General features: G+C 62.7%; 77 protein-coding genes and 4 tRNA genes (1 of these 81 cut by a window edge). 50 read left to right on the top strand and 31 right to left on the bottom strand.

Translation table 11 applies throughout. The annotated features are described in order from the left end of the window. Positions 1-389: 389 nt before the first annotated feature. A complete protein-coding gene (locus RTCK_RS15315) occupies positions 390-746 on the top strand; it encodes an endonuclease domain-containing protein (RefSeq protein ID WP_142593410.1) in 357 nt (118 codons plus the stop codon). Between the two features lie 264 nt (positions 747-1,010). Here RTCK_RS15315 and RTCK_RS15310 read toward each other — a convergent pair whose 3' ends face one another. The 6 genes from RTCK_RS15310 to RTCK_RS15285 all read right to left on the bottom strand — a co-directional run bounded on the left by RTCK_RS15310 (position 1,011) and on the right by RTCK_RS15285 (position 9,558). Continuing rightward, positions 1,011-1,925 carry a restriction endonuclease gene (locus RTCK_RS15310; protein WP_142593409.1) on the bottom strand — a complete coding sequence of 305 codons (915 nt, stop codon included), beginning with the start codon at positions 1,923-1,925 and terminating at the stop codon, positions 1,011-1,013. Positions 1,926-2,010: 85 nt separating this feature from the next. Next, positions 2,011-5,823 carry a vitamin B12-dependent ribonucleotide reductase gene (locus RTCK_RS15305; RefSeq protein ID WP_142593408.1) on the bottom strand — a complete coding sequence of 1,271 codons (3,813 nt, stop codon included), beginning with the start codon at positions 5,821-5,823 and terminating at the stop codon, positions 2,011-2,013. 578 nt (positions 5,824-6,401) lie between these two features. Then, entirely contained in the window at positions 6,402-7,181 is a 780-nt protein-coding gene (locus RTCK_RS15300; RefSeq protein WP_142593407.1) for a ZIP family metal transporter, read from the bottom strand. 81 nt (positions 7,182-7,262) lie between these two features. Further along, positions 7,263-7,760 (bottom strand): xanthine phosphoribosyltransferase, encoded by a 498-nt coding sequence (gpt, locus tag RTCK_RS15295; RefSeq protein WP_142593406.1) that lies wholly within the window; start codon positions 7,758-7,760, stop codon positions 7,263-7,265. A 76-nt stretch (positions 7,761-7,836) separates the two neighbouring features. Further along, the gene (locus RTCK_RS15290; protein WP_142593405.1) at positions 7,837-8,673 is read right to left on the bottom strand and encodes a universal stress protein; all 837 of its coding nucleotides are present in this window, start codon (positions 8,671-8,673) and stop codon (positions 7,837-7,839) included. Positions 8,674-8,772: 99 nt separating this feature from the next. Then, the gene (locus tag RTCK_RS15285; protein WP_142520857.1) at positions 8,773-9,558 is read right to left on the bottom strand and encodes a competence/damage-inducible protein A; all 786 of its coding nucleotides are present in this window, start codon (positions 9,556-9,558) and stop codon (positions 8,773-8,775) included. 225 nt (positions 9,559-9,783) lie between these two features. Between RTCK_RS15285 and wrbA the strand changes: the two genes are divergently transcribed. Next, entirely contained in the window at positions 9,784-10,383 is a 600-nt protein-coding gene (wrbA, locus tag RTCK_RS15280) for an NAD(P)H:quinone oxidoreductase type IV (protein ID WP_142520856.1), read from the top strand. 568 nt (positions 10,384-10,951) lie between these two features. Beyond that, positions 10,952-11,272, top strand: coding sequence for a hypothetical protein (locus tag RTCK_RS15275; RefSeq protein WP_142593404.1), 321 nt, complete (start codon positions 10,952-10,954; stop codon positions 11,270-11,272). 22 nt (positions 11,273-11,294) lie between these two features. Here RTCK_RS15275 and RTCK_RS15270 read toward each other — a convergent pair. Both RTCK_RS15270 and RTCK_RS15265 read right to left on the bottom strand, forming a co-directional pair. Further along, positions 11,295-11,379: transfer RNA gene (locus tag RTCK_RS15270), tRNA-Leu, on the bottom strand. A 72-nt stretch (positions 11,380-11,451) separates the two neighbouring features. Beyond that, positions 11,452-12,906 (bottom strand): TrkH family potassium uptake protein, encoded by a 1,455-nt coding sequence (locus tag RTCK_RS15265; protein WP_185928024.1) that lies wholly within the window; start codon positions 12,904-12,906, stop codon positions 11,452-11,454. A gap of 103 nt (positions 12,907-13,009) precedes the next feature. On the opposite strand from RTCK_RS15265, the gene ilvA reads away from it, so the two are divergent. The 3 genes from ilvA (at position 13,010) to amt (ending at position 18,017) form a co-directional block, all read left to right on the top strand. Next, positions 13,010-14,260: a threonine ammonia-lyase gene (gene ilvA, locus RTCK_RS15260; protein WP_142593403.1), complete on the top strand. Its 1,251-nt coding sequence runs from the start codon at positions 13,010-13,012 to the stop codon at positions 14,258-14,260. An 84-nt stretch (positions 14,261-14,344) separates the two neighbouring features. Further along, positions 14,345-14,665 (top strand): HlyU family transcriptional regulator, encoded by a 321-nt coding sequence (locus RTCK_RS15255; RefSeq protein WP_142593402.1) that lies wholly within the window; start codon positions 14,345-14,347, stop codon positions 14,663-14,665. Between the two features lie 130 nt (positions 14,666-14,795). Further along, positions 14,796-18,017: an ammonium transporter gene (gene amt / locus RTCK_RS15250; RefSeq protein WP_142593401.1), complete on the top strand. Its 3,222-nt coding sequence runs from the start codon at positions 14,796-14,798 to the stop codon at positions 18,015-18,017. A 24-nt stretch (positions 18,018-18,041) separates the two neighbouring features. On the opposite strand, the gene RTCK_RS15245 is transcribed toward amt, so the two are convergent. Further along, entirely contained in the window at positions 18,042-18,653 is a 612-nt protein-coding gene (locus tag RTCK_RS15245; RefSeq protein ID WP_142593400.1) for an FMN-dependent NADH-azoreductase, read from the bottom strand. A gap of 144 nt (positions 18,654-18,797) precedes the next feature. Here RTCK_RS15245 and RTCK_RS15240 point away from each other — a divergent pair, with 144 nt between their 5' ends. Next, positions 18,798-19,751: a LysR family transcriptional regulator gene (locus RTCK_RS15240; RefSeq protein WP_142593399.1), complete on the top strand. Its 954-nt coding sequence runs from the start codon at positions 18,798-18,800 to the stop codon at positions 19,749-19,751. 200 nt (positions 19,752-19,951) lie between these two features. Further along, positions 19,952-20,512 (top strand): DUF2087 domain-containing protein, encoded by a 561-nt coding sequence (locus tag RTCK_RS15235; RefSeq protein ID WP_142593398.1) that lies wholly within the window; start codon positions 19,952-19,954, stop codon positions 20,510-20,512. Between the two features lie 30 nt (positions 20,513-20,542). On the opposite strand, the gene RTCK_RS15230 is transcribed toward RTCK_RS15235, so the two are convergent. From RTCK_RS15230 to RTCK_RS15220, 3 genes are all read right to left on the bottom strand, one after another. After that, entirely contained in the window at positions 20,543-22,528 is a 1,986-nt protein-coding gene (locus RTCK_RS15230) for a bifunctional 2',3'-cyclic-nucleotide 2'-phosphodiesterase/3'-nucleotidase (RefSeq protein ID WP_142593397.1), read from the bottom strand. Between the two features lie 99 nt (positions 22,529-22,627). Beyond that, positions 22,628-22,966, bottom strand: a complete 339-nt coding sequence (locus tag RTCK_RS15225) for a PilZ domain-containing protein (protein ID WP_235988705.1) — start codon at positions 22,964-22,966, stop codon at positions 22,628-22,630. Between the two features lie 86 nt (positions 22,967-23,052). Then, positions 23,053-23,514, bottom strand: coding sequence for an Lrp/AsnC family transcriptional regulator (locus tag RTCK_RS15220; RefSeq protein WP_142520848.1), 462 nt, complete (start codon positions 23,512-23,514; stop codon positions 23,053-23,055). Positions 23,515-23,668: 154 nt separating this feature from the next. Between RTCK_RS15220 and ald the strand changes: the two genes are divergently transcribed. Both ald and RTCK_RS15210 read left to right on the top strand, forming a co-directional pair. Further along, positions 23,669-24,787 (top strand): alanine dehydrogenase, encoded by a 1,119-nt coding sequence (ald, locus tag RTCK_RS15215; protein ID WP_142593396.1) that lies wholly within the window; start codon positions 23,669-23,671, stop codon positions 24,785-24,787. Positions 24,788-24,951: 164 nt separating this feature from the next. After that, the gene (locus tag RTCK_RS15210) at positions 24,952-25,611 is read left to right on the top strand and encodes a PadR family transcriptional regulator (protein WP_142593395.1); all 660 of its coding nucleotides are present in this window, start codon (positions 24,952-24,954) and stop codon (positions 25,609-25,611) included. Between the two features lie 100 nt (positions 25,612-25,711). Here RTCK_RS15210 and RTCK_RS15205 read toward each other — a convergent pair whose 3' ends face one another. The 9 genes from RTCK_RS15205 to RTCK_RS15165 form a co-directional block, all read right to left on the bottom strand. Next, a complete protein-coding gene (locus RTCK_RS15205) occupies positions 25,712-26,191 on the bottom strand; it encodes a DUF1203 domain-containing protein (protein ID WP_142520845.1) in 480 nt (159 codons plus the stop codon). Between the two features lie 69 nt (positions 26,192-26,260). After that, the gene (locus RTCK_RS15200; protein WP_142520844.1) at positions 26,261-26,818 is read right to left on the bottom strand and encodes a GNAT family N-acetyltransferase; all 558 of its coding nucleotides are present in this window, start codon (positions 26,816-26,818) and stop codon (positions 26,261-26,263) included. 3 nt (positions 26,819-26,821) lie between these two features. Next, the gene (gene sseA, locus RTCK_RS15195) at positions 26,822-27,688 is read right to left on the bottom strand and encodes a 3-mercaptopyruvate sulfurtransferase (RefSeq protein WP_142520843.1); all 867 of its coding nucleotides are present in this window, start codon (positions 27,686-27,688) and stop codon (positions 26,822-26,824) included. A gap of 20 nt (positions 27,689-27,708) precedes the next feature. Next, positions 27,709-28,446, bottom strand: a complete 738-nt coding sequence (locus tag RTCK_RS15190) for an alanyl-tRNA editing protein (protein WP_142593394.1) — start codon at positions 28,444-28,446, stop codon at positions 27,709-27,711. A 6-nt stretch (positions 28,447-28,452) separates the two neighbouring features. Continuing rightward, the gene (locus RTCK_RS15185; protein WP_142593393.1) at positions 28,453-29,490 is read right to left on the bottom strand and encodes a cysteine synthase A; all 1,038 of its coding nucleotides are present in this window, start codon (positions 29,488-29,490) and stop codon (positions 28,453-28,455) included. A 196-nt stretch (positions 29,491-29,686) separates the two neighbouring features. Next, a complete protein-coding gene (locus RTCK_RS15180; RefSeq protein WP_142520840.1) occupies positions 29,687-29,959 on the bottom strand; it encodes a hypothetical protein in 273 nt (90 codons plus the stop codon). A gap of 91 nt (positions 29,960-30,050) precedes the next feature. After that, complete coding sequence (locus RTCK_RS15175; protein ID WP_142593392.1) at positions 30,051-30,317, bottom strand: hypothetical protein; 267 nt, start codon at positions 30,315-30,317, stop codon at positions 30,051-30,053. A 108-nt stretch (positions 30,318-30,425) separates the two neighbouring features. Then, positions 30,426-30,818, bottom strand: coding sequence for a DUF1236 domain-containing protein (locus RTCK_RS15170; RefSeq protein ID WP_142520838.1), 393 nt, complete (start codon positions 30,816-30,818; stop codon positions 30,426-30,428). Positions 30,819-30,958: 140 nt separating this feature from the next. Beyond that, positions 30,959-31,033 (bottom strand) — tRNA-Asn (locus tag RTCK_RS15165). A 230-nt stretch (positions 31,034-31,263) separates the two neighbouring features. On the opposite strand from RTCK_RS15165, the gene RTCK_RS15160 reads away from it, so the two are divergent. Then, positions 31,264-31,458, top strand: a complete 195-nt coding sequence (locus RTCK_RS15160) for a hypothetical protein (protein WP_142593436.1) — start codon at positions 31,264-31,266, stop codon at positions 31,456-31,458. Here RTCK_RS15160 and RTCK_RS15155 read toward each other — a convergent pair. After that, positions 31,455-32,096, bottom strand: coding sequence for an exopolysaccharide biosynthesis protein (locus RTCK_RS15155; protein WP_142520837.1), 642 nt, complete (start codon positions 32,094-32,096; stop codon positions 31,455-31,457). The genes RTCK_RS15160 and RTCK_RS15155 overlap by 4 nt on opposite strands. Before the next feature lie 367 nt (positions 32,097-32,463). Between RTCK_RS15155 and RTCK_RS15150 the strand changes: the two genes are divergently transcribed. Continuing rightward, positions 32,464-32,769 (top strand): hypothetical protein, encoded by a 306-nt coding sequence (locus RTCK_RS15150; RefSeq protein ID WP_185928022.1) that lies wholly within the window; start codon positions 32,464-32,466, stop codon positions 32,767-32,769. Between the two features lie 61 nt (positions 32,770-32,830). Here the strand turns inward: RTCK_RS15150 and RTCK_RS15145 are convergent. Beyond that, positions 32,831-32,904, bottom strand: a tRNA-Cys gene (locus RTCK_RS15145). 231 nt (positions 32,905-33,135) lie between these two features. Here RTCK_RS15145 and RTCK_RS15140 point away from each other — a divergent pair. From RTCK_RS15140 to exoR, 5 genes are all read left to right on the top strand, one after another. Continuing rightward, positions 33,136-33,789, top strand: coding sequence for a protein-L-isoaspartate O-methyltransferase family protein (locus RTCK_RS15140; RefSeq protein ID WP_185928021.1), 654 nt, complete (start codon positions 33,136-33,138; stop codon positions 33,787-33,789). Positions 33,790-33,964: 175 nt separating this feature from the next. Next, on the top strand, positions 33,965-34,726 hold the full coding sequence (locus RTCK_RS15135; protein ID WP_142593391.1) for a PopZ family protein: 762 nt from the start codon (positions 33,965-33,967) through the stop codon (positions 34,724-34,726). Between the two features lie 116 nt (positions 34,727-34,842). Next, on the top strand, positions 34,843-37,758 hold the full coding sequence (locus tag RTCK_RS15130; protein WP_142593390.1) for a valine--tRNA ligase: 2,916 nt from the start codon (positions 34,843-34,845) through the stop codon (positions 37,756-37,758). A gap of 343 nt (positions 37,759-38,101) precedes the next feature. Continuing rightward, positions 38,102-39,286, top strand: coding sequence for an OmpP1/FadL family transporter (locus RTCK_RS15125; RefSeq protein WP_142593389.1), 1,185 nt, complete (start codon positions 38,102-38,104; stop codon positions 39,284-39,286). Between the two features lie 504 nt (positions 39,287-39,790). Then, complete coding sequence (gene exoR, locus RTCK_RS15120) at positions 39,791-40,561, top strand: exopolysaccharide production regulator ExoR (RefSeq protein ID WP_408004558.1); 771 nt, start codon at positions 39,791-39,793, stop codon at positions 40,559-40,561. 7 nt (positions 40,562-40,568) lie between these two features. On the opposite strand, the gene xth is transcribed toward exoR, so the two are convergent. Both xth and erpA read right to left on the bottom strand, forming a co-directional pair. Next, a complete protein-coding gene (gene xth / locus RTCK_RS15115; RefSeq protein ID WP_142520832.1) occupies positions 40,569-41,363 on the bottom strand; it encodes an exodeoxyribonuclease III in 795 nt (264 codons plus the stop codon). Between the two features lie 78 nt (positions 41,364-41,441). After that, entirely contained in the window at positions 41,442-41,774 is a 333-nt protein-coding gene (gene erpA, locus RTCK_RS15110) for an iron-sulfur cluster insertion protein ErpA (protein WP_142520831.1), read from the bottom strand. Between the two features lie 128 nt (positions 41,775-41,902). On the opposite strand from erpA, the gene RTCK_RS15105 reads away from it, so the two are divergent. The 14 genes from RTCK_RS15105 (at position 41,903) to RTCK_RS15040 (ending at position 58,036) form a co-directional block, all read left to right on the top strand. Beyond that, on the top strand, positions 41,903-43,123 hold the full coding sequence (locus RTCK_RS15105) for a deoxyguanosinetriphosphate triphosphohydrolase (RefSeq protein ID WP_408004553.1): 1,221 nt from the start codon (positions 41,903-41,905) through the stop codon (positions 43,121-43,123). A gap of 58 nt (positions 43,124-43,181) precedes the next feature. Beyond that, complete coding sequence (gene argS / locus RTCK_RS15100; protein WP_142520830.1) at positions 43,182-44,939, top strand: arginine--tRNA ligase; 1,758 nt, start codon at positions 43,182-43,184, stop codon at positions 44,937-44,939. A 66-nt stretch (positions 44,940-45,005) separates the two neighbouring features. Beyond that, positions 45,006-47,978, top strand: coding sequence for an SPOR domain-containing protein (locus RTCK_RS15095; RefSeq protein ID WP_142593387.1), 2,973 nt, complete (start codon positions 45,006-45,008; stop codon positions 47,976-47,978). A 91-nt stretch (positions 47,979-48,069) separates the two neighbouring features. Beyond that, a complete protein-coding gene (gene nagZ / locus RTCK_RS15090; RefSeq protein WP_142593386.1) occupies positions 48,070-49,086 on the top strand; it encodes a beta-N-acetylhexosaminidase in 1,017 nt (338 codons plus the stop codon). 28 nt (positions 49,087-49,114) lie between these two features. Further along, entirely contained in the window at positions 49,115-49,948 is an 834-nt protein-coding gene (locus RTCK_RS15085; protein WP_142593385.1) for a segregation and condensation protein A, read from the top strand. Continuing rightward, complete coding sequence (scpB, locus tag RTCK_RS15080) at positions 49,935-50,651, top strand: SMC-Scp complex subunit ScpB (RefSeq protein ID WP_142593384.1); 717 nt, start codon at positions 49,935-49,937, stop codon at positions 50,649-50,651. Before RTCK_RS15085 ends, scpB begins: the two co-directional genes overlap by 14 nt. A 49-nt stretch (positions 50,652-50,700) precedes the next feature. Then, a complete protein-coding gene (locus RTCK_RS15075) occupies positions 50,701-51,810 on the top strand; it encodes an ABC transporter ATP-binding protein (protein WP_142593383.1) in 1,110 nt (369 codons plus the stop codon). A gap of 32 nt (positions 51,811-51,842) precedes the next feature. Beyond that, positions 51,843-52,049 (top strand): twin-arginine translocase TatA/TatE family subunit, encoded by a 207-nt coding sequence (locus RTCK_RS15070; protein ID WP_142520824.1) that lies wholly within the window; start codon positions 51,843-51,845, stop codon positions 52,047-52,049. Positions 52,050-52,081: 32 nt separating this feature from the next. Beyond that, positions 52,082-52,750, top strand: coding sequence for a Sec-independent protein translocase protein TatB (gene tatB / locus RTCK_RS15065; protein WP_142593382.1), 669 nt, complete (start codon positions 52,082-52,084; stop codon positions 52,748-52,750). Next, on the top strand, positions 52,747-53,571 hold the full coding sequence (gene tatC / locus RTCK_RS15060) for a twin-arginine translocase subunit TatC (protein WP_142520822.1): 825 nt from the start codon (positions 52,747-52,749) through the stop codon (positions 53,569-53,571). Before tatB ends, tatC begins: the two co-directional genes overlap by 4 nt. A gap of 54 nt (positions 53,572-53,625) precedes the next feature. Then, positions 53,626-54,909: a serine--tRNA ligase gene (gene serS / locus RTCK_RS15055; RefSeq protein ID WP_142593381.1), complete on the top strand. Its 1,284-nt coding sequence runs from the start codon at positions 53,626-53,628 to the stop codon at positions 54,907-54,909. Further along, positions 54,909-55,685 carry a 5'/3'-nucleotidase SurE gene (surE, locus tag RTCK_RS15050; protein WP_142593380.1) on the top strand — a complete coding sequence of 259 codons (777 nt, stop codon included), beginning with the start codon at positions 54,909-54,911 and terminating at the stop codon, positions 55,683-55,685. Before serS ends, surE begins: the two co-directional genes overlap by 1 nt. A gap of 8 nt (positions 55,686-55,693) precedes the next feature. Continuing rightward, positions 55,694-56,335 carry a protein-L-isoaspartate(D-aspartate) O-methyltransferase gene (locus RTCK_RS15045; protein WP_408004557.1) on the top strand — a complete coding sequence of 214 codons (642 nt, stop codon included), beginning with the start codon at positions 55,694-55,696 and terminating at the stop codon, positions 56,333-56,335. Positions 56,336-56,470: 135 nt separating this feature from the next. After that, positions 56,471-58,036, top strand: a complete 1,566-nt coding sequence (locus tag RTCK_RS15040) for a peptidoglycan DD-metalloendopeptidase family protein (protein WP_142593378.1) — start codon at positions 56,471-56,473, stop codon at positions 58,034-58,036. Between the two features lie 51 nt (positions 58,037-58,087). Here the strand turns inward: RTCK_RS15040 and RTCK_RS15035 are convergent, their stop codons facing one another. Next, on the bottom strand, positions 58,088-58,960 hold the full coding sequence (locus RTCK_RS15035; protein WP_142520817.1) for an ATP-binding protein: 873 nt from the start codon (positions 58,958-58,960) through the stop codon (positions 58,088-58,090). Positions 58,961-59,156: 196 nt separating this feature from the next. Here RTCK_RS15035 and yajC point away from each other — a divergent pair, with 196 nt between their 5' ends. From yajC to RTCK_RS15015, 4 genes are all read left to right on the top strand, one after another. Beyond that, positions 59,157-59,507, top strand: a complete 351-nt coding sequence (yajC, locus tag RTCK_RS15030) for a preprotein translocase subunit YajC (protein WP_142520816.1) — start codon at positions 59,157-59,159, stop codon at positions 59,505-59,507. Between the two features lie 71 nt (positions 59,508-59,578). Further along, on the top strand, positions 59,579-59,965 hold the full coding sequence (locus RTCK_RS15025) for an Mth938-like domain-containing protein (RefSeq protein WP_142520815.1): 387 nt from the start codon (positions 59,579-59,581) through the stop codon (positions 59,963-59,965). Between the two features lie 5 nt (positions 59,966-59,970). Beyond that, on the top strand, positions 59,971-60,813 hold the full coding sequence (locus RTCK_RS15020; RefSeq protein ID WP_408004552.1) for a phytoene/squalene synthase family protein: 843 nt from the start codon (positions 59,971-59,973) through the stop codon (positions 60,811-60,813). Between the two features lie 69 nt (positions 60,814-60,882). After that, positions 60,883-61,338, top strand: a complete 456-nt coding sequence (locus RTCK_RS15015) for a hypothetical protein (RefSeq protein WP_185928020.1) — start codon at positions 60,883-60,885, stop codon at positions 61,336-61,338. On the opposite strand, the gene trmFO is transcribed toward RTCK_RS15015, so the two are convergent. The 3 genes from trmFO to RTCK_RS15000 form a co-directional block, all read right to left on the bottom strand. Continuing rightward, entirely contained in the window at positions 61,293-62,756 is a 1,464-nt protein-coding gene (gene trmFO / locus RTCK_RS15010; RefSeq protein WP_142593376.1) for a methylenetetrahydrofolate--tRNA-(uracil(54)-C(5))-methyltransferase (FADH(2)-oxidizing) TrmFO, read from the bottom strand. The genes RTCK_RS15015 and trmFO overlap by 46 nt on opposite strands. Positions 62,757-63,035: 279 nt before the next feature. Continuing rightward, a complete protein-coding gene (locus RTCK_RS15005) occupies positions 63,036-63,179 on the bottom strand; it encodes a DUF1127 domain-containing protein (protein ID WP_142520812.1) in 144 nt (47 codons plus the stop codon). Between the two features lie 241 nt (positions 63,180-63,420). Further along, entirely contained in the window at positions 63,421-63,567 is a 147-nt protein-coding gene (locus RTCK_RS15000) for a DUF1127 domain-containing protein (protein ID WP_142520811.1), read from the bottom strand. Positions 63,568-64,110: 543 nt separating this feature from the next. On the opposite strand from RTCK_RS15000, the gene RTCK_RS14995 reads away from it, so the two are divergent. The 3 genes from RTCK_RS14995 (at position 64,111) to RTCK_RS14985 (ending at position 67,537) form a co-directional block, all read left to right on the top strand. Further along, positions 64,111-64,195: transfer RNA gene (locus RTCK_RS14995), tRNA-Leu, on the top strand. Between the two features lie 144 nt (positions 64,196-64,339). Continuing rightward, complete coding sequence (tig, locus tag RTCK_RS14990) at positions 64,340-65,836, top strand: trigger factor (RefSeq protein ID WP_142593375.1); 1,497 nt, start codon at positions 64,340-64,342, stop codon at positions 65,834-65,836. Positions 65,837-65,914: 78 nt separating this feature from the next. After that, entirely contained in the window at positions 65,915-67,537 is a 1,623-nt protein-coding gene (locus RTCK_RS14985) for an ABC-F family ATP-binding cassette domain-containing protein (protein WP_142593374.1), read from the top strand. 35 nt (positions 67,538-67,572) lie between these two features. Here the strand turns inward: RTCK_RS14985 and RTCK_RS14980 are convergent, their stop codons facing one another. Together RTCK_RS14980 and RTCK_RS14975 are read right to left on the bottom strand one after the other, a co-directional pair. Further along, positions 67,573-68,199, bottom strand: a complete 627-nt coding sequence (locus tag RTCK_RS14980) for a glutathione S-transferase family protein (RefSeq protein ID WP_142593373.1) — start codon at positions 68,197-68,199, stop codon at positions 67,573-67,575. 218 nt (positions 68,200-68,417) lie between these two features. Then, positions 68,418-69,632 (bottom strand): NADP-dependent isocitrate dehydrogenase, encoded by a 1,215-nt coding sequence (locus RTCK_RS14975; protein ID WP_142520807.1) that lies wholly within the window; start codon positions 69,630-69,632, stop codon positions 68,418-68,420. Positions 69,633-69,776: 144 nt separating this feature from the next. On the opposite strand from RTCK_RS14975, the gene RTCK_RS14970 reads away from it, so the two are divergent. The 12 genes from RTCK_RS14970 to lpxA all read left to right on the top strand — a co-directional run. Continuing rightward, positions 69,777-70,382 (top strand): hypothetical protein, encoded by a 606-nt coding sequence (locus RTCK_RS14970; protein WP_328803974.1) that lies wholly within the window; start codon positions 69,777-69,779, stop codon positions 70,380-70,382. Between the two features lie 192 nt (positions 70,383-70,574). Next, on the top strand, positions 70,575-71,348 hold the full coding sequence (gene rpsB / locus RTCK_RS14965; RefSeq protein WP_142520805.1) for a 30S ribosomal protein S2: 774 nt from the start codon (positions 70,575-70,577) through the stop codon (positions 71,346-71,348). A 162-nt stretch (positions 71,349-71,510) separates the two neighbouring features. After that, the gene (tsf, locus tag RTCK_RS14960) at positions 71,511-72,437 is read left to right on the top strand and encodes a translation elongation factor Ts (RefSeq protein WP_142593372.1); all 927 of its coding nucleotides are present in this window, start codon (positions 71,511-71,513) and stop codon (positions 72,435-72,437) included. Positions 72,438-72,529: 92 nt separating this feature from the next. Then, positions 72,530-73,252: a UMP kinase gene (pyrH, locus tag RTCK_RS14955; RefSeq protein ID WP_142593371.1), complete on the top strand. Its 723-nt coding sequence runs from the start codon at positions 72,530-72,532 to the stop codon at positions 73,250-73,252. 39 nt (positions 73,253-73,291) lie between these two features. Continuing rightward, positions 73,292-73,852 (top strand): ribosome recycling factor, encoded by a 561-nt coding sequence (gene frr, locus RTCK_RS14950; RefSeq protein ID WP_142520802.1) that lies wholly within the window; start codon positions 73,292-73,294, stop codon positions 73,850-73,852. A gap of 45 nt (positions 73,853-73,897) precedes the next feature. Further along, positions 73,898-74,641 (top strand): isoprenyl transferase, encoded by a 744-nt coding sequence (locus RTCK_RS14945; RefSeq protein WP_142593370.1) that lies wholly within the window; start codon positions 73,898-73,900, stop codon positions 74,639-74,641. Next, on the top strand, positions 74,641-75,474 hold the full coding sequence (locus tag RTCK_RS14940) for a phosphatidate cytidylyltransferase (protein ID WP_142593369.1): 834 nt from the start codon (positions 74,641-74,643) through the stop codon (positions 75,472-75,474). The genes RTCK_RS14945 and RTCK_RS14940 overlap by 1 nt, the downstream gene beginning before the upstream one ends. A 46-nt stretch (positions 75,475-75,520) precedes the next feature. Next, on the top strand, positions 75,521-76,645 hold the full coding sequence (gene rseP / locus RTCK_RS14935; RefSeq protein WP_142593434.1) for an RIP metalloprotease RseP: 1,125 nt from the start codon (positions 75,521-75,523) through the stop codon (positions 76,643-76,645). 187 nt (positions 76,646-76,832) lie between these two features. Further along, on the top strand, positions 76,833-79,190 hold the full coding sequence (bamA, locus tag RTCK_RS14930) for an outer membrane protein assembly factor BamA (protein ID WP_142520799.1): 2,358 nt from the start codon (positions 76,833-76,835) through the stop codon (positions 79,188-79,190). Positions 79,191-79,240: 50 nt separating this feature from the next. Then, complete coding sequence (gene lpxD / locus RTCK_RS14925; protein ID WP_142520798.1) at positions 79,241-80,305, top strand: UDP-3-O-(3-hydroxymyristoyl)glucosamine N-acyltransferase; 1,065 nt, start codon at positions 79,241-79,243, stop codon at positions 80,303-80,305. Beyond that, the gene (gene fabZ, locus RTCK_RS14920; protein WP_142520797.1) at positions 80,298-80,765 is read left to right on the top strand and encodes a 3-hydroxyacyl-ACP dehydratase FabZ; all 468 of its coding nucleotides are present in this window, start codon (positions 80,298-80,300) and stop codon (positions 80,763-80,765) included. The genes lpxD and fabZ overlap by 8 nt, the downstream gene beginning before the upstream one ends. Further along, a protein-coding gene (lpxA, locus tag RTCK_RS14915; protein WP_142520796.1) for an acyl-ACP--UDP-N-acetylglucosamine O-acyltransferase crosses the window boundary here: on the top strand, positions 80,762-81,185 show its 5' portion. It continues 392 nt past the right edge of the window; only the first 424 of its 816 coding nucleotides appear in the window; its start codon is at positions 80,762-80,764; its stop codon lies off the right edge, out of view. Before fabZ ends, lpxA begins: the two co-directional genes overlap by 4 nt.

Below are 81,185 nucleotides of genomic sequence, written 5' to 3'. Positions count from 1 at the left end.
GAAGGTTCACGTCGTCCCTTCACCACCAGCGCCGGCCCCGCCTCGCCAGGACGCCTCCTGGTGTATCCGCGGCGGGACGGGGGAAGTATGTGGTGAGGTTTGCGGGACGGGGATGAATGGGGATGCAGTTTTCGATAACCTGTTGATGTTGTTGATGGAGGTGAGTGGAAACGTCCCCCGCACCAAGTTCGCCTCGCCAATCGGCTTCGCCTCTTGGGGCGAACTATCCTCTCCCACAAGGGGAGAGGACGAGCGTCGAAGGTGCCGCACCGGCTCCTCTCCCCTTGTGGGAGAGGATGTCAATTTCAGCATCTTAGCTTCAGCTAAGTGCTAGAAATTGCAGGTGAGGGGGATCATGCTAGGCTCTTCTCGTCTTTGGGGGGAGTGCGATGCGCCACCAGCCGCCGCCGATCAACCGAGGCCGCGCCCGCGACATGCGGAGAGATCCGACGCGGGCGGAGGACATGCTGTGGGAGGCGCTACGCGACCGGCGGCTGGAAGGTGCCAAGTTTCGCCGGCAAGTTCCGCTCGCACACTACATACTCGATTTCGTCTGCTTCGAGCGCCGGCTGATCGTCGAGATGGACGGCTGGCAGCATGCGGAGAGCCGGGCGGACGGAGTACGCGACGCCTTCTTCCGGTCCCAAGGGTTTCGGGTGCTGCGCTTTTGGAACGAGGAGGTGGAGGAGAACATCAACGCCGTGTGCCTGCGGATCCTGGCGGAGCTGCGGGATGGCGGCTCGTGAGACCTTATCCTCTCCCCTTGTGGGAGAGGATGCCAATTTCAGCATCTTAGCGTCAGCTAAGTGCTAGAAATTGCAGGTGAGGGGGCTGTTGTTGTGCTCGCCGTCCGACCCCCTCACCAACAAAATCTACGACTTAGCTGAAGCTAAGATCGTGATTTTGTAACCTCTCCCACAAGGGGAGAGGGAGAGCAGAGTGCCGCACCGCTCGCCTCCGATGGAAATATCGGCCACTAGCTTCGGATGACGTTCCAGTGCAAAGCCGTCCTAAATGCTCCCGAACCAGTCGCTGTTCACTTTAACGGTTTCTACCAGTGTAGTTTGCACGCCTAACTCGAACTGCTTGAGGAGGTCACATAGCCGGTCGCCGTCGATCAGGTCGATTGCAATGGCGCCGTCGCGTGTGGCTTCATCCGAAGCTTGGCTCGTGAATGTACCAGTAGTGATGAAAAGTCCTTTATCCGCTCTTCCTTGGAGAGCGCCACGAAAGTCTCTGATCTCGCGAGCGCCGACACTCCCCTGCCAACGCTTACATTGGAAATAAATCTGGAATGAAACGAGATTAACCCGCAGCACTCCAACTCCATCGATACCACCGTCTCCCGACTTCCCACGGACTTCCACTTTGACAAAACCGGCTTCGCGGAGCAGCCGCTGAGCTAAACGTTCGAATGCTGAGGGAGCTATCTGAAGTAGACACTCAATGAGGTTCTGCTTCCAGTCACTTGTAGCGACCGTATCATCGTTAAATTCGTCGGAATTGATGTCGCTGGATACGACTGCTTCCTGGCTCGACGACCGCTGTTTCTGCCGTCGGATTTTAGCGCGTTCGCGTTCTTCCTCGTTGACCTTGTTGTATATAGCGATGGTTTGAACTTTGTCGGTGATCGCGTACCCAGCCTCGGTCAGGCTCCATACACCCCGAGCCGAGTTCTCCAAGGCTCCACCACGTTTAAGGAACGTCCTTGCCCAAGCGAGATAGTAGGCAAGCCTTTGATCCCTGCCATTGGGCATGAGGTAGCTCTGTTCTACCTCTGTTACTCCTTCTCTCTCGGTAATAGCATCATTAAGCTCGTCAATGGCAGCAGAGCCACCTAGAGCTCGGAGTGCATTGATAGTTGCAAGCATCAACTGGGAAAGGTCAGGAAGGCCACTTTCTTCGATGAAGAACGTTCTATTCATCGCGTCCTCACAAGGGATAGTATAATCGAAAAGGGCGCAAAGCGCGCCCTTTCAATCTTTACCGGAGACTCGCCACTAACATTGCTTAGCTGCACCCGCTGGTCGCCCCGCACGTGTCACACTTCTCGCATGTCCCATTCCGCACCATCGTGAAATTCTGGCACTCGGAGCACATGTTGCCGGTGTAGCCCTGGGCGATCGAGCGCATGCGGCGTTCGTTTTCCACCTTCTTGGCCTCCGTCTTGGCGGCAGCGGCGTCGGCGGCGGCCTTGTCGGAGAAGAGGGCGGTTGCCGCCTGCTGTTCCTCGGTGGCGATCTCTTCCAGGACTTCCTCGGCGATCTCCTCGGCCAGTTCTCGTGCCCGCTCCTCGTAATCGCGCTTGAAGGCGACGATTTCGGAGGTGGAGGCAGCAACCGTCGGTTCCAGCTTGCGGGCGGCGGAGCCGGCAAAGGAGGTCACGTTCGCGGAGGCCTTGGCCGGGGCGGCGGTGGCCGATCCCTTGGCGTCCGAAGAGCTCGACTGGCCGCCCTGGATAAGGGTCGGCTTGTAGCCACGTGTCCAGCCGGTGGAGATCAGGTTGGTCTTGCCTTCCGAAATCCCCTTGCCGAGCGCGGTGTTGGAGAAGTCGGACGTGTCGACATGGGCCAGATCATGGCGGCCGAGATAGGAGACGGCAAGTTCGCGGAACACGTAGTCGAGGATCGACGTGGCGTTCTTGATCGCGTCATTGCCGATCACCACGCCCGCCGGCTCGAACTTGGTGAAGGTGAAGGCCTCCACATATTCTTCCAGCGGCACGCCATATTGCAGGCCGAGCGAGATCGCGATGGCGAAATTGTTCATCATCGCGCGGAAGGCAGCACCTTCCTTGTGCATGTCGATGAAGATCTCGCCAAGGCGTCCGTCACCGAATTCACCGGTGCGCAGATAGACCTTGTGCCCGCCGATATTGGCCTTCTGGGTATAGCCCGGACGGCGGTTCGGCAGCTTTTCGCGCTCGCGGGTGACACGCTCGACGACGCGCTCGACGATCTTCTCCGTGATGGTGACCGCCTGGGCGGCGACCGGCTGCTGGATCAGGTCCTCGATCGCCTCCTCGGCATCCTCGTCGTCGATCAGCGAGGCATTGAGCGGCTGCGAGAGCTTGGAGCCGTCGCGATAAAGCGCGTTGGCCTTCAGGGCCAGCTTCCAGGACAGCATGTAAGCATTGCCGCAATCCTCGACCGTCGCCTCGTTCGGCATGTTGATCGTCTTGGAAATGGCACCCGAGATGAAGGGCTGGGCGGCCGCCATCATGCGGATATGGCTTTCGACCGACAGGTAGCGCTTGCCGATCTTGCCGCAGGGATTGGCGCAATCGAAGACCGGCAGGTGCTCGGCCTTCAGGAAGGGCGCACCCTCCAGCGTCATCGCACCGCAGACATGGATGTTGGCGGCCTCGATGTCCTTCTTCGAGAAGCCGATATGTTCGAGCAGGTTGAAGCTCATGTCGGCGAGCTGCTCGTCGGAAACCTTCAGCGTGTCCTTCAGGAAATCGGCGCCGAGCGTCCACTGGTTGAAGACGAACTTGATGTCGAAGGCCGACTTCAGCGCGCCGTTGACAGCCTCGATCTTCTCGTCCGTGAAGCCCTTGGCCTTGAGCGAGCCGGGGTTGATGCCGGGCGCCTGGTTGAGATTGCCGTGGCCGACGGCATAGGCCTCGATCTCGGCAATCTGGCTTTCCGAATAGCCGAGGGTGCGCAGCGCCTCCGGAACGGCGCCGTTGATGATCTTGAAATAGCCGCCGCCGGCGAGCTTCTTGAACTTCACCAGCGCGAAGTCCGGTTCGATGCCGGTGGTGTCGCAATCCATGACGAGGCCGATCGTGCCGGTCGGCGCGATGACGGTGGTCTGGGCGTTGCGGTAGCCGTGCTTCTCGCCGAGTTCCAGCGCCTTGTCCCAGGCGGCCTTGGCATGGGCGACGAGATCCTGGTCTGGGTTCTCCGCGTGGATGAGAGCGACCGGATCGACCGACAGCGCCTCGTAGCCCGCCGTCTCGCCATGGGCGGCGCGGCGGTGGTTGCGGATGACGCGCAGCATGTTGTCGCGGTTCGGCGCAAAGCCCGGGAAGGGGCCGAGTTCGGAGGCGATCTCTGCGGAGGTCGCATAGGCGATACCGGTCATGATCGCAGTCAGCGAACCGGCGATGGCGCGGCCCTCTGCCGAGTCATAGGGGATGCCGGAGGACATCAGGAGGCCGCCGATATTCGCATAGCCGAGGCCGAGCGTGCGGTATTCGTAGGAGAGTTCGGCGATCTGGCGCGACGGGAACTGCGCCATCATCACGGAGATTTCCAGGACGACGGTCCACAGGCGCACGGCATGCTCGTAGTCGGCGATGTTGATGCGCTTGGTTGCCTTGTCCTTGAACTGCAGGAGGTTCAGCGAGGCGAGGTTACAGGCCGTGTCGTCGAGGAACATGTATTCCGAGCACGGATTGGACGCGCGGATCGGGCCTGCCGCCGGGCAGGTGTGCCAGTCGTTCATCGTCGTGTTGAAGTGCAGGCCAGGATCGGCCGACGCCCAGGCGGCGTAGGAGATCTGCTCCCAGAGGTCGCGCGCCTTCAGCGTCTTCATCACCCGGCCGTCCTTGCGGGCGGTCAGGTTCCAGTCGCCGTCGTTCTCCACGGCGCGCAGGAAGTCGTCCTTCAGCGAGACGGAATTGTTGGAGTTCTGGCCGGAGACGGTCAGATAGGCTTCCGAATCCCAGTCGGTGTCATAGGTCTTGAACTCGAGATCCTTGTAGCCCTGGCGGGCGAACTGGATGACGCGGTTGACGTAGTTTTCCGGAACCTGGTCGCGCTTGGCGGCGCGGATCTCGCGCTTCAGCGCCGGGTTCTTGTTGGGGTCGAAGCAGTCGTCGTCACTGCCTTCGCAGTTGACGCAGGCCTTCATGATCGCCTTCAGGTGCCTGGCGACGATCTTGGAGCCGGTGACGAGGGCTGCGACCTTCTGCTCCTCGCGAACCTTCCAGTTGATGTATTCCTCGATATCCGGATGATCGATGTCCACCACGACCATCTTGGCGGCGCGTCGCGTCGTGCCGCCGGACTTGATGGCGCCGGCGGCGCGGTCGCCGATCTTGAGGAAGCTCATCAGGCCGGAGGAGCGACCGCCGCCGGAAAGCTTCTCGCCTTCGCCGCGCAGGTAGGAGAAGTTGGAGCCGGTGCCGGAGCCGTACTTGAAGAGGCGGGCTTCACGCACCCACAGGTCCATGATGCCGCCCTCGTTGACGAGGTCATCCTCGACCGACTGGATGAAGCAGGCATGCGGCTGCGGGTGCTCGTAGGCCGACTTTGACTTGGTGAGCTTGCCGGTGAAGGGATCGACATAGAAATGGCCCTGGCCGGGGCCGTCGATGCCGTAGGCCCAGTGCAGGCCGGTGTTGAACCACTGCGGCGAGTTCGGGGCGACCCGCTGGGTGGCGAGCATGTAGGCGAGTTCGTCGCGGAAGGCGAGGGCGTCTTCTTCCGACGAGAAATACTTGCCCTTCCAGCCCCAGTAGGTCCAGGTGCCGGCAAGGCGGTCGAAGACCTGGCGCGCATCGGTTTCGGAGCCGTACTGCTCTTCCTTCGGCAAGGCCTTCAGAGCATCGAGGTCGGGGACGGACCGCCACAGGAACGAAGGGACGTCGTTCTCTTCCACCTTCTTGAGGATCTTCGGCACGCCCGCCTTGCGGAAATACTTCTGCGCCAGAACGTCGGTCGCGACCTGGGAAAACTGCGCCGGCACGTCGATATCGGCGAGCCGGAAGACGATGGAGCCGTCCGGATTGCGGATCTCGCTGACCGCCTTGCGGAACTCGATCCCGCCATAGGCGCCTGTCTCGGGCGTGGTGAAACGACGTTCGATGCGCATTGCCTTTGTCCCTCGTCTGCTGGCCCGTCAGGGCACGGATATTCGGTCCGGCTGCTCGCCATCATGGGCAGCCGGGGAAACTTCATCATCCAGGTGAATCACTGGGATACCGACCTGTATATTGTGATGAGGGTGGGCTGCAATACTAAATATAGTACTAACACGTGGTTTTCACCAGTCCCCATCGCATGTTTCGGCAGGCATCGAACGGGCACGGAAATCTGCTCGGCGAACCGCCCCTCATAGCCGGGTCCGCCATTGTCATTCCGCTGAAACTCGATGAAAGAACCGGCCCTCGTTACATCCGGTCCAGTCGCCGCCGCAACATGAAGGCAATTTCCTCCCGCTCGGCAGATTCGTCAAGGCATAGATCGCCATACATTTTTAACCACAAGATATTGTGTCGGCATCCTGTGGAAAACGGGGACAGAAGAATCTGTAAGGAAAGTCAGGAACTTGCACGCTGCCGTGCCGGTTGATCCGGGAGTGGCTCGGGGTTTTACAGGTTTCTAGGCCCATCGGAGAGCTGTCGCTCCGTCGCAACGGGTCGCAGGCGTATCCGGCATGCAACAGGGTCTTCACGTGAGTTCCGACAAGACCATGACCAGCAGGAAGCCGATGCCGGTGGCGATCGCCGACGACTGCTGAAACTGCCGCGCTTCCGCCTCCGGAATGACGTCGGTCACGGTCAGGTAGAACATTCCGCCGGCGCCGAGCGCGAAGAGGAAGCCCTGCACCGCTTCCGGCAGTCCCCGAAGGAGAAACCACCCGACCATGGCAGAGATGAACAGGGAGGCGCCGATCAGGGATGTCCAGCCGAGGATCCGCCGGCGGACGCCCTCCTTCCCCTCGCTCAGCATCAGTTGGCCGATACTCATCGCCTCGCTGATATTGTCGACGCAGATCGCCAGTCCCACGATGAGGGCCACGCTCGGATCGGCAGCCGCACCGACGCCGATCGCGACTCCCTCGACGAGTTCCTCGCTGCTGGTGCCGCCCGCAAGCACGGCGGCGTTGCTGCTGCGCGGCCGCTTGCGCTTCAGCGCCTGCTCGACGCTTTCGCGCTGCTGCGCCTCCGGCCCGGCCATCATGCCGCGGTTGACGTAGAAATCGAGCCCGTAGATCAGAGCAAAGCCAAGAGCGAAGCCGAAGGAGGCGACCGGCAGCGAGGACACCTCCAAGGCTTTCGGCATCATTTCGAAGGCGAAGGTTCCGATCAGCACGCCGGCGGCGAGCCCGACGGAGACGGAGAGGAGCAGCGTGGAGGGGCGCAGCCAGATGGCGAGCGCACCGCCGGCCGGCGAGGCAAGGCCGGCCACGAGCGCGATGGCGAAGACGGATAGGAAAGACCCCTGCACGGAGAACACCCACGGCGGCGGGATGCCGCGTGCCGCCCTAACGCGATCAAGCCGCGATGGTTTCGCCAGGTAGGGTCGATGTCAGCTCTTCTGGCCCTTGGCGATCGGCTCCTGATAGGTGAAGCCCATGTCCCAGGGGAAGTAGATCCAGGTATCCTGGCTGACTTCCGTCACGAAGGTATCCACGGTCGGAACGCCCTTGGGCTTGGCGTAGACGCAGGCGAAATGCGCCTTCGGCAGCATCTCGCGCACTTCCGATGCGGTTTTGCCGGTATCGGTCAGGTCGTCCACGACCAGCACGCCTTCGCCGCTGTCGGTGGTGAGATCGGCAGTGATGCCCTTGAGCAGGTTCATTTCACCCTGGCTCGTATAGTCGTGGTAGGAGGCGATGCAGACCGTCTCGATGAGCCGGATGTTGAGCTCGCGGGAGATGATGGCCGCCGGTACGAGACCGCCGCGGGTGATGCAGACGATGGCACGGAACGGCTGGCCGAGGCCGGCAAGACGCCAGGCGAGCGCCCTGGCGTCGCGGTGGAACTGGTCCCAGGAAACGGGAAAGGCTTTTTCGGGAAGAGACATGGAAGGAGCCATTAGCGAGAGCACATGAAGTGCCCCCGCTATTAGCCGGACTACGGCGTCGAACGCAAGCGTGCGCTCAGCGCGACATCAGCGAAAGTGCCGTCATCGATTCCAGCAGGCTGCGGGTCACGCCGCCGAACAGCATCTCCCACCAGCGCGAAGTCCCGTAGGCGCCCATGACGAGCAGGTCGACGCTGTTGTCGGCGAGACGGTTTTCGATGGCGGCGGCGGCAGAAAGACCGCCGCTTTCCTGGGTCGTCAGCGTCACGTTGACCCCGTGACGGGCAAGCGCCGCCGCCAGCTCGACGCCCACGAAATCCTTCACCTGATTCGGCCGCTCCGGTGCATCGACGCAGAAGATCTCGACGCTCTCGGCCGCCTTGAGGAAGGGCAGGGCATCGAAGGCCGCGCGGGAGGCTTCCCGCGATCCGTTCCAGGCAATCATGACGCTGCGGATGGCGCGCGGAGCCTTCATGACATAGGGGACGAGAAGCACCGGCCGGCCGCTGTCGAACAGCAGGTTCTCCAGTTCCGAACGGTTGTCGTTGGCCGGGTCGCCCTGGCTGGCGACGATGAGGTCGGCCGCCCGCACCGCTTCCATCACGGTAGCAGCGCCGTAGCCGGCCGAGGAGACGAAGCTGCGCCACTCGGCAGACTGTCCTTCACGGGCGATGCGCTCGCGGAAGACCTTCTCGACTTCCGCCGTCTCGCGGCGCGCGGCCTGCTGCAGTGCCTCGATGGCGGCCGGATCGGGGATCTCCATGGGCGCGATCAGCGGGACCGCTGCCAGGGTCTCGGCGTGGACGCCCACGACATGCGCGTCGAACTGCCGGGCAAGGGCCAGCGCGTACTCCGTGATGTGATGCGCGTGGCTCGGCGTGTCGAGAACGGCGAGAATGGTCTTGTAGCTCATGGTGGGTCCCCTTGCTGATGCTCACGGTGTGGAACCAGTCTTGTCACCTAGCCTGCGGCTTTCCTTGATGTTGGTCAACCTTGGAACAGGACGGAGCACTCAGGCTTCCGCAGTGAAGATCGGGGGCGGCCGGCTTTCCCCAAGCGAAAGGATCATCTGCTCCACGTCCGACGCCGCGGCGGCCAGGTCTGCTTCATTGCGGGCGCGGACCACGATTTCGGTCGAGAACCGCATTCCATCATATTTCGGATAGGAGCCGATGCTCGTCGACGGATGCGCCTTCTGGATCGCGGCCAAGGGTGTGCCGATGTCGCCCTCTCCGAACGGGCAGGCCAGCGCGCGCGACAGCATCCGCGAACCGGTCCGCAGTTCCGGCAGCACATTGTCCAGCATGGCCTGGAAGACCTGAGGCACGCCCGCCATCACGTAGACGTTGCCGACGATGAAGCCGGGGGCCGTCGATACCGGATTGGCGATGTGCCGGGCCCCTTGGGGCATCCGCGCCATCCGCTGCCGCGCCTCTGTGAACTCCATTTCCCTGCGGGCATACATTTCGCCAAGCAGCCGCATCGCCTCGGCATCGTGGACGCAGGCGAGACCGAAGGCCTTGGAAATGGCATCCGCGGTGATGTCGTCATGGGTCGGCCCGATGCCGCCTGAGGTGAAGACGTAGTCGTAGCGCTGGCGAAGGGCGTTCAACGCCTCGATGATCGCGTCCTCCTCATCGGCGACGATCCGCACTTCCTTCAGGTCGATCCCCGCGAGCGTCAGGACATCGGCGAGATGACCGATGTTCTTGTCCTTGGTGCGGCCCGAAAGGAGCTCGTCGCCGATGGCGAGCATGGCGGCGGTGACGACGGCGGTATGCGGGGCGGACTGTGCCATGAAGCGGTTCCCAGGGATCAGGCGGTAGCAACCGTCTCCTACGACGAAATGCAAAGCGGATGAAGGAGGCAATTTGGAGGACCGTTCACGGAACGGAATGGGACGCAGCCGGTTCGTCTCCATATAGCGAACAGTGCGTCGACCGATGCAGGGGCTGCAGTTAGGCCGCCGGAGGTCTAGATCAGTCATGCAACCCGTTTAACCGACAACGATGGAGACGACAGCATGGCAAAGGTACTGGTTCTTTACTATTCCGCTTACGGACACATCGAGACGATGGCCAAGGCTGTTGCGGAAGGAGCGCGCTCTGTCGGTGCCGAGGTCGTGATCAAACGCGTTCCGGAACTGGTGCCGGAAGAGGTTGCCAAGGCGTCGCACTACAAGCTCGACCAGGAAGCCCCGGTCGCGACCGTTGCGGAACTGGCCGAATACGATGCCATCATCGTGGGGGCCGGCACGCGTTTTGGGACCGTCGCCTCGCAGATGCGCAACTTCTGGGACCAGACCGGTGGCCTCTGGGCCGAGGGCAAGCTGGTCGGCAAGCTGGGATCCGCCTTCACGTCCACCGCCACGCAGCATGGCGGGCAGGAATCGACGATCCTGAGCTTCATTCCGACCTTCCTGCATCACGGCATGGCGGTAGCCGGTCTCCCCTACGCCTTCCAGGGGCAGTCAGGCGTGGAGGAAGTCAAGGGCGGCTCGCCCTACGGCGCCAGCACGATCACGGATGGCGACGGCTCGCGCCAGCCCTCCGCAGTCGAACTGGACGGCGCCCGCTATCAGGGCAGCTTTGTCGCTAAGCTCGCCGCCAAACTTGCGGGCTGACGGGGAGCCGCTTCTAGCAGACCGAGGCGCAGTTGCGAGACTGCGCCTTTTCCGTTTCCGCAGGATGATGAGAAGGAAGCCGGCAAGCCGGGCGGGGCAGCCGGCTTCCTCCGAATGCCGGGCGGACCGGCAGGAAACGGATTATCCTGCGAGGCTTGCTGCAAGCTGACGGGAGCCTCGGTTGGGGGGCTGGGGGCGTCCGAGGCTCCCGGCCGCGATGATGGGGACGCGGCCCTTGCTAGATGGCGCGTCGGGAGCGTCTGTCGACGCGTTTCGGGAAGCGTGGTTGATCGGTTGATAATCGCCCTGAGGCTCCGTCCCGGAGCGGAGCAAATCGGCGATGGTTCCAAAAAAAAGCCCCGCCGCGGGGCAGGGCAATAAGGGGAAAAGCCCGGCTTTCTCAATCGGGCGCCCCGTCCATCGCATGCGTCCCATCGGCGTGCGAGTGCAGTTGGAACATTTTCGGTACGCCTGGCAAGAAATCTCCTCCCGCGGGCTTCAACCACCCGAGGAACATTTCCCCACCTGCACGGTTGCAGGCGAAGCGAGTCTCAGGAGGAGATGTGCGATGAAGAGAATGCTGGGTGCCCTTGTCCTTTCGCTCGGTCTGGCGACGGCGGCTTCCGCGCAGAATGGAGCCAGCGGAAGCTTCCAGGGCGGCGCTGCCGGTACCACGGATGCCTCGGGCGCAGTGACCGGCTTGCCGGGAGTGGACGACCAGACGACGAACAGTACCGGCGCCAGCGCCGGCGCTGGCGCCAGCGGCAGTGTGGACAACTGCGGCGCCGACACCTCAATGCAGGGAACCGGGACGGCAGGCAGTTCGGGCGTTGCCGGCATCGGCGCCTCCGGCTCCGCCGGCGCGACCGGTGAACTCGACAACTGCTGAGGGGGTCGCATTCTTCAGGTGCTGGTGCGGACGACGGGGGTCGAACCCGTATGACCGAGGTCGAGGGATTTTAAGTCCCTTGCGTCTACCAGTTTCGCCACGTCCGCAACGAGTGGCTTCCTTAAAGCTGCGGCGGCTGAAAGGGAAGGGGCGCCGCGGCTGAAAGTCCGGACGGTGGCCTACTGTCGCCAGAACACCGGGGTCAGAAGGACAAGGACGGTAAGAATTTCGAGGCGCCCGAGCAGCATCAGGAGCGACAGCAGGTAGAGGGCCGGGTCGCTGATCGTCGAGAAGTTCCCCACGGGGCCGATGACCGGCCCCACGCCCGGCCCCACATTGGCGAGGCAGGTGAGGGCCGCCGATACGGCGGTGAGGAAGTCGTAGCCCATGGCCGCCATGGTCATGCTGCCGAGCACCCACAGCGTCAGGAAGAGGCTGACGAAGAGAAAGACGCCGCGCTGGGCGTCCGCGTCCACCGTGATGTTGCCGTAGCGGACGGGGTAAATCGCGTTGGGATAGATCAGGCGCTTCAGCCCGCTGCGGATGATGTTGAAGATGATTACGAAACGGTAGGTCTTGATGCCGCCGGCCGTCGATCCCGAGCATCCGCCGATGGCTGTGGCGAAGAAGGCAAGCACCACCGCGAAGGGCCCCCAGAGCGTGTAGTCGTCGCTGGCGAACCCGCCCGTCGACAGGATGGACGCGATGTTGAAGAAGGAATGGATGAGGGCGGTCCCCAGGCCAACGTCGTTGCGCAGGTGGTGATAGACGGCCAGCATGATCGAGAATGCGCAGAGATAGCCGAGAAACACGAGAATCTGTGGCTCGCGCAGCGTGTTCAGGCGCCGCCGCACCGCCAGGATGATGAGGACGGAAAAGGGCAGGCTGCCGATCGTCAGGAAAATGGTGCCGATGACGAGGATCGCTTCGCTGTCGAAATAGGCGAACGAGGCGTCCCGGGTGGAAAAGCCCGCCGTCGCCACGGTCGACATGGCGTGATTGAGCGCATCGAAGTGGCTCATTCCCGCGAGGTCGTAAGCGATCATGCAGACGAGCGTCAGCAGCACATAGATGGCCAGGAAGGCCCGCGTAAAGCTGGCAAGGCGGGCGAAGGGCTTGTCGTTGGTATCTGACGATTCGAGCTTGAAGACCGACATGCCGCCGACCTTCAGGAACGGAAGGATGAAGATGCCCAGCGCGACGATCCCGATGCCGCCGAGCCAGCAGAGCAGCGAGCGCCACAGAAGCAGCCCGCGCGGCAGGGTATCGAGACCGGCGATCACGGTCGATCCGGTCGTGGTGATTCCCGAGACCGACTCGAACAGGGCCTGCGCGAAGCTCAGTTCGTGCTCGGCGAGGAACAGCGGAATGGCGCCGACGAGCGAGAAAACGCCCCAGAGGAGGTTGACGAGCAGGAAACCCAGGCGCTTGTTGAACGCCGGCGGCGGGCCGCGGGTGGCGAGCGCCGTCATCAGGGACAGGCCGCCGACCATGAAGCCGGACAACGCGAAGACCTGCCAGTCCTTGTGGCCGTAGTAGAGATCGACCATCGCCGGCAGGAACATGGCGGTTGCCAGATAGAGGCCGCACAGAGCCGCGATGTAGATGGCCGGGCGGAGGAGACTGGCGTTCAATTTCTTGTCCCGGTTTCACGGCGCTTCCGAAAGATGGTTTTGTCTCTCCCGGCTGGCTATGGCATAGCGGGACCCCAGGCGAAATTCAATCTACGGAGCGGTCGTGACGAAAGAGGCTGTGGAAGAGGCGAAAACGGCATTGCGGGAAATCTTCCCGGAAACTCCGCTGCAACTGAACGAACATCTCAGCCGCCGTTATGGCGCCGATATCTGGCTGAAGCGGGAGGACCTGTCCCCCGTCAGATCCTACAAGATCAGGGGTGCCTTCAACTTCTTCCGCAAGGCCATGGCAGGGGGTGCGAGGGGAAGGACCTTCGTCTGCGCCTCCGCGGGCAACCACGCCCAGGGATTTGCCTTCGTCTGCCGTCATTTCCAGGTGCCGGGGATCATCTTCATGCCTGTGACGACGCCGCAGCAGAAGATCGACAAGACCCGCATGTTCGGCGGCGAGTTCATCACCATCCGGCTGATCGGCGACATCTTCGACCAGTGCTATTCCGCCGCCCACGCCTATGTCGAGGAAACCGGCGGGGTGATGGTGCCGCCTTTCGATCACCCCGACATCATAGAGGGGCAGGCGACCGTTGCGGCCGAGATCATGGAGCAGCTTCCGGAGGGCGTCCGGCCCGACATGGTGATCGTGCCGGTCGGTGGAGGCGGGCTTGCCGCGGGCGTCACCGGCTATCTGGGCGATCCGGTCCCTGACGAAGGATTCGTCCTGGTCGAGCCGCAGGGCGCCCCCAGCCTCAGACGCAGCCTTGAGGAGGGCCGGCCGGTGCGGTTGCCGAAGGTCGACAATTTCGTGGACGGCGCCGCGGTCGCGCGTATCGGAGACCTGAACTTCGAGGCGCTGAAGCGCTTCCGCCCGGACCAGGTCCTGCTGGCGCCGGAGAACGCCATCTGCGTGACGATCACCGAGATGCTGAACATCGAGGGGCTGGTGCTGGAGCCTGCGGGTGCCCTCTCGCTGACCGCCCTGGAAATGCTCGGCGCCGACGGGCTGAAAGGCAAGACGGTGGTCGCCGTCGTCACCGGCGGCAACTTCGATTTCGAGCGTCTGCCGGATGTCAAGGAACGGGCCATGCGCCATGCCGGCCTGAAGAAATACTTCATCCTCCGTCTGGCCCAGCGTCCCGGCGCGCTGAGGGATTTCCTCAATCTGCTCGGGCCGGAGGACGATATCGCCCGGTTCGAATACCTCAAGAAGTCCGCCCGCAATTTCGGCTCCATCCTGATCGGCATCGAGACGAAGGACCCGGAGAATTTCAAGGGGCTTCTTCAGCGTTTCGAGGCGGCGGATCTCGGCTACCAGGACATCACCGAGAACGAGATCCTGGCAAACCTCATCATCTGAGAGCGGCCGGACCCTCGTCGCCGGGTCCGCCTTCCCGGTCCGCAGTGGCTTCCGGGCGCCGGTCGTTTGTGCTAGGCATCGGCCATGGCTTCGTTTCTTTCCGGCATTCTTTCGCTCTTTTCCGGCTCCGCCAAGGCGGACGCCCCGGCAGTCACCGCGGAACCGCAGGTGCATGGGGACTGCGTGATCCACGCTTCCCCGATCCGCGAGGGAAGCCAGTTTCGGCTGGCCGGACGCATAGAAAAGGATGTGGGCGGGGAGGTGTTCGTCCGGAACTTCATCCGGGCCGACGTCTTCACCTCCATGGAGGAGGCGGTGGATTGCACCTTCCGCAAGGCCCGGCAGATCATCGACCAGAACGGCCCGTCGCTGTTTTCTGACGGTGAGAAGTCCCGCAACGCCTGAGCCCATTCAGGGGCATTCGGCATCCAGGATTTCTCCCCCCGATTTTGGGGTTATTGCCAAACCAAAAATTAAAGCATCAGCGGTAGATAGAGCTGTATCTTACTGCAATTCTTATTTTTGGTTCTGCTTGATGACGCCAGGTAGACATTTTCTTTATCGATTGACGTGCTCGTTTCTTCTGTTCGCTGTCTGTGCCGATCCTGCGTCGGCGGACGATGGGAGCCTCTCCCTGCATTCCCTGGATGTCGTCTGGATACTCTTTGCGGCAGGGTTGGTGATGCTGATGCAGGTCGGGTTTCTGCTGCTCGAAGCCGGCATGGTGCGGTCCAAGAATTCCATCAATGTCGCCCAGAAGAACCTGCTTGACTTCGTGTTCGGGGTGATCGCCTTCGCCGCCGTCGGGTTCATGTTCGCCTTCGGCCGGTCGGGAGGTCTACCCTTCGGCTACGACGGCGACCTCTACTTCCTGCACGGATTGACGGCAGACCAGGCGGCCTTCTTCGTGTTCCAGGTGATGTTCTGCGGTACGGCCGCCACGGTCGTCTCCGGCGCCGTCGCGGAACGCATGAAGCTTTCGGCCTATGTCTTCGGCTCGCTGGTCTTGTCCGGCTTCATCTATCCCGTCTTCGTCCACTGGGCCTGGGGATCTGCCCTGTTTCACAACTCCTCCGCATACCTGGCGGAGATGGGTTTCGTCGATTTTGCCGGCTCTACAGTCGTTCATTCCACAGGCGGCTGGATGGCGCTTGCGGCATGCCTGGTCATCGGGCCGCGCCTGGGACGGTTCAATGCCAATGGTACGCCTGTGCGGATCGCCGGCCACAGTCCGGTGCTTTCCACAACCGGCGCCCTCTTGCTGTTCATCGGCTGGATCGGCTTCAACGGCGGCTCCACGCTTGCGGCGAGCGAGGCGGTACCGGCCATCCTCCTCAACACGATCCTTGCGGGCGGCATGGGAACCTGTGTCGGCTATGTCATCGGCTATTACCAGGACGGCGTGATCCTGCCCGAGAAGTCGAATTGCGGCATGCTCGGCGGGCTTGTCGCCGTGACTGCCGGCTGCCATCTCTTCGATCCGCGGAGCGCACTGCTTGTCGGAGCGATCGGTGGTGCGGTGGCGATCTACGGCAATTCGATGCTGGCGCACAGGTTCCGGCTCGACGACGCGGTGGGTGCGGTCGGCGTCCATGCGTTCGCCGGAGTGGCCGGAACCCTTCTCGTCGCGCTTCTCGCGCCACTCGGCGAACTGCCGGCCGGGGGACGGCTGGCGCAGCTTCATGTCCAACTGGTCGGGATCGGCATCAATTTCTATTGGTCGTTCGGTCTGGGCTACGCCTTCTTCTGGATCCTGGGCAGGACGATGACCATCCGGATTTCCGGCCAGGGTGAGGAGGACGGCCTGAACATCACGGAGCACGGCACGCGACTGGGTGTGGGGCATGTCGAAGGCGCGCTGGCCCGGCTGGTGGACGGTACCGCAAATCTCGATCAGCGGCTGCCGGTGGTCCCGGGAGATGAGGCGGAGCAACTGACCGGCCTCTTCAACCGGCTGATGGACAATATGGAGGCGGAGGAGCGCAGCCGGGCCGAACTGCTGCATCTGAAGCGGGATCACGAGGAGGCGGAAAGGGTCGCGGCACTGGCAAACGCAACCTTCGAAGCGATCCTCGTCCACCGCGACGGCGTGCTCATCGACGGAAATGAACAGCTTGCGACGCTGATCGGCCTTCCTCTCGATCAGCTGATCGGCCGCTCCATCTTCGACTTCCTCCACGACGGCGAGAATGCGCGCGTCCGGGAAATGGTCGAGATGAACGACAACAGCAGCCACGAGATCATCGTCAGGCTTGCCAGCGGCGAAGAAATACCCGTGGAGGCGCGGGGTCGCGACATCATCTATCGGGGCAGGAAAGCGCGGATCACCTGTCTGGTCGATCTGCGCGAGCGCAGACATGCCGAGCAGCGGATCCGTCATCTCGCCCTCCACGACCCGCAGACCGGCCTGCCGAACCGCTCGCTCTTTGCGGAACAGTTGTCGCGGCTGGTGGAACTGGCCGGCCAGGGGGAGGCGTTCGCGCTTCTGCTCGTGGACATCGACCGGTTCAAGAGCATCAACGACATCTACGGGCACAATGCCGGCGACGTGGTGATCGCCGAAGTCGCGCGGCGGTTGTCGGCGGCCGCAGGCGACGACGGGCTGGTAGCGCGGCTCGCCGGCGACGAGTTTGCCATCGTCCTGCCGACGATCCGCAGCGAGGCGGAACTGGAACTCTTCGCGCGCTCGGTGATCGGCACCATGCGTCAGCCGGTCGATATCATGATGAACGACATGCTGACGGTTACCGTCAGCATCGGTGGCGCCCTGTGCCCCGAACATGCGCAGGACGTGGACGTCCTGATGCGTTGCGGAGATGTCGCGCTCCACCACGCCAAGTCCTCGGGCCGCAACTGCAGCGTCATCTTCCGGTCCGGAATGAACGACATGCTGGAACGGCGGCGCCAGCTGGAGGCCGATTTGTCGGATGCGCTGGAGCAGGGCCAGTTCGAACTGTTTCTGCAGCCGAGGGTGGATGCCGCTACGGCGGCGATCAGCGGATATGAAGCTCTGTTGCGCTGGCATCATCCGGAGCGAGGCATGGTAAGCCCCGCCGATTTCATACCTGTAGCCGAGGCATCGGGACAAATCATCCCCCTTGGGGAATGGGTGTTGGAACAGGCCTGCCGTCTGCTAGACCGCATCGACGGGCACATCAGCGTCAATGTGAGCCCCCTTCAGTTCCGGCATCCCGAGTTCCTTCCGAAGCTGAGGGCCTTGCTGGCGCGCACCGGCGTGCAGCCGGGGCGGATCGAGCTTGAGATCACGGAAAGTGTCCTGATCGACGACGATCAGCGTGCGGTGTTGGTCCTGAATGAGCTGAAAGGCCTGGGTTTCAGCATTGCGCTCGACGATTTCGGTACCGGCTACTCCTCCCTCAGCTACCTGAACCGCTATCCCTTCGATACGATCAAGATCGACCGGAGCTTCGTCAACAACCTCGGACAGGCGGAGAATGCTCCCGTCATCGTCCGCACGATCATCAGTCTCGGTACCGGCCTCGGTATGAAGATCGTCGCGGAAGGGGTCGAAACGATCGAGGAGGCGCTCTTCCTGGCGCAGGCCGGATGTGACGAGCTTCAGGGATACCTGCTCGGAAGGCCGAAGCCGGTGGCAGATTTGCAGCGGGAGGTTTCCGCCGCACTCGCCGTACAACTGGTCAATATGCCACGTTATCCGTCGGCTGCCGGGTCAGCCTCGGCCTCGGACAGACGCGCCTCGGATGGTGTTCGCGACGTGGCCGAGGCGGCCGGCTGAGCCGGCCGCTCCGATCCGCAAGCGTCAGGCGGCGCGGGCGAGTTCGCTGATGCGTTCCTGGACATCCGCCATCGCTTTGTCGACGGCTTCCTCGCCGAAAGCGAGACCTTCTACCTGCACGACTTCGACATCCGTCATGCCCAGGAAGGCCAGTATCGTCCTGAGGTAGGGGATGGCATGGTTCATCGCAGTCGCCGGACCCTGCGAGTAGATGCCGTCGGAGGCGACCACGAGATAGACCTTCTTGCCCGTGGCAAGTCCTTCCGGACCGTTCTGCGTGTAGCGGAAGGTCTTGCCGGAGCGGGCGACATGATCGATCCAGCTCTTCAACGTGGAATAGATGTTGAAGTTGATGAGGCCGGTGGCGATCACGACGGTGTCGGCGGCCAGCAGTTCATCGACGAGCACATCCGACAGGACGGCGGCAGCGGCTTCGGCTTCCGAACGGCTTTCGACGGGCTTGCGGATGGCGGAGGTAAAGACCGCATCGATGTGCGGCAGGGGATTGGCGCCGAGGTCGCGACGGACGACCGCCTTGCCGCCGGCGGCAAGGGCATCCGCCAATTCGCGCGCAACCTTGGTGGAGCGGGAGGTTTCGCCGCGGGGGCTCGAGGTGACGAGGAGGATGGACGACATGGCACTCTTCCTTGGTATCTTGGCTTCGGCTTGGGAGGTCATCGGCGAGGTGGATCTCGCTGTCCGCTCAGAGATAGGTATGGACATCCATCGATTGAACCGGAATAATATCGAAGCCATCTATCGACCAATTGGATACGTGGAATGGAAGCCAACCCCACGCTTGACCAATTGCAGGTCTTTCTCGCCGTCGCCGAAACGGGAAGCTTTTCGGCTGCGGCACGCAGGCTCAATCGGGCGCAATCGGTGATCAGCTACACGATCGGCAACCTGGAGGCGCAGCTCGAAGTGTCACTCTTCGAGCGCAGCGGCCGCCAGCCGCGGCTGACGGAAGCGGGCCGCGCCATGCTGCCTGACGCCCGGCGGATCGTCGCCGACCTGCAGGTGATGCGGGCGCGGGCAAAGAGCATGAAGCAGGGGCTTGAACCGGAGCTGTCCATCGCCATCAGCGTCATGGTGCCATCCGATGCAATGGTGGGCGTGTTGCGCGAGTTCGGCCGGCGTTTCCCGATGGTGGCGCTGAGCCTCAATGTCGGAGAGCTCGGTATGGTCATGGACATGGTCTCCGCCGGCCGCGCGGGGATCGGCCTCGGCGGAGCGCTGCTCAAGCCGGACGACACGATCATCGCGGAGAAGATCGGACACTCCTTCATGGTTCCGGTGGCGGCGGCCGACCATCCGCTCGGTCAACTCGGCCGGCCGCTGACGCTGAACGACGTACGGGAGGAAACGCAGCTCGTGGTGACCGATGCATCGGGTCTCACCAAGGGCCGCGATTTCAACGTCCTGTCCTACAAGACCTGGCGGGTGAGCGACATCGCCACCAAGCATCAGCTCATTCGAGGCGGACTTGGATGGGGTGGCCTGCCGGCGTCGCTGGTACGGGAAGACCTTCATGCCGGCCGACTGGTGGCGCTGCAGATCGATGCCTATGAACAAGGAGAATATCCGATCTACGCGCTGCGTCGGGTTTCCAACCCGCCGGGCCCAGCGGCCGCCTGGCTGATCCAGGCCTTCCAGGGGCGGCTGTCGAACTGCCCGGGGCGGGATGAGGTGCCGAACCTGGTGGCGATGGGAAAGCTACCGGCAGCAGAGTGAGCAGCATGCCCAGCTGATTGACGGATGGCGCCACCGACATTAAACATGGGGCACGGTCAGCAGTTCACCGAGGCGTCGCCGTCCCTTGAAGGGAAGCTAAACCTGCATCGTTCAAGATCATCAGCACTTATCCCGTGCCGAAGTCGACAAGACGGCGACCAGTGACATCCCCAAGCGGAACGGCGCATCGAGGATAAGAGATGACCAGAACCATCTTTCCGATGGAAGTCGCCGATATTTCGGCCTTTGCGCGCGCGCTGCGTGAGCAGATCGGCAGGCTTGACCACAAGCCGAGCCACGTGGAGATGCTCAATCTCCTGAGCCGCGCCGGCGGATATCGCAACTTCCAGCACTTTCGCTCCACCCTCAAGACCGCGGAGACGCTTCAGGAATGGCGTCTGGAGGACGACGCCCCTCCTGCGGCGGACGAGGCACGGGTGAAAAGGACCCTTCGTGTATTCGATGCCGAGGGCCGCATCCTTCGCTGGCCCGGCAAGCGTTCCCAGCAGGAATTGTGCCTCTGGTTCCTGTGGTCGAAAATTCCGGCGGGGCAGCACTTTTCCGAACGCGAAATGGGTGTGTTTCTCAACACGCTTCACCTGTTTCAGGATCCCGCGCTGCTGCGCCGCGACCTGGTCGACCTTTCTTTGATGAGGCGCAACCGCGACGGCAGCGACTATCACAGGGTGGAGCGGGAGCCGCCGCCGGAACTTGGGCTGTTGCTGCGGCTCCTCAAGGAAGACCGGCAGAAGGCGGTCTGAGGGCAGCCTTCCTGTCGCTGGCCGGTGACGTCAGAGGACGAGCCTGAATCTGGCGAAACCCTCGGCGCCGTCGCCGGCGTCCTCGATCTTCGCTCCCTTGATGTCGGCGACATAGGTGCGGCCCTTCGGCCCGCTCTCGAAGATCGCGGTGGTCCCGGCCATCGGCTTGAACGACCAGTTGGCGTCGGCCGAGGGATTGATCGTGCCTTGCTCGACGATGTAGCGGACGATCACGTCGCGATTGGTATCGGGAGCGACGAAGATCACCTTGTCGCCGGCGATGTCCGGGAACTTGCCGCCACCGCCGGCGCGGTAGTTGTTGGTGGCTACGACGAACTTCTGCGCCGGATCGATCGGCTTGCCCTCGAACTGGAGGTCGACGATGCGATGCGCATCGGGGTTGACCAGCTGGCCGTCCTTGTCGAAGCGCGCCGGCTGCGACAGGTCGATCTGGTAGGTGACGCCATCGATGACGTCGTAGTTGTAGGATGGGAAGCCGGCATTGAGGAGCGGCACATCCTTCGCGCCCGGCTCCACCTGATTGAACATGCCGGCCGACATTTCCAGCCAGTTCCGGACCTGCTCGCCTGTGATCAGCACGGCCTGCACGGTGTTTGGATAGAGGTAGAGGTCGGCGACGTTCTTGATGGCGATGTCGCCCGCCGGCACGTCCGTATAGTATTCGGCGCCGCCACGGCCGCCGGCCTTGAAGGGTGCAGCGGCGGAGAGGACGGGATAGTCCTTGTACGGGCCGTCCTTCAGCATTTCCTTGATGTACCAGGTCTGGGCATTGGAGACGATCTGCACCGAGGGATCGTCGGCGACGAGCGCGAAGTAGGAGTAGAGCGGCGCCGACGTCTTGCCCACCGGACGTCGGACATAGGCGAGCGTCGCCTCGTGCTCCTCCTTCACCGCCGCCGTAACCTCCGGCTTGTCCTCAACGTCGGCGATCACTTTCCGGTTCTCGTCGCGGTGATAGATCGGGCGGGCTTCGGTGGTGAAGTCGACGATCTTCCAGATGTTGCCGTCCTTTTCGAGCAGCAGGTCGATCAGGCCCATATGCGAGCCCCAGAACCCAGCCATGACGGCGGGCTTGCCCATCAGCGTGCCCTTCGCCGCGTCCGCGCCGGCAATGCCTTCGAAATCCTTGGGGCCGGGGAAGACGAGATGCTGGTGGCCGGTGAAGACGGCATCGATTCCTTCGACGCCGGCAAGGTAGAGCGAGGCGTTCTCCATCCGCTCGCTCATGCCCGATCCGTCGATTCCGGAATGGGAAAGCGCGACGACGATGTCCGCCCCTTCCTCCTTCATGACCGGAACCCAGGCCTTCGCGGCGTCGACGATGTCGCGCGTCTGCGCCTTGCCTTCCAGGTGCTTGGCATCCCAGACCATGATCTGTGGCGGCACGAAGCCGATAATGCCCACCTTGACGGGGCTGGTCGCGCCGGAGCCGTCGCGGATCTGCTTCTCGAGGATCACATAGGGCTTGAAGAAGAGTTCATCCTGTTTGGGATCCGATGCCAGCATGCCCTTGGTGAGATTCGCACAAACGTATGGGAAGCCGGCGCTGCCCAGGACCTTGAACATGAAATCGAGGCCGTAGTTGAACTCGTGGTTGCCGAGCGTCCCGGCATCATAGCCCAGCACGTTCATCGCCTGGATGATCGGATGCCGGTCGCCTTCCTTCATGCCGCGCTCGTAGGCGATGTAGTCGCCCATCGGATTGCCCTGCAGGAAGTCGCCATTGTCGATCAGCATGGAATTGCCGGCCTCGGCACGGATCGCATCGATGATGGAAGCCGTGCGGGCAAGGCCCATCGTGTCGTTGGGTTTGTCGCCGTAATAATCATAAGGCAGGACATGGACGTGGATGTCCGTCGTCTCCATGATCCTCAGATGCGCCTGGTTTGCCTGGGCGCGGGCCGCGAACGGATGCAGCATGACGAGTGCCGACGTGGCGGCGACGCCGCCGAGCAGCGAACGGCGGGTCATCGGAAGGAGAGGGGTGTGCGGCATGATGGGCTCCCTGGATCATTTTGCCGAAGCGAGATTATGCGCAATCGCACGGAAGTACATCGGCAAAATGACGGGGGAGGTGCCGCCACGGGCGGCAGCTTATCGTGCCAGAACGGGCCTTACATCCTTGTGGAAAAAGCGGAAATAGGAGGACACCTGTGCCAGCGCATTGGTGTTCAGGTGAAGCTGGATGCCGATCCGGCTGCCCCGGCACCACCGGACCGTACCTTCCATGAAGCCGAGCTCCTCGCTCTCGATCTTGACTCTGCTGCCGTCGGCAGCGCCGAAGGCTTCCTGCAGTTCCAGCGCAATTCCCGTCGCCGAAAGATCCACGACCCGGCCTTTCGCGGACTGGTTGAAATACTTGACGGTTCCATAGATGCGAGTCTTCGTGCGTGCCGCAGCGCGGTTTGTCATGCCGAGGTTATTCTGTGCCATGGATCATCTCCCCCGATATACAGCGTCCATGTATTAGCAGAGAGATGTTGAAGTCCTTTTGCTTCATTCGCTCGAATTTGAAGAGTTCATAGTCCGACATTCGGCCGATCGATGACTTCCCGAAGCGCAAAGCTGGAGTTGATCTTGACGACGTGGGGCAGTGCCGAGAGCCAATCGCGGTGGATGCGCTCGTAGTCTTCGAGATCCTTGGCGGCGACCCGCAGGATGTAGTCGTATTCGCCCGACATCAGGTAGCAGACCAGCACGTTGGGGCAGCGCTTTACGGCCGCCTCGAATTCCGTCAGCGTCTTGGCAAACTGCCCGGATAGCGAGATGTGGACGATAACCATCATCTTGTAGTCCAGGGCCTTGTTCGACAGCCGTGCATGATAGCCACTGATGACGCCGCTCTTTTCGAGCGCCGTCAGGCGGCGGGAACAGGCCGATTGCGACAGGCCGACACGATCGGCAAGGACCGCGTTGGAGATACGGCCCTCCTGCTGGAGAATCCGCATGATTGCAAGATCAATCGTGTCCGGCTGAGACATGCGCAAGATTCTCCCGAATTACGTGGCCGAGGTGCAATTTCCTGCGTGAACGGAAGCATCTGAAGCCTGCCTTTGCAAGGACATTCACGCCATTCTCTGATTTCGTTCTTTGATCGGAAAAGGCCGCGAGCCAAAGAAGAGAGAGGAACGCTGAATGCGTGTCGGATGCCCGAAGGAAATCAAAAACCATGAATACCGTGTGGGCCTCACCCCCGGCGCGGTGCGGGAATATGTGGCCCACGGCCATGAGGTCCTCATCCAGACGAAAGCGGGCGAAGGTATCGGCGCCGGCGATGACGCCTATGCCGCCGCAGGAGCCAGGATCGTCGGCTCCGCCAGGGACATCTTCGAAAAATGCGACATGGTCGTGAAGGTCAAGGAACCGCAGCCGGCCGAATGGGCGCAGTTGCGCGACGGCCAGATCCTTTACACCTATCTCCACCTGGCGCCGGATCCGGAGCAGACCAAGGGATTGTTGGTTTCGGGGGTGACCGCGATCGCCTATGAGACCGTCACCGACGACCGTGGCGGGCTGCCGCTCCTGGCCCCGATGTCGGAAGTCGCCGGGCGCCTCGCCATCCAGGCGGGCGCGACGGCTCTGCAGAAGGCGAATGGCGGCCTCGGTATCCTGCTCGGCGGCGTGCCCGGCGTGCTGCCCGCCAAGGTCGCGGTGATCGGTGGTGGCGTGGTGGGTCTCCATGCCGCCCGGATGGCGGTCGGTCTCGGCGCCGATGTCACGATCATCGATCGGTCGCTGCCGCGCCTGCGCCAGTTGGACGACATCTTCAACGGACGGGTCCATACCCGCTATTCGACCATCGATGCCGTGGAGGAAGAGGTATTCGCGGCCGATCTCGTCATCGGAGCGGTACTCATCCCCGGCGCGGCGGCTCCCAAACTCGTCACTCGCGAGATGCTGTCCGGCATGAAGAAAGGGGCTGTGATGGTGGATGTCGCCATCGACCAGGGCGGTTGCTTCGAGACCTCCCACGCCACCACCCATTCCGAGCCTACCTACGAAGTGGACGGCATCATCCATTATTGCGTGGCTAACATGCCCGGTGCCGTGCCGGTCACCTCCGCTCGTGCGCTCAACAATGCCACGCTGCATCACGGACTGGCCCTTGCCGACAAGGGGCTGCGGGCGATCGCGGAAGACAAGCATCTGCGAAACGGTCTCAACGTCCACAGGGGCCGTATCACGAATGCCGCGGTTGCCGAAGCGCTGGGCTATGAGCTATCCGCGCCGGACAGCCTGCTCAACGTCGCGTAAGATATATCGAAGATACCCGGAAACAGGATCGCCTGGTCCTCTGAGGGCAAAAGAACTCTAAGCGTCGGCACTTCAAGCGGGCGCTTTTTTATTCCGCAAGCTTGAAAGGCGCTCCGCAAGATAATATCTTAGATATATCGAAACTCACGCAAGGGAATAACGTGATGTTCAAGCATGGATGTGAAGCGCATCGGGGCCATGGTGGCCGGAGGGGACTGGAGGGGCTGTTTGCTGCGCCCGGCGGACCGTTCCGCCGGGGAGGCGGACGGCATGGGGGTGACCGCGGACACGGGCGCGGCTTCGGCGACGCGGGCGACGGCCGGATCGGGCGGTTCCTGATGCAGGGCGACCTGCGGCTGGTGGTCCTCGCCTTGGTGGAGAAGGAGCCTCGGCATGGCTATGAGATCATCAAGCACATCGAGGAACTGACCTACGGCTTCTATGCACCGAGCCCCGGCGTCATCTATCCGACGCTGACCTATCTGGAGGAGGCGGGTTATGTCTCGGCCGAACAGCAGGGTAACAAGAAGCGCTATGCGATCACCGAGGAGGGGCGCGCGCATCTGGACGAGAACCGCAGCATCGCCGGCACCATACTGGAGCGGCTGTCGCATTTCGCCGACAAGGTGCGCCAGCGGCAGGAGCAGCGCGACCGAAGCAGCGACCGAGGTCCGGGCTTGCCGCGCAGCGTCGACGCCGCCCTGTTGAACCTGCGCGAGGTGATTGCGCGCGCGCTGGAGGATGACGAGCGGCGTGCCGGCGAGATCGTCAAACTGCTCCTGCAGGTGGCCGAGGACCTGGACAGGAAGCCCAATCAGGGTTGATCAGGAGCGGGAGGGCCTAACGTGTATCGGCTGAACGATCCTGGCCGATTGCCGTGCTCTCGGTCCCGCGCTTGTGCGCGCTTCTATCGGCCAGGATCGTTCAGCCGACGCTGGACGATCGGTCGATCCTGCACTGGTAGCAGTTGTTGCGGGCGGAACGAACATGAACATAGGCGATGTCGTCGCGAGAGAGGAGCTCGGCGGCACGAGCAACGATTCTGTCCGCAGGCGTCACCGCACCCGTGCCGTAGACGATCCGGTCATCCTTGCCATAACCCCGGACGATATAGTCGGAGCTGCAGAGCGCCGGCGGAAGTACCTCGGACGCGATATACCGCCGGCAAGGCTTCTTGTGGAGGAAGATCGGCCCGGTCTCCGCATAGGGTTGAAGCTGCGGAAAGGGGCGATAGGCGAGCACCAGGAGTTCGTCTCCCGTCGCAATGGCCGTCAGGCAATGGCGGCACGGATAGCCGGGGCCGTCGGCAATCAGCGTTTCCGGAAGGCGTCCATAGGCGTCGCTGCCGCCATTTCGCAGATGCTCGGCATCCTCCGTGGGAATGGCATGGAATGAAACTGTCATGGTGAACTCCCCTGTGTGTCCACCTCCGGCATGCCGGAGAGGCAGGGCGTCCGCCACCCGTTTCTTGCCTCAGGCGTCCAGCACCTTCAGGAGCTCCGCGTCGCTCATCGGATGCACGATCGCCTCATAGGTGGCGACAGGCGTGAAGCCCATCATCTGGTAGAGCTGCAGGGCGCGGGGATGATCGAGCGTGTTGGTTGTCACCGTGACCTTCTGCGGAGTGTCCTGCCAGGCGGCGTAGAGCGCCTGGGCCAGGAACCACTTGCCGATCCCGAGCCCGATCGCATGTTCGAAGAGGCCGAAATAGGAAAGCTCGGTGATCTCTTCGCTCTGCTTGCGAAGCTCGAAGAAGCCGGCGGGGGCGCCGTTGACGTACAGCACCGTAACGGAAACCTGGGGATCATGGATGATGGCCGCGAGATCATCGTCAGACAGCCGCAGCCGCTGGTACCAGTGCCACCGCTTGCCGACCTGCCGGTAGAGATACCGGTAGTAGTGAAGCGGAATCTGCGGCGCGCGGATGATTGCCGTCTGCAGGTTGACAGGCACCGGCAGGCTCGCCCTCGGCGGCGCTGTCATCGCGAGCTTGGTGACATGGGCCGTGAGCGGCCCCGCCTTCTTGCCCATAGCCTATGCCGCCCCTGGATCCGGAGGTCCGGAAACCACGGGCGTATCGGCCTGGCCTCCCCATTCCGTCCACGATCCGTCGTAGAGGCGGTTGTCCTCCTGTCCGAGCGATTCCAGCGCCAGCGTGATGATCGCCGCCGTGATCCCGGAGCCGCAGCTCGTAACGACCGGACGGTCAAGGTCGAGCCCGGCATCTCTCAGGATGTCGTGCAATTCCGGCAAGGACTTCAGCTTGCCGTTGGAGGAGAAAAATCCGGAGGGCAGATTGCGCGCGCCTGGCATGTGCCCCGACCGCAGGCCTGCCCTCGGCTCCGGCTCCGTGCCAGCGAAACGACCTGCGCTCCGTGCGTCGGCGATCTGGGCGGAACCGTCTGCAACGATACGACGCATGGTCTGAAGATCGACGACCTTCTCGGGCCGGAACCGCGGCGTGAAGACAGCAGGTCGGGGTGAGGGGACGGTTGCTTCCAGCGCACGGCCCTCCGCCTTCCAGCCGTCGAGGCCGCCATCGAGGATGAAGACATTGCGGGCGCCCATGATGCGAAAAAGCCACCAGGCCCGCGGCGCCGAGAAGATGCCTGGACCATCGTAAATGACGATCCGGTCGTTCTCGCTGATGCCGAGCTTGCCGACGGCTTCCGCAAAGACCTGGGGCGAGGGAACGACGTGCGGCAGGTCGGTCGAGTGATCGGCCACGGCGTCATGATCGAAGCGCACGGCGCCGGGGATGTGGCCGGCGGCATACTCGGCATCCGCGTTACGCTTCTGTGCCGGCAGGTAAAAGGAGGCATCGACGATGCGGAGGTCTGGGCTTCCCATCTCCCCCGCGAGCCACCCGGATGAAACGACGAAGCGGCTGGTCTCTGTCATGACGGTCCTCCCTGCAGGCATCAGCCGCCGGCCACGGCCTCACCGAACCGGATGCGGAAGCGCCGGTTCTCCTTGCCCTTCTTTTCGATCTTGGCGATGTGGATCTGGCCCACCTCGCCGGTTCGCGCCACATGTGTCCCCCCGCAGGGCTGGCTGTCAACGCTCGAGTTCTCGCCGATGCAGACGAGACTGACGCGCCCGAGGCCGACAGGCGGCCGGACGTTCTTGGATTTGACGATACCCGGATTGGCCGCGAGTTCCTCGTCCGTGATCCACTGGACGTAGACCGGATGATCCTGTGCCACGAGTTCCATGAGGCGCGCCGTCACCTCGTCCTTGTCGATGATATCGGTCATGTCGAAGTCGACCCGCGACTCCTCCTCGCCAACGGCCGCGCCGGTGATAGGGTAGGGACAGACGACCGAGAGCAGGTGGCAGGCGGTATGCATCCGCATCAGGCGGTGTCGGCGCTCCCAGTCCAGATGAAGGCGCACGTTTTCCCCGACCAGAAGCGACGGTTCGCCCTCCCGCGGAAGATGGATGATGATATCCTTGCTGGCGCCGTTCCGCGTCCCTGCGATCCGGATCCGGCTGCCGTCAGCCCGCTCGAAAAGGCCGGTGTCGCCCGGTTGTCCGCCGGATGTCGCGTAGAAGCAGGTTCGATCGAGCTCGATGCCCCCATCGTCGTGTATGGCGGTGACAACGGCCTCGGCCGTCTTCCTGTAGAAGTCGTCGCGAAACAGGGCTTGGACGGGCATGGGAGCTTAGACCGCTGCGAAGGGGATGGTGATGTCGCTCTTGCGGGTCAGCCATTGCGGCACGGGAAGGCCCTTGGAGCGCAGGAAATCCGGATTGAAGAGCTTCGACTGGTAGCGGTTGCCGTAGTCGCAGAGGACGGTGACGATCGTATGACCTGGACCAAGGTCCCGCGCCATGCGCACTGCGCCGGCGACGTTGATGCCGGACGAGCCCCCCAGGCACAGCCCTTCCTGTTCGACGAGGTCGAAGATCAGCGGAAGCGCTTCAGCGTCCGCAATGCGGTAGGCGAAATCCGGCTTGAAGCCCTCAAGGTTGGCAGTGATCCGACCCTGGCCGATCCCTTCGGTGATCGAGGAGCCCTCGGCTTTGAGTTCGCCGTGGGCATAGTATTCATAGAGTGCTGCGCCTTCGGGGTCGGCAAGGCCGATCTTGACGCCGGGCTTGCCCGCACGCAGCCCCTTCGCAACGCCGGCAAGCGTGCCGCCGGAACCGACCGCGCAGATGAAGCCGTCCACTTTTCCGTCCGTCTGTTGAAGGATTTCCGCGGCCGTCGTCTCGACGTGGGCTTCCCGGTTGGCGACATTGTCGAACTGGTTGGCCCATATGGCGCCTGCAGGCTCCGTCTTCGCCAGTTCTTCGGCCAGTCGTCCGGAAACCTTCACATAGTTGTTCGGGTTGCGATATGGCACGGCCGGCACCTCGACGAGTTCCGCCCCGAGCAGGCGCAGCGCGTCCTTCTTCTCCTGGCTCTGGGTCTCCGGGATGACGATGACCGTGCGGTATCCCAGTGCATTGGCAACGAGCGCCAATCCGATGCCGGTATTGCCGGCCGTTCCCTCGACGATGACGCCGCCGGGCTTCAGGAGGCCTTTCTTCTCGGCATCGCGGATGATGTAGAGGGCGGCGCGATCCTTCACCGACTGGCCTGGGTTGAGGAATTCCGCCTTGCCCAGGATCTCGCAGCTGGTGGTCTCTGACGGCCCCTTGAGGCGAATGAGCGGCGTGTTGCCGATGACGTCGAGGACGGATGGGTGGGGAGTCATGAAGAAAGCCTTATGGGTTCGCCTAGATGTAAAACCGCTCTTGTTGACGGACAAGATGTGCAAGGCAAGAAACGCTCTTCTACGGACGGGGGAGTGGCCGAAAAATTTGATCGCTCGGAACGGAAGAGGAACCGCTGGTAAATGAAAAAGGGCCGACCCGGGAGCCAGCCCTTGAAGTGCGATAGCCGGGACGGGCTTAATCTTCGCAAGCAGCATCCGGCATAGTGCCGCTCGGCGTGGAACTCGTGGCTTCGGCGCTCGTCTCGGTGCAACGGTCGTCGTCCCTCGTACCATCGCCCGAATTCGTGTTGTTCGCGGCGGAGCCAGTCGTGGAACCGGTTGTGGCCGAGTCGGCCGCACTGCCGGTATCGCTGCCGGAATCACCGGTGTCGCTCCCGCTCGTCTGCGCCATGGCGCCCGTTGCAAGTGCAAGAGTAAAGGCGGATACTGTCAGAAGTTTGGTAATCATTCTTTTCCTCCTAGAGCCGGTTTCCCAGCGGGTTCTCCGTTACACCCGCCTAACGGGAGACCGGCAGGGTTGTTCCAAAGGAGCAACTCGATTACCGTAATTCGCCCCATGCGTCATTCCACGTGATCCCCTCCTTGAGTTCAACGAGCACAGGTCTGCTGGGGTCGCGGTTCTTGTTCTCGGCGATCCGGAAGGCGGCCTCCGGCTCCATCTCTTCGGCCGGGAAGATCGTCTCCCCGGTCTGTGGCTCCGCGACCTCCTCTATGAAGGCGCGAATTTCGTCTCCGGAACGATAGAGGCTGACCACGATGGTGCCCTCAAGGGCGTTGGCGTCGCTGTAGCGATAGTAGATTGACATGAGCGGGTATCCTTCGTCTTCCGCGGATGCGACGAGTGCAGCCAGGCTGGGCAAACGAACAAAGCCCCGGGCGCTGCCGGGGCCTGGTCGCTTCATGGGTATCGGCCGTCAGTCGACGACCTGGACGACCGTGTAGGTCTGGGGATCGACGATGACGCGGCGTTCGTTAACGTAGGTATAGGCATATTCCGGCGCTTCCGGAACGGGCGTCAGGACCACCGTCTGTGGCAGGGGCTGGCCCACCACCACTTCGCGTTCCACCACGATCGGCTGGGCCGGAACCGGCTGTTCGCGGACATAAGTGACGACACGCTCCGGCGGCGGGTCGATTGCCGTGCCGGCGGCCGCCCCGACGACGCCACCGACGGCTGCGCCTATCGGACCGCCGACGATAGCACCGGTGACTGCACCGCCGACGGCGCCATTAACCGTGCTCTCCTGGGCAATCGCACCGCCTGCAAAAAGACCTGCGGCGGCGGCAATCATAACGAGCTTCCTCATGGCGATCTCCTTTTCTTGTAGAGCCATGGGGCAGTGAACGTGATGCTTTGATTTTCGTTCCGCGACGTCATGCTCGCAGCAAGGCGCGAGTCGGTCGGCGGACGCATGGCGCGACCGAATGTCGGAGGATTTGAAGGAAGTGGCTCCCCGGGCCGGATTCGAACCGGCGACCTATCGATTAACAGTCGAGTGCTCTACCGCTGAGCTACCAGGGAACACGCGCTTGGCGCGGCGTCGAGCGGGGTAATACAAATGCTTTCCCGGTTTGCCAAGCGCTTTTTTGAAAAATATGCGGATCGCTTGTTTCCGGGCCCTGTCCGCACCATCTGAACCGCTCGAACAGAGGTTACCTGTGGACAGGATCGTGCCGCACACGCGTAAAACGAAGCGCTTTGGAATTGACCCGGCCAGCGGCAAGCTGGCCTTGGGCGGTTGGCATCTGCCGATGCCGCGCTCGCGAGCCGGCCGGATGGCGGTGGGCGGTGTCCTGATCGTCGGCGGAACGCTGGGCTTCCTGCCCGTTCTCGGCTTCTGGATGGTGCCGCTCGGCCTGATCGTGCTGTCGCACGACCTTCCCTCCGTTCGCCGCAAGCGGCGCCGGCTGGCGGTATGGTGGGAACGTCGGCGCCAGGAGCGTTAGCCCAGGAGTGCGGCCACACCCTGTCCGGCGCTGAACGCCATGAAGCCCAGCACGGAAAAATAGATGACGGTGATCGCGATGAAGGCGTATCCGGCCAGCACGACAAGTCCGTCACGCTGCATCATCCCCGTGGCGATCAGCAGGACGGCGATCCCCGGAAGCGTGTTGGAGAAGGGGATGAGGCCGAGCGGGAACATGAGCAAGACGCCGCTGAAGGCGATGGCCAGGCCGTTCAGCCTGTTGACGGCCCCACCTTCGACCACAGAGCTCATCCGCGGCCTCAGGTAGTTGTCGAGGCGGGAAACGATAGAGACACCCTTTTCCAGGGCCGGCACCAGTTTCTGCGAATCGAGCTTCCGATCGAGTATCTTCCTCGGCAGCCAGGGCATGCGATTGAAGGTGATCGCTAGGCTGATGAGGATGATCGCGAAACCGAAGACGGTGCTGACGCCGGGAATCGAAACAGGGATCAGAAAGGGCAGCGCCGCAACCGCACAGAGCAAAAGCAGCCCATGTTCTCCGACCGCGGACATGAGATCCCGCAATGTCACCGACGAGCCGCCGATGCGCGAGATGACGTCCCTGAGCGTCGCGCTCAGCGAGGCGGTGCTGTCTTCAAACTGTGCGTGATCCTGCAATGTCCGGCTCCGGGTTGTGGGAGAACGGATGGATAGCAGTATTCCCGCCACGAGCAAAGCCGCGGCCGGATCACGTGTTCTTTGTCACGGCGCTAGTGTGGCTGAGACCAGCGGTCATAGGCGCCGCAGAGCAGCACAAGAACAAGCAGTGCAAGCACGAACGGATTGAGGCTGGTCATGAAGTCCAGGTAGTGCATGGCGGTTCCTCCTGCGCCATTCGGCGTCACATGGCAGTCTCCCCCCGCCTCGCGACGTTCCCAGTGTAGCCGATCCTGGCCCTCAGGCCAATAATCAAGGGCGAGATCTCGTTCTTGAGGGGAACAGCTCGAATCACGGAAGCTGGCTGCGTGGACAGACGGGGACGGCAATGAATCTCAGGGTGATAGAAGGCGGGCGGCGGGATGCCGAGGCGGTGGATCTTGTCGCGATCCTGCCGGCAAGGGCCGACGAGGTGAGGCGGGAGGCGGACCGCCGTTTGCGTGCGCTGGACTACGAGCGCCTGTCGAACCGGGAAAGGATGACGGGCGTGCCGGTTCCGCGAGAGATCCGGTACCTCGCCATGCAGATCAATTTCGTCGCTGATACCCTTTCGGCGCTGGGCGTTATCCCGGCCGACTTCCGCTCCGACCGCTATTGGCCTGCTTATGCGCCTCTCGTCTCCTCAGAGACATGACACGGCCCTGGCTGGTCAGCCGGCGCCGGAGATCGATGGATCGAAGAGGGCGGTCATCGGATGGAGGCCTCGCCCGGAATTGAACCGGGGTACAAGGATTTGCAGTCCTCTGCGTCACCACTCCGCCACGAGGCCATCCGGTGCTAAAAAGCGTGTGGTGACGGGGCGTTTAGAACGAATCGAAATGCGGCGCAAGGGAAAAGGAGGGGGTCTCGATCGTTTTCCGGAGGCGGTTTGGAACAAGGTCGAGACGCGGCGGGATGTCGCCTCGGGATGCTTTTTGACGAGGAAGCCGGCGCGCGACTTGAAAGCGGCGCTCCACCCCAGTAAAGACGGCGCGAGCAAGGTCAAGTTGGGACAACCGGGATGATGGACTTCGAATCGGCACGGACAAAGATGGTGGACAACCAGATCCGCACCACGGACGTGACCTCCCACTCCGTGCTGCAGGCTTTCCTGTCGGTTCCGCGCGAGGAATTCGTTCCGGCGAACCTGAAGCCGATCGCCTATATCGACGACGATATCGAGATCGCGCCCGGCCGCTATCTAATGGAAGCCTCGCCACTCGCCAAGCTGCTGCAGCTTGCTCACATCGGCAAGGACGATCTGGTGCTGGAGGTCGGCTGTGGCACCGGCTATGTCTCGGCGCTTCTTTCGCAGCTTGCGGGATCGGTCGTCTCGCTTGACGCCGATGAGGATCTGTGCGCGCGTGCAAGCGATGTACTGTCGCGTCTGGGTTACGACAATGTCGCCGTCGTCCACGGTGAGATGGAGAAGGGGTATCCGGCGGAGGCTCCCTACGACCTGATCTTCGTCAACGGAGCGGTGGAGGAGGTCCCGGCGGAACTGCTGGAACAGCTGCGCGACGGGGGCCGGCTGGTCGCCGTGGTGGGCTACGGCAATGCCGCGCAGGCCAGGCTTCTCGTGAAGGAGCGCGGCACAGTTTCCGAAGGCAGCCACTTCAACGCGTCCGTAAAGCCGCTGCCCGGCTTCCGTCGCGAGCGCAGCTTCGTTTTCTGATCCCGGCCGGTGGCCGCATGCGTGTGGCCGTCCGGACTCACCTGCAAAACAATTCTGTGTATCCCGCAAGCCTTTGGGACTCCTGCGATTGTTTCCCTTGCCCGGTTTCGTACACTGAGGACGAATCAGGTCGCGTTGGACGGCCGGGATGCTCCAGGCAGTTGCGGGGAAGAAGATGGCTCAGCCGAATGTAGCGCGTGAACCCTCGATGGAAGAGATACTGGCTTCCATTCGCAGGATCATCGAGAGCAACGAGCCCCAGCCGGCAAGCGCCGTGGGAACCGGCCTTCCGCCCGTCTATGCCGACGACGAACTGGACGAGGGGGACCTCGATATCGTGACGGAACTGGCGGCCAATGATCCGGGGCAGCCGCTCCGGCTTCAGGTGCAGCAAACCACGGCCGCCGATCGTGAGTCGGAACGGTCCATGTCGCTCGCCGACGTCGCGGCACGGGTGAGGGCGGCATCCGCAAGGCAGGAGAACAGCTCCATCGGTATTGTGCCGGCAGGCTCCCTGCCGCCGGTTGCGGCCTCGGTGCCGAACAAGGAGCGGAGCATCGAGTCCGCGCCGGTTCTGGACGGGGGACGCGAGATGGGTGCCGAGGCGCCACGGTCCGTCGTCGAGGCCTCCTTGCCGGAACCCCTGAGCGTAGCCGTATCAGCCCAAAGCGCAGACGTCGCGCCGCGGCCCGAGCCAGCCGGCCTGCCGGCCAGGGTCGAGGCGCTTCTTTCCGACGAGGCGGGAGAGCAGGTTGCCCGCTCGTTCGGCGAACTGGCGGCTGTCTTCGACGGCATCGAGAAGCGTTCGGTGGAGGACATGGCGCAGGAGATGCTGCGTCCCATGCTGCAGGCCTGGCTGGACGATAACCTCCCGACGCTGGTGGAACGTCTCGTGCGCGAGGAAATCGAGCGGGTGGCACGCGGCCCACGCCGCTGAGGCAGCAAGCGCCTCCGGCAGGGCCGCTCCGGCGACGGGGCGGCTTTTTTATTGACTCGCTACTGCCGGTCCTATTTACACCCAGACCACACAAGAACTCGAAATCTGGTCGGAAAATGCTCGATAAAACCTATGATTCCGCCGCCGTAGAACCGAAGATCGCTGCTGCCTGGGACGAGGCCGACGCCTTCCGCGCCGGCGCCAATGCCAAGCCCGGTGCCGAGACCTTCACCATCGTCATCCCGCCGCCGAACGTGACCGGCTCGCTGCATATGGGCCATGCGCTCAACAACACGCTGCAGGACATCATGGTGCGCTTCGAGCGCATGCGCGGCAAGGATGTGCTGTGGCAGCCGGGCATGGACCATGCGGGGATCGCGACGCAGATGGTGGTCGAGCGCCAGCTTGCCGAACGGCAACTGCCCGGCCGTCGCGAGATGGGCCGCGAGGCCTTCATCGACAAGGTCTGGGAGTGGAAGGCGGAATCCGGCGGGCTGATCTTCAACCAGTTGAAGCGGCTCGGCGCCTCCTGCGATTGGTCGCGCGAGCGCTTCACCATGGACGAGGGGCTGTCGCAGGCCGTTCTTGAAGTTTTTGTAACTCTTTACAAGGAAGGGCTCATCTATCGCGGCAAGCGGCTGGTCAACTGGGACCCGAAGTTCGAGACGGCGATTTCCGACATCGAGGTGGAGAACCGCGAAGCCGACGGCCACATGTGGCACTTCAAGTATCCGCTCGCCGGCGGCGAGACCTATACCTATGTGGAGAAGGATGCGGACGGCAATATCCTCCTCCAGGAGGAGCGCAACTACATCTCCATCGCGACCACCCGTCCGGAAACCATGCTGGGCGACGGCGCGGTCGCCGTTCATCCCTCCGACGAACGGTATCGGCCGATCGTCGGCAAGCTCTGCGAGATTCCGGTGGGGCCGAAGGACCATCGCCGCCTGATCCCGATCATCACCGACGAATATCCGGACCCGACCTTCGGTTCCGGGGCGGTAAAGATCACCGGCGCGCACGACTTCAACGACTACCAGGTCGCTCGCCGCAACAACATTCCGCTTTACCGCCTGATGGATACCCAAGCCCGTCTGCGCGACGACGGCGAGCCTTATGCCGTCTATGCCGCTCGCGCGCTGGAGATCGCCAGGTCGGGCGAACTGCCCTCCGAGTCTGAGGTCGACGACATCAACCTTGTGCCGGACGAGTATCGCGGCCTCGACCGCTACGAGGCCCGCAAGCGGATCGTCGATGCGATCAATGCAGAGGGCCTGGCGGTCACGGCCAAGGACGCGGAGGGCAATGACGTGCCCTATGTCGAGAACAAGAAGATCATGCAGCCCTTCGGCGACCGCTCCAACGTGGTCATCGAGCCGATGCTGACCGACCAGTGGTTCGTCGATGCCGAGACGCTCGCGAAGCCGGCGATCGCCGCCGTCCGCGAAGGCCGCACGAACTTCGTCCCGAAGAACTGGGAAAAGACCTATTTCGAGTGGATGGAGAACATCCAGCCCTGGTGCATTTCGCGCCAGCTCTGGTGGGGCCACCAGATTCCTGCCTGGTACGGGCCGGATGGCCAGGTCTTCGTCGAGAAGACGGAGGAAGAGGCGCTGCACGCGGCGATCCAGCACTACATCGCCCATGAAGGGCCGATGAAGGCCTATGTCGAGGACCTCCTGGAGAATTTCCGTCCGGGAGAGATCCTGACCCGCGACGAGGACGTGCTCGACACCTGGTTCTCCTCGGCGCTGTGGCCGTTCTCCACGCTCGGCTGGCCGGAGCAGACGAAGGAACTGGAGAAGTATTATCCGACCAGCGTGCTGGTGACCGGCTTCGATATCATCTTCTTCTGGGTCGCCCGGATGATGATGATGGGCCTCCATTTCATGAAGGACGAGGACGGCAATCCGGTTGCTCCCTTCCACACGGTCTATGTGCATGCCCTCGTTCGCGACAAGAACGGCCAGAAGATGTCGAAGTCCAAGGGCAATGTCATCGATCCGTTGGAACTGATCGACGAATACGGGGCAGACGCCCTGCGCTTCACGCTCGCCATCATGGCGGCGCAGGGCAGGGACGTGAAGCTGGATCCGGCCCGTATCGCCGGCTACCGCAACTTCGGCACGAAGCTGTGGAATGCGACCCGCTTCGCCGAGATGAACGGCGTTGAGCGTGACCCGCATTTCATCCCGGAGACATCAACGCTCACCATCAATCGCTGGATCCTGACGGAGCTTGCCGGGGCGATCCGCGACGTGACGGAGGCGATCGAGAGCCAGCGCTTCAACGATGCGGCAGGTTCGCTCTACCGCTTCGTCTGGAATCAGTTCTGCGACTGGTACCTGGAACTGCTGAAGCCGGTCTTCATGGGCGAGGATGAGAAGGCCAAGGCGGAAGCGCAGGCCTGCGCCGCCTATGTCCTGGAGGAGACCTATAAGCTCCTGCACCCGTTCATGCCCTTCATGACGGAAGAGCTTTGGGCGCATACGGCGAGCCGCGACACCCTGCTCTGCCACGCCGACTGGCCGGCGCCGGAATTCGCCGACGAGGCGGCCGCCGCCGAGATCAACTGGCTGGTCGACCTCGTTTCCGGTCTTCGCTCGGCCCGCGCCGAGATGAATGTGCCGCCCGCTGCAGTGGCGCCGCTGATCGTCGTCGCCGCCAATGACGCCACCCAGGCGCGGCTGAAGCGGCACGATGCGGCGATCCGCAGGCTGGCCCGCGTGGAGAGCATCGAGACCGCCTCCACGGCACCGAAGGGTGCGGCGCAGGTGGTCGTGGGCGAGGCCATCGCCTGCCTGCCGCTCGGGAGCCTGATCGACCTTGCAGCGGAGAAGGCGCGTATCGAGAAGGCGATCGGCAAGACCGAGGCGGACATGGACCGCGTAGCAAGGAAACTGGCGAACGAGAAGTTCGTGCAGAACGCCGACCCGGAAGTGGTGGCCGCCGAGCGCGAGCGTTATGCCGAGCTCGAGGTGCAATTGAGCGCCCTTCGTACGGCAGCGCAGAGAATCGCCGAAGCCGGCTGATCCGTCTCCTCCTGATTGTAGAGCCCGCAGCGAGATCCGCTGCGGGCTTTTTCCGTTTCAGGCCGAAACCTGCGGTCCTTCTGCCGTACACGTCAACCGAGTGGCGCGGATGTTGCAAAGATGAAACAGTATGTTCGCAAGGGGGAACAAAATTCCAAATCGTGCCGTCGGAAGGCAGATTTTCCGAAAGATTTTTTGTTTCGCGCCATAAAATTCGGTGTTCCCGAAAACTTCACGTAAAACCGGCAGCTGTATGGCGGTGGGTGCCGGTGCTCACGGAAAGTTGTCATTTCCCTTGAAGCATCTACAGTCTCACAAATTGCATACCGGGAGGTGGGAGAAGATGACAAAAAAACTGGTTTCCAAGACTCTTTTGGCACTCGCGGCGGGCTGCCTGCTTCAGACGTCGGCGCTGGCCGGTGGCTGGAATCGCGGTGAAGCCGATACCGATATCCTGTTCGAAGAGGGAAACATCGCAGGACGTGCGGGAGTGACCTACGTCTCGCCGCACCGGCAGTATTCGACGATCAATGGTGCCGACGCGACCGATAGCCGGTTTTCACAGGATTACTGGATCCCGAGCTTTGCAGCGAAGTTTGATGCGTCCGAGAATTTCGGTTGCGCGTTTACCTACACCCAGCCTTTCGGGGCGGATGCAGAGTATGGATCGCAGGCGCAGGCGGCAAGCCGTGCGGGAGGCGGGACCGGTGCGAGCCGCAAAGAATTTATCACCAACGAATATGGTGCGACCTGCGACATCAGGGCTCAAGTCGGAAAAGGTCGACTGCATTTCCTCGGTGGCGTCTTCCTTCAGGACTTCGAGTATGAGGCTGATGCCTTTCGCGGTGATCTGAAGCTGGAAGACGACTCAGCCGTCGGGTACCGACTGGGCGTCGCATACGATATTCCGGAGTATGCGATGCGGGTGCAACTTATGTACCGCTCCAAGATCGAACATGATGCAGACGAGGGAACCTTCGATTGGGGCGCTGGCAGTGTTCCTGCGCTTCAACCTTTGGGTGTTCGAGATGCCTACGGCAGCGGCACTCTTCCGCAGTCGCTCAAGCTCAGCGTACAGAGCGGTGTTGCGCCCGGCTGGTTGGTCTACGGCTCAGTAAAATGGACCGACTGGAGCGTGATGGATAACCTGAACTACTCTATATTCACTCCTGTTGCTTTAGCTCCTGGTGTCGGGCCGGGATACATCCCTCAACAGGACGTCTACAACTGGCGCGATGGCTGGACCATCCAGGCCGGCGTAGGCCATGCCTTCACCGAAACGGTATCCGGCACCGTCAACCTGACCTGGGACCGTGGCGTCGATACCGGCGCGGACATCTACAGTGACACCTGGACCGTTGCCGCCGGTGTTTCGATCAAGGCCGGCCCCGGCGAGCTCCGCCTCGGCGGTGCCGTCAGCTATCTGACGGAAGGCGAGCAGTCGACTGCCGACGAGGCCGTCTACAATGCGACGGCCGATGGCGATTGGGCCTATGCCGTCTCCGGCTCCTACCGCATCGCCTTCTGATTGCGGGATCTATCCAAGAAAAGCCCGGTTTGCGCCGGGCTTTTTTTATGCCGAGGCCGGTACATCCATCCGGAAGGCCGAGAAGATTGTGACGATTTGGCAACATCTGTTTGAGAGAGTCTGTGAGCGTGGCGGGAGCGGCGAATATGTCCATTTCCCGCCACAAACGGGGAGCAGCGATAGGGTCGAAAGCGGCGGACCGCGGGGGCGGGGCGCGTGAGTTGGAGTATCATGGGCGGGTTATTCATCGCAGATCATGGGCGCGCGCGGTCGGGGGGCTGTCGCGGCGGATCCAAGGCAACAGCCTCTATTGTGACGCCGCCGCGTCCTAGTCTTGCCGAAAAAGGCATCTACGGTGGATCTCTTCCGGTAAAGCCGGTCCTTGTAAGGGGACTGGCCGGAAACGGCGTCCGTGCGGGCGCGATCAGACGGAGGCGGACCGGCACTGCCGCCCACTACTTGGCCGGAAGAGTTTGAGCGATGTCCTTGTCGTCTAAGGGTTCCATGCGTGTATTGCTTCTGGGGCTTTCCTTTGCCTCCATCATGGCCGGGTCGTCTGCCGCCTTCGACATCAAGTCGGGCGTGACGAAGGAATCCGGGCCGTTCGATCTCTTCAAGTTCGGCTTCAATGCCTACAAGAACGGCCAGAAGGAGGATGCGGTCGAGGCCTATCGCTACGCCGCTGAAAAGGGCCACACCGGTTCGCGCTGGGCGCTCGCCAACATGTATGCCTATGGCGATGGCGTCGCCAAGGACGATTTCGAAGCCTTCAAGATCTACAACGAGATCGCAGCCGCAGGGGTCGAGCCCGGTTCGGAAGATACCGGCTTCTTCATCAACGCGCTGATGTCGCTTGCGGGTTATTACCGCGACGGGATACCGGGCACCCCGGTGAAGCGGGATCTGTTGCAGGCTCGGCAGCTCTACTTCCAGGCGGCATCAGCCTTCGGCGTTGCCGAGGCGCAGTTCGAGCTGGCGCGCATGATGCTGGCCGGCGAAGGCGGAGGCGCCAATATCCATCAGGCGAAGAAATGGCTGAACCAGGCCCGCAAGAGCGGACACCCCGGCGCCATGGCAGTGTTCGGCGACGTCCTGTTCCAGGAGGGGCATACCGTTCGCGGACTGGCCTTCCTCACCGCAGCACTCGATCGGTGCAGCCCCAAGGATTGCGGCTGGATGCAGCAATTGCAGGAGCAGGCATTCTCGGTGGCAAACGAGGAAGACCGGCGCGTCGCAGTCGCCCTGTCACAGGAACTGGCCCGGGGCGCGGAGTAAACCGCTTCTAGGCCGGCTGAAAGTCGAAGAGGGCCGTCACCGGCACATGGTCGGACGGTTTTTCCCACGCCCGAACGTGTTTCTCTATCGCGGTGGACCTGAGCCGGTCGGCGGCCTCGGCCGACAGCAGCATGTGATCGATCCGGATGCCGTTGTTCTTCTGCCAGGCGCCGGCCTGGTAATCCCAGAAGGTGTAGAGTTTCGTCGCGTCGGTGGTCGTCCGCACGGCGTCCACCAGCCCCAGCGTCTCAAGCCGCCGGAAGGCTGCTCTGGTCTCGGGCAGGAACAGGGCGTCGGTCGCCCAGGCCGCCGGGTCGAAGCAGTCATGGGGTTCGGGGATGACGTTGTAGTCACCCGCCAGAATCAGCGGCTCTTCCAGCGCCAGGCAATTGGCGGCATGCGTCCGCAGGCGTTCCAGCCACCGCAGCTTGTAGGGATACTTGACCGGGTCGTCGGCGGGGTTGCCGTTGGGAAGGTAGATCGAGGCCACGCGGATCGCGCCGCCCGAGACGGAGAAGACCCCTTCGATATAGCGGGACTGGTCGTCGCCGTCGCCTTCCGGCAGGCCGCGAACGACCTCATCCGGCCGGATCTTTGAGAGGAGCGCCACGCCGTTGAAGCCCTTCTGCCCGTGGGTCTCGACGTGGTAGCCGAGCGCCTCGATCTCGAACCGCGGAAAGTTCTCGTCCACCGACTTGATTTCCTGAAGACACACGATGTCCGGGCTCGAGTCGGTCAGCCACTGACGCAGATTGTCGATGCGAGCCTTGACGCCGTTGATGTTCCAGGTGGCGATCTTCATGGGTATGTCCGCTCCTCGTGCTCGCTTCCTTTTAACGAACCGGGCGGACTTTGAAAGACTGCAGTCGGCCTTCTTTTCTCAGATGGAAAAACTCGTGCCGCAGCCGCAACTTGCGACGGCGTTCGGATTCTTGATCTGAAAGGACTGCCCGAGCAGGTTGTCGACGAAGTCGATCTCGGAGCCCTCCATGTAGACGAGCGAAAGGCTGTCGATGAGGACCTTCGCGTCGCCCTTGGCGATCACGACGTCGTCGGCCTCCGGCGCGTCGGCAAGGTCGAACTTGTAGGAGAAGCCGGAGCAGCCGCCGCCTTCCACTGAAACCCGAAGTGCCTGCTTGCCCGCTTCACCGGCCACGATCTGCGATATGCGCGTGGCTGCCGCATCCGAAAGGGTGACATTGGGAATGGTCATCTCTGCTCCTGCCGAGGTCAAGGCTCGGGAAAGGTTCATGGGCTCGGCTATGCGCCGCATTGCACTATAGGTATGAAGCCTTAAATGGCACGTCAATGGCGGCGAAAGAGACGAGACCGGACAAGAACATGGTGGCAGTGGACAGAAAAAGCCTCGGGTACGGCTCCGGAGAGAAGGCGGTTTATGCCGCTGACCCGTGGGCTTCGCGCGGCCGGCTTCTTCCGGAAGACGGCAGCCTCACCCGATCCGAATTCCAGCGTGACCGCGACCGCATCGTCCATGCGACTGCATTCAGGCGTCTGAAGCACAAGACCCAGGTCTTCATCAGCCCAGACGGCGACCACTTCCGCACCCGCCTTACCCACACCATAGAAGTGGCGCAGATCGCTCGCGCGCTGGCACGGGCACTGAAAGTCGACGAGGATCTCGCCGAGGGGGTGGCGTTGGTGCATGATTTCGGCCACACGCCCTTCGGCCATACCGGCGAAGACGCCCTGGACGAGGTGCTGAGGCCCTATGGCGGGTTCGACCACAATGCCCAGTCGCTCCGGATCGTGACGAAGCTCGAACGCCGCTACGCGGATTTCGACGGTCTAAACCTCACCTGGGAGACGCTGGAGGGGCTGGTGAAGCACAACGGCCCGCTGCTGACGCCGGAAGGCGAGGGGACGCGCGGTCCACTGCCGCAGCCGATTCGCGACTATTGCGCACTCCATGACCTGGAACTCTCCACGTTTGCGAGCCTGGAGGCGCAGGTGGCAGCGATCGCCGACGATATTGCCTATAACACGCACGATATCGATGACGGTCTGCGCGCGGGCTACCTGACCTTCGATATGCTGGAGGAGGTGCCCTTCCTCGCTTCGCTGATGAAGGAGGTGAGGGACCGTTACCCCCACCTGGAGCCCAGCCGCTTCACGCACGAGATCACCCGCCGGCAGATCACCAGGATGGTGGAGGACGTCATCGGATTTGCGCAGCAGAACCTCAGCGAGATCCGGCCCCGGTCCTGTGCCGACGTTCGGACATGCGGCCGCGTCATCGCCACCTTTTCCCCGGCCATGACCGAGACGGACCGGCTGATCAAGAAGCTTCTGTTTTCCCATATCTACAGGCATCCGGAAATCATGAGGATTCGGGCCGGTGCGGCCCAGATCGTCACCGATCTTTTCGGCGCCTACATGGAAAACCCTTCGCTCATGCGCAGCCATTACTGGGTGCAGCATATCGCGGGTCTTTCGCAACCAGGGCGGGCCCGCCATGTGGGTGACTATCTTGCCGGCATGACCGACTCCTATGCCATCCGCGCCCATGGGGAGTTGTTTGACCGGACTCCCGATTTGCGTTAGGCAGCGCGCCAGTAGCAACGGCTTATCAAGGAATCCGCGAACCGCGGAGATATGACACATGAACCTCTTCGCCGACTTCGAAACCCGGATCAAGGATGCCCTCGAGACCATCGACCTGATCAAGGAAAAGCGCGCAGAGGTTGATTTCGGCCGTATCACGGTCGAACCGCCGCGCGACGCCAGCCATGGGGATGTGGCAACCAACGCGGCGATGGTTTTGGCGAAGCCGTTGGGAACCAATCCCAGGGCCTTGGCCGAGTTGGTCTGCGCGGCCCTGAAGCAGGACCCGGACGTGGACGAGGTATCGGTCGCCGGGCCTGGCTTTATCAACCTGCGGCTTTCGAAGGGGTATTGGCAGCGTTTGCTGGCCGCGATGATCGAGGCGGGAACGGACTACGGTCGCTCGACGATCGGCGCCGGCCGCAAGACCAATGTGGAATACGTCTCCGCCAACCCCACCGGTCCCATGCATGTCGGCCATTGCCGCGGCGCGGTGGTCGGCGATGCGCTGGCCAATCTTCTCGCCTTCGCCGGCTATGAGGTCACCAAGGAATACTACATCAACGATGCCGGCAGTCAGATCGACGTCCTCGCCAGGTCGGTGTTCATCCGCTACCGGCAGGCCCTGGGCGAGGATGTCGGAGAGATCCCCTCCGGCCTCTATCCGGGCGATTACCTGATCCCCGTCGGAAAGGCCTTGGCGGAGGAGTTCGGTCCCCGGCTGCACAACATGCCGGAAGAGGACTGGATGGAGATCGTGAAGGAACGGGCCATCGACGCGATGATGGCCATGATCCGTGACGACCTGCAGGCCCTCAACGTCCATCACGACGTCTTCTTTTCAGAGCGGCAACTGCACGCCGGCGGCGCGCAACGTATCCGTACCGCCATCAACGACCTCACCTTCAAGGGCCACGTGTACCGGGGCACGCTTCCGCCTCCGAAGGGCCAGCTGCCGGAGGATTGGGAGGATCGCGAGCAGACGCTCTTCCGCTCCACCGAAGTGGGCGACGATATAGACCGGCCGCTGATCAAGTCGGATGGAAGCTATACTTACTTCGCGGCCGACGTTGCCTATTTCAAGGACAAGTTCGACCGCGGCTATGACGAGATGATCTATGTCCTCGGCGCCGATCACGGCGGCTACGTGAAGCGGCTGGAGGCCCTTGCTCGGGCGATTTCAGGGGGCAGGTCGAAGCTGACGGTGCTGCTGTGCCAGCTCGTCAAGCTCTACCGGAACGGCGAGCCGGTGAAGATGTCGAAGCGCTCCGGCGATTTCGTGACCTTGCGGGACGTGGTCGATGAGGTGGGGCGCGATTCCGTTCGGTTCATGATGCTCTACCGGAAGAATTCCGAGCCGCTGGATTTCGATTTCGCCAAGGTGACTGAGCAGTCGAAGGATAATCCCGTCTTTTACGTGCAATATGCCCATGCACGGTGCATGTCTGTCTTTCGGCAGGCCAGCGAGGCTTTTCCCGATCTGGATGTCGAATCGCTCGATCTCGCGGCGGCCGCCGGCCGCATCACGGATGATCAGGAAATCCAGCTGGTTGCGAAGATTGCCGAATATCCACGGATAATTGAGGCTGCGGCACAGTCGCAGGAGCCCCATAGACTTGCGTTCTACCTTTACGATCTGGCAAGTTTCTTCCATGCCCATTGGAACAAGGGCAAGGAGCAGCCTGACTTACGTTTTGTTAACGATAAGAACCGAGAATTGAGTATTGCCAGACTTGGGCTGGTGCGTGCTGTCGCCTCTGTTTTGAAGTCGGGCTTGGCCATTACGGGCACTGCCGCGCCGGAAGAAATGCGATAGTATCGCCACCATTTCCCCACAAAGCACTGGCAGTGCCCTTGTAAGTGTAGGTGGGTGGACGAGGTAATGGCAGACAACAACCTTGCGCGTAGCCGGAATGACGGTCCGGACTTCTTTGCCGATGACGATCCGTTGGCGGAACTGGCTCGCATAGTCGGATACGACGAGCGCCTGGTGCCCAAGCCCCCGGCGCCCAAGTCCCCGGTGGCGGAGCGTCGCGAGCCTGCCTTCAACCTTGAGGATGAACTGCTTCGCGAGTTCGAACGGTATGAGGCGCCCCGGCCGCATCAGCCGCTTCTGGCTTCGGTCGCTCCGGCAGTCGAGGAGTCGTCCCTGCAGTTCGACCGACCTGTCGCAGAAGAGCGGACACCCTCCGAGCCGGTGGCTGACGAGACGATCTCGCGGGACGATGTTCTGGAGCTCGACTGGTCCGCCGTGGAAGAAGACTTCGCAGTTGAGCCGCAGGCCGGCGAAAAAGACGATGGGTTCATGGAGCCCGCGCCGGTTCTGGCGGGGCCGGAAATCGTTGAAGCGCAGGACGTGAACCTCTCGGAGGAATTTCCCGTCGAGGAGGGCATTTTCGCCCCGCAGGAATCCGAGCCGCAAATACACCTGTCTGACCTCCACCCGGAATCCGATGCCGGGCCTGAACTGGATCTGGCTGACGAACTCGAAATGGCGGTCGGAGAGCCCGTTCCGGCCAGTGCGCCGGACACCGGGGGCGTTATGGCGGCAGATAGCCGCAAACGCGGAACATATACCCCCGCTTTCCGAATGCCGCTGGCGAATTTCCATGTCTCTCGCGGGGATGCGGCTGCTTCGACACCGATGCCTGGGGCGACCTCTTTCCCCGAAAGCCCGGCTGTGGATCATGCTCCGTCGTCCATCCATGGAACGAATGGTCCGGAAGCGCTGACGCAGTCCGAAGACCCGGCGCCGCAGGGTACTCTGCCGTCCGATGCTTCCGAGCCTCTTGCTGCGGCCCTGGGGGCGGATCAGGCGGCGGTTTCAAAAGACCTGTCGGTCCTGGACGCCCTGATCCAGGATGTCTCCCGTTACCCGATTCCAGCGGCTCCGCAGAACGCGCCGATGACGGTGGGGTCGCGCTGGCAGGATGAGCAGCGAGGCGCCGTCAATGCGTCTCCTGCAAGCGCCCCCGTTTCCGTCGCTGCGGTCGCCGCCACGGAACAAGTCCAGCCTCGGGTGATCCCTGCCGAAGGCGACCTCGCGATCGAGGCGATGATCGACAACGAATTCGAGCTGGCGCTGGAGGATCTGGAGTTCGATCTTTCCGACATCATGTCCGACGACGAGCTCAACGTCTTTTCGGAGCCCCCGGTGGCTGCGCCGGTGGCGGCCCCGAAGGCGGCGGAACCGGTTCGTCATACGGCGTCCTGGTCGCCTGTCGCACGTGTTGCCCCGGCGCCGTCACAATTGCCGCCCGTCGCCCCGCAGCCCGTGCCCGTTGTCCCTCAGGCTTCCCTTGTCGAGCAGGCGCAGCCTCAAATGGACGAGGTCGCAGATCTTCCGTTCGATCCCTCGCTGATCGCGGAAAGCGAGGAGCATCCGGAGCCGGTTGCAGAGCTCGATGTGCCGGAACTTCAGCTCGAGGAGCAGGAACCGGTACCTGCTCACCGGAACGACTACGATATCGACCTCGATTCGGAACTTGCGTCCCTGCTGCAGGGTAGCGTCCATGCCGATATGGTGGGCACTGAACAGGCGTCCTCTTCCGATGCGGGCGGCGAGCAGGTCGTCCAGCCCGCTCCAACGGCCACCTATCCGGATCTCGATGATTTTGAGCGCGCGCTTGAGGAGGATTTCCGTCGCAGTCTGACGGCTCCGCTGCCGCCACAACCGGCGGCGGCCGAAGCGTTCGATCGTTCATCCGGCCGATCCTCCCAGGAGAGCCGCCGATCGCTCTCCTCCATGGCGGTCCCACTGGCGGTCGCCGGCGTCGTGATCGCCGGCGGGTCGATTGCCTACGCGCTCTTCGGCGGAGAAGGCGGTTCCGTTGCCGGCGGAGAGCCGGTCGTGATCGCTGCCGACCCGGATCCGATCAAGGTCGTGCCCGAGAACCCGGGTGGCAAGACCGTTCCGAACCAGGACAAGGCGGTCTATGATCGAGTCGCCGGTGCCACGGTTGAAACGCCCAGGCAGGAAGCCCTCATTTCCGCCAGCGAGGAACCGGTCGATGTCGTCCAGAAGACTCTGATGACGGATTCCCTGCCGCTTGAGGGTAGTGAGCTTGCGGATGCCGCCTTGCCGGAGCAGGCTCCGGAGGAACGGCTGCTTCCGGAAGACGAACAGGTCGCGGCAATGGCGCCGGAAGGCCAAGAGCAGCCGGTCGCGGTCATGCCGCGTCGGGTCAAGACGATGATCGTCCGCCCCGACGGCACGCTGGTCGAGCAGGAAATCCCGGCAGAGCCAGCGCCGGCAGCCGCTGTTGCCGCTCCCGTCACGACGGACAAGGTCCCTGCTGCATCGGTCAAGAGCGTCGAGACCGCCTCCGTACCGGACGCGCAGCCGGCTGCCAATCAGGCCGGTGATCCGGATGACACGGCCGGCCTGGTGCCGGTTTCCACCGATGCGGCGGCGGCCACACCTGCGGCGACGGAGGTCGGGGACCAGGCTCGTTCCGGACAGGCGAACACGGCACCGGTCCCGACGGCGCGCCCGGCCCAGCAGCCGGTCAATATCGTGGCGGCGGTCAGTGACCAGGGCAACCTGCAGAACACGCAGGAAAATCCGCCGGCCGCCTCAGTTCCGGCCGAGCAGGTGGCCGAGCTCGCACCGGGTGGTTACGTCATCCAGATCGCGTCGCTGCCGAGCGAGGCGGATGCGCAAAAATCCTACAACAACCTGTCTGCGAAGTTCGGATCGGTCATTGGCGGTCGTGGCGTGGACATCAAGCGCGCCGAGATCGCCGGAAAGGGAACCTTCTACCGTGTCCGCATCCCGGCCGGCAGCAAGGCCGATGCCGTGGCGCTGTGCGAGAAGTACCGCGCCGCAGGTGGCAGTTGCCTTGTGGCGCAGTAAGGGCCGGTCAATTCATCCCATCAACGGGGCCTTCGGGCCCCGTTTTCGTTGAACTATTCGCATTGCTGCGCGGGAACTCTATGATCATGCGATGAGCGAATCGAAAGCAATGATTCTGGGAGCCGCCGGGACGGTACTCACCGCCGATGAGATCTCCCTCTACCGGGACGAACGCCCCTGGGGCTTCATCCTGTTCGCCCGCAATGTCCAGGAGGCCTCGCAGGTTGTGGATCTGGTGGCGTCCATGCGCGAGGCGGTCGGGCGCCCGCATGCGCCGGTGCTGATCGACCAGGAGGGAGGGCGCGTCCAGCGCATTCGCCCTCCGCTCGCGGAGAAGTATCCGAGCGCCGAAGCGCTCGGCGCTCTCCATCGGCAGGACAGGCAGACTGGACTGCGGGCGGCATGGCTGATGTCCCGCCTGCATGCCTTCGACCTGACGAGGCTCGGGATCAATGTCGATTGCCTGCCGGTGCTTGACGTGCCGGTCGAAGGCGCCAGCAACGTCATAGGAGACCGCGCCTACGGCTTCGAGCCGCAGGTGGTCGCCGAGATGGGGCAGGCGGCCGCGGCTGGCCTGAAGGCGGGAGGCATGCTGCCGGTCATGAAGCATATTCCCGGCCATGGACGGGGCATGGCGGATTCTCACCATGAACTGCCGATCGTTCATGCCGGGCGCGCCGAACTGGAAGCCCATGATTTCTTGCCTTTCCGGGCCATGAAGGACGAACTGATGGCGATGAGCGCCCATATCGTCTTCACCGCCCTCGATCCGGATCAGCCCGCGACCACTTCGCCCAAGGTCATAGAGGACATTATTCGCGGCTGCATCGGTTTCGACGGCCTGCTGATGTCGGACGACACGTCCATGAACGCGCTCAAGGGCACCATTGGTGAGCGTGCGCGCCGAATAGCTGGGGGTGGCTGCGATATCATCTTGCATTGCAACGGCGTGATGGACGAAATGAGGGCCGTCGTCGCGGAGGCGCAGCCGCTGGCCGGAAAGTCGCTGCAGCGTGCGCAGGCGGTCGAGGCCGCCTTCGGTCCCGGTGACGAAGCAGATGAAACCGCATTGCGCCAGGAATTCCAGGGGCTTTTCGCCACCGCCTGACGCCGCAGCCAGGATTGGGAGGGTCGCTATGAACGTCGCGCCGGGCGCCATTCCCATGGACAAGCTCTGGCAGGATACGCCCGAGAGGGCTGCCGACGAGCCGGCGCTGATGATCGACGTCGGCGGGTTCGAAGGACCTCTCGACCTGCTTCTGCACCTGGCGCGGTCGCAGAAGGTCGACCTGGCGAAGATTTCCGTCCTTGCACTGGCCGAACAGTATCTGGCGTTCGTGGAGAGCGCCCGGCGGGTACGGATAGAACTGGCGGCCGACTATCTCGTGATGGCTGCATGGCTTGCCTACCTGAAGTCCAAACTGCTGATCCCGCAGCAGGTGAAGGGCGACGACGGTCCCAGTGGTGAAGAAATGGCCGCCACCCTGGCGTTCCGGCTCAAACGCCTGGAGGCGATGCGCGAGGCGGCGACCCGGCTCATCAACCGCAATCTCGTGGGGCGGGACATCTTCGTCCGCGGCGCGCCCGAGCACATACCGCACCAGATCCGCTCGGCCTATGACGCCAGCCTGTACGATCTTCTTTCTGCCTATGCGAACCTCCGCCAGCGCAATGCCGTGACGCAGGTCACCATCGAGAAGCGGAAGGTATGGGCCTTGTCCGACGCCCGGGAACTGCTGACGCGGATGCTGGGCGAGATCACCGGATGGACAGCCCTGCAGCACTACCTCCTCGAATATCTGCCGCCGGCCGACCGCGTGACGGCCACGGCCAGCGCCTTTGCTGCTTCGCTGGAAATGGTGCGCGAGGGCAAGCTCGAGATCAGGCAGGAAGAGGCCTTCGCCCCGATCTATCTGCGAAGCGGTAGCAAACCGGCATCGGTTCAGGAGGCGGCGGTTGACAGCTTCTGACGGAGACGGCCATCCAGGCGAGGCGGGGACGGCGGATGGGCCGGAACCTTACTCGCTCGCGGAAGTCGAGCGCATCGCCGAGGCCCTGGTTTTCGCCTCCGCAGAACCGGTGTCCGAAGGATTTCTCGCCGAACGCCTGCCGGTCGGCGCCGACATACCGGCGGTCATGGCACGCCTGGCGGATCACTATGCCCTGCGCGGGGTCAACCTCGTGCGCAGCGGTGAGAGGTGGGCATTCCGCACCGCAGCCGACCTTTCTTTCGTAATCCGCAAGGACGACGGCGAAACCAGGAAGCTTTCGCGGGCCGCACTGGAGGTGCTTGCCATCATCGCCTATCACCAGCCGGTGACGCGGGCGGAAATCGAGGAGATACGCGGGGTCCAGACATCCAGGGGAACGCTCGACGTGCTGATGGAAGCCGGCTGGGTCCGGTTCCGCGGGCGCCGGCGCTCACCCGGCCGCCCCGTCACGCTCGGCACGACGCCGGCGTTCCTCGATCACTTCGGCTTGGAGGAACTGCGCGACCTGCCGGGTCTGGAGGAGTTGAAGGGCGCCGGCCTCCTGTCCGGCCGCATCCCGCCGAACTTCCAGGTGCCGCTGCCCGGCCTGTCGGATGACCTTGCCGAGGACGAGGATCCCATCACGCAACTCGACCTTGAGGAACTGGGTCTCTTGACACCCGGTGGCGAAGAAGAGGAATGAAGTCATCTTTCTTCAGGCCCGGTCGCGGGTTGAGGCTTGCGAGCGCCGGATGACTTTGGAAGCGGACGATCGGGACAAGAAGACGAGGCGAACGACCGCGGTCTCGTTCGCGTCGCAACTGAGCTTCGAGGATATCCACCATAGTTATCATGGCAAGGAAACCATCCGCGGCATTTCGCTGACGGCAGAGCCGGGGGAGGTTCTCTGCCTGCTCGGCCCCTCCGGCTCCGGAAAGACGACACTGCTTCGGATCGCCGCCGGCATCGAGGTGCAAAGCCGGGGGCGGGTGGTGATCGATGGCCGCGAGGCATCCGGTCCCGCCGTCTTCCTGCCGCCGGAAAAGCGGGGCATCGGCCTGATGTTCCAGGATTTTGCGCTTTTCCCGCATATGACCGTGCTGGACAATGTCCGCTTCGGACTGACGGCGCTGCCGACACGCGATGCCGTTGTCGCTGCACGGAGTGCGCTGGAGCGGGTCGGACTTGGCCATTATGCAGCAAAATACCCGCATGCGCTTTCCGGAGGTGAGCAGCAGCGGGTGGCGCTGGCGCGGGCGCTTGCTCCCAGGCCCGGCGTGCTCCTGATGGATGAGCCGTTCTCGGGCCTCGATTCGCGTCTGAAGGACAGTATCCGCGCGGACACGCTGGATGTTCTTCGCGAAAGCCGCGCCACCGCCATAGTCGTGACGCATGATGCGGAGGAGGCGATGCGGATGGCCGACCGGATTGCGCTTCTGCGCGATGGTCGTTTGGTCCAGGTCGGCAGTGTCGGCGAACTCTATCGCGAGCCCCGCGATCTCTTTGCTGCCGCCTTCTTCTCGGAGATCAACGAGTTTTCGGCGGTCGTGGCGGGCGGAATGGTGGAAACGCCGCTGGGGAAGGCGCCCGCCGGACATCTTGCGGATGGCACACACGCCGCTGTGGCCGTGCGCCTCTCTGATGTGCGCGTTATGCCGCAGGGGGGGGCGATCGAGGCGAGAATCCAGTCGCGCCGGTTCCTCGGCGTCGTGGAACTGCTGAATCTGGCCATATTCGGCCGGGAGGAACCGGTCAGGGCTCGTATTCGCGCCGATCTGCTTCCGCCGGGACTGATCGATGTGACCATAAGCGTCGCGCCGCAGGATATTTTGGTGTTTGAAAAAGCGACCCAAACAGCATAAATCGGGACAACGCAAAATTAGGAGTTGCAGTTATGGGTTCCTTCAGTGTTTGGCATTGGCTGATCGTCCTGATCATCGTGCTGGTGCTTTTCGGCCGCGGCAAGATTCCGGAACTGATGGGCGATGTCGCCAAGGGCATCAAGAGCTTCAAGAAGGGCATCAGCGAGGACGATACGCCTGAGACGACGAAGACCGTCGAGCATAAGTCCGAAGACACCAAGGAAAGCACTCGGACCTGATCTTACGGACCGGGTTCGGGGAGCCTTGTTGAATGCTTGATATCGGCTGGACCGAGCTTCTCGTTATCGGGATCATTCTGATCGTGGTCGTCGGTCCGAAGGATCTGCCGCCAATGTTGCGCGCCTTCGGACGGATGACCGGCACGTTGCGCAGAATGGCCGGCGATTTTCGCACGCAATTCGATGAAGCTCTCCGCGAGACGGAAATGGACGAGGTCCGCAAGACTATTGCGGATGCGCAGAAGCTCAATCCCTCCAACGCGTTGCGCGATGCGATCAATCCCTTGCGCCAGATGGGGCAGGATATCCGCACCGACCTGGAGAAATCGACGCGTGTCGAAACGACCTCCGCCGGTGACAAGCAGGATGTAGAGGCGCAAAAGGCAGTCGAGGGCGTGGTCCCCGCTGAACAGCCCGCTCCGGTCACGGTACCGGCGCCCACCATGACGCTGCCCTCGACGCCGCCGGCCGTTGCTGGCCCGGCAGCCCCGGTGACGGGGGAGGGTGCCAAGCCCGCACCGGTCAAGAGCTCGCGCAAGAAGGCGAGTTCAAAGGCAGCCGGTGCGGATGTCCAGCCGCAGGATGCGGGAAAGCGGAAGCGCCGAAGCGCGGCGGAAGCGCCCGCCGTCACCTCGGCCTCCAAGCCCTCCGCCAGGACACGCTCTCCCAGGAAAACTGACACGCCGAAGGATGACGCATGAGCGGTGACATCGAAGATAAGCCGCAGCCGCTCATCGAGCATCTCATCGAGCTGCGCACACGGCTGATGTGGTCGCTCGGGGCGTTCTTCGTCGCGTTCATTCTCTGCTTCTTCTTCGCCAAGGACCTCTTCAACCTGCTTGTCGTGCCGTACAAGTGGGCGGTCCTGTGGGCGGGAATGGATGTAGCGAAGTCGGAACTGATCTATACCGCCCCGCAGGAGTTCTTCTTCACCCAGGTGAAGGTGGCGATGTTCGGCGCCGTGGTCATCGCCTTTCCCGTGATCGCGTCGCAGCTCTACAAGTTCGTGGCGCCGGGCCTCTACAAGAACGAGCGTGCTGCTTTCCTGCCGTTCCTGGTGGCATCGCCTATCCTGTTCCTGATGGGGGCCGCGCTCGTCTACTTCTTCTTCACGCCGATGGTGATGTGGTTCTTCCTCGCCATGCAGCAGACGCCGGCGGAGGGGGAAATGGCCATTTCGCTCCTGCCGCGGGTCTCGGAATATCTCAGCCTCATCATGACGCTGGTCCTGTCCTTCGGCCTCGTCTTCCAGTTGCCGGTAGTGACGACCCTTCTGGCGCGGGTGGGACTGCTGACCAGCGAATGGCTGCGCGAGAAGCGGAAGTTCGCGATCGTGATCGCCTTCGTCGTCGCGGCAGTCCTGACGCCGCCCGATCCGCTTTCCCAGATCGGTCTTGCGCTGCCGACCATCCTTCTCTACGAGATTTCCATCTACGCTGCGCGACTCGTCGAGCGCAAGCGCGCCGAGGAGGCTGTTGCCGAATCCGCCGCGTCGGACCTTGCCGAAACGGACAAGGCCTAGGCCCTTCTGCCTTGCCCGCGAGAGTGCTGCGTTCCGCTCGAAAGGCCAGGAACGATGTTCGATATCAAGTGGATCCGCGACAATCCTCAGGTGCTGGACGAAGCGCTGGAAAAACGTGGCGCAGAACCGATGGCCGCCACCCTGGTGGCGCTCGACGACAAGCGCCGCGCCGCCATTCAGACGCTTCAGGACATGCAGTCGCGCCGCAATTCCGCCTCCAAGGAAATCGGCGCCGCAATGGCGCAGAAGAACATGGAGCTTGCCGAGCGGCTGAAGGCTGAGGTGGCCGAGATCAAGGACACCATGCCTGCGGCCGAGCAGGAGGAACGTGAGGTCGTCGCGGCCCTCGATGACGCCCTTTCCCGTGTGCCCAACATCCCGCTCGACGACGTTCCTGTCGGCAAGGACGAGAACGACAACGTGGTCAAGCACGTCGTCGGGCAGAAGCCCGGCTGGAATCATGCGGCCCGCGAACACTTCGAGATCGGCGAACAACTCGGCTACATGGACTTCGAGCGGGCGGCGAAGCTCTCGGGCTCCCGTTTCACGGTCCTGACTGGGCCGCTGGCACGGCTTGAGCGCGCCCTAGGCCAGTTCATGATCGACCTGCACACCATGGAACACGGTTATACGGAAGTTTCGTCGCCGCTGATGGTGCGCGATGAGGCCATGTACGGCACCGGGCAACTGCCGAAGTTTGCCGAGGACCTGTTTCGCACGACCGATGGCCGCTGGCTTATCCCGACGGCCGAGGTGTCGCTCACCAATCTCGTGTCGGGCGAGATCCTGGAACAGGAGAAACTGCCGCTGCGGTTCACGGCGCTGACGCCGTCGTTCCGCTCGGAGGCCGGTTCGGCCGGACGTGATACCAGGGGAATGCTGCGCCAGCATCAGTTCTGGAAGTGCGAACTCGTCTCGATTACCGACGCCGAAAGCTCGATCGCCGAGCACGAGCGGATGACGGAATGTGCCGAGACCGTCCTGAAGCGCCTCGGCCTGCATTTCCGGACCGTAACGCTCTGCACCGGCGACATGGGTTTCGGTGCACGCAAGACCTATGACATCGAAGTCTGGCTGCCGGGCCAGAACACCTATCGCGAGATTTCCTCGTGTTCGGTTTGCGGCGATTTCCAGGCCCGCCGGATGAATGCCCGCTATCGCGTGAAGGACGACAAGGCCCTGCGGTTCGTACACACGCTGAACGGCTCGGGCACGGCAGTCGGCCGCTGCCTCATCGCCGTGATGGAGAACTATCTTAACGAGGATGGCTCCATCACCGTGCCGGACGCGCTCCTCCCTTACATGGGCGGCTTGAAGAAGATCGAGCGGGTCGCCTGATGCGCATCCTGCTCACCAACGACGACGGCATTCATGCAGAAGGCCTCGCCGCGTTGGAGCGGATTGCCCGTCAGCTCACGGACGATGTCTGGATCGTGGCACCGGAGACCGACCAGAGCGGCCTTGCCCATTCGCTGACGCTCTCCGAGCCGCTTCGCCTCCGCAAGGTGGCGGACAAGCATTTTGCTCTTCGCGGGACGCCGACCGATTGTGTCATCATGGGCATCCGCGAAGTGATGCCGGAAAGGCCGGACATCGTGCTGTCCGGCGTCAATGCCGGGGCCAATATGGCGGACGACGTTACCTATTCGGGGACGATCGCCGGGGCGATCGAGGGGACGTTGCAGGGGGTGCGGTCCTTTGCGCTGAGCCAGGCATATCATCACGACGCCGAGGGCGGGCGAATCGTCCCGTGGGAAACTGCGGAAGCCTACGCTCCCGATCTCATCCGCAAGCTGAGCGATGTCGACCTGCCCGACGGGACCTTCCTGAACCTGAACTTCCCGAAATGTCCGCCGAAGGACGTGCAGGGGGTTCAGGTCACCTCGCAGGGAAAGCTCGACTTCGGCTTGACGATCGACGCCCGCCGCGACGGCCGGGGCCTGCCCTACTACTGGCTTCGCTTTGGCGAGCGGCTGGGGCGCTTCCGGGAGGGGACCGACATCCATGCGCTCAAGCACAACAGGATCTCGGTCACGCCCCTGAAGCTGGACCTGACGGACCATTCGGTACAGGATCGGGTCGCGCAGGCACTGGGATTCGGAGTGGCCGATTGAAGTCCAGCATGGTGGAAAAGGAAGGTTTTGCCGCGCTCGTGCTGCGTCTGCGGGCGGAAGGCATCTCCGACCTCGACCTTCTCACGGCGGTTGAGCAGACGCCGCGTTCCGTATTCGTGCCGTCGATGATGGGGACGGAAGCCAATTCCAGCCGGACGATACCCATCGAATGCGGATCCTTCATGGAAGGCGCCGATCTTGCCGTCCGGCTTCTCCATCGGCTGCAGGTGAAGCCCGGCCAGCGTGTCTTGGAGATCGGTACCGGCAGCGGGTTCACCGGAGCGGTCCTCGGCCGGCTTGCGGAACGGGTGCTGACCGTGGACCGCTACAAGACCCTCGTCACGGGAGCTCAGGGACGTCTTGACAAACTCGGTCTGCGCAATGTCGTGGTCCGGCAGGCGGACGGCATTCAGGGCATGCCAGGGGAGGGGACCTTCGACCGGATACTGGTCACGGGCGCTTTCACGTCCATGCCGCGCTTCTATGCCGAGCAACTGGTATCCGGCGGCTCGATGATCGCGCCGCTCATGCTTGAGGACGGTACCTGCCTGATGATGCGCCTGACCAAGACCGGAAGCCGCTTCGACCGCGAGGATCTTTTCCCGGTACCCTACCTGCCGCTCGTGCCCCATATTGCGGCAGCACTGTGACCTGGCGCACCGCCCGGCGCAGCATGGTTACCAAATTAGCAAAAAATCAAATTCGATATCCCGGCTTTAACCCGCCAGTAAGACTAACGGGTTTTAATCACACCTAACGATGGTTGCGTCACGTTAGGTCGAGTCATGCGTATCAAGAGTTCGCTCAAGTCCCGTCAATCGCTTCTCCGGATTGCAGGTGCCGTCTTGCTCGCCAGTGCTGCCAGCGGCTGCAGTTCCGACGCGACCCGCTTTTCCGGATTGTTTTCCGGCACCGATTCCATCACGACGGCGTCGATCCCGCAAAGGCAGGGAAGTGGCGCCTATGGCCAGGCCCCGACGCCTCGCGGCGAGGTCGCGTCGGCTCCGGGCGCCGGCTACGGCGGCCAGGGTGCTGCAATGGGTCAACCCTATCCGCCGGCAGGTGGCGACTACGTTTCCATTCCGTCCGCTGCCCGCACGGCTTCGGCTCCCGCCACAGTCCAGCGCGGGGAACTCGCGCCTCCGGCAGGTTCGACGGCCTCTCGCGGCGATCTGTCGAGCCGCCAGCAGGCCATGGCTCAGCCTTTCCCTTCCGGCGGACAAGCGAGCCCGGCTCCGGCACGGCCCGGCATCGCTGACGCCGATCCCGTCACCACTGGTACGGTAAAGACATCCTCCGGCTGGTCGACGGTGAACGCGCCGCGGGTGACGCTCAAGGCCGGTGAGTCCGCCGCCACGCTCTCTCGGCGCTACGGCGTTCCGGAGCGTGAGATCCTCCGCGCCAACGGCGGTAACCTTGTCGCTGGGCAGTCCGTCATCATCCCGACCTTCGGTCCGGCGAGCAACTCGGCGAAGGTCGCGGCAGGCGAAATCGACCTGCAGAACAAGGCGCCGGCGCCCGTACAGCAGCAGGAGCAAAAGGTTGCCGTTCTGCCGGGCGCAACCCGCGACAAGGCCTCCTCCGAGGCGGGCAAGCTCACTCCGCCATCCGGCGCAGGCGGCACCTACACCGTAAAGCCGGGCGATACCTTGACGAAGATCGCCCGCGCCAACGGCATGACGGTCGATCAGCTCAAGGCTGCCAATGGCCTGACCAACGAGAGCATTCGGATCGGCCAGGTGCTGAACCTGGATGCCTCGGCGCCTGCCGCCACGGACCCGGTGAAGACGGCCTCGGTGCCGGAGAAGCCTGCGAAGGTGCAGGAAGTACCTGCCGCAACGCAGGCGACACAAGCTCCCACCAAGGCTCCCGCCCAGAGTCAATCCCCCGCGGCCGAAAAGGCAGTCGAGACCGCGTCGGTCTCAGAGGCTGCGGTTAAGTCGGATGTCACCACGGCAGCTCCCCAGTCGACCGGTATCGGCAAGTACCGCTGGCCCGTGAACGGCGCGGTCATTGCGGGCTTCGGCCAGAACGTCGAGGGCAGCCGCAACGACGGCATCAACATCTCGGTGCCGGAAGGCACGCCGATCAAGGCCGCCGAGAACGGCGTGGTGATCTATGCCGGCAACGGCCTGAAGCAGCTCGGCAATACCGTCCTCGTCCGTCACGACGACGGCAAGGTCACCGTCTACGGCCATGCGGGCAGCCTCAACGTCTCCCGCGGCCAGAAGGTCACGCGCGGCCAGACCATTGCAAGCTCCGGCATGAGCGGCGACGCCAAGCGCCCGCAGGTCCACTTCGAGGTGCGCAAGGATGCCACCCCGGTCAACCCGATCACTTTCCTTGAATAGAGTAGTGCGTCTCAGGGAAGGAGGAAAAGCCCGGCCCGTCCGGGCTTTTCGTTATCCGGCGTGCAGCGGCACCCGCAGCCGGCCTGCAAGGTCCTGAATATACTGCCAGGCCACGCGTCCCGAGCGGCCGCCGCGTGTCGTCGCCCATTCGAGTGCCTCGTGGTGCAGCGTCTCGCGCTCAAGCGGAAGGCGGAAGTGGCTGGCATAGCCGTCGATCATGGCCAGGTAGTCGTCCTGGCTGCACTTGTGGAAGCCGAGCCACAGGCCGAAGCGATCCGACAGCGATACTTTCTCTTCCACGGCCTCGGAGGGATTGATGGCTGTCGACTGCTCGTTCTCCATCATGTGGCGCGGCAGCAGATGGCGGCGGTTGGACGTGGCATAGAAGAGCACATTCTCCGGCCGGCCCTCTATGCCGCCATCGAGCGCCGCCTTGAGGGACTTGTAGGCCGTGTCGTCGTGGTCGAAGGACAGGTCGTCGCAGAAGACGATGACGCGATGACCGCACGTCTTGAGGATATCGAGAAGGGCAGGCAGGGACGCGATATCCTCGCGGTGCACCTCGACCAGTTTCAGCGAGCTGCCGGTTGACGCGCGGACATCCTCGTGGACAGCCTTCACCAGGGAAGATTTCCCCATGCCGCGCGCGCCCCAGAGCAGGACGTTGTTGGCGGGAAAACCCTCGGCGAACCGCAGCGTGTTCTCGTGCAGGATGTCCCGCACATGGTCGACGCCGCGGATCAGCGACAAGGCAACCCTGTTCGGGCGGGGGACAGGTTGAAGGCGCTGGTTGGCCGGAATCCAGACGAAGCAATCAGCGGAGGACCAGTCGTTTTCGGAGGGCGGCGGCCCCGCAAGCCGCTCGAGGGCGTCCGCCAGGCGCTTCACCTCGGCGAGAAGGCGCTGGTTGAGTTCGTCGGTCACGTGGTTCCTCCTGGTGGCGCGCGTCTATGGGTGACCCTGCCGCCGTTAGCACGGCCCTTTCATCTTCAAAAGCCAGGCAGTCGTGGATTTGGTACGGGCTGGAACCTGTTTCTGTTGCATTCGGGGTGATCGCAATTATATTCCGGCCACTTGCAAGAAGGGGGGCATTGGGCTCCTGCCAATCATGGAGTACTCGATGTTCATAACTGAAGCATTTGCCCAGGCCGAGGGTGCAGCTCCGTCTGCGATGGGGTCCGGTCTCGAAATGCTCTTCCTCTTCGCACCGCTCATGGTGGTCTGGTACTTCTTCCTGATCCGTCCCCAGCGCGCCCAGATGAAGAAGCGCCAGGAAATGCTTTCCAACATCCGCCGCGGCGACAACGTCGTTCTTGGTGGCGGCATTGCCGGCAAGGTCACGAAGGTCGTGGACGACAACGAGGTCGAGGTTGAAATCGCCGAAGGCGTGAAGGTCCGCGCGCTGCGTGCCTATGTCGCCGAAGTGCGGGTGAAGGGCGAACCGGTCAAGACCGACGCTGCCGCATCCTGATCCGAGAGGTGGCGCGCTCGGTGCGCGCCGCCTGCCTCGACGGCGGATGAACTCTATGGAGGCACGAAACGGTGCCAAAAGGAATTGAGATTCGCGACGCCCATTTTCCGGGCCGTGCGCCGATTGATGCCTACGGCAATGGGGGCTTCCGCTTCGCGGAGATGTCGCATCGCGGCTCGCTCCTGTGCCTGCCTTCCGGCATTCACGGCTGGGACTTTACCGAGGGCGACGCACTGGACGCCGAGGCGCTGTCGAAGGTTCTCGACGAGGCGGGCGAGATCGAGGTGCTGCTTGTCGGCACCGGTCGCGAATTGCGCCCCTTGCCGCAGTCGCTGAAGGCGGCACTCAAGGCGCGCGGCATCGCCTCCGACCCGATGAGCACGGGAGCCGCCGTGCGAACCTATAATGTCATGCTGGCGGAATCGCGCGCGGTGGCCGCGGCTCTTGTCGCGGTGTGACGGACTTGGCTACCGATCTGGATATACTTCTCGCAACGCTGCGGGATACGGATCGCGACCGATATCTCGCTTGTCTGCTGTCGCCGCAGGACAAGAGGAGGCCGCTCGCGGCCCTCTATGCCTTCAATGCGGAGCTTGCTCGGGTGCGCGATGTGGTCCGCGAGGCTCTGCCCGGAGAAATACGCCTGCAGTGGTGGCGCGATCTGCTGGAGGGTAGCGCCCACGGTGATGCGGGCGCCAACCCGGTGGCGGCGGCCCTTCTGGAGGAAGTCGACCGCTACCGCTTGCCTAGGCAAAGCCTCGTCGCGATGATCGATGCGCGGATCGGGGATCTGTACGACGATCCGTTGTCGACCCGAAACGAGCTGGAAGGCTATGCCGGCGAGACGGCCTCTGCTCTCATCCAGTTGGCGAGCCTTGTGCTGTCGGCTGACGACGCGGCGCGCTCCGCCGAGGCTGCCGGACACGCCGGCGTTGCGCAGGCGATTGCCGGGCTCCTGCTCCTGATGCCCCTGCACCGTCAGCGCGGCCAGCTCTATGTGCCCCTGGAGATATTGAATGCCACCGGTCTTGATCGCGATGCATTCCTGGCGGGTCGGGATCCCGCCCGAATATCGGCTGCGATAGAAGCTTTCGCGGGTTTGGGGCTGGAGCATCTCGCAAAGGCGAGAAGCGCAGGGGCGGTGTCGAAAGCAGTGTTCCCTGCCTTCCTGCCGGTCGCCCTGGCCGAGCCGGTTCTGCGCAAGGCGATGCGGGCGGGCGCGCAGATATTCGAGCGGAACATCCAGCCGCCGCAGTGGCGCCGGCAGTTGCGCATGGCGAAAGCGCAATTTCTCCAGCGGTTCTGACGCCCGGCCAATACTCACGCAAGTCTCGGCGTCTAGAGTGCTGGGGTCTGCAACTGCGAGGAGTTCGACGTGGATTCCATCATCGTCTGGTCCATCATCTTCGTGCTGATCGTGCTGTTCGCCTATTATGCGACACGAATGGCGCGGCGCGATCCGGATGGGGAGGGCTTGCACGATTTCGGGTTTGCGCTCATCGAATTCGGGCGCGCGTTTCCGAACGAGGCCATCCGGGAGCTCCACGGCACGGCAGATGGCAGCGCCATCTTCGTGAGGTTGCATGACGGCAAGACCGGAATCATGCGCAGCCATGCGAAACACTACACCTGCCACCTGATAAGGCCGGGCAGGGTGCGGGTCCAGGGTCTGGAGGACCCGCGAGGCTTTTCCGCGGACTTTCTCGACTCGCCGGGCAACAACGGCGAGTTCGTCTTCAGGACGGAAGCGGAAGCCGCCGAAGTCTCGCTCTGGCTGCTCGGCAACTACATTGCATCGGCCGACAGGAGTGCCGCAGACGAGGCCGGTTGACCGACCGAGCGCGCAGCTTCAAGCCAGCCGGCGCAGTCGCGGAGCGCCCGCGCGGCCATCAACTGCTTCTTCATGATCGCCTTGTCCTTGCCGCGGAAGCGCTTGATTCCCTCCGGCTTCGTGATCGCACCCGGTTCGAGTTCGGGAAACAGGCCAAAGTTGATGTTCATCGGCTGGAACGAGCGCTTGCCGGGCTCGTCGTCGGAAACGAGATGCCCACCCGTAATATGGCCGAGCAGGGAGCCCAGGGCGGTTGTTGCCGGCGGGGGCGCCAGTACGATGCCTTTGCGTTCCGCCGCCGCGAAACGGCCTGCGAGCAGACCGATGGCTGCGCTTTCCACATAGCCTTCGCAGCCGGTGATCTGGCCGGCGAAACGCAGGCCGGGCCGGCTCTTCAGCGTCAGCGTTCCGTCGAGGAGCATCGGCGAGTTGATGTAGGTGTTCCGGTGCAAGCCGCCGAGCCGCGCAAACTCGGCCTTTTCCAGACCGGGAATCATCCGGAAGATCTCCGCCTGCGTCCCGTATTTCAGCTTCGTCTGGAAGCCGACCATGTTGTAGAGCGTGCCGAGGGCATTGTCCTGTCGCAGTTGGACGACGGCATACGGCTTCACGGTCGGATTATGGGCATTCGTCAGCCCCATGGGCTTCATCGGCCCGTGGCGGAGCGTCTCGCGCCCCCGTTCGGCCATGACCTCGATCGGCAGGCAGCCGTCGAAATAGGGCGTGCCTTCCCATTCCTTGAAGCCCACCGTATCACCCGCGACGAGCGCATCGATGAAGGCATTGTACTGCGCCTCGTCCATCGGGCAGTTGATGTAGTCCTTGCCCGTACCTCCGGGGCCGACCTTGTCGTAGCGCGACTGGTACCAGCAGATGTCCATGTCGATGGAGTCGCGGTAGACGATGGGCGCTATGGCATCGAAGAAGGCAAGCGAATCCTCGCCTGTCTCGGCCTGGATCGCGGCGGCGAGCGAGGGCGAGGTGAGGGGACCGGTAGCGACGATCGCCAGATCCCAATCATTCGGCGGAAGTCCCTGGATCTCCTCGCGCAGGACCGTGATGAGCGGATGGCCGTCTATGGCACTGGTCACGGCCTGCGAAAAGCCGTCCCGATCCACCGCCAACGCGCCGCCGGCCGGCACCTGGTAGCGATCGGCGCAGGCCATGATGAGCGAGCCGGCAAGCCGCATCTCGGCATGGATGACGCCGACCGCGTTGGAGGTGGCGTCGTCCGACCGGAAGGAGTTGGAACAGACGAGTTCGGCAAGGCCGTCCGTCTTGTGGGCATCGGTGCCGCGAACACCGCGCATCTCGTGGAGGATGACGGGTATGCCGGCCTGGGCGATCTGCCAGGCGGCTTCGGAGCCGGCGAGGCCGCCGCCGACGACGTGGATGGGGGAGGAAGCTATGTCTTTCATGGCCGGGCTCATATCACGCCTGCGACCTGACCGGAATCAAAAAGGCACCCTGGCGGGTGCCCCAGTTTGCTGACAAACCCATGACACCCATCCGCAAAGACCAAGATCCACGGAACGTCTCTGAATCGAAAGAAGAACGGATCAGAATCAAAGTCGCGGAAGTGAGATCCGAAAGGACTTTGTCAGCAGTCTGAGGCACCCTGGCGGGTGCCCATGAAGTCGAAGCGTTTGTCCGTCCAGGCTCTGCGGCTACCGCCGAAGCGGTGGGGTCAGTGCAGCTTAGCGGAAGGAGCGGGCGGCGACGTGACGGATGTCGTAACGGGTCAGGCCGATATCGTTGAGAGCCTGGTTGGAAAGGCTGCCAAGCTCGTTGACCGTCCGACGGTAGTTGAGCCAGTTCTTGGCAAGGCGAAGCGGGTTCATCGTGGTTTCCTCAAGTTTCAACCGGTCTTGCGTCCGGCGATGAGAAACTTATACGCGCGAATAATAACAATGTGCAGTGCAATAAATAGGCGACTGCCATGCAAATGCGCAGGATCTTGATGAAGAAGAAGGCGACGGCGAGAAAAGCGGCAGCTTCATCTGTGCCTGTTTATCTATGCCTGCCCATAAAAAAAACGCCCCGTGCGGGGCGTTCTCAAGGTCAGACGACGTTGCGTCCGTGTCAGAAGCCGACGGCGGTCCGCGCAACGCGGCGGATGTCGCTGCGGCCGATGCCGAGATCGTGCAGCTCGCGGTCGCTCATCCGGTCGAGTTCGTTCACAGTTTCGCGATACTTGCGCCAGTTGTTGAGTTTGCGTGCGATGTTCATCTTCATGCCCTTTGTTCGTTCTTTCCGGCTCCCGTCCCGGCGCCGGTTTAATCTCATGAGCGATATATATGTTGCGGTGCGAAGAGATGACAGCGTCAAGAATGGATGCCACCTATGCACGTCACGCATTGCATCGCGCGGGGCGCTCAGGGGTTGCTTGGAGACTGCCAGGCAGTGGATGCAAATAGCGCCTGCCGGGGGAGGATACCGGCAGGCGCTATTTGCAAAGCTGGCCTCGAGGAGGAGCTGCCAGCGTCCGGCCGCACGCGAGAGGAGGAGGATGCGTGCCGCCGAATTTTCCGATCGCCTCCCACGGTCGCCAAAGGGGCGGGTCGAGCGGAGGCGTCTTCGATTTAGGACAAGCTTATATGCCGACGGTTAATAAAGGATGAATGACAGGAGGGCGGGGCGTCGGGATCGGTTCCCCCGACTGCGTCCGGCGTCGTCGTACAGCTGTCATTTTCCCTTTGCGCCGGGGGAAACGGGTGATATAGAGACGCGCGCTCCGAAAGCCTCCTCGCGGGGATTTTGCGCGGCTGGAGCGCGGGTATGGTGAAATTGGTAGACACGCCAGATTTAGGTTCTGGTGCCGCAAGGCGTGGGAGTTCAAGTCTCTCTACCCGCACCAGAGCCGCAGGAGCCGGATCGGGAGCCGTTACCGGCTAGAGATCAGCGTTCCAGAAGTCGCGGCCGGTCACTCAGGTTCCGGCGTCGTGCTCATCGAAAACCAACGGCTGTCTGAGCACCGCCGCCACGATATGAAGGTTTTAAAATGCAGGTTACCGAAACGCTCGCTGAAGGGCTGAAGCGCGAAATCAAGGTCGTCATTCCGGCCAAGGACATGGAAGCGCAGATGAACGAGCGCCTCGCCGATGCCAAGGACAAGGTCCGCATCAACGGCTTCCGTCCGGGCAAGGTGCCGGTCGCGCATCTGAAGAAGATGTACGGCAAGTCGATCATGGCCGAACTGGTTAACGAGATCGTTCGCGAGCGCCCGACGAAGATCCTTTCCGAGCGCGGCGAGAAGTCCGCCACCCAGCCATCCATCACGATGACCGAAGACGAGGCGGAGGCTGAGAAGATCCTCAGCGCCCAGGCCGATTTCGAGTTCACGCTCTCCTACGAAGTCATCCCGCCGATCGAGCTGAAGTCGACGGACGGGATCAAGGTCGTGCGCGAGGTCGTCGATGTTTCGGATGAGGAAGTGACCGAGCAGATCCTCAAGATCGCCGAAAGCGCCCGCACCTACGAAACCAAGAAGGGCAAGGCCGCGAACGGCGACCGCGTCACCATGAACTATCTGGGCAAGGTCGACGGCGAAGCCTTTGACGGCGGCGCTGCCGAGGATGCCGAGCTGGTACTCGGTTCCGGCCGCTTCATCCCCGGCTTCGAAGATCAGTTGGTCGGCGTCAAGGCGGGCGACGAGAAGACCATCAACGTGACCTTCCCGGCCGATTATCCGGCAGCGAACCTTGCGGGCAAGGAAGCCACCTTCGACGTCACCGTCAAGGAAGTGGCAGCTCCGGCCGAACTGGAACTGAATGACGAGCTCGCCTCCAAGCTTGGCATTGAATCGCTGGACAAGCTCAAGGAGATCGTCCGCGGCCAGATCGAGAGCCAGTATGGCAACGTCACCCGCCAGAAGGTCAAGCGTCAGATCCTCGACCAGCTCGATGAGATGTACAAGTTCGACACGCCGCAGGGCCTTGTCGACGCCGAGTTCGAGAACATCTGGCGCCAGATCAACACCGATCTTGCCCAGTCCGGCAAGACCTTCGAGGACGAAGACACGACCGAGGAGGAAGCACGCGAGGAATACCGCAAGCTTGCCGAGCGTCGCGTCCGTCTCGGCCTCGTTCTCTCCGAGATCGGCGAGAAGGGCGGCGTCGAGGTGACCGAGGAAGAAATGCAGCGCGCGCTCTTTGCCCAGTTGCAGCAGTTCCCGGGCCAGCAGAAGGAAATCCTCGACTACTTCCGCAATACGCCGGGTGCCTCCGCATCGTTGCGCGCGCCGATCTTCGAAGAGAAGGTTGTCGACAAGCTGCTCTCCGAGATCGACGTGACCGATAAGAAGGTTTCCAAGGAAGAGCTCTTGGCCGACGACGAGGGAGGCTCCGACGCCGCCGACAAGCCTGCCAAGAAGAAGGCTGCGCCGAAGAAGAAGGCTGCCGCCAAGGAAGACGCTGCAGAGGCGAGTGCCGATGAGGCTCCGGCTCCGAAGAAGAAGGCTGCGCCGAAGAAGAAGGCCGCTGACGACAGCGCCGAATAATCCTCGGTTCGCGTAAATCGAGAAGCCGGGTCGGCAACGATCCGGCTTTTTTGTTGTCCCTCCCGAATTTGTCCCGCCATGATCCGCATCGAAAACATCAGCAAGTCGAATAGTCACCGAATCCTCTATATCGAGGCCTCGGCTGCCCTCAATCGCGGCGAGAAGATCGGCCTGGTGGGGCCGAACGGCGCCGGCAAGACGACGCTGTTCCGCATGATCACCGGCCAGGAAAGCCCGGACGAGGGTCAGGTTTCCGTCGAGAAGAACGTGACGATCGGCTACTTTGACCAGGATGTAGGCGAGATGTCCGGCGTCAGTGCCGTAACCGAGGTCATGAACGGTGCAGGGCCGGTCAGTACGGTGGCGGCCGAGCTTCGCGAACTGGAGGCGGCGATGGTCGATCCGGACCGGATGGACGAAATGCACGAGATCATCGAGCGCTACGGGGAAGTGCAGGCACGCTACGAGGAGCTTGACGGCTACGGGCTCGAAAGCCGGGCGCGCGAAGTGCTGGCAGGCCTCTCCTTCAGCCAGGAGATGATGGACGGCGATGTCGGCAAGCTTTCGGGTGGCTGGAAGATGCGCGTGGCGCTGGCTCGCATTCTCCTGATGCGCCCCGATGTCATGCTGCTCGACGAACCCTCGAACCACTTGGATATCGAGAGCCTGATCTGGCTGGAGCAGTTCCTGAAGAACTACGACGGCGCGCTGCTGATGACCTCGCACGACCGCGAGTTCATGAACCGCATCGTCAACAAGATCATCGAGATCGATGCCGGCTCGCTGAATACCTATGCCGGCGACTACGGTTTCTACGAACAGCAGCGGGCGCAGAACGAGAAGCAGCAGCAGGCGCAGTTCGAGCGCCAGCAGGCGATGCTTGCCAAGGAGATCAAGTTCATCGAGCGTTTCAAGGCGCGGGCGAGCCATGCGGCCCAGGTGCAGAGCCGTGTGAAGAAGCTCGACAAGATCGAGCGCGTGGAGCCGCCCCGCCGGCGCCAGACGGTCGCCTTCGAGTTCCAGCCGGCGCCTCGTTCGGGGGAAGACGTCGCGAGCCTGAAGGGCGTCCACAAGGCCTATGGCAGCCGCACGATCTATGACGGGCTCGACTTCATGATCCGCCGCAGAGAGCGCTGGTGCATCATGGGCGTCAACGGCGCCGGCAAGTCGACGCTGTTGAAGCTGATCGCAGGTTCCGCCGAACCGGACCAGGGCTCGGTGACGATCGGCGCCAGCGTCAAGATGGGCTATTTCGCCCAGCACGCCATGGACGTCCTGGATGGCGAGCAGACGGTATTCGAATGGCTGGAGTCGGAATTTCCGCGGGCAGGGCAGGGAACGCTGCGGACGCTCGCCGGCTGCTTCGGATTCTCAGGGGACGATGTGGAAAAGAAGTGCCGTGTCCTGTCGGGCGGAGAGAAGGCGCGCCTCGTCATGGCCGCGATGCTGTTCGACCCGCCAAATTTCCTGGTTCTTGACGAGCCGACCAACCACCTCGACCTCGACACCAAGGAGATGCTGATCAGGGCGCTCTCCGAGTACGAAGGTACCATGCTGTTCGTCAGCCACGACCGGCATTTCCTATCCGAGCTTTCAAACCGCGTGCTGGAGATCTCGGCCGATGGCGTGCACCGCTATGACGGCGGCTACCGGGAATATGTCGAACGGACGGGCTATGAGGCGCCGGGTCTTGCGGCCTGATGCCTCGTCGCCCTCCGATTGCGGTCGGGAGGCAGTCAGGCCCCCTGTAGTACCCCCATGTCGGCATCATCGAGTTCGGTCGCCCGCAGGTGCGCCGGCCTGTCGTGGAGATGCGCCACATAGGTCTCGAACGCGGGCCGCTTGTCGATCGAACCGAACTGCATGCCCCACATCAGGTGCGAGCCGACATAGACGTCGGCCGCCGTGAAGCTGCTGCCGGCGATGTAGCTGCGGTCGGTGAGCGCATTTTCGAGCGTCTCGATTACCTCCGCATAGCTCCCGTATCCGATCATGGCGCGACGATCCTCAGGGACCTGGAAGCCGAGGGCACGATTGCTGACAGCCGCCTCCAGCGGACCGGCCGCGAAGAAGAGCCAGCGATAATAGTCCGCCCGCTCACGTTGTGGCGGCGCAAGCCCCGCCTGCGGGAAAGCGTCAGCCAGATAGGCGCAGATCGCGGGGCATTCGGTGACGACCTTTTCGCCGTGGAGCAGCGTCGGGACCTTGCCCATGGGATTGAGCCGGAGGTAGTCGGCTTCCTTGATGGTGCCGCAGAAGGTGAGGATTTCCCGGCGATAGAGGACGCCGACCTCCTCCAGCATCCATCGGGCGATCCGGCCGCGCGACATCGGGTTGGTGTAGAGAACAAGTTCGTCCGTCATGATGGCTCTCCTCCGTTCGCCATATGTTCTAGCGAAGCGCGCGTTGGAAATCAACTCGCACCGTCAGGCAGTATTCCAGCGCCTGGGCCACACGATCGCGGCCGCCGTCCCCCGAGCCGGGAGCCTCGAAAAGGGAGAGAGCAGAGGGTTGCGAAAGGAAACGAAAAACGGCGGGATTTCTCCCGCCGTCGCCTTATCGTGTCGTGGTTGCAAGGCTGTCAGGCAGCCATGGCCTTTTTGAGGTTGTCGTCGATCTTGTCGAGGAAGGCGGTGGTCGAGAGCCACGGCTGGTCCGGACCGATGAGGAGCGCGAGGTCCTTCGTCATGAAGCCCGATTCCACCGTCTCGATGCAGACGCGCTCCAGCGTCGAGGCGAACCGCGCAAGTTCGCCATTGTCGTCGAGCTTGGCGCGGTGGGCGAGGCCACGCGTCCAGGCGAAGATCGAGGCGATCGAGTTCGTCGACGTCTCCTGGCCCTTCTGGTGCTGGCGGTAATGGCGGGTCACCGTACCGTGGGCGGCTTCTGCCTCGACCGTCTGGCCGTCCGGCGTCATCAGCACCGAGGTCATCAGTCCGAGCGAGCCGAAGCCCTGTGCGACGATGTCCGACTGCACGTCGCCGTCATAGTTCTTGCACGCCCAGACATAGCCGCCGGACCACTTGAGGGCGGCTGCAACCATGTCGTCGATCAGGCGGTGCTCGTACCAGATCTTCTTGGCTTCGTACTGCGCCTTGAATTCCGCGTCGTAAATTTCCTGGAAGATGTCCTTGAAGCGGCCGTCATAGGCCTTGAGGATGGTGTTCTTCGTGGAGAGATAGCAGGGCACGCCGCGCTGGAGGGCGTAGTTGAAGGAGGCGCGGGCGAAATCGCGGATCGAATCGTCGAGGTTGTACATCGCCATGGCAACACCTGCGGACGGTGCGTCGAACACGTCGTGCTCGATCGTCTGACCGTCCTCACCGACGAACTTGATCGTCAGCTTGCCCTTGCCGGGGAACTTGAAGTCGGTGGCGCGGTACTGGTCGCCGAAGGCATGGCGGCCGACGATGATCGGCTGGGTCCAGCCGGGCACGAGGCGCGGCACGTTCTTCATGATGATGGGCTCGCGGAAGATCACGCCGCCGAGGATGTTGCGGATCGTCCCGTTCGGGCTCTTCCACATCTTCTTGAGGCCGAATTCCTCCACGCGGGCTTCGTCCGGCGTGATGGTCGCGCACTTGATGCCGACACCATGCTTCTTGATGGCGTTGGCCGCATCGACCGTCACCTGGTCGTTCGTGGCATCGCGGTTCTGGACGGAAAGGTCGTAATATTCGATCGGCAGATCGAGGTAGGGCAGGATCAGCTTGTCCTTGATGAACTGCCAGATGATGCGGGTCATCTCATCGCCGTCGAGATCGACGACCGGATTGGCTACCTTGATCTTTTGCATGGATTCCTCTTCGAATGCTGGCCGGCAGCGGTTCCCCGGCAGATTGGACACGAATGTGCGCTGCGCTATAGCATCCAGGGACCGGAACGCAAAGTCATACGCTGGTCGGAGCGCTTTTTTCGCCGTACCGGACCGGCGGCGGGTGTGTCCGCCGCCATTGTGAGAATCGGTGCGGTGGTGGAAGATCGTGCCATTCAACAAGAGTCGAACATCGTCATGCGGATACTCCTGCTCACAGCGGCATTTTGTGCCCTTGCCACCGCCGCTCCGGCGGCCGGGGCAACGGACCCCGTTCGCGAGGTGATGGACGTTACCACCCGCAACTGGGCGAGCACGGACGGCGAATGGAGCTACCTCTTTGCCGAGGATCCGCTGCGACGCCTGTTCAGCCTCCGGTTCCAGGCGGCCTACCGCGAGGCGGCCAAACGGCCCGCCTATGAGACGGAAGACGGCGGTCCGGGGGACCCCTTCGGCTATGATGTCGTCACCGCCTCGCAGGACGGCTGCCCTCTGGAAGATGTCAGTATCCATCCTGCTGGTGCACAGGACGGAAAGACGCCGGTGAAGGTGACATTCAAGCTGTGGCGCTGCCTGGACCAGGTGGAACTCAGGGACAGCCTGAACGAGGTTCTGTTCGACGTGGTGGCGGAAGACGGCCGGTACGTCATCGACGACATTCACCGGATCGGGCCGGACGGCCAGGATTCCCTGCTGGCGGAGATGGGGCAACTGGCGACGGAAGGCCAGTAACCGGAAGCGCCACGCGCGACGTTATTTTCCGCCCTGGCCTTGCCTTTTGGCGGGATCGGCTGTATGCGCACCACCATTCCACACGTAGGGCATGGGATCGTCCGGGAGAAATCCGGGCTTTTCCGCCGGTGGCGCCCTCGAAGAGGGTGCTGTTCGCCTTGCGGAGGTTCAACCGGAAAAGGAGAAAAAGGCATGGCATTGCCTGATTTCAGCATGCGCCAGCTTCTGGAAGCTGGTGTTCACTTCGGCCACCAGACCCACCGCTGGAACCCGAAGATGAAGCCGTATATCTTCGGCGATCGCAACAACATCCACATCATCGACCTCGCGCAGACCGTGCCGATGCTGTCGCGCGCCCTGCAGGTCATTTCTGACACCGTCGCCCGTGGCGGTCGCGTTCTGTTCGTCGGCACCAAGCGCCAGGCGTCCGAACTGATCGCCGACAGCGCCAAGCGCTCGGCTCAGTACTACGTCAACTCCCGCTGGCTCGGCGGCATGATGACGAACTGGAAGACCATCTCGAACTCGATCCAGCGCCTGCGCAAGCTCGACGAGATCCTGTCGTCGGAAGCTTCCGGCTACTCCAAGAAGGAGCGCCTGAACCTCGAGCGCGAGCGCGAGAAGCTGGAAAAGGCACTCGGCGGTATCCGTGACATGGGCGGCACGCCGGACCTTATGTTCATCATCGACACCAACAAGGAAAAGATCGCGATCGACGAAGCGAAGCGTCTGGGTATCCCGGTCGTCGCCATCATCGACTCCAACTGCGATCCGGACCTGATCGACTACCCGATCCCGGGTAACGACGACGCTTCGCGCGCCATCGCTCTCTACTGCGACCTGATCGCACGCGCTGCCATCGACGGTATCGCACGTCAGCAGGGTGCTTCCGGCCGCGACCTCGGCGCATCCGCCGAAGCCCCGATCGAGCCGGCCCTCGAGGGCGAGGCAGAGGCGCAGGCCTGATCTCAGCGAAGGCGGCGCTTGCGCCGCCTTTCTTCTCCGGGTCGAGGCGCATCTCCCCGGCAAGGGTTCATGACCCTGTCACACTTCCGGGTACATTCGTCCCCAACGCTGCCTTTGCCGACGATTTTCCGGCCTGGGCGATCTTGAAACAAGAGGCACACAATGACCGAAATCACAGCCGCAATGGTGAAGGAACTGCGCGAGAAGACCGGCGCAGGCATGATGGACTGCAAGAAGGCACTTGCCGAAAACAATGGTGACATGGAAGCGGCGATCGACTGGCTGCGCGCCAAGGGCATTGCCAAGGCCGACAAGAAGTCGGGCCGTACCGCCGCCGAAGGCCTGATCGGTATTGCCAGCGCCGGCACCAAGGCCGTCGTGGTCGAAGTCAATTCGGAGACCGACTTCGTTGCCCGCAATGATGCCTTCCAGGATCTCGTTCGCGGCGTGGCCCAGGTTGCGCTTTCCACCGACGGTTCCGTCGAGGCCATCGGCGCAGCGGTCTATCCGGCCTCCGGCAAGTCGGTCAGCGACACCATCAAGGACGCGGTTGCGACCATCGGCGAGAACATGAACCTCCGCCGTTCCGCCATGCTTTCCGTCGATGACGGCATCGTCGCCACCTATATCCACAACGCCGCTGCGGACGGCCTCGGCAAGCTCGGCGTTCTCGTGGCGCTGAAGTCGACCGGCAACAAGGACGCGCTGGCCGCTATCGGCCGTCAGGTCGCGATGCATGTCGCCGCCACCGCACCTCTCGCCATCCGCGCCGAGGAAGTGGACGCCGCCGTAGCTGAGCGCGAGCGCAACGTCTTCATCGAGCAGTCGCGCGCTTCCGGCAAGCCGGATGCCATCATCGAGAAGATGGTCGAGGGCCGCATGCGCAAGTTCTTCGAGGAAGTGGCGCTTCTCTCGCAGGCCTTCGTCATCAACCCGGAGCTGACGGTCGGCGCCGCGGTCAAGGAAGCCGAGAAGGATGTCGGCGCTCCGATCGAGGTGACCGGCATGGTCCGCCTCCTCCTCGGCGAAGGCGTCGAGAAGGAAGAGTCGGATTTCGCAGCTGAAGTGGCTGCAGCCGCCAAGGGCTGACACCTTCATTCGATTGGTGAAAGCGAAGGGCATCGCGTGACAACGCGGTGCCCTTCGTGTATCCGCATGCCATTTGATCGCCAGGAGTGCCCATGTCCCCAAAGCCTATCTACAAGCGCGTTCTTCTCAAGGCCTCCGGTGAAGCCCTGATGGGCAGCCAGGGGTTCGGCATCGACGTTGCGGTGGCCGATCGCATCGCTTCCGATATCGCAGAAGCGAGGGCGATGGGCGTTGAAGTGGGCGTGGTGGTCGGCGGAGGCAACATCTTTCGCGGCGTCGCGGTCGCCTCCAAGGGCGGGGATCGCGTGACGGGCGATCACATGGGCATGCTAGCCACCGTCATCAACGCGCTGGCGCTTGCGACATCGCTGCGCAAGCTCGACATTGATACAGTTGTCCTCTCGGCCATCGCCATGCCGGAGATCTGCGAGAGCTTCACGCAACTGCGCACGCTCCATCATCTGGAGCAGGGCCGCGTGGTGATCTTTGCGGGTGGTACAGGGAACCCCTTCTTCACGACCGATTCGGCCGCGGCGCTGCGCGCGGCGGAGATCGGCGCGGAGGCCATCTTCAAGGGGACCCAGGTGGACGGCATCTATTCGGCCGATCCGAAGAAGGACCCCGCGGCGACCCGCTTCGAAAGCCTCACCCATGGCGAGGTTCTGGAAAAGGGGCTGGCCGTCATGGACGTGGCGGCCGTTGCGCTCGCACGCGAAAATGCGATCCCGATCATCGTGTTCTCGATCCACGAGAAGGGCGGTTTCGCGCAGATACTGACCGGCGGTGGCCGCAAGACCATCGTCTCCGACAACTGAAGAAGTCTCGCAAGCCAAGAAGAATAAGGGAGTAGACGGATGACTGGAGCCATCGATCTCAACGACATCAAGCGCCGCATGGAAGGTGCAATCAACGCTTTCAAGGGCGACGTCGCCTCGCTGCGGACCGGCCGCGCATCCGCCAACATCCTGGATCCGGTGACCGTGGAAGCTTATGGCTCGCGGGTGCCGTTGAACCAGGTCGCCAACATCACCGTGCCGGAGCCCCGCATGCTCGGCGTTTCCATATGGGACAAGTCCATGGTCGGCGCCGTCGACCGGGCCATTCGCGAATCCCATCTGGGGCTCAACCCGATCGTCGATGGCCAGAACCTGCGCATCCCGCTCCCGGAACTGAACGAGGAGCGCCGCAAGTCGCTCGTGAAGGTCGCCCATGATTATGCGGAGAAGGCCAAGGTCGCGATTCGCCATGTTCGTCGCGACGGGATGGACGCCCTGAAAAAGGCCGAAAAGGACGGTGACATCGGTCAGGATGAAAGCCGATCCCTGTCAGACAAGGTCCAGAAGATGACAGATGATACGATTTCCGAGGTCGATCGCTTGCTTGGCGAGAAGGAAAAGGAAATCATGCAGGTCTAGTCCGGCCTGCATCGCACTCCTTGGCATCCGATAACCGGAACTCACATGGCAAACCTCGATCTACCGGTCATCCCGCAGCACGTCGCCATCATTATGGATGGCAACGGACGGTGGGCGAAGCAACGCGGCCTGCCGCGCACGATCGGCCACAACAAGGGCGTCGAGGCGGTTCGCGAGGCGGTGAAAGCCGCTGGCGAAACGGGCGTGAAATTCCTGACGCTGTTCGCTTTCTCCTCCGAGAACTGGTCGCGGCCGGAATCGGAGATCGAGGATCTGCTCGGATTGCTGCGCAGATTTATCCGCCGTGATCTGGCGGATCTGCACCGCGAGAATATCCGCATCCGTATCATCGGTGAGCGGGAGAAGCTTCGTAGCGATATCCTGCCGCTGCTGCTGGAGGCGGAGGAGACGACGCGCGGAAATACGGCGATGACGCTGGTCATCGCCTTCAACTACGGGGCCCGCGACGAAATCACCCGAGCCGTCGGCAGGCTTGCACGCGATGTCCAGGCAGGTCTTCTCAAGCCCGAGGATATCAATTCCGATGCGATCGGCAGCCGTCTCGACACGGCCGGTATTCCCGATCCGGACCTTATAATCCGCACCAGCGGCGAAGAGCGCCTCTCGAACTTCCTCCTCTGGCAGGCTGCTTATTCCGAGCTCGTCTTCCTGCCGTGCTACTGGCCTGATTTCGATCGGCAGCAGTTCGAGGAGGCGTTGCGGATCTATGCGGCACGGGATCGCCGTTTCGGTGGACTTTCCAGTGCCACAACCGCGGTGGTTGGCTAATGAGTCCCGAACTCAAGCGCCGGATTGTCTCCGGAGTGGTCATGGCCGCCGTGGTTCTGGCAGCCACCTGGGTCGGCGGGCTGGCCTTTCGCCTGCTGGCAGCAGCGATCTCGCTGCTGATCTATTTCGAATGGTCGACGATCACCAAGCTCACGGAGAAGAATTTTACCGGTAACCTTGTCGCGTGGGTCGGGATTATCCTTCTCGCCGCCAACATAGCCTTCGGCGACGCCGATATGAGCATGCCGCTGCTCAGCGGGCTGGCCGTCACGATGGCACTGATCGTCGTTGTCGGCGGCGGGACCTGGTGGCTGCCCGCAGGCGTCGTCTATTCCGGTCTCAGCGGCGTAGCTTTTGGAGCAATTCGGGAAGGCGGGTTCTCGGGGCTGGCGGCGATCCTCTTCGTCTTTACCGTCGTTTGGGCGACGGATATCCTCGCCTATTTCGTCGGAAGAGCCCTCAAGGGACCGAAGCTTGCTCCCCGCATATCGCCCGGCAAGACATGGTCCGGGGCGATCGGCGGCACGGTTTCTGCGATCATTGCAGGCCTGTTGCTGACCCTGGGGCTTTTCGGCAAGGTATCCGCGTGGATTATCGTCCTGGCGCTGGTCCTCTCGGTCGCAAGCCAGATAGGCGATCTTTTTGAGTCCTTCATCAAGCGCCGCTTCGGTGTGAAGGATTCCAGCAAGCTTATCCCGGGGCATGGCGGCGTGATGGACCGGGTCGATGGTCTCGTTTTTGCCTGCTTCGCGGTGTTTCTTCTCACGCTTGCCTATGGCCCGCTGACGGGCCGGGCCGGAGTGACGGTCGGCAACTTCCTGTTCGGTTTATAGAAGCTGGACCGGCGACAACCGCAAATCGATTGGACGGATGGACATGATGGCGATCATCGGGCTTCTCACGGGCTATATCATTCCCTTCATCATCGTCCTGTCGGTGCTCGTCTTCGTCCATGAGATGGGCCACTATCTCGTCGGCCGCTGGTGCGGGATCAGGGTGACGGCCTTCTCGGTGGGCTTCGGTCCGGAACTGGTAGGCTTCACGGATAGCCACGGTACCCGCTGGAAGCTGTCCGCCATTCCGCTTGGCGGCTATGTCAAGTTCTTCGGCGACGAGGATGCCGCCAGCGTGCCGGATATGGCCAATCTCGACAAGTTCACGCCGGAAGAGCGTGCGCGGACGCTCGCCGGCGCGAAGCTGTGGAAGCGGGCGGCCACGGTCGCAGCCGGCCCGATCGCCAACTTCCTCCTGGCGATTGCCATCTTCGCCGCGTTGTTCGTCACCTATGGCAAGATGGTCTCTGATCCTGTCGTGGCTGAGGTTCGCCCCGAAAGTGCTGCGGCCTCTGCGGGTATCGAGCCGGGCGATCTTCTGGTGGCGCTGGACGGAGAGCCGATCCGGACCTTCGACGATGTCCGCCGCTATGTCGCCGTGCGTCCCGAGACGACCATCCTCATGACCGTGGAGCGCGGGGGGCGTGAGATTCAACTCCCGGTGACGCCGAAGCGGACGGAGATCACCGACCAGTTCGGCAACAAGGTCGAGCTCGGCCAGATCGGCATCGTTACCAATGCCGAGCGGGGGAATTTCCGCCTGGAAACCTATTCACCGGTCGAGGCTGTGGTGGAGGGTGTTCGCGAAACGGGCCACATCATCAGCGGCACGTTCAGCTACCTTGGCAATATATTCACCGGCCGCATGAGCGCGGACCAGATCGGCGGGCCCATCCGCATTGCGGAGACGACGGGGCAGATGGCGACCCTCGGTTTTGCGGCGGTCCTCAACTTCGCGGCCGTCATCTCGGTGTCGCTGGGCTTGATGAACCTGTTTCCCATCCCGGTCCTGGATGGCGGGCATCTTCTCATGTATGCCCTGGAGGCAGTGCGCGGCAGGCCGCTGAGCCCAAGGGTTCAGGACGTCGTCTTCCGGTTCGGGCTCGCCATGATCCTGACGCTGATGGTGTTTGCCACCTGGAACGACACCATCGGCCGGTGGATCGGTTGAATTTGATGAAAACTGTTTGTTTACCGTGTTTTGAACTGTGCGTGTCCGTGTTGCCACGGGCGGCAAGGAAGTAAACAGAATTTAACGTGATGCCTTGCTTGTAGGGCAAAAGAAGGTAAAACGACACACGTGTGGCCGGAGTCGGGCTTCACCCGCCGAGGGACAACGGGAAAAGGTAAGATTTGAAATGAAGGCTGGTTCAAGGTTTTTGAACGCAGTGTCGGCGTTTGCGCTGTCTGCTAGTGTTGTTGCATCGGGCGCAGGCGTATCGGTACTTGCCTCAGCTTCCGTCGCGCAAGCGGCCGTTATCCGCAGTGTTCAGGTGAGAGGGGCAGAGCGCGCCGGGGAAGAGGCTGTCCGTGCCAACCTGACGATCCAGCCGGGTGTCAGCTTCACCAATGCCGATATCGATGAATCGGTGAAGCGTCTGTACTCTACCGGCTATTTCTCGGATGTGCGCATCAGCGTTTCGGGCAGCACCCTTGTCGTCTCGGTCAGCGAGAACCAGCTGGTCAACCAGGTCGTCTTCAACGGCAACCGCAAGATCAAGGACGATAAGCTTGCCGCTGTCGTCCAGACCCAGTCGCTCGGTCCGTACAATCAGGAAATGATCAACGCCGACATCGAGCGTCTGCGCGAAGCCTATTCCGCGATCGGCCGCGGCGATGTCGAGATCACCACCCAGACGGCTCCGGTCGGCGAGGGGCGCGTGAACGTAGCCTTCGTGATCAACGAAGGCGACCGCACGAAGATCGCGGACATTAACTTCGTGGGCAACCAGGCCTATGGCGACGGTCGTCTCCAATCGGTCATCCTGACGAAGGAATCCGGGCCGCTGTCCTTCTTGACCCGCAAGGACGTCTACAGCCAGGACAAGCTGCGCGCGGACGAGGATGCGCTGCGCCAGTTCTACTACAATCACGGCTATCCCGACTTCCGCATCATCTCCTCGGAAGCGGTGCTCGACGAGACGTCGAACCAGTACAACATCACCTTCACCGTCGAGGAAGGTCCCCGCTACCGGTTCGGCGATGTGGTCGTCGAATCGACGGTGGACGGCGTGAGCTCCGAAGACCTGCAAGGTCTCGTTCGCACGAAGACGGGTGACGTCTACGATGCCGGCGACGTCCAGAAGTCGATGGAGGCGATTTCCCAGCGCGTTGCGTCGGCCGGCTATCCCTTTGCTCGGGTGACACCGCGTGGCGACCGCAATTTCGAAACCCAGACCGTTGGCGTTTCCTATCTCGTCGACCAGGGCGAGCGCGCCTATGTCGAGCGGATCGAGATCCGCGGCAATACGCGCACCCGCGATTACGTGATCCGACGCGAGTTCGACTTCAGCGAAGGCGATGCGTTCAACCAGCAGATGGTTTCGCGCGCCAAGCGCCGTCTCGAGGCTCTCGGCTACTTTACAACCGTCAACATCTCCACGTCGCAGGGGTCGGCTTCCGACCGCGTCGTCGTGATTGTCGACGTCGAGGATCAGCCGACCGGTTCGTTCGGCATTGGTGCCGGCTATTCGGCCGGTGGCGATGGCCTCATCCTCGAAGCCTCGATCGAAGAGAAGAACTTCCTCGGCCGCGGCCAGTTCATCCGCGTCGCCGTCGGTGGCGGTCTGGACGATGCGCGCAGCTACAACCTTTCGTTCACCGAGCCTTATTTCCTCGGTTACCGTCTGGCTGCCGGCTTCGACCTCTTCAAGAACCAGACCTCGTCGGAAAGCTATTACGACTACGACGAGCAGGGTGTGACGCTGCGTGTGACGGCGCCCATCACCGAGGATCTGGCAACGACGTTCCGCTATACCTACAAGCAGATCGAGTATGAGGGTGACGGCGACTGGCAGGCCGGCACGCCGAATACGGCAGGCGACAATCTTTCTGCGCCATACGAGGATCTGATCAACGAAGGCGAATTCGTTCAGTCGTCGGTGTCCCAGACGCTCACCTACAACACGCTCGACGACACGAAGCTGGCGCGTGAAGGCTTCTACGTTTCGGCGACGCACGAATATGCCGGTCTCGGCGGCGATTCGGAATTCTACAAGATCTACGGCCGCGCCCGTTATTTCCACCTGCTGTCGGAAGAAGCGGACATCATTGGTTCCGTTGCCGTCGGTGCCGGTCATGTGGTTGGAACAGGAGACGACCTCAACGTGTTCGACCAGTTCATGGTCGGTGGCCGTCAGATCCGTGGCTTCGAGAACCAGGGTATCGGCCCGCGCATGCTGAACGGCGATGCGATCGGTGGCACGACCTACTTCACGGCGTCGGCCGAAGTGACCTTCCCGATGCCGGCCTTCCCGGAAGACTTCGGTCTTCGCGGAGCGGTGTTTGCCGATGCCGGTACCTTGTACGGCAACGATGTGGATACCAGCGGCGAAACCGTCCAAGGAACGAGCATGGCTTGGCGTGCGTCCGTTGGTGCGGGTATCCAGTGGGCCTCGCCCTTCGGTTCGATCCGCTTCGACTACGCCGTACCGGTGGTCAAGGAAGACTTTGACGAAACCCAGGAATTCCGGTTCAGCATGGCAAACCAGTTCTGATCACGGCTGACAGAACTGCGGCCAGATCTGATCCGGAGTTATATGGCCTGATGGATTCGAACGAATTTTTTCCGCCCCACGATGGAATCAGCCTACGTGAGCTGGCAGCCCATCTTGGGGCAGAACTGCTTGATATAGCCGCCGGCGACCGGACTATCCGTTCCGTCGCGCCTTTGGAGCGGGGGCGTGAAGGCGAGATCTGCTATCTTCGCTCGCGGCGAGACCGCGACGAACTGGCGACCTGCAAGGCATCAGCGATCTTGTGCGATGCATCCCTGCAGTCCCTGATTCCGGAAAACATCGCCGTTCTTCTGACGCCTGCGCCCCATACGGCATTCGCACGGGCTGGCGCCCTGTTGCATCCGGTTGCCATGCGTCCATCGCCGACCGTGGCCGGGACGGGCGGTGTTCATCCGGCTGCGTTCGTGGATCCGACGGCCAAGCTGGAAGCTGACGTCGAAGTTGAGCCCATGGCCGTCGTTGGCGCTCGGGCGGAGATCGGTTCCGGCACCCGTATCGGCGCAGGCTGCGTCATCGGCGCCGATGTGAAGATCGGCCGCAACTGCTCGATCGCTCCTGGCGCAACCGTCGTCGCGTCTTTGATCGGCAACGGCGTGATCATACACAATGGCGCCCGCATCGGGCAGGACGGCTTCGGTTATGCGCCCGGTCCGGGCGGAATGCTGAAGATCGTCCAGATCGGCCGGGTCATCATCCAGGACAATGTCGAGATCGGCGCCAATACGACGATCGACCGTGGAACCATGGACGATACGGTGATCGGCGAGGGAACAAAAATCGACAACCAGGTGCAGGTCGCCCATAACGTCCGCATCGGCAGGCACTGCGGGATCGTCAGCGGCGTCGGGATCGCGGGGTCGACCGTGATCGGCAACGGCGTAATGATCGGCGGCGCCAGCGGCGTCAACGGCCATATCACCATCGGCGATGGCGCCCAGATTGCCGCGATGAGCGGCGTGATGTCGGATCTTGCCGCCGGTGCCCGTGTCGGCGGTATTCCGGCCCGTCCGCTCAAGGACTTCTTCCGGGATGTCGCCGAGGCAATGGCGCGTTCCGACGAGCGGGCGAAGCGTAGAGGAGACAGGAATGAGTGAAGAGACCGGCGCCACGCTCGGATCGGCCGATATTCTCGAGATCATGAAGCTTCTGCCGCACCGGTATCCGTTCCTGCTCGTGGACCGGATCGTCGATATCGACGGTGACGACTCGGCGGTGGGGATCAAGAACGTGACGGCGAACGAGCCGCACTTCACTGGCCATTTTCCCGAGCAGCCGATCATGCCCGGTGTGTTGCTGATCGAAGGCATGGCCCAGACGGCCGGCGCCATCTGTGCCCGCAAGCAGGGGCAGGGCGGCGATCTGGTCTACTTCATGACGATCGACAATGCCCGCTTCCGCAAGCCGGTCGTGCCCGGGGACCGGGTCGAGTTCCGGGTCCAGAAGCAGAAGCAGCGCGGCAACATCTGGAAATTCCATTGCGATGCCTACGTTGATGGTTCACTCGTCGCAGAAGCGGATATCGGCGCGATGATCCGCCGCAAGGGTGGCGAATGAGCAGGATCGCTTCAACGGCTCGCATTCATCCGATGGCCATCGTCGAAGACGGTGCCACCCTCGGCGAAAATGTGGTGGTTGGTCCGTTTTCTACCGTGGGCAAGGATGTCGTTCTGAAGGACGGCGTCGAGGTCATTTCCCATGCCGTGGTGACCGGCAAGACGGAGATCGGCCGGGGCTGCCGCATCTATCCCATGGCGGTGATCGGCGGCGTGTCGCAGAGCCTTCATGAAGCCGGCGAGGATTCCACCCTGACCATCGGCGAGAAGTGCACCATGCGGGAAGGCGTCACGATCAACATGGGCACTGTCGGCGGTGGCGGAAAGACCGTGATCGGCAATAACTGCCTCTTCCTGACCAATTCGCACGTCGCCCATGACTGCATACTCGGCAACGGTATCGTCATGTCCAACAACGTGA

Source organism: Pseudorhizobium endolithicum, assembly GCF_902153245.2.
GTDB classification, from domain to species: domain Bacteria; phylum Pseudomonadota; class Alphaproteobacteria; order Rhizobiales; family Rhizobiaceae; genus Neorhizobium; species Neorhizobium endolithicum.
The sequence above is the reverse complement of the archived record's forward strand: the minus strand, read 5'-3'. Positions and strand labels throughout refer to the sequence as shown.

Bases quoted from the DNA above. Each gene is read 5' to 3' on its own strand.
- fabZ (WP_142520797.1), top strand. From the start codon at position 80,298: ATGAGTGAAGAGACCGGCGCCACGCTCGGATCGGCCGATATTCTCGAG.
- RTCK_RS15220 (WP_142520848.1), bottom strand. From the start codon at position 23,514: ATGTCTCAGCCGGACACGATTGATCTTGCAATCATGCGGATTCTCCAG.
- pyrH (WP_142593371.1), top strand. From the start codon at position 72,530: ATGTCCCCAAAGCCTATCTACAAGCGCGTTCTTCTCAAGGCCTCCGGT.
- tatC (WP_142520822.1), top strand. From the start codon at position 52,747: ATGAGCGGTGACATCGAAGATAAGCCGCAGCCGCTCATCGAGCATCTC.
- tsf (WP_142593372.1), top strand. From the start codon at position 71,511: ATGACCGAAATCACAGCCGCAATGGTGAAGGAACTGCGCGAGAAGACC.
- RTCK_RS15200 (WP_142520844.1), bottom strand. From the start codon at position 26,818: ATGGGCAAGAAGGCGGGGCCGCTCACGGCCCATGTCACCAAGCTCGCG.
- sseA (WP_142520843.1), bottom strand. From the start codon at position 27,688: ATGACAGAGACCAGCCGCTTCGTCGTTTCATCCGGGTGGCTCGCGGGG.
- RTCK_RS15070 (WP_142520824.1), top strand. From the start codon at position 51,843: ATGGGTTCCTTCAGTGTTTGGCATTGGCTGATCGTCCTGATCATCGTG.
- RTCK_RS15130 (WP_142593390.1), top strand. From the start codon at position 34,843: ATGCTCGATAAAACCTATGATTCCGCCGCCGTAGAACCGAAGATCGCT.
- RTCK_RS15315 (WP_142593410.1), top strand. From the start codon at position 390: ATGCGCCACCAGCCGCCGCCGATCAACCGAGGCCGCGCCCGCGACATG.
- RTCK_RS15225 (WP_235988705.1), bottom strand. From the start codon at position 22,966: ATGGCACAGAATAACCTCGGCATGACAAACCGCGCTGCGGCACGCACG.
- yajC (WP_142520816.1), top strand. From the start codon at position 59,157: ATGTTCATAACTGAAGCATTTGCCCAGGCCGAGGGTGCAGCTCCGTCT.
- tig (WP_142593375.1), top strand. From the start codon at position 64,340: ATGCAGGTTACCGAAACGCTCGCTGAAGGGCTGAAGCGCGAAATCAAG.
- RTCK_RS15095 (WP_142593387.1), top strand. From the start codon at position 45,006: ATGGCAGACAACAACCTTGCGCGTAGCCGGAATGACGGTCCGGACTTC.
- RTCK_RS15235 (WP_142593398.1), top strand. From the start codon at position 19,952: ATGACCAGAACCATCTTTCCGATGGAAGTCGCCGATATTTCGGCCTTT.
- RTCK_RS15230 (WP_142593397.1), bottom strand. From the start codon at position 22,528: ATGCCGCACACCCCTCTCCTTCCGATGACCCGCCGTTCGCTGCTCGGC.
- RTCK_RS14975 (WP_142520807.1), bottom strand. From the start codon at position 69,632: ATGCAAAAGATCAAGGTAGCCAATCCGGTCGTCGATCTCGACGGCGAT.
- argS (WP_142520830.1), top strand. From the start codon at position 43,182: ATGAACCTCTTCGCCGACTTCGAAACCCGGATCAAGGATGCCCTCGAG.
- RTCK_RS15245 (WP_142593400.1), bottom strand. From the start codon at position 18,653: ATGTCGTCCATCCTCCTCGTCACCTCGAGCCCCCGCGGCGAAACCTCC.
- RTCK_RS15205 (WP_142520845.1), bottom strand. From the start codon at position 26,191: ATGACAGTTTCATTCCATGCCATTCCCACGGAGGATGCCGAGCATCTG.
- frr (WP_142520802.1), top strand. From the start codon at position 73,292: ATGACTGGAGCCATCGATCTCAACGACATCAAGCGCCGCATGGAAGGT.
- RTCK_RS15185 (WP_142593393.1), bottom strand. From the start codon at position 29,490: ATGACTCCCCACCCATCCGTCCTCGACGTCATCGGCAACACGCCGCTC.
- lpxD (WP_142520798.1), top strand. From the start codon at position 79,241: ATGGATTCGAACGAATTTTTTCCGCCCCACGATGGAATCAGCCTACGT.
- RTCK_RS15190 (WP_142593394.1), bottom strand. From the start codon at position 28,446: ATGCCCGTCCAAGCCCTGTTTCGCGACGACTTCTACAGGAAGACGGCC.
- RTCK_RS15075 (WP_142593383.1), top strand. From the start codon at position 50,701: ATGACTTTGGAAGCGGACGATCGGGACAAGAAGACGAGGCGAACGACC.
- RTCK_RS15045 (WP_408004557.1), top strand. From the start codon at position 55,694: ATGGTGGAAAAGGAAGGTTTTGCCGCGCTCGTGCTGCGTCTGCGGGCG.
- RTCK_RS15285 (WP_142520857.1), bottom strand. From the start codon at position 9,558: ATGGCACAGTCCGCCCCGCATACCGCCGTCGTCACCGCCGCCATGCTC.
- RTCK_RS15005 (WP_142520812.1), bottom strand. From the start codon at position 63,179: ATGAACCCGCTTCGCCTTGCCAAGAACTGGCTCAACTACCGTCGGACG.
- RTCK_RS15310 (WP_142593409.1), bottom strand. From the start codon at position 1,925: ATGAATAGAACGTTCTTCATCGAAGAAAGTGGCCTTCCTGACCTTTCC.
- rpsB (WP_142520805.1), top strand. From the start codon at position 70,575: ATGGCATTGCCTGATTTCAGCATGCGCCAGCTTCTGGAAGCTGGTGTT.
- xth (WP_142520832.1), bottom strand. From the start codon at position 41,363: ATGAAGATCGCCACCTGGAACATCAACGGCGTCAAGGCTCGCATCGAC.
- ald (WP_142593396.1), top strand. From the start codon at position 23,669: ATGCGTGTCGGATGCCCGAAGGAAATCAAAAACCATGAATACCGTGTG.
- erpA (WP_142520831.1), bottom strand. From the start codon at position 41,774: ATGACCATTCCCAATGTCACCCTTTCGGATGCGGCAGCCACGCGCATA.
- RTCK_RS15000 (WP_142520811.1), bottom strand. From the start codon at position 63,567: ATGAACATCGCACGCAAACTCAACAACTGGCGCAAGTATCGCGAAACT.
- RTCK_RS15135 (WP_142593391.1), top strand. From the start codon at position 33,965: ATGGCTCAGCCGAATGTAGCGCGTGAACCCTCGATGGAAGAGATACTG.
- RTCK_RS15275 (WP_142593404.1), top strand. From the start codon at position 10,952: ATGAAGAGAATGCTGGGTGCCCTTGTCCTTTCGCTCGGTCTGGCGACG.
- RTCK_RS14980 (WP_142593373.1), bottom strand. From the start codon at position 68,199: ATGACGGACGAACTTGTTCTCTACACCAACCCGATGTCGCGCGGCCGG.
- RTCK_RS15085 (WP_142593385.1), top strand. From the start codon at position 49,115: ATGAACGTCGCGCCGGGCGCCATTCCCATGGACAAGCTCTGGCAGGAT.
- RTCK_RS15170 (WP_142520838.1), bottom strand. From the start codon at position 30,818: ATGAGGAAGCTCGTTATGATTGCCGCCGCCGCAGGTCTTTTTGCAGGC.
- RTCK_RS15175 (WP_142593392.1), bottom strand. From the start codon at position 30,317: ATGTCAATCTACTATCGCTACAGCGACGCCAACGCCCTTGAGGGCACC.
- RTCK_RS15290 (WP_142593405.1), bottom strand. From the start codon at position 8,673: ATGAGCTACAAGACCATTCTCGCCGTTCTCGACACGCCGAGCCACGCG.
- tatB (WP_142593382.1), top strand. From the start codon at position 52,082: ATGCTTGATATCGGCTGGACCGAGCTTCTCGTTATCGGGATCATTCTG.
- RTCK_RS15255 (WP_142593402.1), top strand. From the start codon at position 14,345: ATGGCTTCGTTTCTTTCCGGCATTCTTTCGCTCTTTTCCGGCTCCGCC.
- RTCK_RS15180 (WP_142520840.1), bottom strand. From the start codon at position 29,959: ATGATTACCAAACTTCTGACAGTATCCGCCTTTACTCTTGCACTTGCA.
- bamA (WP_142520799.1), top strand. From the start codon at position 76,833: ATGAAGGCTGGTTCAAGGTTTTTGAACGCAGTGTCGGCGTTTGCGCTG.
- trmFO (WP_142593376.1), bottom strand. From the start codon at position 62,756: ATGAAAGACATAGCTTCCTCCCCCATCCACGTCGTCGGCGGCGGCCTC.
- RTCK_RS15160 (WP_142593436.1), top strand. From the start codon at position 31,264: ATGCCGCGCTCGCGAGCCGGCCGGATGGCGGTGGGCGGTGTCCTGATC.
- RTCK_RS15125 (WP_142593389.1), top strand. From the start codon at position 38,102: ATGACAAAAAAACTGGTTTCCAAGACTCTTTTGGCACTCGCGGCGGGC.
- nagZ (WP_142593386.1), top strand. From the start codon at position 48,070: ATGAGCGAATCGAAAGCAATGATTCTGGGAGCCGCCGGGACGGTACTC.
- serS (WP_142593381.1), top strand. From the start codon at position 53,626: ATGTTCGATATCAAGTGGATCCGCGACAATCCTCAGGTGCTGGACGAA.
- rseP (WP_142593434.1), top strand. From the start codon at position 75,521: ATGGCGATCATCGGGCTTCTCACGGGCTATATCATTCCCTTCATCATC.
- exoR (WP_408004558.1), top strand. From the start codon at position 39,791: ATGCGTGTATTGCTTCTGGGGCTTTCCTTTGCCTCCATCATGGCCGGG.
- gpt (WP_142593406.1), bottom strand. From the start codon at position 7,760: ATGTCTCTTCCCGAAAAAGCCTTTCCCGTTTCCTGGGACCAGTTCCAC.
- amt (WP_142593401.1), top strand. From the start codon at position 14,796: ATGACGCCAGGTAGACATTTTCTTTATCGATTGACGTGCTCGTTTCTT.
- RTCK_RS15140 (WP_185928021.1), top strand. From the start codon at position 33,136: ATGATGGACTTCGAATCGGCACGGACAAAGATGGTGGACAACCAGATC.
- wrbA (WP_142520856.1), top strand. From the start codon at position 9,784: ATGGCAAAGGTACTGGTTCTTTACTATTCCGCTTACGGACACATCGAG.
- RTCK_RS14985 (WP_142593374.1), top strand. From the start codon at position 65,915: ATGATCCGCATCGAAAACATCAGCAAGTCGAATAGTCACCGAATCCTC.
- RTCK_RS14945 (WP_142593370.1), top strand. From the start codon at position 73,898: ATGGCAAACCTCGATCTACCGGTCATCCCGCAGCACGTCGCCATCATT.
- RTCK_RS15240 (WP_142593399.1), top strand. From the start codon at position 18,798: ATGGAAGCCAACCCCACGCTTGACCAATTGCAGGTCTTTCTCGCCGTC.
- RTCK_RS15305 (WP_142593408.1), bottom strand. From the start codon at position 5,823: ATGCGCATCGAACGTCGTTTCACCACGCCCGAGACAGGCGCCTATGGC.
- surE (WP_142593380.1), top strand. From the start codon at position 54,909: ATGCGCATCCTGCTCACCAACGACGACGGCATTCATGCAGAAGGCCTC.
- RTCK_RS15040 (WP_142593378.1), top strand. From the start codon at position 56,471: ATGCGTATCAAGAGTTCGCTCAAGTCCCGTCAATCGCTTCTCCGGATT.
- RTCK_RS15105 (WP_408004553.1), top strand. From the start codon at position 41,903: ATGGTGGCAGTGGACAGAAAAAGCCTCGGGTACGGCTCCGGAGAGAAG.
- RTCK_RS15210 (WP_142593395.1), top strand. From the start codon at position 24,952: ATGTTCAAGCATGGATGTGAAGCGCATCGGGGCCATGGTGGCCGGAGG.
- RTCK_RS14940 (WP_142593369.1), top strand. From the start codon at position 74,641: ATGAGTCCCGAACTCAAGCGCCGGATTGTCTCCGGAGTGGTCATGGCC.
- RTCK_RS15150 (WP_185928022.1), top strand. From the start codon at position 32,464: ATGAATCTCAGGGTGATAGAAGGCGGGCGGCGGGATGCCGAGGCGGTG.